Source organism: Kitasatospora sp. NPDC001261 (assembly GCF_042896795.1).
Taxonomy (GTDB): Bacteria; Actinomycetota; Actinomycetes; order Streptomycetales; family Streptomycetaceae; genus Kitasatospora.
On sequence record NZ_JBIAXP010000026.1, the window covers coordinates 1 to 114,917 of the forward strand.

At 74.7% G+C, this 114,917-nt stretch carries 97 protein-coding genes, 3 tRNA genes and 1 other RNA gene (1 of these 101 running past the window's edge); 41 read left to right on the forward strand and 60 right to left on the reverse strand.

All coding sequences use genetic code 11. The features are described 5' to 3' along the window. Positions 1-229: 229 nt before the first annotated feature. Positions 230-1,336: a hypothetical protein gene (locus ACFY4B_RS30405; protein WP_387973363.1), complete on the reverse strand. Its 1,107-nt coding sequence runs from the start codon at positions 1,334-1,336 to the stop codon at positions 230-232. Then, positions 1,333-2,235: an RNA polymerase sigma factor gene (locus ACFY4B_RS30410; protein WP_387973366.1), complete on the reverse strand. Its 903-nt coding sequence runs from the start codon at positions 2,233-2,235 to the stop codon at positions 1,333-1,335. The genes ACFY4B_RS30405 and ACFY4B_RS30410 overlap by 4 nt, the downstream gene beginning before the upstream one ends. Before the next feature lie 365 nt (positions 2,236-2,600). On the opposite strand from ACFY4B_RS30410, the gene ACFY4B_RS30415 reads away from it, so the two are divergent. The 4 genes from ACFY4B_RS30415 to ACFY4B_RS30430 all read left to right on the forward strand — a co-directional run bounded on the left by ACFY4B_RS30415 (position 2,601) and on the right by ACFY4B_RS30430 (position 5,953). Then, on the forward strand, positions 2,601-3,302 hold the full coding sequence (locus ACFY4B_RS30415; RefSeq protein WP_387973369.1) for a hypothetical protein: 702 nt from the start codon (positions 2,601-2,603) through the stop codon (positions 3,300-3,302). Positions 3,303-3,465: 163 nt separating this feature from the next. After that, the gene (locus ACFY4B_RS30420; RefSeq protein ID WP_387973371.1) at positions 3,466-4,236 is read left to right on the forward strand and encodes a VC0807 family protein; all 771 of its coding nucleotides are present in this window, start codon (positions 3,466-3,468) and stop codon (positions 4,234-4,236) included. Between the two features lie 138 nt (positions 4,237-4,374). Beyond that, a complete protein-coding gene (locus tag ACFY4B_RS30425) occupies positions 4,375-5,118 on the forward strand; it encodes a tyrosine-protein phosphatase (protein ID WP_387973374.1) in 744 nt (247 codons plus the stop codon). Between the two features lie 76 nt (positions 5,119-5,194). Beyond that, positions 5,195-5,953 carry a Clp protease N-terminal domain-containing protein gene (locus tag ACFY4B_RS30430; protein WP_117488476.1) on the forward strand — a complete coding sequence of 253 codons (759 nt, stop codon included), beginning with the start codon at positions 5,195-5,197 and terminating at the stop codon, positions 5,951-5,953. A gap of 126 nt (positions 5,954-6,079) precedes the next feature. Here the strand turns inward: ACFY4B_RS30430 and ACFY4B_RS30435 are convergent, their stop codons facing one another. After that, positions 6,080-6,571: an NUDIX domain-containing protein gene (locus tag ACFY4B_RS30435; protein ID WP_380780593.1), complete on the reverse strand. Its 492-nt coding sequence runs from the start codon at positions 6,569-6,571 to the stop codon at positions 6,080-6,082. A 118-nt stretch (positions 6,572-6,689) separates the two neighbouring features. On the opposite strand from ACFY4B_RS30435, the gene ACFY4B_RS30440 reads away from it, so the two are divergent. Further along, positions 6,690-7,091: an STAS domain-containing protein gene (locus tag ACFY4B_RS30440; protein ID WP_049657452.1), complete on the forward strand. Its 402-nt coding sequence runs from the start codon at positions 6,690-6,692 to the stop codon at positions 7,089-7,091. Here the strand turns inward: ACFY4B_RS30440 and ACFY4B_RS30445 are convergent. From ACFY4B_RS30445 to ACFY4B_RS30465, 5 genes are all read right to left on the reverse strand, one after another. Then, entirely contained in the window at positions 6,999-7,976 is a 978-nt protein-coding gene (locus tag ACFY4B_RS30445; RefSeq protein ID WP_049657449.1) for a sigma-70 family RNA polymerase sigma factor, read from the reverse strand. The two genes, ACFY4B_RS30440 and ACFY4B_RS30445, sit on opposite strands and share 93 nt — an antisense overlap. A 122-nt stretch (positions 7,977-8,098) precedes the next feature. Continuing rightward, the gene (locus tag ACFY4B_RS30450) at positions 8,099-9,364 is read right to left on the reverse strand and encodes a serine hydrolase domain-containing protein (protein WP_387973379.1); all 1,266 of its coding nucleotides are present in this window, start codon (positions 9,362-9,364) and stop codon (positions 8,099-8,101) included. 275 nt (positions 9,365-9,639) lie between these two features. After that, positions 9,640-9,912 carry a hypothetical protein gene (locus ACFY4B_RS30455; protein ID WP_049660170.1) on the reverse strand — a complete coding sequence of 91 codons (273 nt, stop codon included), beginning with the start codon at positions 9,910-9,912 and terminating at the stop codon, positions 9,640-9,642. Between the two features lie 190 nt (positions 9,913-10,102). Continuing rightward, positions 10,103-10,369: a UBP-type zinc finger domain-containing protein gene (locus tag ACFY4B_RS30460; protein ID WP_049660172.1), complete on the reverse strand. Its 267-nt coding sequence runs from the start codon at positions 10,367-10,369 to the stop codon at positions 10,103-10,105. 38 nt (positions 10,370-10,407) lie between these two features. Next, positions 10,408-11,334 carry a helix-turn-helix transcriptional regulator gene (locus ACFY4B_RS30465; protein WP_380775679.1) on the reverse strand — a complete coding sequence of 309 codons (927 nt, stop codon included), beginning with the start codon at positions 11,332-11,334 and terminating at the stop codon, positions 10,408-10,410. Positions 11,335-11,529: 195 nt separating this feature from the next. On the opposite strand from ACFY4B_RS30465, the gene ACFY4B_RS30470 reads away from it, so the two are divergent. Then, on the forward strand, positions 11,530-12,291 hold the full coding sequence (locus tag ACFY4B_RS30470) for an SDR family oxidoreductase (protein WP_049660175.1): 762 nt from the start codon (positions 11,530-11,532) through the stop codon (positions 12,289-12,291). A gap of 68 nt (positions 12,292-12,359) precedes the next feature. Then, positions 12,360-15,170: a lysylphosphatidylglycerol synthase domain-containing protein gene (locus ACFY4B_RS30475; RefSeq protein WP_387973382.1), complete on the forward strand. Its 2,811-nt coding sequence runs from the start codon at positions 12,360-12,362 to the stop codon at positions 15,168-15,170. Positions 15,171-15,215: 45 nt separating this feature from the next. Here the strand turns inward: ACFY4B_RS30475 and ACFY4B_RS30480 are convergent, their stop codons facing one another. Beyond that, on the reverse strand, positions 15,216-15,416 hold the full coding sequence (locus tag ACFY4B_RS30480; RefSeq protein ID WP_049654408.1) for a hypothetical protein: 201 nt from the start codon (positions 15,414-15,416) through the stop codon (positions 15,216-15,218). A 229-nt stretch (positions 15,417-15,645) separates the two neighbouring features. On the opposite strand from ACFY4B_RS30480, the gene ACFY4B_RS30485 reads away from it, so the two are divergent. The 3 genes from ACFY4B_RS30485 (at position 15,646) to ACFY4B_RS30495 (ending at position 17,612) form a co-directional block, all read left to right on the forward strand. Beyond that, positions 15,646-16,167, forward strand: a complete 522-nt coding sequence (locus tag ACFY4B_RS30485) for a carboxymuconolactone decarboxylase family protein (protein ID WP_387973385.1) — start codon at positions 15,646-15,648, stop codon at positions 16,165-16,167. A gap of 219 nt (positions 16,168-16,386) precedes the next feature. After that, a complete protein-coding gene (locus ACFY4B_RS30490) occupies positions 16,387-17,031 on the forward strand; it encodes a class I SAM-dependent methyltransferase (protein ID WP_049654410.1) in 645 nt (214 codons plus the stop codon). Continuing rightward, on the forward strand, positions 17,028-17,612 hold the full coding sequence (locus ACFY4B_RS30495; RefSeq protein WP_049654411.1) for a TrmH family RNA methyltransferase: 585 nt from the start codon (positions 17,028-17,030) through the stop codon (positions 17,610-17,612). The genes ACFY4B_RS30490 and ACFY4B_RS30495 overlap by 4 nt, the downstream gene beginning before the upstream one ends. Before the next feature lie 123 nt (positions 17,613-17,735). Here ACFY4B_RS30495 and ACFY4B_RS30500 read toward each other — a convergent pair whose 3' ends face one another. From ACFY4B_RS30500 to ACFY4B_RS30510, 3 genes are all read right to left on the reverse strand, one after another. After that, positions 17,736-19,382 carry a hypothetical protein gene (locus tag ACFY4B_RS30500; protein WP_387973387.1) on the reverse strand — a complete coding sequence of 549 codons (1,647 nt, stop codon included), beginning with the start codon at positions 19,380-19,382 and terminating at the stop codon, positions 17,736-17,738. 77 nt (positions 19,383-19,459) lie between these two features. After that, on the reverse strand, positions 19,460-20,362 hold the full coding sequence (locus ACFY4B_RS30505) for an ABC transporter ATP-binding protein (RefSeq protein ID WP_117488493.1): 903 nt from the start codon (positions 20,360-20,362) through the stop codon (positions 19,460-19,462). Positions 20,363-20,394: 32 nt separating this feature from the next. After that, complete coding sequence (locus ACFY4B_RS30510; protein ID WP_049654416.1) at positions 20,395-20,778, reverse strand: hypothetical protein; 384 nt, start codon at positions 20,776-20,778, stop codon at positions 20,395-20,397. Between the two features lie 240 nt (positions 20,779-21,018). Between ACFY4B_RS30510 and ACFY4B_RS30515 the strand changes: the two genes are divergently transcribed. Both ACFY4B_RS30515 and ACFY4B_RS30520 read left to right on the forward strand, forming a co-directional pair. Next, entirely contained in the window at positions 21,019-22,371 is a 1,353-nt protein-coding gene (locus tag ACFY4B_RS30515) for a sensor histidine kinase (RefSeq protein ID WP_387973389.1), read from the forward strand. Further along, positions 22,323-22,967 (forward strand): response regulator transcription factor, encoded by a 645-nt coding sequence (locus ACFY4B_RS30520; protein WP_049654418.1) that lies wholly within the window; start codon positions 22,323-22,325, stop codon positions 22,965-22,967. Before ACFY4B_RS30515 ends, ACFY4B_RS30520 begins: the two co-directional genes overlap by 49 nt. A 63-nt stretch (positions 22,968-23,030) precedes the next feature. Here the strand turns inward: ACFY4B_RS30520 and ACFY4B_RS30525 are convergent. The 12 genes from ACFY4B_RS30525 to bldG all read right to left on the reverse strand — a co-directional run bounded on the left by ACFY4B_RS30525 (position 23,031) and on the right by bldG (position 40,312). Further along, a tRNA-Thr gene (locus ACFY4B_RS30525) sits at positions 23,031-23,104 on the reverse strand. Positions 23,105-23,185: 81 nt separating this feature from the next. Further along, positions 23,186-23,836, reverse strand: a complete 651-nt coding sequence (gene leuE, locus ACFY4B_RS30530; RefSeq protein WP_387973392.1) for a leucine efflux protein LeuE — start codon at positions 23,834-23,836, stop codon at positions 23,186-23,188. Positions 23,837-23,944: 108 nt separating this feature from the next. Continuing rightward, the gene (locus ACFY4B_RS30535; RefSeq protein ID WP_387973395.1) at positions 23,945-25,654 is read right to left on the reverse strand and encodes an alpha/beta hydrolase; all 1,710 of its coding nucleotides are present in this window, start codon (positions 25,652-25,654) and stop codon (positions 23,945-23,947) included. Positions 25,655-25,786: 132 nt separating this feature from the next. Further along, positions 25,787-27,028, reverse strand: a complete 1,242-nt coding sequence (locus ACFY4B_RS30540; RefSeq protein ID WP_387973398.1) for a hypothetical protein — start codon at positions 27,026-27,028, stop codon at positions 25,787-25,789. Positions 27,029-27,263: 235 nt separating this feature from the next. Then, positions 27,264-28,475 carry a DNA polymerase III subunit delta' gene (locus tag ACFY4B_RS30545; protein ID WP_387973565.1) on the reverse strand — a complete coding sequence of 404 codons (1,212 nt, stop codon included), beginning with the start codon at positions 28,473-28,475 and terminating at the stop codon, positions 27,264-27,266. Between the two features lie 254 nt (positions 28,476-28,729). After that, positions 28,730-32,314, reverse strand: a complete 3,585-nt coding sequence (tmk, locus tag ACFY4B_RS30550; protein ID WP_387973400.1) for a dTMP kinase — start codon at positions 32,312-32,314, stop codon at positions 28,730-28,732. A 157-nt stretch (positions 32,315-32,471) separates the two neighbouring features. Continuing rightward, complete coding sequence (gene topA / locus ACFY4B_RS30555) at positions 32,472-35,354, reverse strand: type I DNA topoisomerase (RefSeq protein ID WP_074001774.1); 2,883 nt, start codon at positions 35,352-35,354, stop codon at positions 32,472-32,474. Positions 35,355-35,743: 389 nt separating this feature from the next. Then, positions 35,744-36,202, reverse strand: coding sequence for a DUF3592 domain-containing protein (locus tag ACFY4B_RS30560; RefSeq protein ID WP_387973403.1), 459 nt, complete (start codon positions 36,200-36,202; stop codon positions 35,744-35,746). A 229-nt stretch (positions 36,203-36,431) separates the two neighbouring features. Continuing rightward, entirely contained in the window at positions 36,432-37,964 is a 1,533-nt protein-coding gene (locus ACFY4B_RS30565) for a methyltransferase (protein WP_079271961.1), read from the reverse strand. A 263-nt stretch (positions 37,965-38,227) separates the two neighbouring features. Continuing rightward, positions 38,228-39,004 carry a hypothetical protein gene (locus ACFY4B_RS30570; RefSeq protein ID WP_387973406.1) on the reverse strand — a complete coding sequence of 259 codons (777 nt, stop codon included), beginning with the start codon at positions 39,002-39,004 and terminating at the stop codon, positions 38,228-38,230. A gap of 386 nt (positions 39,005-39,390) precedes the next feature. Next, entirely contained in the window at positions 39,391-39,810 is a 420-nt protein-coding gene (locus ACFY4B_RS30575) for an ATP-binding protein (protein ID WP_049659131.1), read from the reverse strand. Between the two features lie 160 nt (positions 39,811-39,970). After that, positions 39,971-40,312, reverse strand: a complete 342-nt coding sequence (gene bldG, locus ACFY4B_RS30580) for an anti-sigma factor antagonist BldG (protein WP_049659132.1) — start codon at positions 40,310-40,312, stop codon at positions 39,971-39,973. Between the two features lie 221 nt (positions 40,313-40,533). Between bldG and ACFY4B_RS30585 the strand changes: the two genes are divergently transcribed. After that, positions 40,534-42,963: a DEAD/DEAH box helicase gene (locus tag ACFY4B_RS30585; RefSeq protein ID WP_387973409.1), complete on the forward strand. Its 2,430-nt coding sequence runs from the start codon at positions 40,534-40,536 to the stop codon at positions 42,961-42,963. On the opposite strand, the gene ACFY4B_RS30590 is transcribed toward ACFY4B_RS30585, so the two are convergent. The 7 genes from ACFY4B_RS30590 to ssd all read right to left on the reverse strand — a co-directional run bounded on the left by ACFY4B_RS30590 (position 42,958) and on the right by ssd (position 48,845). After that, positions 42,958-43,473, reverse strand: a complete 516-nt coding sequence (locus ACFY4B_RS30590; RefSeq protein WP_387973412.1) for an Rv3654c family TadE-like protein — start codon at positions 43,471-43,473, stop codon at positions 42,958-42,960. The genes ACFY4B_RS30585 and ACFY4B_RS30590 overlap by 6 nt on opposite strands. Then, the gene (locus ACFY4B_RS30595; protein WP_387973415.1) at positions 43,461-43,856 is read right to left on the reverse strand and encodes a TadE family type IV pilus minor pilin; all 396 of its coding nucleotides are present in this window, start codon (positions 43,854-43,856) and stop codon (positions 43,461-43,463) included. The genes ACFY4B_RS30590 and ACFY4B_RS30595 overlap by 13 nt, the downstream gene beginning before the upstream one ends. Before the next feature lie 220 nt (positions 43,857-44,076). After that, positions 44,077-44,370 (reverse strand): DUF4244 domain-containing protein, encoded by a 294-nt coding sequence (locus ACFY4B_RS30600; RefSeq protein WP_079271963.1) that lies wholly within the window; start codon positions 44,368-44,370, stop codon positions 44,077-44,079. Positions 44,371-44,424: 54 nt separating this feature from the next. After that, entirely contained in the window at positions 44,425-45,045 is a 621-nt protein-coding gene (locus ACFY4B_RS30605; RefSeq protein WP_387973418.1) for a type II secretion system F family protein, read from the reverse strand. Between the two features lie 152 nt (positions 45,046-45,197). Continuing rightward, the gene (locus tag ACFY4B_RS30610) at positions 45,198-46,235 is read right to left on the reverse strand and encodes a type II secretion system F family protein (protein WP_387973421.1); all 1,038 of its coding nucleotides are present in this window, start codon (positions 46,233-46,235) and stop codon (positions 45,198-45,200) included. A 148-nt stretch (positions 46,236-46,383) separates the two neighbouring features. Further along, positions 46,384-47,721 (reverse strand): TadA family conjugal transfer-associated ATPase, encoded by a 1,338-nt coding sequence (locus ACFY4B_RS30615; protein ID WP_117488511.1) that lies wholly within the window; start codon positions 47,719-47,721, stop codon positions 46,384-46,386. After that, a complete protein-coding gene (gene ssd / locus ACFY4B_RS30620; protein ID WP_074001780.1) occupies positions 47,721-48,845 on the reverse strand; it encodes a septum site-determining protein Ssd in 1,125 nt (374 codons plus the stop codon). Before ssd ends, ACFY4B_RS30615 begins: the two co-directional genes overlap by 1 nt. 840 nt (positions 48,846-49,685) lie before the next feature. Between ssd and ACFY4B_RS30625 the strand changes: the two genes are divergently transcribed. Next, positions 49,686-50,483, forward strand: coding sequence for an HAD family phosphatase (locus ACFY4B_RS30625; RefSeq protein WP_074002134.1), 798 nt, complete (start codon positions 49,686-49,688; stop codon positions 50,481-50,483). Between the two features lie 381 nt (positions 50,484-50,864). Here ACFY4B_RS30625 and ACFY4B_RS30630 read toward each other — a convergent pair whose 3' ends face one another. Continuing rightward, on the reverse strand, positions 50,865-51,755 hold the full coding sequence (locus tag ACFY4B_RS30630; protein WP_074001781.1) for an oxidoreductase: 891 nt from the start codon (positions 51,753-51,755) through the stop codon (positions 50,865-50,867). Positions 51,756-51,971: 216 nt separating this feature from the next. Between ACFY4B_RS30630 and ACFY4B_RS30635 the strand changes: the two genes are divergently transcribed. The 7 genes from ACFY4B_RS30635 (at position 51,972) to ACFY4B_RS30665 (ending at position 62,420) form a co-directional block, all read left to right on the forward strand. Continuing rightward, positions 51,972-52,979, forward strand: coding sequence for an ATP-binding protein (locus ACFY4B_RS30635; protein WP_049652142.1), 1,008 nt, complete (start codon positions 51,972-51,974; stop codon positions 52,977-52,979). A gap of 453 nt (positions 52,980-53,432) precedes the next feature. After that, positions 53,433-55,865: a SulP family inorganic anion transporter gene (locus ACFY4B_RS30640; protein WP_387973426.1), complete on the forward strand. Its 2,433-nt coding sequence runs from the start codon at positions 53,433-53,435 to the stop codon at positions 55,863-55,865. A gap of 264 nt (positions 55,866-56,129) precedes the next feature. Next, the gene (gene acs / locus ACFY4B_RS30645) at positions 56,130-58,088 is read left to right on the forward strand and encodes an acetate--CoA ligase (RefSeq protein WP_387973429.1); all 1,959 of its coding nucleotides are present in this window, start codon (positions 56,130-56,132) and stop codon (positions 58,086-58,088) included. Positions 58,089-58,542: 454 nt separating this feature from the next. Continuing rightward, positions 58,543-59,949, forward strand: a complete 1,407-nt coding sequence (nhaA, locus tag ACFY4B_RS30650; RefSeq protein WP_387973432.1) for a Na+/H+ antiporter NhaA — start codon at positions 58,543-58,545, stop codon at positions 59,947-59,949. A gap of 249 nt (positions 59,950-60,198) precedes the next feature. Next, positions 60,199-60,675: a phage holin family protein gene (locus ACFY4B_RS30655; protein WP_049652144.1), complete on the forward strand. Its 477-nt coding sequence runs from the start codon at positions 60,199-60,201 to the stop codon at positions 60,673-60,675. A gap of 221 nt (positions 60,676-60,896) precedes the next feature. Further along, the gene (locus ACFY4B_RS30660; protein WP_049652145.1) at positions 60,897-61,988 is read left to right on the forward strand and encodes an alpha/beta fold hydrolase; all 1,092 of its coding nucleotides are present in this window, start codon (positions 60,897-60,899) and stop codon (positions 61,986-61,988) included. 231 nt (positions 61,989-62,219) lie between these two features. Next, entirely contained in the window at positions 62,220-62,420 is a 201-nt protein-coding gene (locus ACFY4B_RS30665) for a hypothetical protein (RefSeq protein WP_049652146.1), read from the forward strand. A 103-nt stretch (positions 62,421-62,523) separates the two neighbouring features. Here ACFY4B_RS30665 and ACFY4B_RS30670 read toward each other — a convergent pair whose 3' ends face one another. The 4 genes from ACFY4B_RS30670 to nth all read right to left on the reverse strand — a co-directional run bounded on the left by ACFY4B_RS30670 (position 62,524) and on the right by nth (position 66,275). Continuing rightward, positions 62,524-63,225 carry a metal-dependent hydrolase gene (locus ACFY4B_RS30670; protein WP_049652147.1) on the reverse strand — a complete coding sequence of 234 codons (702 nt, stop codon included), beginning with the start codon at positions 63,223-63,225 and terminating at the stop codon, positions 62,524-62,526. Between the two features lie 152 nt (positions 63,226-63,377). Further along, a complete protein-coding gene (locus ACFY4B_RS30675; protein WP_049652148.1) occupies positions 63,378-64,565 on the reverse strand; it encodes a MarP family serine protease in 1,188 nt (395 codons plus the stop codon). A gap of 46 nt (positions 64,566-64,611) precedes the next feature. Continuing rightward, positions 64,612-65,385, reverse strand: a complete 774-nt coding sequence (locus tag ACFY4B_RS30680; RefSeq protein ID WP_049652149.1) for a CoA pyrophosphatase — start codon at positions 65,383-65,385, stop codon at positions 64,612-64,614. After that, positions 65,382-66,275: an endonuclease III gene (gene nth / locus ACFY4B_RS30685; protein ID WP_082345768.1), complete on the reverse strand. Its 894-nt coding sequence runs from the start codon at positions 66,273-66,275 to the stop codon at positions 65,382-65,384. Before nth ends, ACFY4B_RS30680 begins: the two co-directional genes overlap by 4 nt. Positions 66,276-66,398: 123 nt before the next feature. Between nth and ACFY4B_RS30690 the strand changes: the two genes are divergently transcribed. Together ACFY4B_RS30690 and ACFY4B_RS30695 are read left to right on the forward strand one after the other, a co-directional pair. Next, positions 66,399-67,031, forward strand: coding sequence for a DNA-binding response regulator (locus ACFY4B_RS30690; RefSeq protein WP_387973437.1), 633 nt, complete (start codon positions 66,399-66,401; stop codon positions 67,029-67,031). A gap of 210 nt (positions 67,032-67,241) precedes the next feature. Then, positions 67,242-69,782 (forward strand): ABC transporter permease, encoded by a 2,541-nt coding sequence (locus ACFY4B_RS30695; protein WP_387973440.1) that lies wholly within the window; start codon positions 67,242-67,244, stop codon positions 69,780-69,782. Between the two features lie 46 nt (positions 69,783-69,828). Here the strand turns inward: ACFY4B_RS30695 and ACFY4B_RS30700 are convergent, their stop codons facing one another. The 3 genes from ACFY4B_RS30700 to ACFY4B_RS30710 form a co-directional block, all read right to left on the reverse strand. After that, on the reverse strand, positions 69,829-70,962 hold the full coding sequence (locus ACFY4B_RS30700; protein WP_387973443.1) for a sensor histidine kinase: 1,134 nt from the start codon (positions 70,960-70,962) through the stop codon (positions 69,829-69,831). Positions 70,963-71,228: 266 nt separating this feature from the next. Continuing rightward, positions 71,229-71,729, reverse strand: coding sequence for a MarR family winged helix-turn-helix transcriptional regulator (locus ACFY4B_RS30705; protein WP_387973446.1), 501 nt, complete (start codon positions 71,727-71,729; stop codon positions 71,229-71,231). A gap of 51 nt (positions 71,730-71,780) precedes the next feature. After that, entirely contained in the window at positions 71,781-73,421 is a 1,641-nt protein-coding gene (locus ACFY4B_RS30710) for an FUSC family protein (protein ID WP_387973449.1), read from the reverse strand. A gap of 309 nt (positions 73,422-73,730) precedes the next feature. Between ACFY4B_RS30710 and ACFY4B_RS30715 the strand changes: the two genes are divergently transcribed. Then, positions 73,731-74,405, forward strand: coding sequence for a Crp/Fnr family transcriptional regulator (locus tag ACFY4B_RS30715; protein ID WP_030288117.1), 675 nt, complete (start codon positions 73,731-73,733; stop codon positions 74,403-74,405). Positions 74,406-74,489: 84 nt separating this feature from the next. Here ACFY4B_RS30715 and ACFY4B_RS30720 read toward each other — a convergent pair whose 3' ends face one another. From ACFY4B_RS30720 to ACFY4B_RS30740, 5 genes are all read right to left on the reverse strand, one after another. Next, entirely contained in the window at positions 74,490-75,323 is an 834-nt protein-coding gene (locus ACFY4B_RS30720; protein ID WP_049656840.1) for an MBL fold metallo-hydrolase, read from the reverse strand. Continuing rightward, entirely contained in the window at positions 75,320-75,493 is a 174-nt protein-coding gene (locus ACFY4B_RS30725; RefSeq protein WP_158077682.1) for a hypothetical protein, read from the reverse strand. The genes ACFY4B_RS30720 and ACFY4B_RS30725 overlap by 4 nt, the downstream gene beginning before the upstream one ends. Positions 75,494-75,637: 144 nt before the next feature. Next, on the reverse strand, positions 75,638-76,504 hold the full coding sequence (locus ACFY4B_RS30730) for an NUDIX hydrolase (protein WP_074001790.1): 867 nt from the start codon (positions 76,502-76,504) through the stop codon (positions 75,638-75,640). Positions 76,505-76,619: 115 nt separating this feature from the next. Next, the gene (locus ACFY4B_RS30735; protein WP_387973452.1) at positions 76,620-77,087 is read right to left on the reverse strand and encodes a RidA family protein; all 468 of its coding nucleotides are present in this window, start codon (positions 77,085-77,087) and stop codon (positions 76,620-76,622) included. After that, on the reverse strand, positions 77,084-77,242 hold the full coding sequence (locus tag ACFY4B_RS30740) for a DUF4177 domain-containing protein (RefSeq protein WP_094743074.1): 159 nt from the start codon (positions 77,240-77,242) through the stop codon (positions 77,084-77,086). The genes ACFY4B_RS30735 and ACFY4B_RS30740 overlap by 4 nt, the downstream gene beginning before the upstream one ends. Before the next feature lie 212 nt (positions 77,243-77,454). Between ACFY4B_RS30740 and ACFY4B_RS30745 the strand changes: the two genes are divergently transcribed. Together ACFY4B_RS30745 and ACFY4B_RS30750 are read left to right on the forward strand one after the other, a co-directional pair. After that, the gene (locus tag ACFY4B_RS30745; RefSeq protein ID WP_117488530.1) at positions 77,455-78,528 is read left to right on the forward strand and encodes an ArsA-related P-loop ATPase; all 1,074 of its coding nucleotides are present in this window, start codon (positions 77,455-77,457) and stop codon (positions 78,526-78,528) included. After that, positions 78,525-79,694 (forward strand): ArsA family ATPase, encoded by a 1,170-nt coding sequence (locus tag ACFY4B_RS30750; protein WP_049656832.1) that lies wholly within the window; start codon positions 78,525-78,527, stop codon positions 79,692-79,694. Before ACFY4B_RS30745 ends, ACFY4B_RS30750 begins: the two co-directional genes overlap by 4 nt. 94 nt (positions 79,695-79,788) lie before the next feature. Here the strand turns inward: ACFY4B_RS30750 and ACFY4B_RS30755 are convergent, their stop codons facing one another. Further along, a complete protein-coding gene (locus tag ACFY4B_RS30755) occupies positions 79,789-80,112 on the reverse strand; it encodes a WhiB family transcriptional regulator (RefSeq protein WP_030240986.1) in 324 nt (107 codons plus the stop codon). A 501-nt stretch (positions 80,113-80,613) separates the two neighbouring features. Here ACFY4B_RS30755 and ACFY4B_RS30760 point away from each other — a divergent pair. Next, complete coding sequence (locus ACFY4B_RS30760) at positions 80,614-82,905, forward strand: transglycosylase domain-containing protein (protein ID WP_259316645.1); 2,292 nt, start codon at positions 80,614-80,616, stop codon at positions 82,903-82,905. A gap of 167 nt (positions 82,906-83,072) precedes the next feature. On the opposite strand, the gene ACFY4B_RS30765 is transcribed toward ACFY4B_RS30760, so the two are convergent. After that, positions 83,073-83,525: a GatB/YqeY domain-containing protein gene (locus tag ACFY4B_RS30765; protein WP_049658244.1), complete on the reverse strand. Its 453-nt coding sequence runs from the start codon at positions 83,523-83,525 to the stop codon at positions 83,073-83,075. 816 nt (positions 83,526-84,341) lie between these two features. Here ACFY4B_RS30765 and ACFY4B_RS30770 point away from each other — a divergent pair. The 4 genes from ACFY4B_RS30770 to ACFY4B_RS30785 all read left to right on the forward strand — a co-directional run bounded on the left by ACFY4B_RS30770 (position 84,342) and on the right by ACFY4B_RS30785 (position 87,607). Further along, positions 84,342-85,607 (forward strand): helix-turn-helix domain-containing protein, encoded by a 1,266-nt coding sequence (locus ACFY4B_RS30770; protein WP_255357465.1) that lies wholly within the window; start codon positions 84,342-84,344, stop codon positions 85,605-85,607. Between the two features lie 171 nt (positions 85,608-85,778). Further along, positions 85,779-86,489, forward strand: coding sequence for a CGNR zinc finger domain-containing protein (locus ACFY4B_RS30775; protein WP_387973456.1), 711 nt, complete (start codon positions 85,779-85,781; stop codon positions 86,487-86,489). Further along, entirely contained in the window at positions 86,489-87,433 is a 945-nt protein-coding gene (locus ACFY4B_RS30780) for a metallophosphoesterase (RefSeq protein ID WP_049658238.1), read from the forward strand. The genes ACFY4B_RS30775 and ACFY4B_RS30780 overlap by 1 nt, the downstream gene beginning before the upstream one ends. Before the next feature lie 100 nt (positions 87,434-87,533). Then, positions 87,534-87,607 (forward strand) — tRNA-Pro (locus ACFY4B_RS30785). Positions 87,608-87,871: 264 nt separating this feature from the next. Here the strand turns inward: ACFY4B_RS30785 and ACFY4B_RS30790 are convergent. Beyond that, a complete protein-coding gene (locus ACFY4B_RS30790) occupies positions 87,872-90,652 on the reverse strand; it encodes an AAA family ATPase (protein WP_387973459.1) in 2,781 nt (926 codons plus the stop codon). Between the two features lie 179 nt (positions 90,653-90,831). Here ACFY4B_RS30790 and ACFY4B_RS30795 point away from each other — a divergent pair, with 179 nt between their 5' ends. From ACFY4B_RS30795 to ACFY4B_RS30810, 4 genes are all read left to right on the forward strand, one after another. After that, complete coding sequence (locus ACFY4B_RS30795; RefSeq protein WP_380778459.1) at positions 90,832-91,209, forward strand: nuclear transport factor 2 family protein; 378 nt, start codon at positions 90,832-90,834, stop codon at positions 91,207-91,209. A gap of 111 nt (positions 91,210-91,320) precedes the next feature. Continuing rightward, complete coding sequence (locus tag ACFY4B_RS30800; RefSeq protein WP_387973463.1) at positions 91,321-92,841, forward strand: MFS transporter; 1,521 nt, start codon at positions 91,321-91,323, stop codon at positions 92,839-92,841. Between the two features lie 195 nt (positions 92,842-93,036). Beyond that, positions 93,037-94,893, forward strand: a complete 1,857-nt coding sequence (locus ACFY4B_RS30805; protein ID WP_387973466.1) for a S9 family peptidase — start codon at positions 93,037-93,039, stop codon at positions 94,891-94,893. Beyond that, entirely contained in the window at positions 94,890-95,495 is a 606-nt protein-coding gene (locus ACFY4B_RS30810; RefSeq protein WP_387973469.1) for a hypothetical protein, read from the forward strand. Before ACFY4B_RS30805 ends, ACFY4B_RS30810 begins: the two co-directional genes overlap by 4 nt. Positions 95,496-95,586: 91 nt before the next feature. Here the strand turns inward: ACFY4B_RS30810 and ACFY4B_RS30815 are convergent, their stop codons facing one another. From ACFY4B_RS30815 to ffs, 10 genes are all read right to left on the reverse strand, one after another. Next, a complete protein-coding gene (locus ACFY4B_RS30815) occupies positions 95,587-96,366 on the reverse strand; it encodes an SURF1 family protein (protein ID WP_387973472.1) in 780 nt (259 codons plus the stop codon). Between the two features lie 138 nt (positions 96,367-96,504). Next, positions 96,505-97,596 (reverse strand): hypothetical protein, encoded by a 1,092-nt coding sequence (locus ACFY4B_RS30820; RefSeq protein ID WP_387973475.1) that lies wholly within the window; start codon positions 97,594-97,596, stop codon positions 96,505-96,507. 199 nt (positions 97,597-97,795) lie between these two features. Beyond that, entirely contained in the window at positions 97,796-98,341 is a 546-nt protein-coding gene (locus ACFY4B_RS30825; RefSeq protein ID WP_049658157.1) for a SigE family RNA polymerase sigma factor, read from the reverse strand. A gap of 292 nt (positions 98,342-98,633) precedes the next feature. Then, positions 98,634-99,701 (reverse strand): aspartate-semialdehyde dehydrogenase, encoded by a 1,068-nt coding sequence (locus tag ACFY4B_RS30830; protein ID WP_387973478.1) that lies wholly within the window; start codon positions 99,699-99,701, stop codon positions 98,634-98,636. Between the two features lie 60 nt (positions 99,702-99,761). Beyond that, positions 99,762-101,042, reverse strand: a complete 1,281-nt coding sequence (locus ACFY4B_RS30835) for an aspartate kinase (protein ID WP_074001801.1) — start codon at positions 101,040-101,042, stop codon at positions 99,762-99,764. Positions 101,043-101,384: 342 nt separating this feature from the next. After that, positions 101,385-102,098: a DUF5063 domain-containing protein gene (locus ACFY4B_RS30840; RefSeq protein ID WP_241852803.1), complete on the reverse strand. Its 714-nt coding sequence runs from the start codon at positions 102,096-102,098 to the stop codon at positions 101,385-101,387. Further along, the gene (recR, locus tag ACFY4B_RS30845) at positions 102,091-102,690 is read right to left on the reverse strand and encodes a recombination mediator RecR (RefSeq protein WP_049658152.1); all 600 of its coding nucleotides are present in this window, start codon (positions 102,688-102,690) and stop codon (positions 102,091-102,093) included. Before recR ends, ACFY4B_RS30840 begins: the two co-directional genes overlap by 8 nt. Positions 102,691-102,971: 281 nt before the next feature. Next, positions 102,972-103,313 (reverse strand): YbaB/EbfC family nucleoid-associated protein, encoded by a 342-nt coding sequence (locus tag ACFY4B_RS30850; protein WP_074001802.1) that lies wholly within the window; start codon positions 103,311-103,313, stop codon positions 102,972-102,974. A 159-nt stretch (positions 103,314-103,472) separates the two neighbouring features. Next, entirely contained in the window at positions 103,473-105,698 is a 2,226-nt protein-coding gene (locus ACFY4B_RS30855; protein WP_387973481.1) for a DNA polymerase III subunit gamma and tau, read from the reverse strand. Between the two features lie 91 nt (positions 105,699-105,789). Beyond that, an RNA gene (gene ffs, locus ACFY4B_RS30860) (signal recognition particle sRNA small type) lies at positions 105,790-105,880 on the reverse strand. A 111-nt stretch (positions 105,881-105,991) separates the two neighbouring features. On the opposite strand from ffs, the gene ACFY4B_RS30865 reads away from it, so the two are divergent. Both ACFY4B_RS30865 and ACFY4B_RS30870 read left to right on the forward strand, forming a co-directional pair. Next, positions 105,992-106,076, forward strand: a tRNA-Ser gene (locus ACFY4B_RS30865). 206 nt (positions 106,077-106,282) lie between these two features. Then, a complete protein-coding gene (locus ACFY4B_RS30870; RefSeq protein WP_387973484.1) occupies positions 106,283-107,107 on the forward strand; it encodes an alpha/beta fold hydrolase in 825 nt (274 codons plus the stop codon). Between the two features lie 28 nt (positions 107,108-107,135). Here ACFY4B_RS30870 and ACFY4B_RS30875 read toward each other — a convergent pair whose 3' ends face one another. After that, a complete protein-coding gene (locus tag ACFY4B_RS30875) occupies positions 107,136-107,819 on the reverse strand; it encodes a hypothetical protein (RefSeq protein ID WP_387973487.1) in 684 nt (227 codons plus the stop codon). Between the two features lie 110 nt (positions 107,820-107,929). Between ACFY4B_RS30875 and ACFY4B_RS30880 the strand changes: the two genes are divergently transcribed. From ACFY4B_RS30880 to ACFY4B_RS30895, 4 genes are all read left to right on the forward strand, one after another. Then, positions 107,930-108,556, forward strand: coding sequence for a TetR/AcrR family transcriptional regulator (locus ACFY4B_RS30880; RefSeq protein ID WP_387973490.1), 627 nt, complete (start codon positions 107,930-107,932; stop codon positions 108,554-108,556). 127 nt (positions 108,557-108,683) lie between these two features. Continuing rightward, on the forward strand, positions 108,684-109,793 hold the full coding sequence (locus ACFY4B_RS30885; RefSeq protein ID WP_387973493.1) for a hypothetical protein: 1,110 nt from the start codon (positions 108,684-108,686) through the stop codon (positions 109,791-109,793). 209 nt (positions 109,794-110,002) lie between these two features. Continuing rightward, complete coding sequence (locus ACFY4B_RS30890) at positions 110,003-112,444, forward strand: helicase C-terminal domain-containing protein (protein ID WP_387973495.1); 2,442 nt, start codon at positions 110,003-110,005, stop codon at positions 112,442-112,444. Between the two features lie 70 nt (positions 112,445-112,514). Further along, entirely contained in the window at positions 112,515-112,928 is a 414-nt protein-coding gene (locus ACFY4B_RS30895; RefSeq protein ID WP_387973498.1) for a VOC family protein, read from the forward strand. Here ACFY4B_RS30895 and ACFY4B_RS30900 read toward each other — a convergent pair. Both ACFY4B_RS30900 and ACFY4B_RS30905 read right to left on the reverse strand, forming a co-directional pair. Beyond that, a complete protein-coding gene (locus ACFY4B_RS30900; protein WP_387973500.1) occupies positions 112,925-113,665 on the reverse strand; it encodes a helix-turn-helix domain-containing protein in 741 nt (246 codons plus the stop codon). The two genes, ACFY4B_RS30895 and ACFY4B_RS30900, sit on opposite strands and share 4 nt — an antisense overlap. A gap of 143 nt (positions 113,666-113,808) precedes the next feature. Further along, positions 113,809-114,917, reverse strand: the 3' portion of a protein-coding gene (locus tag ACFY4B_RS30905; protein ID WP_387973503.1) for an MFS transporter. The gene runs 406 nt beyond the window's last position; 1,109 of the gene's 1,515 nt are visible here — the last part of the coding sequence; the start codon falls outside the window, past its right edge — the gene reads right to left on this strand; the stop codon is at positions 113,809-113,811.

Consider the following 114,917-nt stretch of genomic DNA (forward strand, 5'->3'; position numbering starts at 1 on the left):
AGCCGGAGAAGGTGACGAGGATCTTTCCGCCGGGCCTGACCTGGTGCAGCCAGGGGTAGGGCAGGGTGCGCACCGCGCAGGTGGCGATGAGCCGGCCACCCGGGGTCTTCGGGTGGTACTGCTTCCTGCGGGTGGTGCGGTACTTCGGGTGGTGCTGTTCCGGGTGGGCGGCGAGCCCGGGGGGAGTCGCTCGCCGCCCACCCGGAGTCCTGGGGGGGTGCCTCCCGGCCTACTGCTCGTTCCCGGGCCGGGCGGACCTGCTCGGGCGGACGTCCGACGGGGGGACGGCGCCCGGTGGGGGCACGGTCACGCCGGGCTTGCCCGGTCTGGTCCCGCTGCCGCCGCCGTCCTCGCCGTTGCCGCCGCTGGTGGCGTTGCCACGGCCTCCGTTGGCATTGCCATTGGCGTTGCCGTCGGCATTGCCTCCGTTGCCACCGCTGTTGGCGTTGCCGTTGGCGTTGCCGTTGCCGCCGCTGTTGGCGCTGCCGTTCCCCTTGCCGGTGCCGCCGCGGCCGGGGTCGCCCGTCGGGGTGCCGGCGCCCTGGTGGTCGCCGTCCTCGTCGTCGAGCGCGGCCTCGCAGTAGTCCGCCACCCGGTCCGCGCCGCCGGCCGCCGTGACCAGCGGGCCGTACAGCGGATCGCCGACCAGCCGGGCCGGGCGGTCGCCCTTGGCCGTACGGTCGGTGAAGCCGGTGCAGAGGCCGAGCAGTGCGGGCGGGACGGCCGAACGGCCGCCGCGCCTCTCGGCGGAGGGGGTGCCGGGCGTCGCGGGGTCGGACGGGACGACCGCCTGCGGTCCGGCGGAGGCACTTCCGGACGGACGGGCGGAGCCGGACGCCACGGCACCGTACGGGGCCGCACCCGCGGACGGTCCGGCCGCGGGCGAGCCCGCCGCGGGACCGGTGGCCGCGTCCTGGCCGGCGAGCGTGTGCTCCGGCGCGGACGGGCCACCGCCCAGGGCGGACGGCAGGTTGCCGGTGCCGGCGGCGACGGCGACACCGCACAGCGCGGTGGCGCCGAGCACGACGGCGGTGGCCTTCGTGCTGAAGGCCCTGGCCAGCGCGGCGGTTGCCATCGATCGTCTCCGGACGGGGGTCACTGTCGGGTCGGGCGTGAGACTCGCCTCCCGGAACGCGGCCAGGGCGGCCTCCTCCCCGGCCAGTTCGCCGGCCGTCGCGGGGGCGGCGGCCGCGGCGAGCACCCGGGCGAGCTGCCCGGGACCGCCGTCCGGTCCGGTGAGCGAGGCGTCCTGCCCGGCCGACGGGCCGCCCACGGCACCACCGAGCAGCTGCTCGGCGGCATCACGGTCGATCCGACGGGATCGGTTGGTGCTCATCTCATGTCCTTCAGCGTCGCGGCCCGGCGTTCTGTCACACCCTGCGGAGAACTTTTTTTCGCGGCTTTCCCCGCGGGTCGCCCGGCGGCCTCGCCCGCGCCCACTCCGGCCGCCGCCGTGTCCGCCGTTCCGTCCACCGTTCCCTCGGCCGTTCCGGCTCCGGCGCCGCCCGTCACCCCGCCGCCCCGGGTCGCCGCCTCGCCGCTCCGGGCCGCCGGGATGCCGCCCCCGGACGCGAGCGGCTCGACCAGCTTGGCCAGCCGCCGCAGCCCCCGGTGGGCGGCCATCCGGACGCTGCCGGCCCGCTTGCCGAGCACCCGGGCGGCGCTCTCCGCGTCCAGCTCCATGACCACCCGCAGCAGCACGGCCTCGGCCTGGTCGCGCGGCAGCCGGGAGATCAGGGCCAGCGCGTCGGCGGTGCCGACCGTGGCCAGCGCCGCCCGCGCCGTGTCGTCCCCCGCCGCCAGCTCGACCAGCTGCTCGAAGGGCAGGTCGGCGACCGGACGGCGGCGCCGGGCGCGCAGGTGGTCGAGGGCGCGGTGGCGGGCGATGGTGGCGGCCCAGCCGCGGAAGCCGTCCCCGTCGCCGGAGAAGCCGCGCAGGTCGCGGGCGATCTGCAGCCAGGCCTCGGAGGCGATGTCCTCGGCGTCCTGGGCACCCTCCGGCCGACCGCCGACCAGCACCCGCAGGTAGCGCAGCAGGCCCGGCTGGACGGTCCGGAACAGCAGCCGGAACGCCTCCTCGTCCCCGCCCTGCGCGGCCCGCACCGCCTCCGTCAGATCGGGGGGAGCGGCGGCCGCCGGGCCCGGTGGCAGGCCGGCGGGTGGTACTGGTCCGGACCGGCCGACGGGGCCGTCGGTGCCCGCTCCGGGGCGCTCTGCACTCTGCACCCGCCACATGATGCGCCATTCGGGCGAACACTTCGGCTCCGGCCGAAGGACCGGTCCGGCCGGGGCCAAGGTCCCGAGGACTGCTGCCGTTCGCCCACGGCCCGAAGGGGCCCGCCCGGCCTACGTTGTCGGTAGGCGAAGCAGTCCGGGCCGCCGACGCCCCGGACGCCGGGTCCGCCGACGCACCCGGCCCGCCACCCGGCCCCGCCGTGCCCGAGGGCGCACGCACGACCCGTGCGGGCCCCGGTCGCACGCCCCTCCCCGGCGGTACGAGCCGTCGCGCCGGGGACCGCCACCGGCCGGCCCGGCAGGGGCGGGGAGCCGGCACCGCCGACGCCCTCCACCGGCAGCCCGACCAGCAGGGAAAGACCGCGATGACGACCGCCCACGAGCTCCGCGAGCTCCACGCGAAGGGCCTGCGCGAGCACCTCGCCCCCGCCCTGCGCGCCCTGGGCCTCACCGGGTGGCGCCGGACCTTCAGCCTGCCGGACGAGACCCACTGGCTGCTGCTCGGCCTGGTCGAGCGCCCCGCCGCCGACCGGGTGCCCTTCACCTTCGACCTCAGCGTGGTCCGCCGCACCGACTGGACCGTCGCGGACCTCCCCGGCCACCGGCCCGACCCGCGCACCCGGTACGGCTTCGAGACCTGGCGGGCCAGGATCGGCGAGGTACTGCCGGTCGGCGAGGACGTCTGGTGGGAGGTGCTGCCCGGGCCGCGCTGGCAGCTCCCGCTGGACGACGCCGTCGCCGCCGTCCGCCACTACGGCCTGCCCGAACTGCGGCGCCGGGCCGAGGCGGACCGCGCACCCACCGGCGAGACGTACCTCCTCCCCGCCGAGCTGGAGACGGTCAACACCGCGCTGGAGGCCGCCTCGGTGGCCCGGGTGCGGCGCGCCGAGCTGGCCGACAAGGCCCTGCTGCTGACCGGCGCCTGGACCCGGGGCGACGGCGTCGCCCGGACCGTCCTGGCGGGTGTCGCGCGGGGCTTCCTGTCCGCCGGGGACGAGCGCTTCCGCACCGTCCGCTGCCTGGACACCCTGGGCCGCGAGCTGTGGACCTTCCCCGCCGAAGACTAGGGTCGGAAATCCGCAGGTCGGAGGCGGTGTCACGGCGCTCACCATGACAACTGTCACGCGGATGACGCAACGGACGGCACTGCTCTGACGGAGGGTCGGACGGAAAGACTGGAGGCACGACGCGGGCAGTGGCCCGCGGCCACCAGCCGGGGAGGAACCCACCGTGAGCCAGACCGTCAGTGCCGCCGCCGTCACCAGCACCGTCGCCTCCCCGGTCGCCGCCCCGATCGCCGCCGTCACCGGCACCGTCGCCACCGGCGCCGCCCACGCCAAGGCCCCCAACCCGCTGGTCTCCGGGCTCCGCCCGCTCGCCCTCGACGTGCTCGCCCCGCTGGCCGGCTACTACCTGCTGCACTCGGCCCTCGGCCTGAGCGAGTTCGCCGCGCTGGCCTGGAGCACGGCCTTCCCGGCCGCCCGGACCGTCCTCGGCCTGCTGTCCGAGCGCAGGCTCAACCTGTGGGCCTCCCTGATGCTGGCCGTCAACCTGGCGGGCCTGGCGCTGACCTTCGTCACCGGCGACGCCCGGATGATGATCGCCAAGGACGGCGGGCTGAGCGGCACCGTGGCGGTGGCGATCCTGGTCTCCGCACTGATCGGCCGGCCGGTGATGACCCCGATGCTGATGCCCTTCGTCACCAAGGGCCGACGGGAGCGTACCGCCGCCTGGCAGCGCCTGGTCGAGGGCCGGGCGGCCGGGTCGCGGGCCTTCCACCGCCACGAGCGCCTGTTCTCGGCCATCTGGGGCACCGCGCTGCTGGCCGAGTGCGCGGCCCGGGTGGTCGGCGCCTTCACCCTGCCGGTGTCGACCATGGCCTGGCTGTCCACCGTCTTCCTGATCGGCGCGATCGTGGGCGGTTCGATGCTCGGTCAGATCGCGGTCGAGCCGATGGAGCGGCTGGTCGGCACCGAGGCCGAGGCCCCGACCGCCGCCTGAGCGGGCGGCCACTCCTCCCGCCTCCTTCTCTGAACAGCCGGTTCCGAGGACTCGAACAGCGAGGAACCATCCGGATCTCCCGGGAGTCGTTCATAACGAGGGGGTAACGGGACCCCCGACGAGGAAACGGGGAGCCCCATGAACCGGACGACGCACGCGCCGAGCAGTACCGAGGACCGCACGCTCGTCTGGGACGGCTGCCTGAACGTCCGCGACCTGGGCGGACTGCCCACCGCCTCCGGCCGGCTCACCGCCCGGGGCGCGATAGTCCGGGCGGACAACCTGGACCGCCTCACCGCCGAGGGCTGGGACGCCCTCCTCGACCACGGCGTCCGTACCGTGGTCGACCTGCGCGACGGCGAGGAGTACAAGCCGCTCCTCCCGCTCCCCGACGACGTCGAGCTGATCCGCGTCCCGCTGGACGAGCTGGCCGGCCCCGCCTGGTGGGAGGCCCACGGACAGCTGGACGGCACCCCGCTCGCGCTCCGCCCGTACCTGGACCACTGCCCGCACGCCGCCGCCGCGCTGGTCTCCGCGATCGCCGGCGCCCGCCCCGGCGGCGTGGTCGTGCACTGCGGCGCCGGCCGTGACCGCACCGGCCTGGCCGCCCTGCTGCTGCTCGCCCTGTCCGGGGTCGACCGGGACGCGATCGCCGGGGACTACCTGCTGAGCGGCCCCAACATCCGCCCGCTGTACGGGATGCTGGGCCTGCCGGACCCGTTCCGCCGGATCGACGCGGCGCTCGCCGAGGCCGGGACCACCGCCGAGGCCGCGCTGGCGGCGGCGCTCGACGGGTTCGACCCGGACGGCTACCTGCTCGCGGCGGGTGTCGCGCCCGAGCGGATCGCCGCCGTCCGACGGCGGCTTCTGCCGGACGCCTGAGGACGCCGGAACACCGCCCGCGAATAGCGTCAACCGATGGTTGACGATCCCCGGATCGACAACCTACGGTTGACGCATGGAGAATCCCGTTGTTCCCAACAGCACTCCGCTGCGCCTCGACGACCTGATCGCCGCGATCAAGAAGGTCCACCCCGACGCGCTCGACCAGCTCTCCGACGCGGTCATCGCCGCCGACCACCTCGGCGACCTCGCCGACCACCTCATCGGCCACTTCGTCGACCAGGCCCGCCGCTCCGGCGCGTCCTGGACCGACATCGGCCGCAGCATGGGCGTCAGCAAGCAGGCCGCCCAGAAGCGGTTCGTCCCCAAGGACCCGGGCACCCCCAACGACCTCGACCCCAGCCAGGGCTTCAGCCGGTTCACCCCCCGGGCCCGCAAGGTCGTGGTGGCCTCACAGGAGGAGGCCCGCAAGGCGGGCAACCCCGAGATCACCACGGAGCACCTGCTGCTCGGCCTGATCACCGAGCCCGAGGGCATCGGCGCGAAGGCGCTCGCCGCCCAGGGCGTCACCCCGGAGGCCCTGCGGGCGGTGGCCGGCGCCGCCCTGCCGGCCGCCGCCGACGAACTGCCCGCGCTGATCCCGTTCGACGCCGAGAGCAAGAAGGCGCTGGAACTGACCTTCCGCGAGGCGCTCAAGCTCGGGCACAACTACGTCGGCACCGAGCACATCCTGCTCGCGCTGCTGGAGCAGGAGAACGGCCAGGGCGTGCTGGCCGGGCTGAAGGTCGACAAGTCGGAGGCGGAGACCTTCGTCGCGGAGGCGATCGCCGCCGTCATCGCCGCCCGGAACACGGAGTCCGATCCTCAGCAGTGAGCCGCCGGAGCCCTGCGCCGGACGGAACTCCCGCCCGACGCAGGGCACTTCCGCCCAGCACCCGGCTCGGAACCCGGCGCAGAACCCGGCGCAGAACCCGGCGCGGAACCCGGGTCGGCAGTCGGATCAGAAGCCGGAGACGTGGGTGGTGACGATACGGACCCGACCGTCGGCCGCCGCCTCCAGCGCCGCCCGCAGCCGGGCCGAACGGGCCGGGCCGAGCAGGTCCAGCGCCTCCTCGACGGCGGCCCAGCGGTAGTCGTCCAGCTCACCGGCCGGGACGGTCACGGGGGTGCCGTCCGGGACGGTGCCGAAGTCGAACATGAAGTGCTGGGCGGGGTGGTCGAGTTCGGCCGAGGCGTGGGTCCAGGAGATGGCCAGCAGGTCGCCCGCCTCCTGGACGATCCCGGTCTCCTCCTCCAGTTCCCGCACGGCGCACTCGACCGGGCCCTCGCCGAGGTCGATCGTGCCGCCCGGGAACTGCCAGTGCTCGCGGTACCCGGCCTTCACGATCAGGATCCGGCCGGACTCGTCCCGCAGCAGGCAGCCCGCCGCCGCGTAGATCCGGGGCAGGGACGCCAGCCATTCCTCACGGGACTTCAAGGGCTCAGCCGTCACGGTGCTTCTCCTGGGGCAGGGCGGTTCGGTCGTCCCACTCTGCCACCGGACACCGGACCCGAGCGGCGGATTCGCCCCCGGACCGATGAGTCGGCGGCGCCGCGACGGTCCAACCCGCATGAGGACCACACCGTACGACGCCGTACTGACCTGTGACCTGGGCGCGCTGACCGCCCCCGACCTCGCCCTCGTCGACGCCCTCGCCCGGCTCCGGCTGGCCGCCGCCCGGCACCGGGTGGGCGTGGTGCTGCTGAACGCGAGCGGCCCGCTGCGGGAGCTGCTCGTGTTCAGCGGGCTCGCGGCGCTGTTCCCGGGGCCGGACGGTCCACTGGCCGCCGACCCGCTGACCGGCACCCCGATCGACGACGACCCGATGGCCGACGACCCGATCGACGACGATCCGCTGGACGACGCGGCCCTGGTGGAGCTACTCGGCCGCCAGCCGGGGCGGGAGGCCGAAGAGCGGGAAGAGCGCCTCGGTGTCCAGGAAGTTGGTGACCCCGGTGATCCGGCCCCCTGACACCTCCAGCGTGATCAGCGACCACGGTTCGTACCCGCCCGCCGGGCTCGGCCGGTACTGGCCGAAGGCCCGGGCACCGTTGGCCGTCACCGGGACCAGCCGGGAACCGCGGCAGCCGTGCCCGGGGCCCAGCATCCAGTCGCGGATCTCCTCCTGCCCGCGCAGCCACATCGAGAACGGCGGCATGTTGAGCGTGACGTCCTCGTGCAGCAGCGCGGCGAGGCCGTCCATGTCGTACGCCTCGAAGGCGCGGACGTAGCGGTCCAGCAGCGCGCGGTGGTCCTCGTCCAGCGCGGGGGCCGGCCGGACCGCCGGGGCGTCGGTGGCGAGCACCGCCCGGGCGCGCTGGAGCGCGCTGTTGACCGAGGCCACCGTGACACCGAGCAGTTCGGCCACCTCGGCGGCCTTCCAGCCGAGCACCTCGCGCAGGATCAGCACCGCCCGCTGCCGGGGCGCGAGCCGCTGGAGCACGGCGACGAAGGCCAGCTTCACCGACTCCCGCTGGGCGGCCACCTCGGCCGGATCCCCCGTCTCGGGCAGCACCCGGCCGTCCGGCGCCGGGCCGATCCACGTCACCTCGGGCAGCTGGGTGCCGTGCGCGGCGGCCACCGTGACCGGGCCGGCCAGGTCCATCGGCCGGGCCCGGCCGTTGCGGCCGTTCAGCGCGTCCAGGCAGACGTTGGTGGCTATTCGGTACAGCCAGGAGCGCAGCGCGGCCCGCCCCTCGAAGCCCCGGTGCCCGCGCCAGGCGCGGACCATGGTCTCCTGCACCGCGTCCTCGGCCTCGAAGACCGAGCCGAGCATGCGGTAGCAGTAGCCGGTCAGCTCGGTGCGGTACCGCTCCAGTTGGAGCTCGACCGGCTCCTCCGTGATCACGTCGGCCATCGTGCGCCCGCCCCCGTCGTCCTGCCGTGTGCCCTGGTGAACGCGACGAACGTAGCGCACCCCACTGACAGCGGCGCTCGCGACCGGGTTCGGCCGCTCCGGTCGCCCGGGAGCGGCGGGGCTCAGTGCTGCCCGTACGCCTGGCCGGAGCCGAAACCGGTGGTCACCAGCTTCCACAGGGTGGGGAACTCCTCGCCGGTGATGCCGGTCGGGTTGAGCCCGATGACCACGCTGCGGGAGAAGTCGCGGGTGGCGAAGACGCCGGTGGTGTAGCCGGGCCGGGACCCGTTCTTGCCCCAGACCTCGGTGCCGTTCGGCAGGACGGTGCGCAGCAGGCCGGCCGTGCTGTAGCAGGCGTGCCCGGCGGTCGGGCCGATCTCGCAGTTCTTGTTGTGGTCGTTCGGCAGCTCCGGGACGGCGAACACCTCGGCCTGCTGGGCGGGCCGCAGCAGCCGGCCGCGGTAGAGCGCCTCGAAGAACCGCTCCAGGTCGGCCGCGGAGGAGATCATGCCGCCCTCGGCCCACGGGTACGGGCTCTGCTCGGTGACGTCCACCCGGGCGGTGCTGCCGTCGGCGTTCCGGACGTCCACGTAGCCGGTGGCGTGCGGGCCGCGGATGGTCAGGTCGTCTGCGGCCGGGACGTAGGTGGCGTGCAGGCCGAGCGGGCCGGTGATGCGCCGCCGCACCTGGTCGGCGTAGTCGTCTCCGGTGACCTTCTCGATCACCAGCGCGGCGACGAAGTAGTTGTTGCCGTTGTACTGCTGGGCGGCGCCGGGCTCGAAGCTCCTCGGCTGGGTGAGCATGTCCGCCACCACCTGCTGCGGGCTGTAGGAGACCGCCTTGTGCGCGGCGAACCACGCCGTGCTGCCGTCCCCGGAGGTCATCCCGCCGCCCCCGGGCAGGCCGCTGGTGTGGTTGAGCAACTGTCGTACGGTGACCGGCGGGTAGCCGGCCGGCAGCAGTCCGGGCAGGTACTGCTGGACGGTGCCGTCCAGGTCGACCCTGCCCTCGCCGGCGAGCTGGAGCAGCACCGTCGCGGTGAACACCTTGGTGACGCTGCCGATCCGGAACCGGGCGTTCGCCGGCACGTCCTCCCCCGAGGTGCCGCGCCACCGGGCGTCCTGGCCGCCGACCCGGACCAGCGCACCGGTGACGCCGGCGGGCAGCGAGTGGAGGGTCTCGGCGAGCGACTCCCGGTCCAGCGGGCCGGGGCGGGCCGGGGCGGAGGCGGTGGTGTCGACGGCACTCGGGGACGTGGCCGGGGAGGCGGCCGCGGCCAGGGCCGGGGTCGCGGCGCCGATCGTGGCGACGCCGACGGTGGCGGCGGCGAGCAGCGCGCCGGTCGCCACGAGGACGGACCAACGACCGGTACGGGCAGGGCTGTTCATGGGGAGTCTCTCCAACGGCGGCTCGCCCGGCGGGTATCGGGCCGCCCTGGTCGGCGGCCCGCCCGGCCGACGGCGGCTCGGGCACTCGGACAGGAGAGAGTCTTCGGGACGGCCTCGGGCCGCGACATCCGGGAACGGCCCCGAACCTTCCCCGAGCGCATCCCTGACCACGCGTCAGGGATCAAGGGATCGCGGGTCGGGGTCGGGCGTCGGGGAATCACGCGGCGGGGGCGGGCGGCCGCGATCCGGCCACCCGCCCCCGCGCGCGTCGCGACTCAGTGGGCGGAGTGCTTCTCCGCGCCACGGTGCCGGTGTCCCTTGAGCTCGGCGTGCATCGCCGGGGCCGCGTGCGCCGTCGCGCCTGCCGCGTCCCGGCCGCCGTGCCGGAAGGCCTCACCGACGCCGTACCCGGCGGCGGCGTAGGACATCGAGCCGGCGCTCGGCTCCGGCGCGAGCCGGGTAGGCGGGCTCGCCATGCCCCGGCGCTCCAGCAGGTCCTGGGTGCCCTGGCGGAGCTTGGCGGTGCTGCCGGGCGTTCGCTTGGTCATCGTCGGCCTCCCTTCGTCGGCCTCCGGGCCGGACGGATGCCGGCCGGAGGGGCCGCACGGGCGTTATGTCCGGATTTTATCCGGCTTGCGGGCCCGTGCCACCGCGGAGAAGCCGATCTGCCGCTACGGGGGCAGGGGTGGGCGCCGTACGCGCGGGGGCAGGTGGAGGCGCCGTCCGGGGCCGGCCGCCTCAGCCCATGACCTCGTGGACGAAGCACCAGCGCCAGTCCTCCCCCGGCTCGTACGAGCGGATCACCGGGTGGGAGGAGTTGTGGAAGTGCGCGGTCGCGTGCCGCTGCGGCGAGAAGTCGCAGCAGCCGATGTGACCGCAGTCCAGGCAGATCCGCAGGTGCACCCAGTCCCGGCGGCCCTGCGCCAGGCAGTCGGCGCAACCGTCGGCGGGCGGCCGGGGCTCGATGTCCTGAGGAGCCAGAGCGAGGTCTTCGCAGGCGCTCATGACTGAAAGGCTATGCCGCCCCGGCGCGGATCGCCCGCTCAGGGCGCTTCCGCCCCCTCGGCTGCCGCCCCATCCGTCCCCGCACCCTCGGTCACCGCTCCCGCGCCCCCGGCCGCCGCTCCCGGAGCCGTCCAACTCGCCAGCAGGGCCAGCTTCTGGGCGGTGGGCGAGTCCGCCGGGGCGGTGTAGACGACCAGCAGCTGCTCCGGCGAGCCGTTGACGCCCAGGGTCTCGTAGCCGAAGTCGAGTCCGCCGACCAGCGGGTGGTTCACCTGCTTGACCCCGTGGGTCTTCTCCCGCACCAGGTGGTCCGCCCAGAGCCGGACGAACTCCGCGCTGCGCAGCGACAGTTCGCCCACCAGGGCGGCCAGCTCCGGGTCCTCCGGGTGCAGTCCGGCGTCCCGGCGCAGGAAGGCGACGGTCTCGGCGGCGACCGCGTCCCACTGCCCGTAGTACTCCCGGGCGGACGGGTCGAGGAAGGCGTGCCGGGCCTGGTTGGGCAGGCCGTCCGGGCCGGCGTCGGAACGCGTGGAGAAACCGTTCACCGCGTCGCCCAGCGCGTTCCAGGCCAGCACGTCCATCCGGCGGCCCAGCACGAAGGCCGGCACCCCGGTCATCAGGTCCAGCAGCAGCCGCGTCCCCGGCCGGACCCGCTGCCGCCCCCGCACCCGGGCGGCGGAGGCGGCCGGCGCCTTGGGCGGACGGACCAGCGAGCGCAGGTGCGCGGCCTCCACCCCGTCCAGCCGCAGCACCCGGGCCACCGCGTCCAGCACGGCGTCCGAGGCGCTGCCGCCCCGGCCCTGCTCCAGCCGGACGTAGTAGTCGACGCTGACGCCCGCGAGCTGCGCCACCTCCTCCCGGCGCAGGCCCCGCACCCGGCGGCGGCCGTGCGACGGCAGGCCCACCTCCTCCGGCAGGATCCGGGCCCGGCGCGAGCGGAGGAAGTCCCCCAGGGTGTTCTCCATGCCGGGCAGGGTAGCCGCGGAGGGGCGTCCCGAGGGTGGCACCGGTTTTCCCAGGCTCCCCGGTCCCGGGATGGCCCGTCCCGGGTAGGCCCGTCCCAGGACGGCGGTGCCCGGGAGGAACGCACCCCTGGGTAGCCGGTCGCGGCCCGCGCAGAGTGGTCGGCGTCAGCCCGGCCGAACCCTCTGGAGCCCCCGATGAGCCACCCGTCCCTCGCCGCCCGCACCGCCGTCGTCACCGGAGCCGCCAGCGGCATGGGCGCCGCCACCGCCCGGCTGCTCGCCGCCTCCGGCGCCCGGGTCGCCCTGCTCGCCCGCCGCACCGAGCGGCTGGACTCCCTCGCCGAGGAGATCGCCGCCGCGGGCGGGCAGGCCCTCGCCGTCACCGCCGACGTCACCGACCAGGCCTCGGTGGACGCCGCCGCGAAGGCCGTCCACGACGCCTACGGCCCGGTCGACCTGGTGGTCAACAACGCCGGGGTGATGCTGCCCAACCCGCTCGCCGACGGCCGGATCGACGAGTGGACCCGCATGGTGGACACCAACCTCACCGGCGCGCTGCGGATCGTCCGCGCCTTCGGCTCCGACCTCACCGCGGCCGCCGCCGAAGGCCGCACCGCCGACCTGGTCAACGTCTCCTCGATCGCCTCGCACGTGGTCTTCCCCGACTACGCGGTGTACGGGGCCACCAAGGCCGCGCTCACCCAGCTGTCCGCCGCCCTGCGCAGCGAGTTCGGCCCGCGCGACGTCCGGGTCAGCGCGATCGAGCCCGGACTGACCGACACCGAACTCGCCGGGCACATCGACAACCCGGTGCTGCGCGAACAGCTCGGCGGCATGTTCGACGCCATCCCGGCACTCGCGGCCGAGGACGTCGCCGACCTCATCGCGTACACCGTCAGCCGCCCCCGGCACGTCAACCTGCGCCACCTGGTCGTCCTGCCGACCCGCCAGGCCTAAGGCCCCGTCGTACCGGCACTGCGCAATCCCCACTCCTCGCCCACGGGTGGCATGGGAGCATGCCATCCGTGGCGATCGTGACGGGGAGAACGGACGGCGACACCGGCGGGGGCGACCCGGGCGGTGCGCCCGCGCGGCGGAAACGCGGCAGCGGTGACAGCGCCCGCGACGACGAACGGACCGGCGCACCGGCCGACGGCGGCGACGAACGGACCGGGGTACCGGCCGACGGCGGCACCGGAACGGCCACCGCCCGGATACCCGAGCAGACCGGCCCCGGACCCGGCCGGTTCCGGGCCCGCCCGCTGCCCGCCACCGACCGGGTCCGGCAGCCCGTCGCCCTGATCCGGCTGATCGGCGGCCTGTTCGCCATCGCCCTCACCCTGCTGCTCGCCGACTACGCCCGCGCCACCACCGGCGGCATCGCCGCCGACGTCGCCGAGGCGGCCGCGCTGGTGCCGCGCCCGCTGGCGAGCCTGGCCGGCGGGCTCACCACCGCCGCCGTCCTGCTGCTCCCGGTGGGCCTCGCCGTCCGCCGGCTGCTGGGCCCCGACCGGCGGCGCGCCGTCCAGCAGGTCTCCGACGGACTGCTCGCCGCCGTCCTCGCGTACGGCGCCACCCTCGGCCTGGACCTGTGGGCCGACGACCTCGCCCCGCTCTCGCTGCTCACGGCGCTCACCCACGCGCTGCCCGACGGCGGACTCGGGCACACCGAGCCCGTCTACGGCTACCTCGCGCCGGTCCTCGCCTTCATGACCGCCTCCGGCAGCCGGGAACGCCGCCTGCCCTGGACCGTCCTCGCCCTCTCCGGCCTCGCCGGACTGACCGGCGGGTACGCCACCCCCACCGCGCTCCTGCTCGGGCTGCTGATCGGCTGGACCGGCGCCCACGGCACCCTGTACGCGGTCGGCACCCCCGACCCCTGCCCCCGGCCCGGCGAGGTCCTGCGCGCCCTGCGCGACAGCGGCCTGCGCCCGGTCGAGGCCCAGCCGGCCGGCCCCGACCGCTACCTGGTCCGACAGGCCGACGACCGCCCCGACCTCGACGTCCAGCTCCTCGACCGGCAGGCCGTCACCGCCGCCGCCGTCCAGCGCGCCTGGCGCCGGCTGCGGCTGCGCACCGCCCCCGACCCGCGCGTCCTGCGCTCCCCCCGCACCGGGCTGGAACACGAGGCCCTGGTCGCGTACGCGGCCCTCGCGGCCGGCGTCCGCACCCGCCGCATCGCCGCCACCGCCGGCATCGGCCAGGACACCGCCCTCATCGCGTACGAGCGGCTGGCCGGGCGCACCCTGGACGAGCTCCCCGACGAGGAGATCACCGACGAGCTGCTCACCGACGCCTGGCGGCAGCTCGCCCTGCTCCAGCGCCGCGAGATCGCCCACCGCGCGCTCGTCCCCTCCTCCCTGCTGATCGACGACTCGGGCGCGGTGCACCTGGTCGACTTCGCCGACGGCGACATCGCCGCCACCGAACTCGTCCTCCACTGCGACCTCGCCCAGCTCCTCACCACCCTCGCCCTGCGCGCCGGCGCCGCCCGCTCCGTCCGTACGGCCACCGCCGTCCTCGGCCCCGACCCCGTCGGCGCCGCGCTCCCCCTGCTCCAGCCCATCGCCCTCACCCACACCACCCGCCGCGCCCTCAAACAGCACGCGAAGCGCACCGGCGCCCGGGCCGCCGAGCCGTCGGGCGGTGCTCCCGGTGCGGGCGGTGCCGACGTTGCCGGTGGTGCGGCCGGGGGCGGGGACGCGGTCGCGGCCGAGGCAGGCTCCCCCACCGGCGGCAACGGGCCCGTCGCCACCACCGTTTCCCCGGCGCCCCCGGAGGCCACCACCACCGAGCCGGCCCCCGAGCACCACACCCCCGCCCCCAGCGGCCTGCTCGACGAGATCCGCGCCGAGGTCCTGCGCACCCGCCCGCGGGTGGTGGGCCGGCCGGTGCGGCTGGAGCGGCTGCGGCCGCGGACCCTGCTGGTCGTCGTGGGCGGGGTGGTGGCCGGCTGGCTGCTGATCCCGCAGCTGTTCGCGGCGGAGGACAACCCGGTCTCCGCGCTGGCGGACGCCGATCCCTGGTGGCTGCTGCTGGCGCTGGCCGCGGCGGCGGCCAGCCACGTCGCGGCGGCGATGGGCTTCGTGGGCTTCGTCCCGGAGCGGCTGGACTTCCGCAACGCGGTACTGGCGCAGGTGGCCGGGTCGTTCGTGAAGCTGGTGTCGCCCGGCGGCGTCGGCGGGATCGCGCTGAACACCCGCCTGTTGCAGCGGGCCGGGATCCCGACCGCGCAGGCGCTGTCCAGCGTCGGCGTCGGGAACCTGATCGGGCTGGTGCTGCACCTGTTGCAGCTCGGCGCCTTCGTCTACCTCCTGGACTTCGTCCCGGGCAGCTCCGAGCTGGACGCGCTGCCCGCGGTGGTCGGCGGGCTGGCGGGGGCGGCGGCCCTGCTCGCGGTGGTGTCGGCGATCCCGGCGGCCCGGCGGTGGCTGGCGACGCGGCTGCGGCCGCTGACGGCCGAGGTGGTGCCGCGCCTGCTGGACCTGCTGCGCAGCCCGTCCAAACTGGCGGTGGGGGTGACCGGGCAACTGCTGGTGTCGATCTGCCTGATCACCTGCCTGTACTGCTGTGTCCGGGCGATCGGCCGGGAGCCGTCCTTCGCCGCGGTCGCGGTGGTGTTCCTGGTGGGCAACGCGGTGGGCAGCGCGGCGCCGACCCCGGGCGGGGCCGGTGCGGTGGACGGGATGCTGCTCACGCTGCTCCAGCAGACCACGTCGATGGAGCCGGGCGGCGAGCTGGCCGCGGTGGCGCTGTTCCGCCTGCTGACGCTGATCCTGCCGGTGCTGCCGGGCTGGGCGGCTCTGGCCTGGCTGCAACGGCGCCGGGCCCTGTAGCCGCTCCGGGGCCCCTCTGCTCCCGCTCCGCTCCCGGGGGCCCCGCTACTCCCGGTACTCCTCCTCGTCGTGCCGGACCGGCTGGGTCTGTTCCACGACGTCCGCGACGTTGGTCGCCGGGTCCGCGCCGACGGCCCGGCGTTCGGCCACCTCGTCGTACGTGTCGCCCTCGGGTGCCTGCTCGTCGGGCTCGACGGTCTCGGCGGTCTCGTCGATCAGGTATTCCTCGTGCTGTTCCTGCGGCATGGCATCCGTCCTCACTGTTCGGAGGCCTTCACGGGCGTTCGGAGGCCTTCACGGGCCCGGCTGGCGTACTCGCAGTATCCGCCGCCCGGCGCCGGGACGCGACGCGCCGACGACGCTCCGGCGTTGCCGGGACTCCAGCGGGCCGCCGGCCGACCGACCTGATTGACCCACGAAACAGCATCGTGAATGACCCAAGGGACGGGTGCATTCCGCTCCTAGGGTCGTAGCCATGACGACGAACGAGAGCACCCGGGCCACCGAAGCCACCCGGACCACCGGGGCCGCCCGGACCGCCGAGGCCCTCGCGGGCACCGCCCGCCTCGACTACGCCCGCACCGCCCCCAAGGTGTTCCGCGCGATGATCGCCCTGGACGCCGCCGCCCGCGAGGGCCTCGACCCGGCCCTGGTCGAGCTCGTCCAGATGCGCACCTCCCAGCTGAACGGCTGCGCGTACTGCCTGGACATGCACGCCAAGGACGCCCGCAAGGCCGGCGAGACCGACGAGCGGATCTACCTGCTGCCGGTCTGGCCGGACGCCCCCGCCGGGGTGTACACCGAGCGCGAGCGGGCCGCCCTGGCCCTGGCCGAGGAGGTCGCCCGGATCGACGGCGGCGTCTCGGACGCGGTGTACGCCCGGGCCGCCGCACACTTCGCGGAGGCCGAGCTGGCGCAGCTGATCTCGGTCTGCTTCACCATCAACGCCTGGAACCGCATCAACGTGGCCACCCGCAAGACCCCCGGCGCCGCCTGACCGCGCCCACCGTCCGCGCCGCACGGCCGTCCGCACCGCCGTCCGCACCGCCGTTCCCGAGCCGCGTCCCGGGCGACGGCGAGTGCACCGGCGGGAGCACCCGTCCCGGGCGGCGGCCGGAACGCCGTCCGGGCCACCGGGGGTACGATCGGTGCCGTACAAAGGGCTAACCCACACCCACCCGGTGGCCCCGAGGCCCATACGAACGACGGGGAAATCATGTCCGGCTCGCACTACTTCACCGGTGCACCCGAGGTCGCCAGCGACCGCCGGCCGATCACGGTCTCCCTGCCGGACCTCACCCTGGAACTGACCACCGACACCGGGGTGTTCTCCCGCACCCGGCTCGACCCGTGCACCCGGATCCTGCTGGAGCACGCCCCGCAGCCGCGGGTGCGCGGCCCGATCCTGGACATCGGCTGCGGCTACGGTCCGATCGCGCTGACCTGGGCGAGCCGCCGCAAGCGCCTCCCGGTCTGGGCGGTGGACGTCAACGAGCGCGCCCTGGAGCTGGTCCGGCTGAACGCCGAGGCGCTGGGGCTCGGCAACGTCCAGGCCTCCCTGCCCGACGACGTCCCCGAGGACGTCCGCTTCGCCACCATCTACTCCAACCCTCCGATCCGGATCGGCAAGGCCGCGCTGCGCCGCCTGCTCACGCACTGGCTCGACCGGCTGACCCCGGACGGCTCGGCGTTCCTGGTGGTGCAGAAGCACCTGGGCTCGGACTCGCTCCAGAAGTGGCTGAACGAGCAGGGCTACCCGACCAGTCGGGTCACGTCGGTCAACGGGTGCCGGATTCTGGAAGCGCGGCCCCGCCCCGAGGTGGGCGAGGGCTCCGAGAGTGGACGAGGTACGACGACGTGAAGCAGCTGCGCGGGACCGAACTGAAGCGTCTGCACCGCTCGTGGCGGCGCAGCAACGAGTTCCGGCTCGCGATGATCCTGGAGAACCTCCAGTCGCCGTTCAACGTCGGCTCGGTGGTCCGCACCGGCGCGGCGATGGGCGCCGAGAAGCTGTACCTGGTCGGGGACACCCCGTCGGTGCGCTCCTCCGGCGCGCAGAAGGCCGCGATGGGCACCGACAAGTACCTGAAGGTGGAGCACTTCCCGACCATCGCCGAGGCGGTCGCGGCGGCCAAGGCGGACGGCTTCAAGGTCGTCGGCCTGGAGCTGGCGGACGAGGCGGTGCCGATGTTCGCCGCCGAGCTGACCCCGGCGGTGGCCTTCATGCTCGGGCACGAGGACCGCGGGATCACCCCCGAGGCGCTGGCGCTCTGCGACCAGGTCGTGTTCGTGCCGCAGCTGGGCCGGGTCGGCTCGCTGAACGTCTCGGCGGCCGCGACGGTGGCCTGCTACGAGGCGCGCCGGCAGGGCTACGCGATCAGCGGCACCCCGGACGGCGACCTCTCGGGTGACCTCGCGGGCGACCTCGGCGACGACGAGTAGTAGACGGCGCGCAGGAGACGGCGAGAAGGAGACGACGGGCAGGCGGGCGACACCCCCTGGGTGTGCCCCGAAGCCCGAGGGCAGCCCGGACCGTCCGCCGACGGCCCGGGCGCCCGTCTCCGGTCAGCCCTTGACGTTCCGTCGGGCTGCGCCGACCAGGAACACCACCGCGAGCATGGCCGCGGACAGCGCCCCGACCAGCAGCGGCCCCGGACCGCCCGGGCTGCCGTTCACGCGCACGGCCCCCATGAAGTCGACGGCGGCGACGTTGTTGACGAGGACCCACCAGAGCGGCAGGTAGACCACCTGGAAGAGCCGGTGGCTCCGGCTCACCACCCCGAGCGCCATGGCCAGCGAGGGGACGAACAGCGCGCCTCCGAGCCAACTGGCCGTCCCCGCACCGTCGCCCGCCGCCAGCAGGCGTATCAGCGGGGCGGCACCCGTCACCGCGGTGAGCACCAGCCCGGACGCCCATTCGGCGAGCAGCCTGCGCCGGGCCGACGGGTAGGCGCCGAGCAGCACCTCCAGACCGTTCTCGACCTGCTGACTGCCGAGCCGGGACCAGATCAGGACCGGCCACAGCCACGCCAGGGGCAGGAGCAGGCCGGTGACGGCGTCCATCGGCAGCACGAACCCGGCCACCGTCAGCCCGGCGGCGACCAGCCACCACCAGCGGGAGACGCCCTGCACCAGGATCCGGGCCTCCCCCGCCAGCAGCCGCCCGAACGCCCCGGCCCGCCGCGCTTCGGCCTGCGGCAGGGCGGTCCGCTGCGGCTCGGTCCGTGGCCGGGCACCCGGTACGGTCGGCCAGCGCGCCCCCGCCGTCTCCGTCCCCTCGGCCCCGGACGACTCCCCGGCCATCACCTCCGCGACGGCCCCGGCCACGGCCCCGGCGGCAGCCGCACCCCCGGACGCACCGCCGGAGGCACGCGCCGGATCGAACCTGCCGAACCACAGGGCTGGCAGCAGCGCCAGGCCGATCGCCAGCAGCACCAGGGCCAGCCGCCCGAGGACGAACCCGGCGGACGGCTCGAACCCGTCCCAGAGGAAGGTGCCCAGCGGCTTGTCGACCTTGGTCAGCCCGAGGCTGAACCCGCCGTCGCCGACCGACTCGTGCCGGGCCTCCAGCGCCGCGCCCATCGACCGCGCGACCTGGTGCACGCCGAGGCCGTCCAGCGGCGCGGAAGCCGACTGCCCGCCGAGCGCGAGCACCATGGCCAGCACGAACCAGACGACGTTCCCGAAGCCGCCCCGCAGCAGCGGCACCGTCTCGAACAGCAGCGCCGCCGCCGCGGTGAGCGCCATCAGGGGCAGCGCGAGCAGCAGGAACGGCGCCACCAGGGCTATCGGGTCGACCGCGCGGTCCTCGCCGCGGGCGAGCTGCATCAGCAGCGCGGTGACGGCCAGCACGCCGACCATGGAGGCGAGCACCAGCAGGTTGCTCAGGAACTTGGCCAGGAGGTAGCGGGAGTTGCGCAGCGGGGTGGCGGCGAGGACCTGGCCGACCCCGCTCGCCTCGTCCCGCGCGATGCCGCTGCGCACCACGTAGAAGCCGCCGAAGGTGAGCCAGAGCGCACCGGCCAGGGCCGTGACCGCGCCGACGTAGGCGCTGTTGTAGATGCCCCGGTGGCCGCCCACGTCCATGACCGTCCAGTGGCCGCCGGCGTCCGGTACGGCCAGGTAGCCGAGCCCGACCGCGGCGAGCAGCGTCACCGCGTACACCGGTCGGCGCACCCGGTCCCGGAAGTCGCCGACCGCCAGCCTGGCCAACGCCGACCCGACCCCCGACCCCGACCCCGACCCCGAAGCCGAAGCCGACCCGACCGCCGGACCCGTCACCGTCGCCCTCATCGCCGCACCGCCCGCTGCTCGGTCCGGGCCGAGCCGCCCGGCCGGTGGATGACGCCCAGGTAGGCGTCCTCCAGATCCGGCACGACCCGGACCGCGTCGGGCCGCGGCGGCTCGGCGGCGAGCAGCCGCACCCGCACGCCGTTCCCCGTCCGCACCATCCGGCTGACCACGTGGCGGGCCTGGACCTCCAGGAGGTCCGCCGGTGCGACCACCGCCTCCCAGACCTGCCCGTCGATCTCCCGGAGCAGCTCGTCGGGCGCGCCCCGGCGCAGTAGCCGGCCGTGCGCGACCACGGCGATGTCGGAGGCCACCGACTCGACGTCGGAGACGATGTGGGTCGAGAGCATCACGACCCGCTCCGCCGCGAGTTCGCTGAGCAGGTTGCGGAAGCGCACCCGCTCCTCCGGGTCCAGGCCGGCGGTCGGCTCGTCGACCACGATCACCCTGGGGTCGGCCAGCAGGGCCTGCGCGATGCCGACCCGGCGGAGCATGCCGCCCGAGTAGGTGCCGAGCGGGCGCCTGACCGCCTCGGTCAGGTTGACCAGCTGGATCAGCTCGTCGATCCGGGCCCGGGCGGAACGGGCTCCGATCCCCTTGGCGGCCGCCAGGTAGGACAGGAACTCCCGCGAGGTCAGGTTCGGGTAGACCCCGAAGTCCTGTGGCAGGTATCCGAGTTCCCGGCGCAACCGGTCCGGCTCGGCCACCACGTCGGCGCCCTGGTACCGGACCTGCCCGCCCGTGGGCCGGGTGACCGTCGCCACGATGCGCATCAGCGACGACTTCCCGGCGCCGTTCGGCCCCAACAGCCCGACCATTCCCGGCCCGAGGCGCATCGTGACGCCGTCGACGGCCCGCTTGCCGCCCTTGTAGACCTTGGTGACATCAACCAGTTCGAGCATGTTCCCCGTCCCTCCGCCAGGAGTCATCGCCTTCACCCCTTGAGCTCCGTCTCGCGCCCGTCCCGCAGGACCGCCACGCCCTTGGGCACCTCGACCCGGTACTTCGTGTCGCAGTTGGCGATCCCCGAGCACCCCGCCCGGAGGTCGAGGACCCCGTCCTTCAGCTCCCAGGAGGCCTTGGCGCTGCCGACCTTGCCGCTGGTCTCGAACCAGCGGGTGACCTTGACGTCCTTCCGGTCGACCGCGACGAGGTCGGCGGGGGCACCGTGCGACACGACGTTCAGCCTCTGGGCGGCGAACTCGAAGGTCCTGTCCTCGGGCGCGGCGTCCATCGCGTCGGCGCAGCCGGCGAGCGACAGCAGCGCGGCCACCACGAGAACGACCGGCCCGTATCCGGTTCTCGTACGTCGGTCCACGTCGTCCTCCTTGCGGTCGGGGTCGGATGCGCCGCTCCGGGCGCGTTTCCTGGGGCACGTGAGCACGCTCGTAAGCCTGGCCGGTCCGCGGGCTTCTGCCATCTGCCGTTCGGCAGATATCCCGTATGACCAAAGGGGGAGTTTCTCCCACCGACAAGGCCTCCCCGCAGTCGTCAGAATGGCCTCACGGGCCGGCGCGACCGGGCCGCACAACGGCACCACCGGGAGGGGATCGCGTCCGTGAACAACACGATGCACAACGGGGAGGGCCCGGCGCCGAGCGAGGAGGGCACCACACCGAACAGGGCCACGGGCTTCTCGGTGTCCACCGGACTCACCGCCCTCCGGCGGTCCCTGACCCTCAGTCGGCTCTCCGCCCTCGCCCTCGTCCACTCCCTCGGCGTCACGTGCGCGATCTCCCTCGTCGGGCCGGGCCTCGGCCTGGTCCCCCGCGCCATGGCCGGGGTGCGCGACCTGGCCGACCGTCAGCGCGCCCTGGCCGCCGAGTGGTCCGACGTCCGGTTCCCCGGACCGCCCGGCCCGCTGCCGCCGGTGCCCGAGTGGGCCTCCGGCATCCTCGCCCGCTACCGCTGGATCACCCGCGACCCGCAGACCCGTCGGGAGTTCTGCTGGGTCTTCGCCGAGCCGTTCGTCGGCAGCCTGCTCGCCTTCCTGCCGGTCGCCGTCCTGCTCAACGGCCTCTGGGGCGTCTTCCTGGCCTTCTTCGGCGTCCAGCTGTCCACCGAGTGGGACGGCCTCTGGTACCAGTTCATCCCGATCGAGGGCACCGCCACCGCCGTCCTCGCCGGCGTCCTCGGCCTGCTCCAATTCCCGCTCGCGCTCTGGCTCGCGCCCCGCACGGTCCGCCGGCACGCCCGCCACATCCGCTCGATGCTCGCCCCGGGCGAGCAGGAGCTGCTGGCCGGCCGGATCGCCCACCTGACCGCCACCCGCAGCACCGCCGTCGACACCCGGATGGCCGAGATCCGCCGGATCGAGCGCGACCTGCACGACGGCGCCCAGGCCCGACTGGTCGCGATGGGCATGACCCTGGACGCCGCCGAACACCTCCTGGAGACCGACCCGCAGGCCGTCCGCGCCCTGCTGGTCGAGGCCCGCCAGTCCTCCGCGAAGGCCCTGGAGGAGCTCCGCGACCTGGTCCGCGGCATCCACCCGCCGGTCCTCGCCGACCGCGGACTCACCGACGCGGTACGGGCGTTGGCCATGGTCTGCCCGGTCCCCACCGAGGTCTCGGCGGACCTCCCCGGACGCCCCGAGATGCCCGTCGAGTCCGCCGCCTACTTCGCCGTCTCGGAGCTCCTCACCAACGTCGTCAAGCACTCCGACGCCGGCCGCGCCGGAATCGAACTCCGCTACGATCGCGGCGTACTGCGCATCACCGTCTCCGACAACGGGCGGGGCGGCGCGGACGCCCGCCGCGGCACCGGCCTGCGCGGCGTCGAACGGCGGCTCGCCACCTTCGACGGGGTCGTCGCCGTCAGCAGTCCCCCCGACGGTCCGACCACGGTGACCCTGGAGCTTCCGTGCGCATTGTCCTCGCCGAAGACCACTTCCTCCTCCGGGACGGCCTGATCCGCCTCCTCCAGGCCCACGGCCACGAGGTGGCGGCCGCCGTGGACAACGGCCCCGACCTCCTCCGGGCCCTCACCGAGCAGCGGCCGGACGTCTCGATCGTCGACGTCCGGCTGCCGCCGACCTTCACCGACGAGGGCCTGCGCGCCGCCCTCACCGCCCGCCGCACCACCCCCGACCTCCCCGTCCTGCTCCTCTCCCAGTACGTCGAACCCCTCTACGCCCGCGAACTCCTCGCCACCGGCGGCCACGCCGTCGGCTACCTGCTCAAGGACCGCGTCACCAACGGCACCCAGTTCCTCGACGCCATCCACCGCGTCGCCGCCGGCGGCACCGCCATGGACCCCCAGGTCGTCACCCAACTCCTGGTCCGCAAGGACCGCGACACCGCCCTCGCCACCCTCACCCCCCGCGAACGCGAAGTCCTCGAATCCCTCGCCCAGGGCCGCTCCAACACCGGCATCGCCCAATCCCTCTTCATCACCGAGAAGGCCGTCGCCAAGCACATCACCAACATCTTCACCAAGCTCGGCCTCCACCCCACCGACACCGCCAACCGCCGCATCCTGGCCGTCCTCACCTACCTCGACCAGTAACCCCCGCCCCCCGGCGCACGCAAAAAGGCCCAGGTCAGAAATTCCTGACCTGGGCCTTCACTGAGCCGCCTGCGGGATTCGAACCCGCGACCTACGCATTACGAGTGCGTTGCTCTGGCCAACTGAGCTAAGGCGGCACCGCTGCCGTGTGTGGCGGCAACGCGGGCCAGTCTACACAGGTTCGCGGGTGATCCGTACTCGGTATCCGGGGGCGGTGGTCAGGCGGAGGAGACGGCGAGTTTGGCGGCGAAGCCGGCGAAGAGGACGGCGACGCCGCTGGTGAGGGTGGCGGAGAGGCGCTTGCGGCGGCTGAAGGCGGTGGCGAGGGTGGTGCCCGCGAAGATGAGGAGGGAGAGGTAGAGGAAGCTGAAGGTCTGGAGGATGCCGCCGAGGAGGGCGAAGGAGAGGGCGGGCTGTCCGTAGCCGGGGTCGACGAACTGGGTGAAGAAGGAGAGCAGGAAGAGGATGGCCTTCGGGTTGAGGAGGCTGATCACCAGGGCCCGGCGGAAGGGGTTCTCGGTGGATTCGGGGGCGGGTTCGGCGGTGGGGTCGGCCGCGGCGCGGCGGTCGCGCCAGAGTTGGCGGGCGGCGCGGAGCATGCCGTAGCCGATCCAGAGCAGGTAGGCGGCGCCGCCGAACTTGACCACGGCGAAGACGGCCGGGTTGGCCTTGAGCAGGGAGGCCGCGCCCAGCGAGGTGAGGCTGATCAGGGTGAGGTCGCCGATGAAGACGCCGGCCGCGGCTCGGTAGCCGGTGCGGATGCCCTTGCGGGCCGCGACGGACAGCACGTACAGGGAGTTGGGGCCGGGCAGCAGGATGATGACGAGGGCGCCGAGGACGTACGTCGCCAGGTCGTTGACTCCGAGCACGATGAGCTCCGGTGCAGGGGAGGGTGGCAGGGGGCGCTCATCGTAACGTCGTACCGGTAATCGGTTGAAGTGAGAACCACCTGTCGGTCTCCCGGCTCCGGGCACGCCCTACCGGTCGCAGCGCTTGCCCTGTTCCGGGGCCTCCCCGGTCAGCAGGAAGCGGTTCACCGCTCCGTCCACGCAGGTGCTGTGCCGGCCGTACGCGGTGTGGCCGTCGCCGTCGAAGGTGAGCAGGCGGCCGGACTCCAGCTGGTCGGCCAGCGACCGGGCCCAGGCGTACGGGGTGGCCGGGTCGCGGGTGGTGCCGATGACGACGATCGGGGCGGCGCCGGCCGCGCGGATGGTGTGCGCCGTACCGGTGGGCCGGACCGGCCAGTACGTGCAGGTCAGGGCCATCCAGGCCATGTCGCGCCCGAAGTGCGGCGAGACCCGTTCGAACTCCGGCACGGCCCGCTGGACGTCCTCCGGCCCGCGGAACGGGGCGGGCAGGTCGAGGCAGTTCACCGCGGTGTTGGCGAACATCAGGTTGGGGTACGAGCCGTCCGCCTCGCGCCCGTAGTAGTCGTCGGAGAGCTTCAGCAGACCGGTGCCGTCGCCCGCCGTGGCGTCGGCGAGCGCGGCGCGCAGCTTGGGCCAGAGGAAGTCGGCGTACATGGCCTGGATGACGCCGGTGGTCGCCTGGGACCCGGTGAGCCGACGGCCGCTCTCGGTGGTGGACAACGCGGCGGCGCGGACGCCCTCCAGCAGGGCGGTGAGCTGCTCGCCGACCTGCTGCTCGGTGCGGCCGAGCGGGCAGTCCTCGCGCGTGGCGCAGTCCCGGGCGAAGGCGGCCCAGGCGGTCTCGAAGCCGCCCGCCTGGGTGCGGTTGCCGGTGGCGGAGTCGAGCGCCGGGTCCATCGCGCCGTCCAGCACCAGCCGTCCGGCCCGGCTCGGGAACAGCCCGGCGTAGGTGGCGCCGAGGAAGGTGCCGTAGGACTTGCCGACGTAGTTCAGCTTCTCGTCGCCGAGCAGGGCGCGCAGCACGTCCATGTCGCGGGCGCCCTCGACGGTGCCGAGGTGGCCCAGCGCCGCCCCGGCCTGCTTCCGGCAGCCCTCGGCGAACTCCTTGTCGGCCGCGATCAGCGCGTCGATCCCGTGCTGGTCGCCGGGGGTCAGGTCGACGGCGGTGTAGGCGTCCATCCGGTCACCGCTCAGGCAGCTGACGGGGCTGCTGCGGCCCACCCCGCGCGGGTCAAGGCCGACCAGGTCGTACCGGGCGCGCACCCCGTGGTCGTACGTCCGGGCGGCGGCCTCCAGGTACTCGATCGCCGAGCCGCCGGGCCCGCCCGGGTTGAGCAGCAGGGAGCCGAGCCGCGCGACCGGGAAAGCGGAAGGGGAGGCGGAGGGGGCGGCTTCCGCCGCCGCGCGGGCGGCCGCCAGGGTGAGATCGCCGTCCCCCGGGTGGTCGTAGTCCAGCGGCACCCGGAACGTCGTGCACTCGAACCCGCTGTCGCAGGGCTGCCAGGCCAGGTGTTGCGCGTAGTACGGCGCGAGCGCGGCCGGGACGGCGGCGGGCAGCGGCTCCAACGGGGTCGCCCCGGCGGCCCCGGCAGCCCCGGACGCCGCCGCGGCCGCCGGGGCGGAGGGCCTGCCGGAGCCGGCCGGGTCCGAGGGGGACGCCCCCGGCGCCTCGGACGGATCGGCGCCGCACCCGCCCGCCAGCAGCCCGGCGACGACCAGCGCCACGGCCAGTGCCCGCGTCCGTGCCTGCTCCCGCGTCCGCGTCCGTGCCCGCGTCCGTGCCTGCGCCCGTACCGGCGCCCGCCCGAAGGCCCTCATCCGCCACCACTCCGCAATCGACCAGCACGTGGAACAACCCGTGGAACAACCAGTGGAGCACCCCGGAGGAAACGCCGCTGCCCGGCACCCCTCCCCGGGGTACCGGGCAGCGTAGCGCCGCCGGACGGGCGCTCAGGACGGCTTGGCCAGCGCCTCGGCCAGGAACTGCGCCGCCTGCCGGACCAGCCGCAGCCGCTCCCGGTCGGGGGTGAAGTCCTGCACGTTGTCCGAGATCCGCACGTCGGCCTTGGCCGCCGCTCCGGGGCCGGCCTTCAGCGCGGACTGGAGCTTGCGGGCCGCGTCCAACCCGGCGGAGTCGGCCTTGGCGGCGGCCAGCAGCAGCTTGGCGGAGCTGCCGGCCGGGGCCTCGGCGCCGGTCTGGGTGAGCGCGATGGCGTCGTAGCGGCCAGAGACCGCCGCGGCCGCGCCGTACAGGTCGGGCCGGGACAGTCCGGCGGCGGCCGCGCAGGGCGCGCCGCCGTCGACGCCGAGGGCGCCCCAGGAGGCCGGGCCGGGCGGCAGGGTGCGGAAGGAGGCCGCGATGGTGCCGCGCAGCGTCGCGTCGTCGGCGACGGCGGCCGGGGCGGCGGCGACCAGCTCGCAGGGGTGCGCGGTGCCGTTCGGCGCCTCGGGGGCGACCAGGATGAACGGGCGGGTCCTGCCGGCCTGGAGGGCCGAACCGATGCCCTCGAAGACGTCCGGGACCTCGGCGTCGGCGGTCTTCTGGGGCGCGGCCGCATGCATCACGACGACCGGGAAGTGGGTGTTCGGCTCCTTGGCGTACTGCGGCGGGAGCCAGACCCGGACGTTGCGGGGGTGGCCGTCGGGGCCGAGCACGGCGGACTGGAGCAGCTCGCCGCCGCCGGGGTGGCCGACGCTGTCGAAGCGGCTGGCCACGGCGGGAGCCGCAGCGGGTCCGGCGGCTCCGACAGCTCCGGCCGCTCCGACGGCGGCAGGGGCGACCGGGGCGGCACCGGCGCCGGCACCGGCAGCAGCGGCCGACTCGGCGGCCACCGGCGGCGCCGCCTGCTGCGGCCGGGCCGCCGTCCCCGCACCGCTCCCGCCGCCCGCCCCCGCACCCGACCCCGCACCCGCGCTCCCCGCGTCCACGACCGGCTCCGCCCGGTCCGGCGCCTGGACGTCCCGGCCGAGGCCGCCGAAGGCGCCGAGCGTGGTGAGCACCGTCAGGGCGGTGACGCACACCCCGCAGACCATCGCCCCGGCCGCCCGCACCAGCATCGGCAGGCGGTCGCCGGCCAGCTCGTAGGTCTCGGCGGCGCGCAGGTCGCGCCAGCGCTGTTGGGCACCCCGGGCCAGCCAGATCCCGCCGAGGGCGGCGGCCAGCAGGGGAATGACGAGGAGCGAACGAACCACGGGACGCACCACCTCTGGAGGGGGCCGCGCCGAACCGGAACCGGCGCGTACGGGAGGCGACCGCCCCGGCAGCGGGCGCAGTCGGCCCCCAGCGTGCACAACGGGCGGACCGTCACACGACGGTGTGCCCGGCGAGTGTCGCTCGTTCACTCGAAAGTGGGACGGCGTATCGCCCCGGGAGGCGTACGGGTACCGCCCGCCGGAGCAATCCAGGAAGAACGGCCCCGCCCGGCCCTCAGCCCGCGCGCAGCGCCACCGTCATCGCCTCGACCGCGAGCAGCGGGTCCACGTTGCGGTCCAGCGCCTGGCGGCAGGCCAGCACCGCCTCGATCCGGCGCAGCGTGCCCTCCGCGGGCCCGGCCTGGGCCACCCGGTTCAGCGCCTGCCGCTGGTCCTCGTTGGCGAGCGCGCCGGTGGAGCCGAGCTGGATGGCGAGCACGTCCCGGTAGAAGCCGAGCAGGTCGAGCAGGGCGACGCCCAGGGTCTCCCGGCGGGTGCGGGTGGCCCGGCTCTTCTGCCGCTTCTCCAGCTCCTTGACCGCGCCGGCCATGCCGCGCGGCGCCTTGCTGCCCTCGGAGGCGCCGTAGGCGGCCTTGAGGTCGTCGGTCTCCTTGGTGTCCTGGGTCTCGGCGAGCGCCTCGGCATCGGCCTTGGCGGTGTCGACCAGGCGCTGGGCGGCGGTCAGGCAGCCGCCGATGTCGCCGACCTCCAGCGGGATGCGCAGCACCTCCGTCCGGCGCGTCCGGGCCTGCTCGTCGACGGCGAGGCGGCGCGAGCGCTCGATGTCGCCCTGACCGGCGAGCGCGGCGAGCCGGGCCGTCTCCGGGTCGACGCCGTCGCGGCGGACCAGGGTGTCGGCGACCGCCTCAGCCGCGGGGGTGCGCAGCACCAGCAGGCGGCAGCGCGAACGGATGGTCGGCAGCACGTCCTGGACGGAGGGGGCGCAGAGCAGCCAGACGGTGCGCGGGGAGGGCTCCTCCACGCCCTTGAGCAGCGCGTTCGCGGCGGCCTCGGTGAGGCGGTGGGCGGCGTCCACCAGGATCACCGACCAGCGGCCGCCGGTCGGGTAGCTGGAGGCGCGCATGACCAGGTCGCGCATGTCGCCGACGCCGATGGAGAGGCCGTCGGTCCGGACGTACTTGACGTCGGCGTGGCTGCCGGCCAGCACGGTGTGGCAGCCGTCGCAGAACCCGCAGCCGGGCGTGCCGCCGAGCGCGAGGTCCGGACTGGTGCACTGGAGGGCGGCGGCGAAGGCGCGCGCGGCGGTGACCTGCCCGGCGCCGGGCGGGCCGGTGAACAGCCAGGCGTGCGTCATCAGGGAGGCGTTCACGCCCTCGACCGGGGCGGCCCCGCGACCGGCCTCGATCGTCGCCCCGGCCGCCCGGGCTGCGGCGGTCAGCTGCTCGACCACCCGCTCCTGGCCCACCAGGTCGTCCCAGACGGCCACTGCTGCTCCCAAGCTCCGTACGGCAGCGCCAGTGGCGCCTCTTCCCCGCCGTCGAGCATACGTCTCCGCTCCGACACCCACTGCTCCGTCCGGGGGACGGCAGAGGGCACGGCGGACGGGAAGGCGGACTGGAAGGCCGGTCCCGCGGCGACGGACCGACACCCGACGGACCGCGGCCCCACCGGCGGCTGCCCGACGGAACGCGGCGGCGCCGCCGGGGACCCGCCCCGACGGCGCCGCGTACGCGTGTCCGGTCAGCCCCGGCGGCCCCAGCGACGGCCCTTGCCCTTGCCGTCACCCTCGCCCTGGGCGTTCCCACGGCCCTCGGGCCGCTCCGCACCGCCCTGGGCGCCGCTCTGCGGGCCGCCGTACGAACCGCCCTGGCCCGGGCCGCCGTGCTCCCAGCGCGCCCACTCGTCGTGCGAGCCGAGCAGGGTGTCGGTGAGGCTCGGCAGGTCGTCCATCGGCGTCTCCTCGGCCCACTCCGGCCGCGGCCGCTCGGCGGCCGGCTGCGGCTGCGACGGCGACTGCGGCCCGGAAGCCGGCTCCGCGCCGATCACCGGCAGCTCACGGGTGCTGTCGACCGGCTCCGCGCGCCTCGGCGCCTGCGCCGCCCGGCCCTCGGCCCGCCCTTCGCCGCGGCCGTCCGTACGGCCCTCAACGCGCCCGGGCTCGATCCGCGGCAGCACCGCGGTCCGGTCGGCCTCCGCCGGGACCTTCGGCAGCACGGCCGTCTCGTCCACCGCCGAGGCCGGTACCACCGGCAGCCTGGTGGTCTCGTCGACCGCACCGGCGGCCCGACGCGCCTCGGCAGCCTTGCGCGCCTCTGCGGCTTCGGCCGCCCGGACGGCGGCCTGCCGGTCCCGCGGCGACAGCTCGCGCGTCGCCTCGTCCCCGAGCCCGCCCGACGAGGCCTGAGCCGAAGACGCCGACGGAGCCGAAGCCGACACCTGCGACGAGGCCTGAGCCGCGTCCCGCGGAGCGTCCTTCGGGATGTCCCGGACCGCCCGCAGCTCCGTGGTCGCCTCCCCCGACGCCGAACCCGAGCCCGAACCCGCCGCCGAACCCGAACCCGAACCCGCCGAGCCCGAACCCGAGCCGGAACCCGACCCCGGCCGCCCCTCGGCCCGGCCCTCCGCCGACTCCGCCGCGGCGGCCGCAGCCGCGAGCGCGGCGGCCTGCGCCAGCCGCGCCTCCTCGGCCCGCTGGAGCGCCTCCTCCGCCCGGCGGCGCTGCTCCTCGCGGGCGAGCTCGCGCTGCCGCTGGAGCTCGGCCTGGGCGGCCGCCTCGTCGGCGATCCGCTTGCGCTCGACGGCCTCCGCGGCCAGCCGGGCCTCCTCGGCCGCGCGGAGCTTGGCCTCCTCCGCGGCGCGGCGCTCGGCCTCCTCCGCGGCCCGTCGGCGAGCCTCCTCCTCGGCCTTGCGCCGGGCCTCGGCGGCGGCCCGCTCCGCCTCCTCCTTGGCCAGCCGCTCCTTCTCCGCCTGCTCGGCCCGCAGCTGCGCCAGCACCTCCTGCCGCTTGCGCTCGGCGGCCTCCTCCTCGGCCTTCTTGCGGGCCTCCTCGGCGGCGCGGCGCTCGGCCTCCTCCTTGGCCAGCCGCTCCTGCTCGGCGCGGGCGGCCTTCTCCTGCTCGGAGAGCGGCAGCTCGCGGTCGAGCCGGTGCCGGATGGCGGTGGTGACGAAGTCGGGGGCCTGGCTGCCGTCCACGACCAGGTAGCGCGCCGGGTCGGCGGCGGCGAGGGAGAGGAAGCCGGCCCGGACCCGCTGGTGGAACTCGGTGGGCTCGGACTCCAGCCGGTCCAGCGCCTCGGTGAAGCGCTCGCGGGCCCTGGTCGGGTCGACGTCCAGGACGACGGTCAGGTCGGGCAGCAGCCCGCCGGTGGCCCAGCGGGAGATCCGGGAGACCTCGGTCGCGGCCAGGTCGCGCCCGGCGCCCTGGTAGGCGATGGAGGAGTCCATGTACCGGTCGGTGATGACCACGGCGCCGCGGGCGAGGGCCGGCCGGATGACGTTCTCGACGTGCTCGGCGCGGTCCGCGGCGTAGATCAGCGCCTCGGCGCGGTGCGACAGGCCGGTGTTGCCGACGTCCAGGACGAGGCCGCGCAGCCGCTGGCCGACCGGGCTGCCGCCGGGCTCACGGGTGAGCACGACCTCGTGCCCCTTGCCGCGGATCCACTCGGCGAGCGCCTGGGCCTGGGTGGACTTGCCGGCGCCGTCGCCGCCCTCCAGGGCGATGAAGAAGCCGGTGCCCGCACCCTGGTGCGGCACCGGGCCGCCCGCGCCGCGCACCGAGTCCACCAGGTCCCGGACGAACGGCGCGGTGCCGCGCCGGTCGTCGGTGCGCAGCAGCACGACCGCGGCGAGCACCAGGGTGAGCAGCCCGGAGGTGGCGACGGCCAGGGCCGCGCCGCCGTGGATGAAGGTGAAGGAGCCGGGCTCGACGGTGCCGTACTCGACGTCCCCGTAGGCGGCGGCGATCAGCGGGACGACGACCAGCGCGGCGGCGACCACGGCCCGGAGCACCGCGAACAGGTGCTCGGTGACCTTCGGCAGCCGGGCCTCCTCGACCTCCTGGGCGAGCAGGGTGCGCCCGGCCGAGACCACGATCCCGGCGGCCAGGCCGGCCAGCACGGTGAGCAGCAGGACCAGCACGAAGTCGAGCACCAGGCCGGCCAGGATCAGCGCGACGCCCTGGGTGAGCAGTGCCAGCGCGAGCAGTCGGCGGCGGGACAGCGAGGGCAGCGTGGCCCGGGTGAGCCGGGTGCCCAGGGCGGGCGTCCCGGCGGCGGCGAGCACCAGCAGGCCGTAGCCGATCGGCCCGGCGCGGTGCTCGGCGGCGGTCAGCAGCGCGAGCGCGGCGACGCCCGCCATCGAGGCGTAGCCGGCCGCGACGGCGAAGGTGAAGTACGGGGCGCTGCCGGTGCGGCCCTTGCCGAGTGCGGGGCCGGGGGTCGCGTCGGTCGGGGCGCGCAGGCCCTGGAACGGGGAGACCGGGGCGACGGTCACCGGGCCGCCGGGCAGCTGCTGGAGGTAGCCGCGGACCGCCGAGGCGGCGAACAGCCCGGCCGCGCCGAGCGCCGCGAAGGTGAGCTGGTGGGCGCGGAGCCAGTCGGAGCCGACGGCCGCGCCGATGTTGTTGAGCAGGGTGAAGGCGACCAGGCCGACGGCGCCGAGCGGCACGGTCACCCAGCCGGTGAAGCGGTCGATGCTCCGGACGCTGTCCAGGTTGGCCGCGGCCGGGCGCTGCTCGGCGGCCGGCAGGTGCGGGTTGGCCGGCGGCAGCAGGCCCGGGACGGCGGCGGACTTGGCGATCCCCCAGACCCGCTCGGCGGCACCGGTCACGAACACGGTGGCGAGCAGGACGTAGACGGCGGCCCCGGAGGGCTTGGCGGCAGAGCCCAGCCAGACGCTCCACCAGGGCGCGAGGCCGATCAGCAGGGCGCGCAGCACGTCGGCGCCGAACAGCGTCCAGCGCCGGTCCAGCCGGCCGGTGACCAGCCGGTGCACCGGGCCGAGCAGCGCGACGCCGACCAGCCCGGTGGCCAGCACCCGGACGGCGAGGACCGCGGCGAGGGCGAAGGCGAGGCTGCGCGGCAGGCTGCCGAACTGTCCGCCCTGGGCGGCGGCGATCACGGTGAGCGCGAGCAGCACCAGCAGACCGAGCCGGTCGGCGGTGCCGCCGATCAGCTGGGTGGTCCACAGGCGCCGGTAGGCGCGTGTCCGCAGCAGGGCCCTGGCCCGGTCCGCCGGGCTCCCGGCGGGCGCGACCTCGGGCAGGTCGAACGCCCGGGCTCTGGCGGCCGGGACGGCGCTGGGGGTGGGCTGCTCCTCGCTCGTCATACGGTCAGCGTAGCGGGCGGGGCCTGGCCGGAACGCTGCGAACGGGCTTCCGGATCACGCTCATCACCGGGTTGTGACGTAGCCCGCACGGACCCGACGGACCTCGGGCCCGCACCCCCGGGATCGGGGGCACGGGCCCGGTTGGCGTGACCTGGGATCAGCCCTCGTCGGTGGCGGTGGCCTGGCCGGCCGCCGTCTTGCTCGCGGTGGTCTTCTTGGCCGCCGTCTTCTTCGCCGCCGCCGTCTTGGTGGTGGTGGTCTTCTTCGCCGCGGTCTTCTTCGCGGCGGTCTTGGTCGCCGCGGTCTTGGCGGTGGTCGTCTTCTTGGCCGCGGCCTTCTTCGCCGGGGCCTTCTTCGCCGCCTTCTTCACCGGTCCGCGCGCCCGCTTCTCGGCGAGCAGCTCGTACCCGCGCTCCGGCGTGATGGTCTCGACCTCGTCGTCCTTGCGGAGCGTGGCGTTGGTCTCGCCGTCGGTCACGTACGGGCCGAAGCGGCCGTCCTTGACCACCACCGGGCGCTCGCTGACCGGGTCGTTGCCCAGCTCCTTGAGCGGCGGGGCGGCGGCGGCCCGGCCGCGCTGCTTGGGCTGGGCGTAGATCGCCAGCGCCTCGTCGAGGGTGATCGTGAAGAGCTGGTCCTCGTCGGTGAGCGAGCGGGAGTCGGTGCCGCGCTTGAGGTACGGGCCGTAGCGGCCGTTCTGCGCGGTGATCTCCGCGCCCTCGGCGTCGGTGCCGACCACCCGCGGCAGCGAGAGCAGCCGCAGCGCGTCCTCCAGCGTGACGGTGTCCAGCGACATCGTCTTGAACAGCGAGGCGGTGCGCGGCTTGACCGCGTTCTTGCCGGTCTTCGGCGTGCCCTCGGGCAGGATCTCGGTCACGTACGGGCCGTAGCGGCCGTCCTTGGCGACCAGCATGTTGCCGCTGACCGGGTCCGCGCCGAGCTCGAAGTCGCCGCTGGGCTTGGCCAGCAGCTCCTCGGCCAGCTCGACGGTGAGCTCGTCCGGCGGCAGCTCGTCCGGGATGTCGGCACGCTGGCCGGGCTCGCCCTCGACCGTCGAGGCGCGCTCGACGTACGGGCCGTAGCGGCCGACCCGCAGGGTGATGTCGTCGCTGACCCGGAACGAGCTGATCTCCCGGGCGTCGATCGCGCCGAGGTCGGTGACCAGTTCCTTCAGGCCGCCCAGGTGGTCGCCGTCGCCGTTGCCGGCCTCGGCGGCGCCGCCCGCGGCGCTGCCCTCGCCCTCGCCGAAGTAGAAGCGCTTCAGCCACGGCACGGACTTCGCCTCACCGGCGGCGATCCGGTCGAGGTCGTCCTCCATCTTGGCGGTGAAGTCGTAGTCGACCAGCCGGCCGAAGTGCTTCTCCAGCAGGTTGACCACGGCGAAGGAGAGGAACGACGGGACGAGCGCCGTCCCCTTCTTGAAGACGTAGCGGCGCTGGATGATCGTGTCGATGATCGAGGCGTAGGTGGAGGGGCGGCCGATCTCCCGGTCCTCCAGCTCCTTGACCAGCGAGGCCTCGGTGTAGCGGGCCGGCGGCTTGGTGGCGTGGCCCTCCGGGGTGATCCGGTCGGCGGCCAGCGGGTCGCCCTGGGCGACCTGCGGCAGCCGGCGCTCGCGGTCGTCGAGCTCGGCGTTCGGGTCGTCGGCGCCCTCGACGTAGGCCTTGAGGAAGCCGTGGAAGGTGATGATCTTGCCGGAGGCGGAGAACTCGACGTCCCGGCCGTCGGCGGAGGTGCCGCCGACCCGGACGGTGACGGACTGGCCGACCGCGTCCTTCATCTGGGAGGCGACGGTGCGCATCCAGATCAGCTCGTAGAGCCTGAAGTCGTCACCGGTCAGACCGGTCTCGGCGGGGGTGCGGAAGCGGTCGCCGGACGGGCGGACGGCCTCGTGCGCCTCCTGCGCGTTCTTGACCTTGCTGGCGTAGGTGCGCGGCGCGTCCGGCAGGTAGTCGGCCCCGTACAGCTGGGTGACCTGCGCCCGGGCGGCCGAGACCGCGGTGTCCGACAGCGTGGTGGAGTCGGTACGCATATAGGTGATGAAGCCGTTCTCGTACAGCTTCTGGGCCACCTGCATGGTCCGCTTCGCGCCGAAGCCCAGCTTGCGGCTGGCCTCCTGCTGGAGCGTGGTGGTGCGGAACGGCGCGTACGGCGAGCGGCGGTAGGGCTTGGACTCGACGCTGCGGACGGCGAACGCCGTCTGCTCCAGGGCGGCGGCCAGCTGACGGACCGCCTGCTCGTCCAGGTGCAGGGTGTTCGCGCTGGCGGCCTTCAGCCGGCCGTCCTGGCCGAAGTCGCGGCCGCTGGCGATCCGCTTGCCGTCGACGGCGGCCAGCCGGGCGCCGAAGGTCTCCGGGTTGGCGGCGTCGGCCGGGGTGCGGCCGGTGCCGAAGGTGCCGACCAGGTCCCAGTACGAGGCGGTGTGGAAGGCCATCCGCTCGCGCTCGCGCTCGACCACCAGGCGGGTCGCGACGGACTGCACGCGGCCCGCCGACAGCTTCGGCATGACCTTCTTCCACAGCACCGGCGAGACCTCGAAGCCGTACAGGCGGTCGAGGATGCGGCGGGTCTCCTGGGCGTCGACCAGGCGCTGGTTGAGCTCGCGCGGGTTGGCCACGGCCTCCTGGATCGCCGACTTGGTGATCTCGTGGAACACCATGCGGTGCACCGGCACCTTGGGCTTGAGCACCTGCTGGAGGTGCCACGCGATGGCCTCGCCCTCGCGGTCCTCATCGGTGGCGAGGAAGAGCTCGTCGGACTCCGCGAGCAGCGACTTCAACTTGCTGACCTGGGACTTCTTGTCCGCGTTGACCACGTAGATGGGCGCGAAGTCGTGATCGACGTCCACCCCGAGGCGGCGCACCTCGCCGGTGTACTTGTCCGGCACCTCGGCCGCGGTGCTGGGGAGGTCGCGGATGTGCCCGACGCTCGCCTCGACGATGTAGCCGGGGCCAAGGTAGCCCTTGATCGTCTTCGCCTTGGCCGGCGACTCGACAATGACGAGTCGCTGTCCGTGCGCGGTCTCGCTGCTCGGGGACACCTTCGCTCTTCTCTCCCGGTCCTTATGTGGCTGGTCGGCGCCGGCCGCACGGGCTGCGCTCCGCCCGACCCCTCCACCGTCCCGGGGCTGCCGCGGCACGACACCCCCACCAGCGGAGTGTGACCGTACCCCGGCCACCCTTGTCAAACGGACGGATCCCGCTTTTTCACTTGCCGGCCTCACCGACGCCACTCGAACGGTAACCCGATGACGGAGGTTCGCGCCCCGTGGAGGGGGGCCTTCGGCAGGTTCCGGAGGATGGAATGACGGATTTCAAGATCTGTCAACGGAAAATCGACAGGTGGGCGCGGGATGGCGTGAATCCGCCCTGGGCGCCCGCCCCCGGATCTGCTGCCGGCCTCTCCCGGATCCCTCGCGGAGTGCGGGGCTCAGCCGCCGACCGCGACCAGGAGCCCGGCGCCCGCCGCCAGGCACCCCACGCCCAGGACGCTCCACAGCAGGTCGACGACGGCCGCCCGGCCGACCTCCCCGGGCGCCAGCACCACCCGGCTCGGGCGCTGCGGGTCGTAACAGATCCGCACCGAGGCACCTGGCGCGAAACGGTCCGGACGGCGCAGCGGGGTGTGCCCGCGCGGGCGGGCGATCACGAGCCCCGCGATCCCGCACGCGCCGGAGCCGCCCACCGAGGGCGGCACCGAGAAGGACAGCAGCGGCGCGCTGTCCAGCTGGCCGTGCACGTCGTCCTCGGCCACCACGGTCGCCACCGCCGACGCCCCCCGGCGGCGCACCCGCAGGCGCAGGCCCACTTCGGCGGCGCACCAGAGCAGCAGCACGCCACCGAAGAGGGCGAGCACCGACCCGCCCACCATCGCCGTCGTCGTGTCCACTCTGGCCCCCGGCTCCCCAGCTCTGTCCACAGCCTGTGGACAGAGCTTCACAGCGGAGGACCAACGGGAGACAGCCGCCCGGCGGCGGTCGGACGAACCAGGGGGTACGGACCGGTGAACCGGCCGCGTCGCGGCGGGACCGGTCCCGCCGCGATCAGCGGCTCCGGTCCCGGCGGGGCGGGCCCGGGCGGGGCGGGCCTCGGCGGCTCCGGTCTCAGCGGACCGGGTCTCAGCGGACCGGGTCGATGAACCCCTGCTCGGTCAGCAGGCGCAGCGACTCCGGCACCCGGTCCCGCAGGACCACCCGGTCCTCGCCGAGCAGCCGCGCGATGGCGTCCACGATCTCGCCCGCCGACAGCGTCCCATCGCAGACCCCGACGAAGCCGGCGCCCACGGTGTCCACCTTGGTGGCCCGCCGCATGCCGCGGTTGTGACGCAGGATCACATGCTCCGGGTCCTCCGCACCGGGCGCGCCGACCTGCTCCTGGACCACCTCGTCGGCCAGCACGTAACGGGCCGCGAGCAGGCCCGCGTCGTCGTGCGAGCGGAGGAAGTCCTGCCGGTCGAACCAGGCCTCGATGTGCGGGCCGAGCGGCTGCTCCACCGGGTGCGGCCACTCCTCCACCCGGACGGTCGGACGCTCGGCGCCGCTCGCCCGCAGGGTGATCCAGCCCATGCCGATGCCCTCGACCCGGCCCGCCTCGAAGGCGTCCAGCCACTCGCCGTACCGGGCCTGGTAGTCGCCGCCGGGGCCGCGGTGGTCGCCGCCGTCGCGCAGCCACAACTCGGCGTACTGGGCCACGTCCTGGACCTCGCGCTGGACGACCCAGGCGTCCAGCCCGGTGCCCGCGACCCAGCCCGCCAGCCGCTCGTGCCAGTCCTCGCCCTTGACGTGCTGCCAGTTGGCGAGCAGCTGGCAGTAGCCGCCGGGCTCCAGGTGGTCGGCGGCCGAGCGGACCAGGCCGCGGCACAGGTCGTCGCCGGCCATGCCGCCGTCGCGGTAGGTGAACCGGCCGCCCGGCGAGATCACGAACGGCGGGTTGGAGACGATCAGGTCGAACTTCCGCTCCCCGACCGGCTCGAAGAGGCTTCCGGCGGACACCTCGGTGCTGTCGAAACCGGACAGCGCCAGGGTCAGCTCGGTGAAGCGCAGCGCGCGCGGGTTGAGGTCGGTGGCGGTCACGGTCCCGGCGTGCCGGGCCGCGTGCAGCGCCTGCACGCCGGAACCCGAACCGAGGTCCAGCGCGGCCCGGACGGGGCGGCGCACGGTGATGTTGGCCAGCGTGGTGGAGGCGCCTCCGACGCCCAGCACCAGGTCCTTGCGGGCCACCCCGTGCGCGGTCTCACCGGAGCCGATGCCGCCCGCACCGCCCACCGCGCAGCCCAGGTCGGAGACCACCCAGGCGTCCGAACTGGGCATCCCGGCCACCTCGTTGGCGTACGGCCGGACGTCGACGGTGGCGCGCACCAGATCGCCGTCGGGGCGCAGCCAGCCGTCCGCCAGGCAGTCCTCCACCGGCAGCGCGGCGGCGGCCGCCCGGTACGGGACCGGCTGCTGCAGCAGGAACAGCCGCACCAGCGTCTCCAGCGGGCTGCCACCGCGGGTCGCCCGCAGCGCCGGGACCGCCTCGCTGCGGGCCAACGCCGAATAGCCGGTGGGCCCGAGCAGGTCCAGGCAGCCGTCGGCGGTGAACGAGGCGGCGAGCAGCGCCTCGCGGAACTTGGCGAGGCGGGTCGGGTCGAGAACGGGGCTACTGATCACCCCGCCATTGTCCCCCGCCACCCACCCGGTGGCCGCCGCTGCGCCTCCCGGCCGGCGGACGGAAGCCCGCACCACCCCGCGCGCCCCCTGGAAGCCACCACGCGCCGCCCTGCCGGGGGCACCGAGTCGTTCAGCGGCGGGCCTGCGGCGGGAGCACCCGCTCACGGGACGGCGACTCCGGGGGCGGCGTCTCGCCGTCCCCGTCACCGGGCCCGTCCCCGGTACCGGGGACGGGCGCGTCGGACCCTCCGGTCCGCCCGGGCTCAGCTCGCGCTGGGGGCCGGGTTCGCCGGGGTGGTGGGCGGGGCGGCCGGAGCGGTGCTCGCACCGGCCGCGGCCGGGCTCGTGCCGTCGGTCGCGCCGGGCGCCGGGGTGGTGGCCGGGGCGCTCGGGGTGTCGGTGGCGCCCGGCGCCGGGGTCGTGCCGCCCGGGGCCGGGGTGCCGCTCGCGCCGGCCCCCGCACCGCCGGTGGCGCCGCCGCTCGGGGCGGTGGTCGGGGACGGCTTGCAGCCCTCCTGCTTGGCCATCGCCGCGCCGAGCTCACCGCGCTGGAGCTTGCTCTGCGCCTGGGTGGAGAGCGAGGCCAGCTGCTGCACCTGGTCGGCCACGCTGCGCAGCCCGTCGGCGAACTTGGCCTGGTCGTTGTTGGGCAGCGCGTCCACCTTCTTCTGGACCTCCACGTACCCGTCGGCCGCCTTCTTCAGCTCCTCGACGGTGTCCTTCTGGAGGGCCGCGCCGTCCTGCACCTTGGGTGCCCCGGCCGCGTCGATGGCGGCGGCTATGTCCTGGTTGGTCTTGGCCAGCCGCCCGATGTCCGTGGAGAGCCGCTTCTGGAGGTCGGCCGGGGCCTCGCCGGTCTTCACCTGGCCGGTGTCGGCCAGCGCGGTCTGCGCCTGGGCGATCGGGTCCTTGGCAGCGCCGCAGACGTTCGACGCCCAGGACTCCAGCTGCTTGCTGTTGTTGTCGTCGCCGCCGCAGCCGACGGCGCCGAACGCGAGCAGCACGCCGAGGGCGGGTACGGCCAGCAGTCGCTTGTTCACCGGGAGAAGCCTTTCGGTTCGGTCGTCATCGGTCGTCGAACCTACACGGCCGATGTCCGCCCCCCGATTCGTCCGTCCCCCGATTCCCGGCTCCCCCGCCCTCCAGGGGCCACCCTCTCGACGCCCCGGCCCGGGTCAGGCCCGCTCGTGCTCGTCCCGGCCCTGGCGTTTCGGCGGTGGGGTGCTTCGGCGGTGGGGTGGTCTGCGCGAGCGGCCAGGGCGGCCGCACGGCGCGGATCCGCGTGGACGTCCTCGTCCGCGACGCGGCGAACCGCCGGGATCAGCGGTGTGTCACCGCATGCCCGGGAACAGGACCCCGGCCGCTCTCGGGCGCGAGGAAGCGCCCGCGAGGCGGCGGGGACGCGAGGAGACGTCGAGGCAGCGCCTCAGACCGCGATGGAGGCGACCGAAACCGGCCAGCTCATCCGGATCAGGCCACCGGCCGCGCCGTTGGTGACCTCCAGGTCCTCGACCAGGCCGGTGATCACGGCGAGGCCCAGGGTGTCCTCGTCCGGCTCGCCGCCCTCGGCGTCGCCGGAGGCCGGGACGGCGGCGGGGCCGGCCTCGTCCTCGACCTCGATGAGGAAACGCTTCTCCTGATCGGTCAGCGCGACCCGGACCGCGCCGCCGATGCCGCCGCGCTGGTGCAGTCCGACCGCGCGGGAGCACGCCTCACCGACCGCGAGCCGTACCTCGTCGAGCACCGACTCGTCGACCCCGGCCCGTCTGGCGACGGCCGCGGCGACCAGCCTGGCCGTCCGCACGTGCTCGGGAAGCGCGCTGAATCGAAGTTCGACGGTTGCCATCTCTCCCCCTCGGGGTGCTCCGACCGGGGCCGGAGACCCGGCCCCTGCGGGCCGGCGGAACCGGCCCAGGGGCGCCCGGGGGACGCACCGGGCCACACGGACCCGGGCACCCGGACGCGAAGAACGAGCGGGGCCGGCCGCACGGGCCGGCCCGGCCGCGTCAGTCGGTCGCGTTGACCGCGTCGTCCACCGAGGTGTGGATCGGGAAGACCTTGGTCAGGCCGGTGATGCGGAAGATCTTCAGGATGCGCTCCTGGTTGCAGACGAGGCGCAGCGAGCCCTCGTGGGCACGCACTCGCTTCAGACCGCCCACCAGCACACCGAGGCCGGTCGAGTCGAGGAAGTCAACGCCTTCCATGTCGACGACGAGGTGGTACTTGCCGTCGTTGACGAGCTCGACCAGCTGCTCCCGCAGCTTCGGGGCGGTGTACACATCGATCTCGCCGCCAACCTCGACGACCGTACGATCGCCGACTGAACGGGTCGACAGGGACAGGTCCACGGAACCTCCAGCACCTTGCCTTGCTACGTCATGTGCGATCCTCGGCCGGACGGCCGCCACCGCATGGTCGCGAGCCCGGGCGCGCCCAGCCACGCGTGGCAAGCCTCGGCGCTGCGACCCACGGCCATACGGCCGTCACGGCCACATTCAACCACCTGCGACCATGCCCGCACGATGGCTTACGACGATTCTCCGTCACGCCGGTGACACACTGGGTCCTCATGCCGCCCCGACACAGCCCGCCCGAGGCACTGCTCACGACCCTGGCCGCCGGCCGGGGGCGGTCCGACCGACTCACCCATACGGAGCACCTTCCCGCCCGACCTGCGCGTTATTCACCATGGCCGGACTCGATCCGTCCGGAGGTCGTGGCCGCGGCTCGTGCCGTCGGGGTCGAACAGCCGTGGGCGCACCAGGCAGAAGCGATGAATCTGGCCAAAAGCGGCCAGACTGTGGTGATCGCCACAGGCACCGCCTCGGGCAAGTCGCTGGGCTACCTGGCCCCGGTGCTCAGCGACCTGCTGGACGGCACCGAGGCCCGCAACGGCCGCGGCGCCACCGCGCTCTACCTGGCCCCGACCAAGGCGCTCGCCGCCGACCAGCGGCGCCGGGCCGCCGAACTCGCCCCGCCGAGGGTGCGCGCCGCCCTCTACGACGGCGACACCCCGCCCGAGGAGCGCGAGTGGGTCCGCCAGTACGCCTCCTACGTGCTCACCAACCCGGACATGCTGCACCGGGGCATCCTGCCCGGCCATGCCCGCTGGTCCTCCTTCCTCAAGGCGCTGCGCTACGTGGTCGTGGACGAGTGCCACAGCTACCGGGGCGTGTTCGGCTCGCACGTCGCCCAGGTGCTGCGGCGACTGCGCCGCATCTGCGCCCGTTACGGTTCGTCACCCGCCTTCCTGCTGGCCTCCGCCACCACCGCCGACCCGGCCGCGACCGCCCGGCGGCTGACCGGCCTGCCCGCCGTGGCCGTCACCGAGGACGCCTCGCCGCGCGGGCCGATGGTCTTCGGCCTCTGGGAGCCGCCGCTGACCGAGAACGTCGGCGAGCACGGCGCGCCCGTGCGCCGCACCGCGACCGCCGAGGCCGCCCACCTGCTGACCGAGCTGGTCGAACGGGAGACCCGCACCGTCGTCTTCGTGCGCTCCCGGCGCGCCGCCGAGCTCGTCGCGCTCCAAGCCCAGGACCAGCTCGGCCGCCCGCTCGCCGGACGGGTGGCCGCCTACCGCGGCGGTTACCTCGCCGACGAACGCCGGGCCTTGGAACGCGACTTGCACTCCGGACGACTGCTCGGCCTCGCCTCCACCTCCGCTCTCGAACTCGGCGTCGACATCTCCGGCCTCGACGCCGTCCTGATGGCCGGCTACCCCGGCACCCGGGCCTCGCTCTGGCAGCAGGCGGGCCGCGCGGGGCGGGAGGCCCAGGGCGCGCTGGCCGTCCTGATCGCCCGGGACGACCCGCTGGACACCTACCTGGTGCACCACCCCGAGGCGCTGTTCGCGGCCCCCGTCGAGGCCACCGTGCTCGACCCCGACAACCCGCACGTGCTCGCCCCGCACCTGTGCGCGGCCGCCGCCGAACTCCCGCTCACCGATGCCGACCTGGAGCTGTTCGGGCCGTCCACCGCACCACTGCTGCCGGTCCTGGAGCGGCGCGGCCTGCTGCGCCGGCGCAGTGACGGCTCCTGGTACTGGACCCGTCGCGAGCGCGCGGCCGACGCGGTGGACCTGCGCGGCAGCGGCGGCAGCCCGGTGCAGATCGTCGAGGCCGACACCGGCCGGCTGCTCGGCACGGTGGACGCCGCGGCCGCGCACACCACCGTCCACACCGGCGCCGTCCACCTGCACCAGGGCCGCACCTACCTGGTCCGGGAGTTCGACCTGGAGAACTCCGTCGCCCTGGTCGAACCGGCCGACCCGCCGTACACCACGGCCGCCCGCGACATCACCTCCATCTCCGTCCTCGACACCGACACCACCGTGGACTGGGGCGAGGGCCGGCTCAGCTTCGGCTCGGTGGAGGTGGTCAACCAGGTGGTCGGCTACCTCCGCAAGCGGATCTCCACCGGGGAGATCATGGGCGAGACCAAGCTCGACCTGCCGCCCCGCACACTGCGCACCCGGGCGGTCTGGTGGACCGTCACCGAGGACCAGCTGCTCGACGCGGACATCCCGCCCGACCAGCTGCCCGGCGCCGCCCACGCCGCCGAGCACGCCTCGATCGGGCTGCTGCCGCTGTTCGCCACCTGCGACCGGTGGGACATCGGCGGCGTCTCCGTGCCGCTGCATCCGGACACCGGCCTGCCGACCGTGTTCGTCTACGACGGCCACCCCGGTGGGGCCGGCTTCGCCGAACGCGGCTTCCAGCGGGCGGTCCAGTGGCTGACGGCCACCCGGACGGCGATCGCCTCCTGCGAGTGCGAGCGCGGCTGCCCGTCCTGCGTCCAGTCGCCCAAGTGCGGCAACGGGAACGACCCGCTGGACAAGGCCGCCGCCGTCCGGCTCCTGGACGTCCTGCTGGCCGGGGCACCCGAAGCCACGGAGGCACCGGACGACGGGCCGGGGGCCCCGGACGGGCCGGACGGGCCGGAGGCAGACGGACCGGAAGCGGTCCCGGGACCGGACGGTGGCGCACCGGCCGGTTCATGAGGCCGCCCCCGCAGCCGCGCCCGGAGCCCCGCCCGGCCCGCCCTCCGGCGCGTCCTCCGGGCCGGTGACCGGGGCCCGTACCGGCCCGGCCCGAGCCCTCGCCCGCGCCGGGCCGACCGGCAGTCGGGCCGGGAGCCCGCGGACCTCCACCTCGGCCACCACCTCCACGGCGTCCGCCGACCGGTCGACCGCACAGGACACCAGCCCGGCGCCCTGGACGGCGGCGATCCCGGCGGCCCGGGCGCAACCGCCGTCCCGGTCCAGCAGCAGTCGGTCCGCCGCGGCGAGGGCCGCGAGGTCGGCCGCCGACTCGGCCCGGTGCCGAGCGGCCACCACCGAGCCGACCGCGATCGTCCCGGCGAACACCGCCATGCCCAGCATCGCCAGGGCGAGCAGCCAGACCGTCGCCGAGCCGGCGTCCGGCCCCCGGCCGCCCACCGCGACCGCTCGGGCCGCACGGGCGCGTGCCAGCCGCTCCGCCGCCTCCCGCAGCCCGGTCAGGACGGCCACGGGCCACCACCTGCCTCCGCGCCCGCCACCAGGACGTCCTCCCGGGCCGCCACGGCCGCCGCAGTGAGCCGGACGGCGAGCAGCCCGCCGAGCCTGCCCGGCCCCGCGCACGGCGCCTCCACCTCGACCCGGACCGTGTCGGCCGCCAGGGCGACCCGGACCTGTGCGCCCGGCGGGGCCGCCGCGCGGGCGAGCCCGGCGGCGTCCGCCTCCCCGCGAGCGGCCGCCCTGGCGCCGACCCGGGCGGCGTCCACACAGCGGATCTGCGCGGCCGCCGCGAGCACGCCCCAGATCAGCATCGCCGCGAGCAGGAGAAGCGCCGGCAGTGCCACCGCCGTCTCCGCCGTCACGAAGCCCGCGTCGCCGCGTCGCCCCGGGCGCATCGACCACGCCCGGCCCGGGCCCGTCCTCAGGCCCCTGCCGCCCGCCCGGAGCACGGGCGGAGCGACGCCGGGGCGCGTGCCTCGCGAGACGGGGACAGAACCTTCTCCCGACCGCCCGGCCGGGGGCCGCCGACGACCGGAGGCAGCCCCACGGGGCGCGCCCGCCCCCAGGGGTCCACCGGCCGAAGGCGGCCCACCGGCGGGAGTTCGGCAGCCGGCCTCAGGTCGCATGGAGCGCCCGTACCAGCATGTCGGTCAGCGCACCGGTGATGGCGTCGCTGGTCACCACCTTGTACAGCCCGGCCGCGAGGGCGCACGCGCCCAGCGTCCCGACGGCGTACTCGGCCGTGGTCATCCCGGCGTCCGAGCGGCCCCGGAGGCGCGCCACCCGGCGGACCCGGCGGGCTGCCCAGCGCACCCGACGGGCCGACCGGTGGCTCCTCCGCTGCCACTCCTCGGCCAACGGGCGGAGCGGACGCCCGGCACCGGGCCGAATCGCGATCACTGCGGTCATGAAAACTCTCCTGTCACTCGACATACGACGGCCGCTCGTGCGGCCGACGATCCTTCACATCGCTTGGGCGAAACGGCTAGTGAGGCCGACGACCACCGGCACTACGCCGATCAGGACGAAGGCCGGGAGGAAGCAGAGCCCCAGCGGCGCGGTGGCGAGCACCGCGGCCCGGCGGACCCGGGTGTGGGCCGCACGGGCGGCCGCCGTGCGCTGCCCCTGCGCCAGCCCGATCAGCGGGCCGGCGGCGGGGACGCCGCCGAGGCTGCTGCGCTCCAGACAGCGCGCCAGCGGCGCCAGCGACGGGTGCTGCTCGCCCAGGCGGTGCCAGCACAGCTCCGGTGGTGCGCCCAGGGCCAGTTCGGCCCCGATCGCCGCCAGCCGGGGCCCCAGCGGCGCCCCCACACTTCGACCTACCGCCGAAACGGCCTCCGAGGGGAGCGCCGCCGAGCCGAGGCAGGCCGCCAACAGCTCGGCGCCCAGTGGGAGTTGCCTGGTCAGCAGCTCCTCCTCGCGGGCCGCCCTGCGATCGGCCGGCGAGCGCACCCGGGCCGACCAGCGATGGACGCCCACCGCGAGCAGCACCCCGATGGCCAGCCCGGGGCCGCCACCGAGCAGCACCGCCGCCGTGATCCCGGCGACGCCCGCCACCAACAGCCGTCGGCGACGCTCAACCACCAAGGCAGCAGCCCTGGTTCGCCTTCCGATCCCCTCTCCACCCCAGGCCCGGACGAGCACCCGTCGGCGTCTCCCCCGGCCGCGCACCGACGCCCACCCCGCAGCAACCGCGCCTGCCGTGAGGGCGAAAGCCGCCCACTCGATGCCCCGCATCACCTCGCCCCCGCTTCCGCCCCGCGCGCCCGTGCGCGCACCCGCGACAGCCCGCGGTTCCGCTCGCCCGGTCGAAGAGCGGGCCCCGCACGACCTGAGGCCGCACACCGCCCACCCGGCCCAGCCGGCGCCTCCAGCGCGCCGTGGGCCGCCGCCCGGACGATGCGTGCCGTCCAGAGCACGCCCAGCCCCTCCAGAACCGCCCCCGCCACGAGGCAGCCCAGCCCGGCCGGGGTGTGCAGCAGGACCTCCAGCGGGTGCGCCCCGAGCGCCGCACCGAGGAGCAGCCCGACGCCCGGCAGCGCGGCCAGGGCGGCGATCGTCGCGCGCGGTCCTGCCAGTTCCCCGGCGATCTCCTCCGCGAGCGCCCGCTCGCCGCGCAGCGCCTCCGCGACCCGGTCCAGCGCATCGGCCGACCCCGATCCGCTGCCCTCGGCCACCCGCCAGCAGGCCGCGACGGCCGCGGCACCACTGCCGCCCGGAAGTTCGGCCAGCAGGTGCAGCGCGGCGGGTACGTCCCCGCCGTAACGACCCGCCGCCAGTCGGGCCACCGGCTCCTCACCGAGTCTGCGCAGCCCCTCCGGGTCGGCGGCGAGCCGCGCGGTGACCAGGTGCAGCGCCTGTTCAGGTGTCGCACCACCGCGCAACTCGCCTGCCAGGCCCGTGCAGAGCTCCACCACGGCCGCGGCCCGGTGCCGAGCCTCCACCGCCAGACGTCGCCGCAGCCGCCACCTGCGCAGCGGCAGGACGGCCAGCGCGGCCGCGAGCACCGGCACCGGTGAGGCGGTGGCCTGCCCGGCGGCCAACCCCAGTGGAAGGAGCAGCAGTTCGGGAACCAGGAAGCCCGGCAGCAGCCCCCTGGCCCAGAACCGCACCTCGATCTCCGGGCCGGGCCCCCGCACCGGAGGCCCGCTGCCCGCCAACACCAGCCTGGAGCGCTGCCCGCCCGGCAACTGCCCCTGCACCGCACGCCACGCGGCGACGGCCACCAGGAACAACGCCAGCACCCAGCAGAACGCGAGCTGACTCTGAATCACTTCACCCACCTCCGTTGACCTCGGTCTTTCCGGCCCGCGCCGCCGAGCAGCACCAGAGCTCCCACGGCGCACCCGCCCACCAACAGGGCGAAGGCGACTTCCACCACCCGCACGTCCGCGCCCACCGGCCCGGTCACCGTCACCGCGATCACGGGCGCCCCCGCCCGAGCGACACCCCGCGCGCCGCCAGCAGTCCGACCAGCCGCTCCCACCCCGCACCGGGGCTCAGGCCACCGGACGCCGGGAAGGCCACCGCGGGTGTGGTCACGGCCGACCCGTCACCGGCCCCGGCCAGCGTGTGGATCTCCGCCACCCGGCGCCGCCCCGAGCCCGGATCGCGGACCAGGTGCACCACCACGTCGAGCGCGGCCCGCAGTTGGCCGTGCAGCGCCGTCCGGTCGAGGCCCGCGAGCGCGCCCAGGGCCTCCAGCCGGACCGGCACGTCCGCCGCCGTGTTGGCGTGGACCGTGCCGCAGCCGCCTTCGTGCCCCGTGTTCAGCGCGGCCAGCAGGTCCGACACCTCGGGCCCGCGGACCTCGCCGATCACCAGCCGGTCCGGACGCATCCGCAGCGCCTGGCGGACGAGGTCCCGCAGGGTGAACTCGCCCAGCCCCTCCTGGTTGGGAGGCCGGCTCTGCAACCGGACCACGTGCGGGTGGGCCGGTTGCAGCTCGGCGGAGTCCTCGGCGAGCACGATCCGCTCGTCCGGCCCGACCAGACCGAGCAGGGCCGACAGGAGCGTCGTCTTCCCCGAGCCCGTCCCGCCGGAGACGAGCAGCGACAGCCGGGCCCGCACGATGCCCGCGAGCAGTTCCGCACCCTCTGGTGGCAGCGACCCGCCCGCCACCAGCTCGTCGAGCGTGAAGGGCCGGGGGCGGCAGACCCGCAGCGAGATGTGCGTGCAGCCGGCCGCGATCGGCGGCAGTACGGCGTGCAGCCGGGTGCCGTCCGGCAGCCGGGCGTCCACCCACGGGCGGGCGTCGTCCAGCCGCCGGCCGGCCGCCGTGGCCAGCCGGTGGGCCAGCCGCCGCACCGCCTCGGCGTCGGCGAAACGGACTCCGGTGGTTCGCTGCAGGCCGCCGCCACGGTCGACCCACACCTCGTCCGGACCGTTCACCAGGACGTCCGTGACGTCGGGCGCCGCCAGCAGCCGGTCCAGCGGGCCCGCACCCACCAGTTCGGCGCGCAGCGAGCGCACGGTGTCCAGGACCTCGTCCCCGCCGAGCGGCGGGCGGGTGGCCCGCAGCGCGGCCGCGACCGAGCCTGCCGTCGGAGCGGCCCCCGACTCGGCCAGCCGCAGCCGGACCGCGTCCACCAGGGCCGCCGCCCGCTGCTCGCGGGCCGTACGACCGTACGGACAGGGCCCGTGCCCGGGCTCCGGCGGCCCGCCGGGCGGCGGCACGCTCCGCAGCGGCCGGTGCTCCCGCGCACCGCCGCCCGGACCGGGCGATCCGCTCCGAAGGACCGTTCTGCGCAGACGGACCATCAGTACACACCTCCTCCGGCCACCGGCACCGGCGGCAGCACCTCGGTCAGGAAGCTCGCGCAGAAGCGCGCGAGCGGGCCGCCCTCCCGGCTTCCGGGCGGGACGCCCTTCACGACGTCCTGGGCCAGGCCCGGCTCCGGCTCCAGCTCCCCCGCCAGCGGCAACCGCAGCCCGCGGACGATCTGCCGGGCCGGGAGCCCGCCGGCCCGCACCGGCCGCACCACGGCCCGGACGTCCCCGAGCCGCATCCGGGCCGCCGCCGCGACCCGGTCGGCGGCGGCGACCGCGCGCAGCTCGGCCGACACCACCAGGAGCGCCAGGTCGGATTGCTCCAGCGCCTGCCCGGCGGCCGCGTCGAGGTGCCGGGGCACGTCGACCACCACCAGCCCGCCGCGCCGTCTGGAGGCGGCCAGCACGCTGCGCATGGCCTCCGGCGGCACCGTCAGGGTGTCGCCGCGGTCCCAGGACAGGCAGGACAGCGCGGAGAGCCGTTTGAGCGCGGGCAGCGCCCGGGCCAGCTCGGCCCCGCTGACCCGCCCGCGGGAGCCGGCCAGATCGGGCCAGCGCAGCCCGCTGACCCGCTCGCCGCCGAGCAGGATGTCGAGGCCCCCGCCCAGCGGATCGCCGTCCAGGAGCATCGTCCGTCGGCCCGCCCGCGCGGCCGTGACCGCCAGCGCGCAGGCCAGGGTCGAGGCCCCGGCGCCGCCGGACCCGCCGAGCACCGCGACGGTGACCGCCGGGCAGCCGACGCCCTCGGCCGCGTCGGCGATCCGGTCGAGCAGCCAGGCTTCGGCGTCGGGCAGGAACAGCACGTGCTCGGCCCCGAGTTGGACGGCTCTGACCCACACCCCGGGGTCGTCCAGGTCCAGCCCGAGCAGCAGCACTCCGCCGCGCCGCCCCAGCCCGGAGCAGCGGACGGCCTGGTCGTCCCCGACCAGGACCAGCGAGGCCCCTTCCCAGAGGTCCCGCGTCGGCGGCGCGCCCCGGACCAGCCTCGGCTCGGTGCCCGCCGCCGCGCAGATCCGCAGCAGGTGCTCGGCCAGGCCCTCGTCCTCGGTGACGACGAGCGGCCCGGCGACCGCGGGGCCCTCGGCGGTGATGTGGTCGGCGATCGGCGTCGACATGGTTGCTCCCCTCCGCGCCGCCGACCACCGGAGGTGGCCGACGGCGCACGTCGGACGGTTCCGGCGGACGGCCGCCCGACAGGCCTCTGAGGGAGGAAGGGGGTGAGGCCCTGCCCGGCGACCGCCGCCGGTCATCACGGTGGGGGGAGATCCGGATTTCGTCATCCGGGTTCCGATTGCCTGTGGATAACTCGTGTGCTGTGGAGGAAAACGTTCACCCGGGCGGGGGGCTATTCGGCGAAGAATTGACGAAAGGGGGTCACCGAGATGAACCGGCGACCCGCCCCGTCCCGTTCAGCCGTTCTCCCGACCTCCGCCCGCCGCCTTCCGGACACCGCTTCCGAACGGCTTCCGAACGGGCTCGCACCACCGATCGGAACCAGCCGTTCGATCCTCGACGGGCATGAGCAAATGGCGACACAGAGTGACGAAAGTCGATCGACGGGCCGGAGCGGCGACACCCCCTGTAAGCCGTCGACACGACGGCGGCGCACCCGCGGCGAGGGGCGTTCAAGCCCTGAAAATGGCCCCGGACGTGCGACGACCCCCGCCGGGGGGGAGAGCGGGGGTCGTCTATCCACAGCCCGGCTCGGGGGGGAGGAGCCGGACCGGGTTAGCACGGTCGCGAACGATCCGTGACTTCCATGGTGTACCCGAGCGGCCAGAAACACAAACCCGCACGCCCGCGAGTACGCCGAATGGCGGGGTCTTTTGCGGCTCCCTCTATCCTCGGTTCCCGTGGACACCACCGAGAACGCCGACGACTACGCCGACGAGTCCCAGGGCGACGCCACCGGGCCCGAAGAGCTCCGCCCGCCCGTTCGCCCCCGACCCGGCGGGCTGCGCACCGCGGCCTTCTTCGACCTCGACAAGACCATCATCGCCAAGTCGAGCGCACTGGCCTTCAGCCGCCCCTTCTACCAGGGCGGACTGATCAACCGTCGGGCCGTACTGCGCAGCGCGTACGCCCAGTTCGTCTTCCTGGTCGGCGGCGCGGACCACGACCAGATGGAGAAGATGCGCCAGTACCTCTCCGCGCTCACCCGGGGCTGGAACGTCCAGCAGGTCCGCGAGATCGTCGCCGAGACCCTGCACAACCTGATCGACCCGATCATCTACGACGAGGCGGCCTCGCTGATCGAGCAGCACCACGCGGCCGGCCGGGACGTGGTGATCGTCAGCAGCTCCGGCTCCGAGGTGGTCGAGCCGATCGGCCGGCTGCTCGGCGCGGACCACGTGATCGCCACCCGGCTCCAGGTCGAGGACGGCTGCTACACCGGCGAGATCGAGTACTACGCCTACGCCGAGAACAAGGCCGCCGCCATTCGGGAGTTGGCCGCGACCGAGGGCTACGACCTGGCCGCCTCCTACGCCTACAGCGACTCCTCCACCGACCTGCCGCTACTGGAGGCGGTCGGCCACCCGTCGGCGGTCAACCCGGACCGCGCGCTGCGGAAGGAGGCGCAGGCCCGGGAGTGGCCGGTGCTGGTCTTCGACAAGCCGGTGGAACTGCGGCGCCGACTGCCCGAGTTCTCGGCCCCGAGCGGCTCGGTGCTGACCGCGGTGGCGGTCGGGACGGCCGTGGTGACCGCCGGGGTGATCTGGTACCTGGCCCGCCGGAGGCGCCCCCTCGCCTGAGGCGGGCGGCCCGGCAGTCCTTGGACAAAACGGTCAATCGGGACAGACTTCTCTTTTCGGGTTCCCCTTTCCCCCGAAACGCGATACAAATGAAGCACGGCCCGCGAGACCCGGTCAGGACCTTAAGAGGTCAAACCGACAACGCAGTTCAGGCCCCACGGACCGCACGTACAGATATCCGGGCACCCACATGCAGCCGACCCGCTGTCGGGCCGCCGGACCAGACGAACGGGCAGGATCCCCGTCTGATCGGCACTTCCGGTGCATGCATGGTCACCCGGTATCTGCACCAGCGGCGGCACCCGGCAGGAGCAGGTGCCGCCGCATCCTCGTCTCCGCGCGCCCCCTCTCGGGGCGCGCGCGCCGTCCCGGTCGGGGCGCTCAGACCATCCCGCGCTGCATCGCCTCGCAGACCGCCGTGCTCTCCCGCACCCCGAGCCGCAGCGCCCGACCGCTGTACGCGATCCAGGCCGCCATCCCCTCAGGGGTTCCCGCCAGGTAGCCGGCCAGGGCTCGGCGGTGGGCGGCGGTGCCCAGCTCGGCCAGGCCGACCTCGGCCGGGCAGATCGACTTCGGGTCGAGCCCCTCGGCGATCAGCACGATCCGCTGGGCGGCCCGCGCGATCACGCCGTTGTGGGCGCCGAACGGCCGCAGCGCGAGCAGTTCGCCGTGCACCACCGAGGCCACGACGAGGGCCGGCGTGCCCACGCCCTGGCCCTCCGCACGCGCCACCAGCAGCCGGGAGAGCTGGTCGAGCCGGGCCGCGACCTCCTCCGCACCCGGAGCGGGCGGCAGCACGGGCGGCGGCCCGTCGACGGCCTCGACCTCGACGCTCTCCACCGGCTCCAGCTCCTGCGGGAACAGCACCTCCGCGCCCTCCCCGGCCCGCCGCGGGCGCCCGGCGGCCGGATCGCCGTCGCCGACCGCGAGCAGGTGCAGCCGGGCCAGCACCTGGAGCGGCGAGTGCCGCCAGATGCTGAGCAGCTGGCCGGCCTCGGCGGCGATCCGCAGGGCCGCGCCGACCGTCCGGGCCTCGGGGTCCGCGCCGAAGTCGCTGCGGCGGCGGACCTCCTCCAGCGGCCAGTCGGCCCCGGCCAGGGCCGCCGACGCGCGGGCGCCGCGCAGCGCGGACTCGGAGGTGACCTCGGCCGCGCGGCGGCGCATCACCCGGTGGCCGTAGAGCCGGTCGACGGCCTTGCGCACCTCGGCGACCGCGTCGGGCACCCCGGGGAGCTGGGCCAGCGGGGCGAGGGGATCAGTTCCAGTGCTCACCTACCCGAGAGTAATGAACGGGCCGCCCCTCCCGGAACAGCAACCCCGCATCACCCGTTAGAGGCAATCCTCACTTCCCGCCCCCGGCGACACCCAAACCCCGGCTAGCATGGCCGCTATCGGAGACGATAACGATTTCCAACTAGGGGCGGCGTCGCGCGACCCCTGGGCGGACGGCCCGCAGCGAGGGCCCTGAGCGAGAGCCGGAGTCCCCAGATGAAGATCGCCTTCGTCGGCAAGGGCGGCAGCGGGAAGACCACGCTGTCCGCGCTGTTCATCCGCCACCTGGCAGCCCTGGGCCGGCCGGTCGTCGCCGTGGACGCCGACATCAACCAGCACCTGGGCCCCGCACTGGGCCTGACGGACGATCAGGCCGCCGCCCTGCCCTCACTGGGCGGGCACCTGCCGGAGATCAAGGAGTACCTGCGCGGCAGCAACCCGCTCATCCGCTCCTCCGACGAGATGATCAAAACCACGCCGCCCGGCCGCGGTTCGCGGCTGCTGCGGATCGTCGAGGAGAACCCGGTCTACGCCGCCTGCGCCCGCCCGATCGCGCTGGACGAGGGCTCGGTCCGGCTGCTGGCGACCGGCGCGTTCACCGAGGAGGACCTCGGGGTGGCCTGCTACCACTCCAAGGTCGGCGCGGTGGAGCTGCTGCTCAACCACCTGCTGGACGGCCCGGGCGAGTACCTGGTGACCGACATGACCGCGGGCTCGGACTCCTTCGCCTCCGGCCTGTTCACCCGCTTCGACCTGACCTTCCTGGTCGCCGAACCGACCCGCAAGGGCGTCTCCGTCTACCGCCAGTACAAGGACTACGCCCGCGACTTCGGCGTGCGGCTGCGGGTGGTCGGCAACAAGGTGCAGGGGCCGGACGACCTGGCCTTCCTGCGCCGCGAGGTCGGCGACGACCTGCTCACCACCTTCCGGCAGTCGGACTGGGTGCGCCGCCTGGAGCAGGGCGCCGAACCGCCGCTGAAGTCCCTGGAGACGGCCGACCGGGCCGTGCTGGAGGAGCTGCGGATCGAGGCCGACGCGGCGTACGGGCGGCGGGACGCGCGCCGCTACACCGAGCAGGCGGTGCTCTTCCACCGCCGCAACGCGGAGAGTTGGGCCAACTCCAAGGTCGGCATCGACCTCGCGACCCAGGTGGACGAGGACTTCGTCCTGGGCGGGTTCGCGGACGGCGACACGCGCACCGCCCCGGCGGGCGCCCGCGCCTGACCCCCACCACCGCCGCCGAACGGGCCGCGACCTCCCCCGCTCCGGGAGGTCGCGGCCCGTTCGCCGCGCCCGGCCCCGGAGCCGACCCCGGCGGACGGGAGCCACGACCGCTGCGACCAGCAGATTCCCGACCGTTAGGCCACCACCCATTGGGGTGAATCAGGGGGTTTTCCGCTTCCCTCCCGGAACCACGCTGTGCAAAGCTTTCATTACCCTTGGTTTACCGAGTCTTGATGGTTCGCCCGGTGGCCCCCGGTGAGACGTCCCGCACCTCGCCCGAAGCCCTGGCGGGCCTGATGGTCAACGCCGGCCGGTGACACCCGCACTCCCCCGCCGCGCCCACGCCATCCCGCCACACCGTCGCGCCCACGACAGCCGATCCGCCCCGGAGCCCCACCCCGGATTCACCGCCGGACCTGACTGCGTTCGCTCCCCCGGACAGACGGGAAGACAATGACCCTCGACATCTCCAGTGCCCCCATCGCCTCCGACACCACCGACCACGCGCCGCCGGGCGCGGGCCCCCGCATCCGGTGGGCCCAGGACCTCTCCGCGTCCCTCGTGGTCTTCCTGATCGCCGTGCCGTTCTCCCTCGGCATCGCGCTCGCCACCGGCGCCCCGCTCACCGCCGGCCTGGCCGCCGCGGCCGTGGGCGGCATCGTGGTCGGGCTGTTCGGCGGCACACCGCTCCAGGTCAGCGGCCCCTCGGCGGCGCTGACGGTGATCACCGCCGGACTGATCGCCCAGTACGGCTGGCGGGCCACCTGCGCCATCACCGTCGCCGCCGGACTGCTCCAACTCCTGCTCGGCGCACGCCGGGTGGCCCGGACCGCGCTCGCCGTCTCGCCCGCGATCGTGCACGGCATGCTGGCGGGGGTCGGGATCACCATCGCCATCGCGCAGCTGCACGTCGTCCTCGGCGGCTCGCCGCAGAGCTCCGCGATCGCCGACATCCTGGCCCTTCCCGGCCAGTTGGCCGGCCCGCACCCACCCGCACTGCTGGCCGGCGCGGTGACCGTGGCCGTCCTGGTCGGCTGGCCCCGGCTCGGCCGACTGCCCGGCCGAGCGGGCGAGTTCGGCGCCCGGCTGGCCAGGGTCCCCGGCCCGCTGGCCGGGGTCGCACTGGCCACCGCCCTCGTGTTCGCCCTGGACCTGCGGCTCGCCCACATCGAGCCGCCCGCCTGGCGGCCGCAGGCGCTCCTGCCCGCGCTGCCGCACGGCCCGGTCCTCGGGCTGCTCGCCGCCGTCCTCACCGTCACCGCCGTGGCCAGCGTGGAGTCGCTGCTGTCCGCCGTCGCGACCGACCGGATGTCCCGCCGCACCGGCGACCTCGACCGCGAACTGCGTGGGCAGGGCCTCGCCAACCTGGTGAGCGGACTGGTCGGCGGGCTGCCGGTCGCCGGGGGCGCGGTGCGCAGCACCGCCAACGTGCGGGCCGGTGGCCAGACCAGGTGGGCCTCGGTGCTGCACGGCGTCTGGGTGCTGGCCGCCGCGCTGGCGCTGACCGGCGGACTGCGCCGGATCCCCCTGGCCGCGCTCGCCGCGCTGGTGCTGGTGGTCGGGCTGCAGATGGTGAGCTTCGCGCACATCCGCAAGGTGCACCGGCACCGCGAGTTCCCGGTCTACCTGATCACCGTGCTCGGCGTGGTGGCCGCCGGCGTGTTGTGGGGCGTCGCGATCGGCGCCGGCACCGCCGTCCTGCTCGCCCTCTACCGGCTGACCCGCGCCCACGTGGACGTGGAGACCGGCCCCGGGGGCGCGGTCACCGTCCGGACGCACGGCCCGCTCACCTTCACCACCGTGCCCCGGCTCGGTCGGGCACTGGCCGGCATCCCGGCCGGGGCCGAGGTCACCGTGGTCCACGACGGCTCCTTCCTGGACCACGCCGCGTACGAGACGCTGCACACCTGGCGGGCCGGGCACCAGGAGGCGGGCGGCCTGGTCTCGATGGTGACGCGCCGCCAGGACGACGAGGTGCTCGACCCGGACGGCACCGTGCGTGCGGGCAGTTCACCGGGCCCGCACCGCTGCCGGGCCTGGACGCCCTGGGTCGGCCACCACTGCATCGAGCAGCAGGAGGACCCGCACGGCCGACTGCTGGACGGCGTCCGGGTGTTCCAGCTGCACACCGCCCCGCTGGTCCGGCCGGAACTCGCCCGGCTGGCGCGCGAGGGGCAGACGCCCTCCCAACTCTTCCTGACCTGCGCGGACTCCCGGATGGTCACCAGCATGATCACCAACAGCGGTCCGGGGGACCTGTTCACCGTGCGGAACGTGGGCAACCTGGTGCCGGCCCCGCACGAACCCGGCGCGGCGGACGACTCGGTGGCCGCCGCGGTGCAGTACGCGGTCGAGGTGCTGGAGGTGCGCTCGATCACGGTCTGCGGCCACTCCGGCTGCGGCGCGATGCAGGCCCTGCTGGACGGCGTGCACGAGCGCCCCGGGCCGCCCACCCCGCTGACCCGCTGGCTGCGCAACGGCCGCGGCTCGCTGGACCGGCTCCGACGGGTCCCGGCGGAGTTCGCCGCCCGGCCCGCGGTGGACGTCGTGGAGCAGCTCTGCATCACCAACGTGGTCCAGCAGCTGGACCAGTTGCTGGCCAACCCGGCGGTGGAGCGCCGGGTCGAGGAGGGCACCCTGCGGCTGGTCGGGATGTACTTCGACCTCGCGACGGCCCAGGCCTACGTCCTCGACCGGGCAGCCGGGACGTTCAGCCCGGTCGAGGCCCGCACCGGGAAGGACGCGAACGGAATCGAACACCACACCGAGGCCCCCATCGGAACCGGCCCCGATGTCCGGCCGAACACAGCATCGGCCGAACGGGTGAGGGAGGATGATCGGGTTCCGGTCGAGGGCGGCGAGGAGGGCCCCCGGCTGGCCGCCTGAGAGCCGGGTCCGTGTCCCCGCCGGGCGGGCCGGGGCACGGGCCCACCCACCCCCGAACGGCCGTCCGGTCCTCCGCGGCGGACCGGACGCGAGGCCGGCCGGTCGCCGGTCGGCCGCCGCCCGGCCGTCGGTCAAAGGTCTACACCAATTCACAGGAGCCTCTTGTCAACTGCCCCGTTCGCCTGGTGAGCTGTGCGCTGGGACACACGGGACAATCCCCACGCACGGGATCGCCCCCGATCATGACTCGATGAGGAGTGCGCGTTGAGCAACGAGAGCCTGGCCAACCTGCTCAAGGAGGAGCGGCGCTTCGCCCCTCCGGCAGAGCTCGCCGCCGCCGCCAACGTCACCGTGGCCGCGTACGCGCAGGCCTCCGAGGACCGTCTGGGCTTCTGGGCCGAGCAGGCCCGTCGCCTCACCTGGGCCGTCGAGCCGACCGAGACCCTCGACTGGTCCAACCCTCCCTTCGCCAAGTGGTTCGCCGACGGCAAGCTCAATGTCGCGTACAACTGCGTCGACCGCCACGTGGAGAACGGCCTGGGCGACCGGGTCGCCATCCACTTCGAGGGCGAGCCCGGCGACGGCCGTTCGATCACGTACGCCCAGCTCAAGGACGAGGTCTCGCAGGCCGCGAACGCGCTGCTGGAGCTCGGCGTCCGCAAGGGCGACCGGGTCGCCGTCTACCTGCCGATGATCGCCGAGGCGGTCGTCGCGATGCTCGCCTGCGCCCGGATCGGCGCCACCCACTCGGTGGTCTTCGGCGGCTTCTCCTCCGACGCCGTCGCCTCCCGCATCCAGGACGCCGAGGCCAAGCTCGTCATCACCGCCGACGGCGGCTACCGGCGCGGCAAGCCCTCCGCCCTCAAGCCGGCCATCGACGAGGCGCTCACCAAGGCCGACGGCGTCGAGCACGTCCTGGTGGTCCGCCGCACCGGGCAGGACATCCCGTGGACCGAGGGCCGCGACGTCTGGTGGCACGAGATCACCGCGCGCCAGTCCACCGAGCACACCCCCGAGGCGCACGACGCCGAGCACCCGCTGTTCATCCTCTACACCTCGGGCACCACCGGTAAGCCCAAGGGCATCCTGCACACCTCGGGCGGCTACCTCACCCAGGCCAGCTACACCCACCACGCGGTCTTCGACCTCAAGCCGGAGACCGACGTCTACTGGTGCACCGCCGACATCGGCTGGGTCACCGGCCACTCGTACATCGTCTACGGGCCGCTCTCCAACGGCGCCACCCAGGTCATCTACGAGGGCACCCCGGACACCCCGCACCAGGGCCGGTTCTGGGAGATCGTCCAGAAGTACGGCGTGACCATCCTCTACACCGCGCCGACCGCGATCCGCACCTTCATGAAGTGGGGCGACGACATCCCCGCGAAGTTCGACCTGTCCTCGCTGCGGGTGCTGGGCAGCGTCGGCGAGCCGATCAACCCCGAGGCCTGGATCTGGTACCGGGAGCACATCGGCGGCGGCACGTGTCCGATCGTGGACACCTGGTGGCAGACCGAGACGGGCGCCATCATGATCAGCCCGCTGCCGGGCGTCACCGAGACCAAGCCGGGCTCGGCCCAGCGCGCCCTGCCGGGCATCGCGGCCACCGTGGTGGACGACAACGCCGCCGAGGTGCCGAACGGCTCCGGCGGCTACCTGGTGCTCACCGAGCCGTGGCCGTCCATGCTGCGCACCATCTGGGGCGACGACCAGCGCTACATCGACACCTACTGGTCGCGCTTCGAGGGCCGCTACTTCGCCGGTGACGGCGCCAAGAAGGACGAGGACGGGGACATCTGGCTGCTCGGCCGGGTGGACGACGTCATGCTCGTCTCGGGCCACAACATCTCGACCACCGAGGTCGAGTCGGCCCTGGTCGGCCACCCGTCCGTGGCCGAGTCCGCCGTGGTCGGCGCGACCGACGCCACCACCGGCCAGGCCATCGTCGCCTTCGTGATCCTGCGCGGCGGTGCCACCGAGAGCCCCGAGCTGGTCGAGGAGCTGCGGGCCCACGTCGGCCGCACGCTCGGCCCGATCGCCAAGCCGAAGCAGATCAAGGTGGTCGGCGAGCTGCCGAAGACCCGCTCCGGCAAGATCATGCGCCGCCTGCTGCGCGACATCGCCGAGGGCCGCGAGGTCGGTGACACCACCACCCTGGCGGACAGCACGGTGATGAGCCAGATCCAGGCCCAGCTGCCGTCCTCGGACAACGGCAACGGCTGAGCCCACCGGGCCGGCGGCCGCTGACCCTCCGGGTCCGCGACGGCTGACCCACTGAGACAACGGCTGTGCCCCGGACGGTGATCCCCGTCCGGGGCACAGCCGTTTCGCCATCCGTTTCGTCAGCCGTACGACAACCGTCTCGTCGGCCGTCTCGTCGGCCGTCTCGCCGGTCGTTCCGCCGGTCGTTCCGTCAACCGCCGCTTCCGCACCCGTTCGGATACAGAGCGGCCGTTCGGGTGCCGGGTCGCTGCTCCTCCGGAGTGCAGAACCGGCCCGTAGGGCTTAAGTCCTTGGATAGGACAATCCGGATGTCACCCAAACGTCCCGCTAGACTATTAAGGACGCATCAAGATCCCTGACGGGAGTCGCGGGCGTCACAGGGCGCGCCGGGAAGTCTGGTCGGCAACTGCACCACCCGTGCATCCGTTGCCGCTCCCAGCCCCAGGAGGTCCCCGTGACCGACCAGCCGCCCGTCCACGAGCCGACGAACCGCCGCCGGCAGTTCCTCGGCCGGCTGTCACTGCCCGAGCGCACCTTCATCACCGACGCCCTGCGCACCGAGACGGTCGGCGGCATGCTGCTGCTGGGCGCCGCCGTCATCGCGCTGATCTGGGCCAACGTCTGGCCGCAGGCCTACCAGAGCGTGCTCGACTACACCGTCGGCCCCTCCGCCCCGCTCCACCTCGACCTCTCCCTGGCCACCTGGGCCAAGGACGGCCTGCTGACGATCTTCTTCTTCGTCGCCGGGATCGAGCTCAAGCGCGAGTTCGTCGCGGGTGAGCTGCGCACACCCAGTGCCGCGCTGCTGCCCGTGGTCGCCGCCGTCTGCGGGGTGGCGCTGCCCGCGATCCTCTTCGCCCTGGTGAACTCCGGCCCCGGCGGGCACCCCGGCGGCTGGGCGATCCCGACCGCCACCGACATCGCCTTCGCGCTCGGCGTGCTGGCCGTGGTCGGCAGCCACCTGCCGTCCGCGCTGCGCGCCTTCCTGCTCACCCTGGCGGTCGTCGACGACCTGATCGCGATCCTGATCATCGCGATCTTCTACAGCCACGGCATCAAGTTCTGGGCGCTCGGCCTCGCCTTCGCCGGGCTGGTGCTGTTCTGGTTCCTGCACCGGCGCGGTGTCCACGGCTGGTACCTCTTCGTGCCGCTGGCCGTCGTGAACTGGGCGCTGATGCACGAGAGCGGCATCCACGCCACGGTGGCGGGCGTCGCGATGGGCCTGATGCTGCGCTGCCACCGGGAGGGCGACGAGCAGCACTCCCCCGGCGAGCACATCGAGCACCTGGTCCGCCCGTTCTCGGCCGGCCTGGCCGTCCCGGTGTTCGCCCTGTTCTCGGCCGGCGTGGCCGTCTCCGGTCCGAAGCTGCGCGAGGTGTTCACCCAGGCCGCACCGCTCGGCATCGTGATCGGTCTGCTGGTCGGCAAGTCGGTGGGCGTGCTGGGCGGCGCCTGGCTGACCGCCCGGTTCACCAGGGCCGAGCTGAACCCGCGGCTCAAGTGGGCCGACATGGTCGCGGTCTCGGTGCTCGCGGGCATAGGTTTCACCGTCTCGCTGCTGATCAGCGAGCTGGCCTTCCCGGACGACCCGGCGCTCGCCGCCCGGGCCAAGACGGCCGTGCTGGTCGGCTCGGTGCTCGCCGCGGCGGTCGCCACGGTCCTGCTGAAGCTGCGCAACCGGCACTACCGCGAGCTGTGCGAGGAGGAGGACCGGGACCTGGACGGGGACGGTGTCCCGGACGTCTACCAGGAGGACGACCCGGCCTGGCGGGCACGGGTCGGCGAGGCGGCCCACCCGACGACCGACGAGGGGCAGGACCCCTCCCCCGGCCCCCGGGACCGGCCTGGCCAGCCCGGCTGAGGCACCTGGGAGCCCCCTGGAGAACCCCTCCGGAAGAGCGCCCCGCAAACCCCTCCGGGAGGCCTCCGGAGCGCCCCGGCCGCCGGGACACGTCCCTCCGGCGGGGCCCCGGAGTGGTGTCCGACTGACCGGTAGGGGCATGATTCTGAGCTGTCGACAACCCACAGACGCCTCCGGACCCCCCACCGGCCCCCGGAACCGCACACCCGCGGCGGCGTCACGCCGTACAGCCGCAGAGGAGAACCGCTGATGCCCGCAGGAGCCGCAGACCCGTCCAGCAACGGCCGGGCGCCCTACGAGGGCGAGCGTTCGGTGGGGCAGCTGTTCGCGGCGGCCACCGCCGACCTGTCCGCGCTGGTCCACGACGAGATCGCGCTCGCCAAGTCCGAGATCCGGGCGGACGTCAAGCGCGGCGTCTCGGGCGGCGTCTCGCTGATCGTCGCCGGCGTGGTGGCGCTGTTCTCCATCCCGATGCTGAGCGCCGCGGCGGCCTTCGGCATCCACGCGCTGGGCCTGTCGCTGGGCTGGTCCTTCCTGATCGTGGCGGGCGCCTACCTGCTGCTCGCGGTGCTGCTCGGGATGCTGGCCTGGCGCTCGTTCAAGAAGATCGAGAAGCCGGTGCGCACCATCGAGGGCGCCCAGAAGACCGCCGACGTGCTGAAGAACGCCCGGCCGCGCCCGGCCACCCAGGAGGAGATCGACCGGGCCTTCGGCCGCATCCCGTAAACCGGCGCCCGGCAACCGGCGCCCGGCAACCGGCGCCCGGTAACCGGCGCCCCATAACCGGCGTCCCGTCACCGACCAGGCGCCGCCGGGGCTGCGGCAGGACGACGCCAGGGCAGCAGGGCAACAGCAAGGGGCGGACGGCGCCGCGTCGACGGGCGCCGGACCGGCCGACAACGAGTGCCGGGCACGTGTCCGACGCGCGGATGTGACACGCTCTCGGTATGCCGCTTGACCAGACGCCCGTGCCCGCGCAGCCGTCCGCCGACTCCGGCCCCGACTCCGGTCCTGACTCCGGCGCCGGGCTCACTCCCGAAGGCCCCGAAGGCCCCGGCGGCCCCGGCGCCGCCTCCGAGGACACCGGCCCCGAGGACAACAGTCCGCTCTCCGCCGGGACCTCGGCGGAGAGCGGCGAGGCCTGGAACGTCCGGCAGCCCGGCCCGTGGACGCACCGCGACCTCGCGGCCAACGGCGCCCGCTTCCACATCGCCGAGCTGGGCTCCGGCCCGCTGGTGCTGCTGGTGCACGGCTGGCCCGAGTACTGGTGGGCCTGGCGCCACCAGCTGACCGCGCTCGCCGAGGCCGGCTACCGGGCGGTGGCGCTCGACCTGCGCGGCATAGGCGGCAGCGACCGCACCCCGCGGGGGTACGACCCTGGCAACCTCGCCCTGGACATCACCGGGGTGATCCGCTCGCTCGGCGAGCGCCGGGCGCACCTGGTCGGGCACGCCTCCGGCGGCACCCTGGCCTGGGTGGCGGCGGTGATGCGGCCGTCCGTCATCCAGAGCCTCACCGTGGTCTCCGCCGCACACCCGCGGGACCTGCGCCGCGCGCTGCTGACCGACCGCCGGCAGTTCGCCGCCTTCGACCACGTGCTGGGCTTCCAGCGGCCGTGGATACCGGAACGCCGCCTGGTGGCCGACGACGCCGAGCTGGTCGGCCGCTACCTGACCTCCTGGACCGGTCCGAACGGCCTGGACGAGGCCGCGCTGCACGCGTACCGGCAGGCGATCCAGATCCCCAGCACCGCCCACTGCTCGATCGAGCCGTACCGCTGGCTGCTGCGCTCGATGGCCCGGCCGGACGGCATCCAGTTCGCCCGGCGGATGAAGAAGCCGATCACCGCGCCGACCCTGCACGTCCAGGGCGCCGCGGACCCGGTGCTGCTGTCGCACACCGCGCTCGGCGGCGGCGAGTACGTCGCGGCGCCGTACCGCTGGCGGCTGCTGCCGGGGGTCGGGCACTTCCCGCACGAGGAGGCGCCGGAGGAGTTCACCGCCGAGCTGCTGGACTGGATCGGCCGCCACAAGGAGTGACCCGGTACGGTCCCGCCCGGTGCGGCCGCACGAACCGGGGGCACGGCCGTACGGAATGGGGGGCACGGTCGCACCGAGCCGGGACGCGGCCGTACGTGCGGTCCACGGGGCGGGCTCTCGGCCCCAACTCCCCTATCTTTACGCTCATATGACAACCGCATAGGCCAATTTCGGCGAGGCCCGGGCGGTTACCTCCACCGGCCCAGGGGCATCCCTTCCGGTATGAGTTGGATGCCCGAAAGCGGCGGCGCCCCGCGCGGCCGACGTCACAACAGCCCCCAGCGCTCCGCCCACCGGCCCGACCGGGCGGACGACCTCGGTTTCGACGGCCCCGACGGCCGTCAGCGCACGGAGCGGCGGCAGCTCGGCATCCCCCGCATCCTCGGCCGGCGCGCCCGCTGGGTGGGCGCACGACTGCGGCGCGAGACCTGAGGCCTCGCGCCGCGTCCACCATCGGCCGGTGCGCCGGGCGCCGGAAGCGCCCGGCGGGCCCGGCGGGCCCGTTCAGTTCACCGTCGTCACAGACACCGTCGCCTCAGTTCACGATCGTCGGCGACAGCGCGGTGAACCAGAGCAGGACGAAGGTCGCCACCGACATGATCGGCACCAGCACCTTGGTCTCGACGCTGTTCCCGCTGCGCTTGATCAGCACGACCTCGTAGCGCTCCTTGTGCGGCCAGAGCAGCGGCGCGCCCTTCTTGGTCAGGCAGTCGCCGAGCAGGTGCGCCAGCGTGCCCAGGGCCACCGCGTACGGCAGCCAGCCGGGCGAGTTGGGCATCCAGGTGTTCATCCCGAAGGTGCCGAGCGCGGCCAGGCCGATGACGGTGATCCACGCCTCCGGGCCGTCGCCCGGCGGGCAGAGCCGCAGCGCCCGGATCGCGAGCGCCAGCAGGAAGAAGGTCAGCCCGAGGGTGAAGTAGCGGCCCAGGTAGGTGACCCCGGCCCAGGTGCCGGCGCCCATCAGCGCGACGAACAGCAGCGAGTGGGTGGCGTGCCGGTGGCCGCCGGAGATCCAGGCCACGAACCGGCAGAGCATCTTGGAGACCGGACCGAGGAAGTTGGCGATCGAGCCGTCGTGGTGGTCGAGGTCCGGCAGCAGGGCCGCGCCCGCGCACAGCACCGTGCCCATCAGTATGTCCGCGGGCTGCAGGGTGGTGTGCAGCAGCAGCGGGGGCAGGAAGGGGGCCGAGGCCGCGTACAGCATCGCCCCGCTCACCGCGTGCGAGTGACCCATCATCGGACTGCCACGACCTCCTGTCGGGCCCACCCGGGACGGCGCCCGGTTGAGCCGAACGGGTGAGCGCGGCCGAGGCTACCAGTGCCGTCTGACGGAGCGACGGATATCGGCCGCTCCGGCCCGGCGCGACTCCCCCGGGCTCCGGCCCCCGGTCAGAGCGCGCAGCCCTGGGTGTCCACCCGGGCGGTCGCGGCGCCGCCCTGCACGGCGTCCTCGCGCACCTCGGCCGCGGTCAGCACGTAGCCGGTGTCCGCGCTGTCCAGGGACTTGGCGAAGACCACGCCGTACACCTCGCCGTCCGGGGTGAGCAGCGGTCCGCCGCTGTTGCCCTGCCGGACCAGCGAACGCACCGAGTAGACGTCGCGGACCACCTGGCCGCGGTGGTAGATGTCCGGGCCGTTGGCCTGGATCCGGCCGCGGATGCGGGCCGGCTGGACGTTGAAGGCGCCGTTCTCCGGGAAGCCGGCCACGATCGCGCTGTCGTTGGTCCTGGCCTCGCCCGCGAAGGCCAGCGGGGGCGCGTTCAGCTTGGGCACGTCCAGGACGGCGATGTCGCGCTGCCAGTCGTAGCGGACCACCGTCGCGTCGTACAGCTGGCCGACGCCGCCGATCTGCACGGTCGGCTCGTTGACCCCGCCGACCACGTGGGCGTTGGTCATCACCCGGTGCGGGGCGAAGACGAAGCCGCTGCCCTCCAGGGTCTTGCCGCAGGAGGTCGCCGTGCCGACCACCTTGACCAGGCTCTGCCGGGCCCGCGCCACCGCCGGGCTGCCGGCCAGCGCGGGGTCGGGGCTGTCGACCTGGGTGATCGGCTCGTGCTCGAAGGGGTTGAAGACCTGCGGGAAGCCGTTGCGGGCGAGCACCTTGGAGAAGTCCGAGAACCAGTTCGGCGCGTCGTCGGGCAGCGCGTTCTGCACCCCGCCGAGGACCGCCGAGGACCGGACCTGCTTGGAGACCGTCGGGAGCGACGCCCCGGCCAGCGCCGAACCGATCAGCCAGGCCACCAGCAGCATCGAGACGACGTTCACCACCGCGCCGCCGCTCGCGTCCAGCACCCGGGCCGGACGGCGCCCGATGTGCCCGCGCAGCTTCCAGCCGAAGTGCGCGGTGACCGCCTGGCCGATCGCGGCGAGGACGATCACCACCACCACGGCCACCACCGAGGCCGTCGTGCCGGGGCCGATGTGGTCGAGCAGCAGCAGCGGCAGCAGCTCGACGGCGAGCAGGCCGCCACCGAGGAAGCCGACCAGTGAGAGCACGCCGACCACGAAGCCCTGCCGGTAGCCCGACACGGCGAATGCCACGGCCGCGGCGATCAGCAGCACATCCAGGACGTTCACTCGGACACCCTCCCACGGCCCGCGCGCCGGACGCGCCGGCGGCCCGTCACGAAGCGTCGGCGTCGCCGCCCGGCAGCACCCGGGAGTGTTCGAGGTCGCCCTGGACCAGGGCCAGCGCCTCGTCCGACAGGTCGACGACCTTGGACGGGTCCCAGGGCAGCTCCAGGCCGCTGTGGTGCAGCACCCGGTCGATCACCCCGGCGGTGAAGCCCCAGACCAGCCGCCCGGCGACCGCGAAGGCGGGCCCGACGTGCCCGGACGGATGGCGCAGCCGCACCCGGTTCTCCGGGTCCGCCAGCTCCGCGACGGTGACCCGGAACACCGCGCCGGTCTCCGCCGCGTCCACCGGGCGCACCGGCGACTCCTCGCGCCACCAGCCGAGCACCGGGGTCACCACGAAGCTGCTCACCGGGATGTACAGCCTGGGCAGCTCGGCGAACACCTGCACCCCGGCCGGGTCCAGGCCGGTCTCCTCCCAGGCCTCGCGCAGCGCCGCCGCGATCGGGCCCGGGCCGTTCGGGTCGCCGTCCTCCGGATCCAGCGCGCCGCCCGGGAAGGACGGCTGCCCGGCGTGCGAGCGCAGCGAGCGGGCCCGCTCGATCAGCAGCAGGTCCGGGCCCTGCGGCCCCTCGCCGAACAGCATCAGCACGGCCGCCGGACGGCCGCCCTCGGCCGGTGGCAGGAACCGGCTCAGCTGCTCCGGCATCACCCGCTCGGCCGCCTCCCGGACCGGCTCCAGCCAGGCCGGCAGCCCGTCCAGCTCGATGCCCCGCGCGACTCCCCCGGCCTCCGGCCCGGGGTGCCCGCACCGCCCGCTCACGCGTCCACCGCCAGGTCCGCGACCTGTCCGTGGTGGACGGCGGCGTCCGCGCGGGCGGCCGCCTCCCCGGGGAAGTCGGCCGGCGGCCGCAGCCGCTGCCCGGGCTGGCCGCCCATCTCGTACTTCAACAGCTTGCGTGCCTTCTCCGGGTCGGTCTCCCCCTCGCCGTACGAGGGGCAGAGCGGCGCGATCGGGCAGGCGCCGCAGGCGGGCTTCTGGGAGTGGCAGATCCGGCGGCCGTGGAAGACCACCCGGTGCGAGAGCATCGTCCACTCCGACTTCGGGAAGATCTCGGCGACGGCCGCCTCGACCTTCACCGGGTCGTCCTCGGTGGTCCAGGCGAACCGGCGGGCCAACCGCCCGAAGTGGGTGTCCACGGTGATGCCGGGGACCCCGAAGGCGTTGCCGAGGACGACGTTGGCGGTCTTCCGGCCGACGCCGGGCAGGGTCACCAGGTCGGCCAGCCGACCGGGGACCTCGCCGCCGAACTCGTCGCGCAGCGCTATCGACAGGCCGATGAGCGACTTCGCCTTGTTCCGGAAGAATCCGGTCGGGCGGATGACCTCCTCCAGCTCCTCCGGGTTCGCCGCCGCCATGTCCTCCGGCGTCGGGTACTTCGCGAACAGCGCCGGGGTGGTCTGGTTCACCCGGAGGTCGGTGGTCTGCGCCGACAGCACGGTGGCCACCAGCAGTTGGAAGGGGTTCTCGAAGTCCAGCTCCGGGTGCGCGTACGGGTACAGCTCCGCCAGCTCGCGGTTGATCCGCCGGGCCCGCCGCACCATCGCCAGGTGCGATTCCGGCTTCCTCGGCTTCACCGCCGCCGTCTTCACCGCCGCCGTCCCCGCCACCGGCTTCTTCGCCGCGGCCTTCCGGACCTTGCTCTCTGCCATGCACGAAGGCTACGCCGACCGGAGGACCGCTCGGGGCCGATCAAGCACGGAAACCGGTCCTGGCAAGGCCTGTTGTCTAATGAACTCCGCCCGTGGCCGTCACCTGACAGGGGGAGTGTGCGGATGATCAGGGTCCTGCTGGCAGAGGACATGAGCATGGTGCGCGGCGCGCTGATGGCCCTCCTCGCGTACGAGGAGGACCTGGAGGTCGTCGCCGACGTGGAGCGCGGGGACCAGGTGGTGCCGACCGCCCTGGAGGTGCGCCCGGACGTCGCGGTGCTCGACATCGACCTGCCCGGACTGGACGGGCTGCGGGCGGCCGCCGAACTGCACGAGAAGCTCCCCGGCTGCCGGACGCTGGTCCTCACCGGACTGGTGCGACCCGCCCACCTGCGCGCCGCGCTCTCCGCCCGTGCGCTCGGGTTCCTCGGGAAGGACGCCCCGGCCCGGGATCTGGCCGCGGCGATCCGCAAGGTGGCCGCCGGTGAGCGCGTCGTCGACCCGGAGCTGGCGCTGGCCGCCCTGGACACCCGGGAGAACCCGCTGACGCCCCGGGAGTCGGAGGTCCTGCGGCTCGCGGCGCGGGGGGACTCCGTCAGCGAGATCGCCGCCCGGCTGTTCGTCTCGACGGGCACCGCGCGCAACCACCTGGCCGCCGCGGTGGCCAAGACCGGGGGCCGCGGCCGGGTCGACGCGATCCGGATCGCCGAGGAGATGGGCTGGCTGCCGACGGTGGGTCCGGATCGTTCCCGGTGATCCGCCGACCCGGAGGCGTCGGGTCACCGGATCCACGGATCGACGGATCGACGGGGCGACGGACCATGCGTTTCCCATGGATCCGGCCGTGGACGGCCCACGGCGCGGCTCACCGAGGCCTTCCTTCGTCGACGAAGGGAATTCCGTCCGAAGCGCCCGGAGCTAGGCTCGCGATGTCATCGAGGGCGTACCGGCGGGGGGCTGAGCCACGTGTTGAAGCTGGCCTGGCGGACGGTACGGGCCCGGAAGGCGGGCTTCGCCGGAGCCTTCACCGCGCTCCTCTGCGCCCTGGTCCTGACCACCGCCTGCGGGGTCCTGCTGGAGTCCGGCCTGCGCGCGGGCACGCCGACCGAACGGTACGCCGCGGCCCCGCTCGTGATCGGCCACGGCCATCGCCTCCCGGACGCCGGACCGCTGACCGGCGCACTCGCCGAACTGCCCGGCGTCTCGGCCGCCCTCCCCGAGCTCTCCTTCCCGGCGGCCGTGGCCACCGCCGACGGGCGGGTCCTGTCCGGACCGCAGGGCGGCCCCTCGCTCGGGCACTCCTGGACGAGCGCCGCCCTCGCCCCGTTCCGGCTGGCCTCCGGCCGCGCCCCGGCCGGACCGGACGAGGTGGTCCTCGACACCGCGACGGCCGCCCGCGCCGGGGTCGCGCCCGGCGGCACCGTACGGCTGGCCACCACCGGGGTGCCGCGCGACTACACCGTGTCCGGACTGGCCGCGCCGCCAAGGGAGTTGTCCCGCCAGAGCGCGCTCTTCTTCAGCCCCGGGCAGGCCGCCCGGCTCGCCGGGACGACGACCGGCGCGGACGCGATCGGCATCACCGTCACGGAGGGGACCGACCTGCGGGCGCTGGCCGGGCAGGCCCGGCGGGCGCTCGCCGAGGCACGGGCCCGCGACGGCGAGGCGGACTGGTCCGGGCCCCGGGTGCACACCGGCGACGAGCGCGGCGAACTGGAGCTCACCGGCACGTCCGGGCCCGGGGACGGCCTCTCCTCGCTCGCCGGGACGATGGGCGTCCTGTCGCTGCTCGTCTCGACCTTCGTGGTGGCCGGGGCGCTCGCGCTCTCCGTCCAGCAGCGGCTGCGCGAGATGGCCCTGCTGCGGGCGGTCGGCGCCACCACCGGGCAGGTGCGGCGGATGATCGCGCTGGAGACGCTGCTGCTGACCCTCGCGGCCGCGGTCGTCGGCCTCCCGGCCGGGACCGGCCTCACCGCACTGCTGCGGGGCGTACTGGTCGACCGCGGGGTGGTCGGCCCGGACGTTCCGCTGCACATCGGGCCGACCGCCCCACTGGTCGTCCTCGGCGGCACCGTCGTCACCGCCCAGCTGGCCGTCCGGGCCGCCGCGCGCCGGGCCTCCCGGGTCGAACCCACCCGGGCGCTGCGCGACGCCTCCGCGCCGCCGCCGCGGATCGGCCGGCTCCGTGCCTGCCTCGGGCTGGCGACGCTCGCCGTCTGCGGCGTGGTGCTGGCCCACTCGACGGGCGGCCGCGACGGGGCCGGTACGGCCGAGGGCATGGTGGTGCCGCTGCTGCTCGGGGTGGCCCTGCTCGGGCCGCTGATCGGCCGGGTCGCCGGTGTGGTGATCGGCGGGCCGGTGGGCCTGCTCTTCCCGGTCGCGGGGTTCCTCGCCTCCGCCTCCCTGCGGGCCCAGCCCCGCCGCTTCGCGGCCGCCGTCACCCCGCTGGTACTGGCGGTGGCCTTCAACGGCAGCATGCTGCTCGTCCCGGTCGTCAAGGCGCAGGCCGGCGCCGCCGAGGAGGGCCGGCGGCTGCTGGCCGACCACGTGGCCCAGGCGAGGGGCATCGGACTGCCGACGGAGTTCACGGAAGCCGTCCGCGGGTTGCCCGGCGTCGCGGCGGCCGGCGGACTGGTCCCCGGCTTCGTCATGGTGTCCTCGGGCTCCGCGGCGGACGTCGGCGGCGCCGCCGGGGCGGACGCCCGGATCGTGGAGCCGCAGGGACTGGAACAGCTGCTCGACCCCGGGGTGACGGCCGGCTCGCTGGACCGGCTGCGCGGCGAGAGCATCGCCCTGGGGCGGCGGACGGCCTCCCGCCTCAAGGTCGGCGTCGGCGCCCCGGTCCGGATCCGCTGGGCTGACGGCAGCGACAGCACCGCCACGGTGGCGGCCGTCTACGAGCGCGAGGACCGCTTCGCCGACGCGTTGCTGCCCACCGGATTCGCCGCCGCCCACCTGCCGGACCTGCTCGCGGCGACCGTACTGGTCCGCACCGCCCCCGGCGCCGACCCCGGGCAGGTGACCCGGGAACTCCAGGGGCTCACCCCGGCCTACCCGATGGCCCGGATCAGCGACCGGGCCGACTACGACGCGGCACGCCGGCACCAGCAGGAGGCGGCCACCGCGGTGGCCCGGCTGCTGCTCGGCGTCATCAGCCTGTTCACCGCCATCTCCGTCGTCAACACCATGGTGATGGCCACGTCCGAACGGCTGCGCGAGTTCGCGCTGCTGCGGATGGTGGGGACCACGCGCCGCCAGGTGCTGCGGATGATGGCCTGGGAGGGCGGGATCACGGTCGCCGTGGCACTCCTCCTCGGCGCGGCGGTCACCGCCGCCGTCCTGGTCCCGGTCGGCCTGGCGCTCGGCGGCCCGGCCTGGCCCGCGCCGCCCGGGAGTTGGGTGGCCGCGGTGCTGGGCGGGGCGGCGCTGCTGGGGGCGGGCACCGTCCTGCTGACCACCTGGCTGGCGCTGCGGCGGGAGCCGACCGAGGCGATGGGGATGCGCGAATAACCGGGCCGCGTGGACCTGTCGGCCGTACCGGGCAGGCGGACCGCGGTCAGGCGGCGCGGGCGGCCGACCGGGCGGGCGCGGCCTCGACGACGGCCGCGAGGTGGAACCAGCCCGCTCCGTCCCGCTCGGCGGTCAGCCGGCCGTCGACCGACCGCAGCCGCTCGGTGAGGTTCCCGATGCCGCGCCCGTCGCCCGGTTCGCGCGCTACGCCGCCGGGTTCGCCCGGACCATCGCCCAACTCGCCTTGCACGTCGCCGGTTTCGTCCGGGACGCCGTCGTTGGAGACCACCAGGCGCACCGTGCCGAGGTCGTCCCGGCCGGCCCGGATCCCGCAGCGCCGGGCCGCGCTGTGCCGGAGCAGGTTGGTGACCGCCTCGCGCAGCACGGTGGCCAGCACCGCGTCGAGTTCGGGCCGCAGCCCCTCGCAGTCCAGGTCGGCCTCGACCTCGATCCCGGCCGCCCGCAGCGTCGCGACCGCCGAACGCGCCTCCCGCGCCAGGGACATCCGGACGTCGCCGCTGGAGAGCCGGCGGGTGTCCGCCATCGCCTGCCGCACCAGCGCCAGCACCTCGGCGAGCTCCGCGCGGGCCCGCTCCGGGTGCTCCGCGGCCAGCCGCTCGACGAGCTGGCACTTCAGCGCCGCCACCGAGAGGCTGGAGCCGAGCAGGTCGTGCAGGTCGCGCGCGAAGCGCAGCCGCTCCCGGTCCACCGCGAGCTCGGCCAGCTCGGTCCGGGCCGCCCGCAACTCGGCGATCAGGTCGGCGAGTCGGGCCATCCCGTACACCACGATGCCACCCACGGCGATGGACACCGACGCGTTGACGCGCTGGCCGGTGTTCCCGCCCAGCGCCGCGCAGAGCGGGTACTGGGCGACCACCAGCGCGGCGGCCAGCGCCCAGGAGCGCGGCGCCGCGACGGTCAGCAGCACCGATCCGGCGAACGAACCGGGGATGCCGACCCACGTCCCGTCGAGGAGCAGGAAGGGCAGGTAGGTGAGCACCCCGTGGGCGACCAGGCTCCACGGCCACCAGTGCCGCGCCAGGCGCCACGGGCCGGCGTGCCCGATCTGGAAGCCGAGCAGGACCAACAGGAGGGCGACGGCTGGCAGTTGGTAGGCCAGACCGTCGTGGTTGCGGACCGTGGCCACCGCCGAGGCGGCACAGAAGCCGACGGCGGTCATGACCACGATGCCCCGGGTGAGCCGCGTGAGGGGGTCGGCCGAGCCGCCCGGGCGCTTCGGCCGGAGACGATCGCCGCCGGTTCGGTCCGCGCTGTGGCCCAAGGGGAGCTCCCGGTAGACGACTCGACACGCCGCACGCGACGTACGGAGCCCGCTTCGTACCCGACGCGCCCCCGTACACCGCACCGCGAGCATACGTTCCCACCGGAGCAGCGCCGTTGACGCTTCGTCGGAGTCCGTCGAGCCGACAGCCGGGGCCCGTCGGCTCAGCCCGGGGTGCGGCCGATCGTCCCCTCCAGGCTGTTCAGCAGGCCGCTGAGGGCCTCGGCGAGCCGGTCCTGCTCGGCGGGGGTGAGGCCGGCCAGCAGGGCGCGGTCGTGGGCGACCAGCTCCTGGATCAGCCCGTCCACCAGGGTGCGGCCCTGCTCGGTGAGCGCGAGGTGGGCGACCCGGCGGTCCCGGTCGTCGGCGCGGCGGCTGACCAGGCCTCGCTCCTCCAGCAGCCGCAGCCGCTTGGTGACGGCCGCGCCGGAGGCGAAGCTCTCCCGGGCGAGCTGGGTGGGGGTCAGCTCGCGGTCGAGGCGGAGCAGGGCGCCGAGGATGTCGAACTCGGCGCGGGTGAGGCCGGCCCGGGTGAGCGGGTCGGGGGTCTGCTGGAGCAGGGCGGCGCAGCGGTTGATCCGGCCGAGGACGGCGATCGGACCGGTGTCCAGCCCCGGGTAGGCCCGCTCCCACTGGCGCAGCACACCTGCGACGACGTCCTCCACGCGTGCTGCTCCCGTTCTGCGGCCTGCCGGTCGGCTTCGACCCTGTCGATCCTAGGCCGTGTCCGGCTGGTCCCCTCGGCCGCGGCGTTCCAGCAGGGCGGCCAGCAGGTGGTGGGACCGCTGCTCGGTGGCGGCGGCGCGCTGGTGCGGGAGGGCGGGGCGGCGCCACTCGCCGGCGGCGGTGTCGGTGGCCTCGCGCAGTTCCAGCAGCGCGGCGGCGAGGCCGGTGCGGGCGGCGCGCGCTTCCGGGGCGCTCGCGGCGGAGACGGCGGAGACGGCGGCCAGGGCCCGGTGGCCGGCGGCCTCGGCTCCGGCCAGGGCGTGGGTCAGCCGGGTGGCGGTGCGGCGGTTGGTGACCAGCAGGCAGGCCGCGAGGCCGGTGAGCGCGCCGACGCAGGTGTCCAGCCAGCGGTCGGCGACCAGCGTCCCGGCCGGCTGCGGGCCCGCGAACTCCGTCATCAGCAGCGCCATCGGGGTCACGAAGACCGTCGCCAGCCAGTAGCTGCGGGCGATCGTCGCCTCCGCCCCGAACTGGCAGAGCAGCCCGAGCCCGATCAGCGCCACCGGGCCCGAGTGGGCGACGGGCAGCGCGGCGGTGAACAGCAGCAGGCCGAGCAGGTTGCCCAGCACCCGCTGCAGCGCGCGCTGCCAGGACAGTGTGCTGTTGGCCTGGAACACCGAGGCGGCGGTGACCACCGCCCAGTACGGCCGGCCGACTCCGAGCGCCAGCGAGAGCCACCCGGCGGCGGCGCAGCCGACCGCGACCCGCAGCGCGATCGGCAGCAGCGCCGAACCCGGTCGCAGCGCCAGCCGCAGCGGCGGCCGGGGGCCGGGCCGGCGGGCGGCCGCGGCCTCCGTCTCCGCCGCCTCCGCCTCGGTGAGGTCGGGCGACGGCAGCGGACCGCCGCGCCGGAGCTCGCGGGCCCGGTCGAGGTACCACCCGGCGTCCTCGGGCCGGGCCGGGCCGGCGAGCGCGGCCTCCGCGCGGACCAGCAGCCGCTCGGGCGCGTCGCCGAGGGCGCGCCGCCGGGCCGGGGCGGAGAGCGCGAGGCTCTGCCGGGCCGCCTCGACCGCGCCGACCAGGGCGGTACGGGCGGCGGCGTCCGGCCGGCCGGGATCGCTCCGCAGCAGCCGGGCCGCGGCCTCCAGGGCGCGGGCGGTGGCGATCCGCTCGGGCCCGTACGGGCGCACCAGGGCCGGGGCCATGCAGACCAGCCAGGCCAGTGCGGCGCCGAGCGCGGTGAGCGCCAGGTGCGGCGGGACCTCGCCGAGCCGCTGCGGGACGAAGGCGCAGCTGGAGGAGGTGAAGGTGATGATCAGACTGCCGGGCGGGCCGACCCGGGCAGCGTCGCAGAGCAGCTTGTGCAGGGCGGCGAGCACCGCCGCGACCGCGACCAGGACGGCGGCGTCGCGGGTCAGCGCGGCGGCGGTGAGGGCGGCACCGGTGCTGAGCACGGTCCCGAGCAACACGCCGACCAGCATCCGGGCCCGGGCCCGGTACGGCAGGCCGTGCCCGTACAGCGCGCCCAGGCCACCGGCCGAGGTGTAGAGGGCGAGGTCGAGCCGGCCGAGGCCGAGCAGGGTGAGGTTGAGCGCGCCGAGGGTGACCACGGCGCTGAGCGCGGGCTTGTGCCAGCCGTCCCCGGCCGGACCGACCCGAAGTGCCTGGCGGAACTGGGCGGTGGTGACCATGCAAAAAGATTAACAGGTAATTTATCCGTGAAACATATGTCCGCGGTGCCGCGCACCGGACACCCGCACGGTGAGGGCGATTCCTTGTTCGAGTCGGACGGACAAGAGTTCGACCGACAGCCGCCGGAGGCCTCCCGTTCCCGGGCCCGACCAGTGGTCCGCCGGTACGAATGGCCCCGCACGGCACACCCCGACACACCCCCTCCTCATATGATCGGAGCGACATGCGCCATGCTTGGTGATGCAGAACACTGAACGGAACTTGCGCCGGACGGCCCACCCGCCGTACGGCCGAGAAGGAGGAAGCACGTGGACGACGTTCTGCGGCGCGCCGCACTCTTCGCGGCACTCGACGACGAACAGGCCGGCGAGCTGCGCGCTTCCATGACCGAGGTCACCCTCGCCCGTGGGGAGTCGCTGTTCCACGAGGGCGACCCGGGCGACCGGCTGTACGTCGTGGCGGAGGGCAAGGTCAAGCTGCACCGCGCCTCCCCGGACGGCCGCGAGAACATGCTCGCCGTGCTCGGCCCCAGCGAGATGATCGGCGAGCTGTCGCTGTTCGACCCGGGCCCGCGCACCGCGACCGCCAGCGCGCTGACCGAGGTCAAGCTGCTGGGCCTCGGCCACGGCGACCTCCAGCCCTGGCTGCACGCCCGCCCCGAGGTCTCCATCGCGCTGCTGCGGGCCATCGCCCGCCGCCTGCGCCGCACCAACGACGTGATGTCCGACCTGGTCTTCTCCGACGTGCCCGGCCGCGTCGCCAAGGCCCTGCTGGACCTCTCCCGCCGGTTCGGCGTGCAGTCGGAGGAGGGCATCCACGTCGCCCACGACCTCACCCAGGAGGAGCTGGCCCAGCTGGTCGGCGCCTCCCGTGAGACGGTCAACAAGGCGCTCGCCGACTTCGCCGGCCGCGGCTGGCTGAAGCTGGAGGCCCGCGCGGTGGTCCTGCTGGACGTCGAGCGGCTGTCGCGCCGCTCGCGCTGACACCCGCGAACCCGCGAACGCGGAAGGGCCCGTCCGGATCGGACGGGCCCTTCCGCGTTCACCGGGCCCTACGCGTCCACCGGGTCAGTCGGCGCCCTGGATCAGCCCGTGCTCCTCCAGGTAGTCCAGCTGGGCCCGCACCGACAGCTCGGCGGCCGGCCAGAGCGCCCGGTCCACGTCGGCGTAGACCCGGGCGACCACCTCGGAGGCGCTCCGGCAGCCCGCCTCGACCGCGGTCTCCACCTGGGCGAGCCGCGACGCCCGGTGGGCCAGGTAGTAGTCGACGGCGCCGAGCGCGTCCGCGAGCACCGGGCCGTGGCCCGGCAGCACGGTCCGCACGCCGTGCTGGGAGGCCATGGTGTGCAGGTGGCGCAGCGAGTCCAGGTAGTCGCCGAGCCGGCCGTCGGGGTGCGCGACCATCGTGGTGCCGCGGCCGAGCACGGTGTCGCCGGTGAGCACCGCGCCGTCGTCCGGCAGGTGGAAGGTCAGCGAGTCCGAGGTGTGCCCCGGGGTGGCCACCACCCGCAGGTCCAGGCCGCCGACGTCCAGGCGCTGGCCGCCGACCAGGCCCTCCGAGCCCAGCCGGTGCGCCGGGTCCAGGGCCCGTACCTCGCTCCCGGTCAGCTCGGCGAAGCGGGCCGCGCCCTCGGAGTGGTCGGCGTGGCCGTGGGTGAGCAGGGTCAGCGCGATCCGCTTGCCCCGTTCCTCCGCGAGGTCGACCACCCGGCGCAGGTGCCCCTCGTGCAGCGGGCCCGGGTCGATCACCACCGCGAGGTCCGAACCCGGCTCGGAGAGCAGCCAGGTGTTGGTACCGTCCAGCGTCATCGGCGACGGGTTCGGCGCCAGCACGCACAGCGCCCGAGGGGTGGCCTCGCCGCCGACGGCGGCGGCGGGGTCGCCCGGCAGGAGTCCGCTCACCGACCGCCTCCGACGTGCCGGTGCAGGGCCCGCAGCGGCAGCGCCCGGACGAGGGCGCGCTGCGCCACCTCGACGAACGGGACCTGGCTGTCGCAGGCGAGGTCACGGGGGTTCAGGCGGCGGGCGGGCAGCTCGGGTGCCGTCCGGCGAGCCACGTCGTCGTGGGTCATCGGGCGTCGGTCCTTTCTCTGCGTCGGTACGGCAAGGTCGGGTCGTGCGGGTCGTGCGGGTGGTGCAGGTCGTGCCGGTCGTGCCGGTCGTGCGGAGCGCGTCGGCCGTACGGCTCGTACGACCGGTCCCCGTCGGTGGAACGCTCAGGACCCCTCGGGGAACTCCCCGTCGATGGTCAGTTCCTCGTAGCCGGGCCAGCGGACCGTCAGACGGTCGCCGCGGACCTCGGCCCGGCCCAGGACCGGCGCCAGCGGGCGGTCGGCGGCCGCGGCCAGGGCCTCGGCGGCGGTCCGTACCGACGACAGCTCGCGCAGCACCGTCACGGTCGGCGGCAGCATGCCGAAGCGGCCCTCCCGGTGGCCCCGCACCGCCTCGGCCGGGGTCAGCCAGGCGACCCGGTCGGCCTCTCCGACCTCCAGGGCCGCGCGCTGGCCGGCCGGCAGCGCGGCGACGAAGAACCAGGTGTCGTAGCGCCGTTCCTCGAACTCCGGGGTGATCCAGCGGGCCCAGCCGCCCAGCAGGTCGCTGCGCAGCACCAGCCCGTGGTCGCGGAGGAACTCGGCGAAGGACAGCTCGTGGGCCTCCAGCGCGGCCCGCTCGGCGGACCAGTCGCGCGGCGCGGCGACGCTGTCGGCGTCCGGGCCGGCCAGCAGCACGCCGGCCTCCTCGAAGGTCTCGCGGACGGCCGCGCAGACCACCGCCCGCGCCGTCCGGGCGTCCACCCCGAGCCGCCGGGCCCACTCCTCGGGCGACGGACCGGCCCAGCCCGGCTCGACCTCGGCGTCCCGCGGGTCCACTCCGCCGCCCGGGTAGGCGTACATCCCGGCCGCGAAGGCCATCGAAGTGCGCCTGCGCAGCAGGTAGGCCTCCGGCCCCTCGGCGGCGTCGCGCAGCAGCACGACGGTCGCGGCGGCCCTGGGCACCGGCGGGGTCACCGCGCCGGATTCGACCGCCCGGATCCGGGCGGGCCAGCCGGGCGGCATCGGCAGCGTCGTCGCTCGATGGTCCATGCCCGGATGCTAGGGCGTGCCCGACGATTCCCGCCAGGCTCACGAGTGGATCGGGCCCACCCGGGCACCACGGAGGCGGGGCCGGACGAGCCCGGCCCCGCCTCCGCGATCACGCTCAGGCGCTCTTGACCCGCACCAGGATCTCGACCTCGACCGGGGAGTCCAGCGGCAGCACCGCGACGCCGACGGCGCTGCGGGCGTGCACGCCCGCCTCGCCGAGCACCGCGCCGAGCAGCTCGCTGGCGCCGTTGACGACGGCCGGGACGCCGATGAAGTCGGGGGCGGCGGCGACGAAGCCGACGACCTTGACGACCTGCTCGACCCGGTCGAGGTCGCCGATCACCGACTTCACGGCGGCCAGGGCGTTCAGCGCGCAGATCCGCGCGAGGTCCTTGGCCTCCTCCGGGGACACCTCGGCACCGACCTTGCCGGTGCTCGGCAGCTTGCCGCCGACGACCGGGAGCTGGCCGGAGGTGAACACGAGGTCGCCGGTCCGCAGGGCCGGGACGTAGGCGGCGACCGGGGCGGCCACCTCCGGCAGGGTCAGGCCCAGCTCGGCAAGCTTCGACTCGACCTTGCTCATGCGTTCTTCTCCCGCTTGAAGTAGGCCACCAGCTGCTCCGGGTTCGGGCCGGGCACGACCTGGACGAGCTCCCAGCCGTCCTCGCCGAAGTTGTCCAGGATCTGCTTGGTCGCGTGCACCAGCAGGGGCGCCGTCATGTATTCCCACTTGGTCATGGCCAGACTCTAGACGAGCCGTCGCGGCGATCCGCGCCGCCCGCCGCGAGGCGTGTGAGGTGGGGCACAAACAGGGCATGATCCGGCCTGACGGCCCAGGTGCTCCGGGCATCCGGTGCGCTCCCTGGTTACCCTCGCGGGAGGGCACCCTGGCGAGGGGCACCCTCGTCAGGAGGGGACGCCCGTAGGACGGAGACGGACGGAGACGGAGCGTGGCACGCACCCCCGGCCAGGCGGCCCGGCGCGACCCCGACTGGGAGGGCGTCCGGCTGCACGTGGTCAGCGGCAAGGGCGGCACCGGGAAGACCACGCTGGCCGCGGCACTGGCCCTGGCCCTCGCCGCCGACGGCGGACGGGTGCTGCTGATCGAGGTCGAGGGCCGGCAGGGCGTCGCCGAGCTCTTCGGGATCGCCGCGCTCCCGTACGAGGAGCGCCGGATCGCCTCGGTCTCCCGCGCCCAGCTCGGGCTGCCGGCCGCGGAGGGCGGGCCCGGCGAGGTCTTCGCGCTGGCGATCGACACCGAGCTGGCGCTGCTGGAGTACCTGGAGATGTTCTACAAGCTCGGCCGGGCCGGGAAGGCCCTCCAGAAGGTCGGCTTCGTCGACTTCGCCACCACCATCGCGCCCGGCGTACGGGACGTCCTGCTCACCGGCAAGGCCTGCGAGGCAACCAGGCGCAAGGACCCGGACGGCCGGCGGCGCTACGACGCGGTGGTGATGGACGCCCCGCCGACCGGGCGGCTGACCCGGTTCCTGAACGTCAACGCCGAGGTCGCCGGGCTGGCCCGGATCGGCCCGATACACACCCAGGCGCAGGCCGTGATGCGGGTGCTGAAGTCACCGGAGACCGCGGTGCACCTGGTCACCCTGCTGGAGGAGATGCCGGTGCAGGAGACGGTCGACGGCATCGAGGAGCTGCGCGAGGCGAGGCTCCCGGTGGGCGGGGTGATGGTCAACATGGTCCGGCCGCCGGTGCTGGACGCGGCGGCGGTGGCCGCGGTGGACGGGGACCACCGCGAGGAGGTCGCCCTGGCGCTCGGCGAGGCCGGACTCGGCGGCCGCACCCGCACCGGGGAGAAGGTCCGGGCGGCGGTGGAGCCGCTGCTCGACCCGCTGCTGGAACAGGCCAGGGAGCACTCCGAGCGGGTCGAGCTGGAGCGCGCGCAGCGCGCCGACATCCAGCAGCTGCGGCTCCCGACGTACGAACTGCCGCTGCTGGGCGAGGGCGTGGACCTCGGCGGGCTGTACCGGCTGGCGGGCGAACTGAAGCGGCAGGGGGCGGCATGACCTCGAACGGGGTGCGGAGCACCGGACGGCGGCTCGCGGTGGACGAGCTGATCGACGACCCGAAGACCAGGATCATCGTCTGCTGCGGCTCCGGCGGCGTCGGCAAGACCACCACCGCCGCGGCCCTCGGCCTGCGGGCGGCCGAGCGCGGCCGCAAGGTCGTGGTGCTGACCATCGACCCGGCCCGCCGGCTCGCCCAGTCGATGGGCCTGACCGAGCTCGACAACACCCCCCGGGTGGTCAAGGGGGTGAACGGGACCGGCGAGCTCCAGGCCATGATGCTGGACATGAAGCGGACCTTCGACGAGGTCGTGCTGGCCCACGCCGAGCCCGAACGGGCCCGGGCGATCATGGAGAACCCCTTCTACCAGTCCCTGTCGGCCGGTTTCGCCGGCACCCAGGAGTACATGGCGATGGAGAAGCTCGGGCAGCTGCGCGCCGCCGAGGAGTGGGACCTGATCGTCGTGGACACCCCGCCGTCCCGCTCGGCGCTGGACTTCCTGGACGCGCCCAACCGGCTCGGGTCCTTCCTGGACGGCCGGGTGATCCGGATCCTCACCGCCCCGGCCAAGGTCGGCGGCCGCAGCGCGATGCGCTTCCTGAACGCCGGGATGGGCCTGCTCACCGGCACCCTGGGCAAGATCTTCGGCGCCCAGCTGCTCACCGACGTGCAGACCTTCGTCAGCGCGATGGACTCGATGTTCGGCGGCTTCCGGGAGCGCGCGGACCGCACGTACCAGCTGCTCAAGGCGCCGGGCACGGCGTTCCTGGTGGTGGCGGCGCCGGAGCGGGACGCGCTGCGCGAGGCGGCGTACTTCGTGGACCGGCTGGCCGCGGACCGGATGCCGCTGGCCGGGCTGGTACTCAACCGGGTGCACGGCACGGGCGCACCGCAGCTCACCGCGGAACGGGCGCTGGCGGCCGCCGAGGCCCTGGAGGAGAACGGATCGGAGCACGCCTCGCCCGAGGCGGAGCTGCTCGCGGCCGGGCTGCTGCGGCTGCACGCCGAGCGGATGCAGATCATGGGGCGCGAACGCCGTACCCGCGACCGCTTCGTCTCGGTGTACCCGGACGTGCCGATCGTGGAGGTGCCGGCGCTGCCGGGCGACGTGCACGACCTGGACGGGCTGCGGGCCATCGGGGACCGGCTCAACGGCGCGGTCTAGCCCGCGCGGTCACCGACCCCGGCGGTACAACCCGGCGCGGCACGGCCCCCCGTCCGCGGGGCCGACCGGCCCGGGCCGCGTGGTGCGGCCGGGCTCAGCCCGCCTGGGCGTAGTCCGTCAGTATCACCCCGGTCGCGAGGGACTCCTCGTACTCGGTGCGCGCCGTCTCCAGCAGCCTCCGCCACGAGATGACGGTCGGGCGGCGGCGCAGCAGCGCCCGGCGCTCGCGCTCCGTCATCCCGCCCCACACCCCGAACTCCACCCGGTTGTCCAGGGCGTCCGCGAGGCACTCGGTCCGGACGGGGCAGCCGCTGCACACCGCCTTCGCGCGGTTCTGTGCCGCCCCCTGGACGAACAGTTCGTCCGGATCACTCGTGCGGCAGGCGGCCTGCGCACTCCAGTCGTCAACCCAGCCCATGCCGGCGCCGTCCTCTCCCGTATCGAGGCTCCCCCACGGCGGCAACGGCATATTCACCGTTGCCAGTTGAGGACGTTACGGAAGAACGACAGCTTGCAACAGCCCCTTCGGGCTCAATCTCGAATGACCCAATTGGACTATGGGTGGCGATCAGCTCACTCGTTGGAGTGATCGCAGGTCGCACACCTTGCCAAGAGCGGAACCCCCACTCTCGCCACAGGAGTCGTCACTGAGTGCGACCGACCACACCGGCACAGCAGGCCACAGCTGCCTCAAAACCCGGACATCAGCGGGTAATTCGGGCAAGTCTTCTCGCCCACAAGAGTGAACGATGTTGACGCACCGAAGCTGTCGCAAGCTTGTGACAAGCCTAGGCGAACACCTGCCCCGGTGTGCGGGAATCCGCGACGTAGGGTTCTCCCCATGGCACCGAAGCGCCCCCAGGCAACCCAGCCCCCAGGCAACACCGGAGCTCCGCGCGGCCGGACCGGCGGATCCCCGATGGAGCACGCCGGCAACGGCGTGAAGTTCCTGGGCGTCAGCGTGCTCTCCGGAGTCCTGCTGGCAGGCCTCGCCCTGCCCGCCGTCGGCGCCATCGGGCTGACCGCCAAGGACACGGCGGAGAGCTTCGCCAACATCCCCGACGACTTCAAGACCCCGCCGCTCACCCAGGCGACGCAGATCTTCGACGCCAAGGGCGGCCTGATCGCCAAGGTCTACGAGCGCGACCGCACCGTCATCACCGCGGACCAGATGTCGCCGTTCATGCGGCACGCCCAGGTCGACATCGAGGACGCCCGCTTCTACGAGCACGGCGCCGTCGACCTCAAGGGCGTCCTCCGGGCGATCAGCAAGAACGCGGAGAGCGGCACCGCCTCCCAGGGCGCCTCCACCCTGACCCAGCAGTACGTGAAGAACGTCAACGTGGAGAAGGCCGGCGACGACCAGGCGGCCGTCCTGGAGGCCCAGCGCAAGACCCTGGGCCGCAAGATCCAGGAGCTCAAGGTCGCCATCAAGCTGGAGGAGGACCTGAGCAAGGATCAGATCCTCACCAACTACCTCAACATCACCTTCTACGGCCACCAGGCCTACGGGGTCGAGGCCGCCTCCCAGCGCTACTTCAGCAAGAGCAACAAGGACCTGACCGTCGCCGAGGCCGCCACCCTGGCCGGCGTGGTCCAGAACCCGTCGCAGTACGACCCGGTGCGCTACCCCGAGAACACGGTCAAGCGCCGCAACGTCGTGATCGACAAGATGCTGGAGAACAAGCACATCACCGCCGACCAGGCGAAGGAGGCGAAGGCCGCCCCGCTGGGTCTGAAGTACAAGGACCCGCAGAACGGCTGCATCACCGCCCAGGCCGGCATGGGCTTCTTCTGCGACTACGTGCGCCACGTGGTCAAGCAGGACCCGGCCTTCGGCAAGAGCGCCGACGAGCGCAAGAAGCTGTGGAACACCGGCGGCCTGAACATCTACACCACGCTGGACCCGGACAAGCAGGCCGCCGCCCAGAACGCCGTCACCAAGAAGGTCAACGTGACCGACCCGGTGTCGGCCGCCGCGACCATGATGGAGCCGGGCAGCGGCAAGATCCTGGCGATGGCCCAGACCCGCCCGTACGGCCTGGACCCGAACAAGAACCAGACCGTCGTCAACCTCAACGTGGACGCGGCCATGGGCGGCGGCAACGGCTTCCAGACCGGCTCGACCTTCAAGCCGATCCTGGCCGCGGCGGCGCTGGAGTCGGGCATGTCGAACACCCAGGCGTTCCCGTCCGAGAACAAGATCGAGTACCCCCAGATGTCCACCTGCTCGGGCACCTGGAAGAACACCGTCAAGCCCAAGGAGACGGTGAAGAACGAGCAGGACAGCGAGGTCGGGCCGTACCAGCTGAAGGAGGCGATGGCCCGCTCGGTCAACACCTACTTCGTGCAGATGGAGCAGCAGGTCGGCCTCTGCGCGATGAAGCAGATGGCGAACAAGCTGGGCATCACCCAGTCCGCCAAGGGCGACGCCTTCCAGGAGGTGCCCTCGATGGTCCTCGGCACCCTGGAGCTCTCCCCGCTGACCATGGCGAACGTCTACGCGACCTTCGCCGCGCGCGGCAAGTACTGCACCCCGATCGCGATCAACAAGATCACCACGGTCGACGGCAAGGACGTCCCCGTCCCGCAGTCCCAGTGCAGCCAGGCCTTCTCCGAGCAGACCGCCGACTCGCTCAACGCCGTCCTGCTCAACGTCACCGAGAAGGGCACCGCGGCCTCCCTCGGCCTCGACGACGGCCGCAAGATCGCGGGCAAGACCGGTACCACCGACGAGAAGAAGGCCGCCTGGTTCAGCGGCTACACCCCGTCGCTGGCCACCTCGGTCTGGCTCGGCGGCCCGGCCGGCGGCGTCAAGATGAAGAACATCACCATCGGCGGCAAGTACTTCCCCGAGGTCTTCGGCGCCGACGGCCCCGGCCCAATCTGGCAGCTGGCGATGAACCAGGCGCTCAAGGGCACGCCCGTGGAGCCGATCCAGACCGCCAACATCCCGGACCCGCAGCCGGCCACTCCCCCGCCGGGCACCACCCCGCCGGCCACCGACCCGAACGCCCAGCAGCCGCCGGCCGGCAACCCCCCGCCGCCGCAGCAGGGCGGCAACCCGGGCCAGCCCGGCGGGCTGCCCGGCAACCAGGCCGGCGGTCTGCCCGGCGGGCTGCCCGGCGGCTTCCCCGGCGGGTTCACCTTCCCGCCCGGCCCCGGGAACGGGAACGGCGGCCGCCACGGCGGCGGCAACGGGAACGGCTGACCCGCCCTCCCGGCGGGGTGACCCGCGCCGCGGAACATGCCGAAGGGGCGCCCTCCAGTGCGGAGGGCGCCCCTTCGGCGTGCTGCCGGGGCACCAGGGGGCGGGGCCGGGGCCGCCCGGGGTTCGACCCTGGACGGCCCGGGTCGGGCCCTGGTCTGAGCCGCGGCTCAGACCAGGGCGGCCTTCACGGCGGCGGCGACCCGGCTGCCCTCGGCAAGGCCGTCGACCTTGGGCTTCACCAGCTTCATGACGGCGCCCATCGCCTGGGGGCCGGTCGCGCCGCTCTCGGCCACGGCGGCCGCCACGATCGCGGCCAGCTCCTCGTCGGAGAGCTGCTTGGGCAGGTAGCCCGCCAGCACCTCGCCCTCGGCCAGCTCCCGGGCCGCCTGCTCCGTCCGGCCGGCGTTCCCGAAGGCCTCGGCCGCCTCCCGGCGCTTCTTCGCCTCGCGGCCGATCACCTTCAGCACGTCGGCGTCGGACAGCTCGCGCTTCTGCTTGCCCGCCACCTCCTCGCTGGTGACGGCGGACAGCGTGAGCCGGATGGTGGACGAGCGCAGTTCGTCCCGTTCCCTGATGGCAGCCGTGAGGTCCTCGTGCAGCTGCTCCTTGAGCGTTGTCATTTCCTCTTCTTATCCTTCGGCTGTGGGTGGGCTCAACCGGTTTCCCGTGGGCATCCACCGGGGTTTCCGCAGTTGAACGAGTATCCCCGACAAGTACGGCCGACCGTCGCCCGTCGGCGCGCCGCTGCCGCCCCGCTGACGGCTGTGGGCGCGGCGGGGCGGGCGGTAGCCGGCCGACCCGGGAAGCAGCCGGGGAAGCAGCCCGGGAAACGGTCAGGGAAACGGTCCGGCCCGGGAACGGGCGGCGGTCGAGTCCGTGAACAATCGATGCCCCCGGCCGGGAACGGACGACGGGATTCGGCCAAGGTGGCCGATAATGCCCGCACATTCTCGGCCGAAATGCCGAGAACTGCCTGTTCCGGAGCGAAGTTGCCGGTTCCGCAGGGGTACATCGAACACTGCGACCGCTTCGCCGAAAATAGTCCGCGTAGTACACTCGTTCGCGCGTCGCCCGAGCAGCCCGAAGGCGGCGGTCACCTCACCGTCGAATCATCCCCGAATCATCGCCGAAGGCCGCCACGATCAGCCGCGACAAACCGTCACCACGTCCCCGATTCATTATTCCACGGCACTGACACACTGCCGGCCAGGCGCCCTGCAACCCTGACACCTTGCGGCCCGGGCGCCCTGCGGTCCCGGTCCGCGCGGGCGCTCACGCCTGCGCTCCGCCGGACGGCCGACGGCGATCGTTTTTCGGAGTGATTGGCGCCGCAGCACGGCGCACTGATTTCTGACTTTTATTCTGCTCACGACAGCAGGAAGCGCGGGGGAATGGACAACAATCAGCTTCGCTCGATGTTGGTAACCCAACGGAAGATGGTCGGATGGAGCCAGGAGCAATTAGCCGAACACTCCACCGTCAGCGTCCGCACCATTCGTAATCTGGAAACCGGCGCCATCCGGAATCCGCGGCGCAGTTCCGTGGAACTCCTGGTGGGCGCGCTGTTCTCCGCGGCGACCAACCGGGACGACCCCCTGCTCTCCCACGCCGTCCAGGCGGGCGCCCCGGCCGGGCTGCTGCCCGCCCGGCCGGAGCCCGGACCGCCGGTCCGCGTCGCCGAACTCCCGGACAACGCGCGGTGGCAGGGGCTGCGGCCCAAGACGGACGTCACCGTCGGCCGCCAGGCCGACCTGCTGCACGTCGTGACCGCCCTGCGGCCGGGCCGCCCGCTGGTGCTCACCGGACCGGCCGGGGTCGGCAAGACCCGGCTGGCGCTGGACTCCGCCGCCCACCTGCTGGACCGCTTCCGGGACGGCGTCGCGGTCCTGGAGCTCGGCTCGGTCACCCCCGAGGCCGTCGACCCCGCCGCCGCCTCGGCCCAGGCCCAGCGCGCGCTCGACACCCTCCTGCGGGGCGTCGGCCGCGACCCGCGGACCGACCCCGAGCCGCAGCTGCTGCTGGTCGTCGACAACGCCGAGCACGTCATCGACACGGTGGCCCGGCAGGTCAGGGCACTGCTGGCGCGGCACCCGGCGCTCCACATCATGATCACCTCGCTGCGGGCGCCCGCCGGGGTCCCGGCCGACCTGTGGGAGGTGGCGCCGCTGTCGGTCGACCACCCGGACGGCCCCTACGGCTGCCCGCCCGCCGCCGAACTGTTCTGCCGCCGGGTGCACTCGGTCGTCCCGACGCTCGACCTCGGCGACCAGATGCCGCAGGTGGTCGAGCTCTGCCGACGCCTCGGCGGCCTGGCGCTCGCGATCGAGAACGCCGCCGTCCGGATGCGCTCGGTGCCCCTGCACGTCCTGGTGGACGAGTGCCGGGTGCTCCCGATCCTCGGCCAGGAGGAGGTCGGCGGGCTCTCCCACCACCGCTCGCTGCACCGCAGCCTCGCCTGGGCGTACGGGCTCCTCGACGAACGGCAGCGCCGGGCGCTCAGACGGTTCTCCCGGTTCCCCGAGGAGTTCTCCATCGACGACGTCCGGCAGCAGCCGGTCGACGGCGGCCGGGAGCCCTCCCGCAACCTCGACGTGCTGGCCGAGCTGGTCGACTTCTCCGTCGTCCAGGTGAAGCGCGGCCACCAGTACGCGTACCGGGTGCCCCGGATGATGCGCGAGTACGTCAACGCCATCCCGGCCTGAGGGCCGGCCCCGTGCCGCCCGTGCCTGGAGCAGTGCTCCAGGCACGGGCGGCACGGGCTTTCTGAGCGCGGGTCAGCTCGCCGCGGTCGGACCGAACCGAACCACCGCCGCCTGGTAGCCCGCCCTCCCGCCCCGTAACCCTTCATCCCGGTTACACCTATCCTGGGCCGCATGACCGACGCAGCCGACCGCAGCGCCGTCGACGGACCGCCCGCCACCCCGCCCGGGCTGCTCCTCACCACCCCCGGGGGCGGCCGCTTCCACTTCGACCCCGGCGCCCTCTGCCTGGAACTGCTCACCACCGGCGGCCCCGGCCCGTACGCCCGGTACGAGGTGCTGCACCGGCCCGCCGACCTCGCCGCCTGGCTCCCGCCGTCCCGGCTGCGACTGCCCGCCGACGCCGTACGGATCTCCCCCTCCCAGCTCGCCGCCGCCCGCACCCTGCGCGACGCCCTGTGGCGCCTGGCCGCCGCCCGCGCCCACGGCGGCCGGGGCACGCCCGCGGACCACGCCGTCCTCAACCGGGCCGCCGAGCACCCGCCGCTGGTCCCCCGGATCGCCCCCGACGGCACCGCGGCCGCCCCACTGCCCGCCGACGGGGCCCAGCTGGTCTCCACCCTCGCCCGGGACGCCATCGCCCTGCTCACCGGCCCGCACGCGGACCGGGTCCGGGAATGCGGCGCCGACAACTGCCAACTGATCTTCGTCGACACCTCGCGGCCGGGCCGGCGCCGCTGGTGCTCCATGGAGCGCTGCGGCAACCGCCACAAGGTCCGCGCGCTACGCGCCCGCCGGGACTCCGAGGAGGCCCCGCCGACCACCGCCCCCGCCCCCGACTCCGGGCGTACACAGGCTGATCGACCGTCTGAGAGCATGGGCTGATGCGACCGCTGTACTCCGTTCCCCTCGGCATCGCCGCCACCGGCGCCGCCTGTCTCGCCTACTCCGTCGGGTACGAGGTCCGGGCCTTCCGCCTCCGCCGGATCGAGGTCCCCGTCCTCCCGCGCGGCGCCCGCCCGATCCGGGTCCTCCAGGTGTCCGACATCCACATGGTGAGCGGGCAGGGCAAGAAGCAGCGCTGGCTGAAGAGCCTGGCCGGCCTGCGCCCCGACCTGGTGGTCAACACCGGCGACAACCTCTCCGACCCGCTCGGCGTCCCGGCCACCCTCGACGCGCTCGGACCGCTCATGGAGTTCCCCGGCGTCTACGTCTTCGGCTCCAACGACTACTACGGCCCGGCCCGCAAGAACCCGGCCCGCTACCTCCAGGCCATGCGCAGCGGCGCCCACGGCATGAACAACCCCGACGGCACCGCCCGCCGCGGCATCACCGGCGCCGTCCACAACCCCTGGGAGAAGCTCCGCGACGGCTTCGACGCGGCCGGCTGGCTCGACCTCACCAACACCCGCGGCCGGCTCACCGTGAACGGGCTCGACCTGGAGTTCACCGGCCTCGACGACCCGCACATCCGGCGCGACCGCTACAGCGAGGTCGCCGGCGGCCCGTCCCCCGACGCCGACCTCTCCCTCGCCGTCGTCCACGCGCCCTACCTGCGCGTCCTCGACGCCTTCACCGCCGACCGCTACCCGCTGATCCTGGCCGGCCACACCCACGGCGGCCAGCTCTGCATCCCCTTCTACGGCGCCCTGGTCACCAACTGCGACATCGACACCCGCCGGGTCAAGGGCCTCTCCACCCACACCGCCGGCGGCCACCGCTCCCACCTCCACGTCTCGGCCGGCTGCGGCACCAACCGCTACACCCCCGTCCGCTTCGCCTGCCCCCCCGAGGCCACCCTCCTCACCCTCGTCCCGGCAGCCCGCTGACCCCCACCGGACGCCCGCTCGAAACCGGATTTCGTGTCTCGGCGAGCGTCCGGTAGAGTTCTACTCGTCGCGAAGGAGACGGAGCGACAAACCGCAAGACCGGGGTGTGGCGCAGCTTGGTAGCGCGCTTCGTTCGGGACGAAGAGGCCGTGGGTTCAAATCCCGCCACCCCGACCCACTGCAGAGGGCCTGCCGGAGAAATCCGGCAGGCCCTCTGTCGTTGTGCGCGACCGGCCGGGTGACCACTCCTCAGCCGGGTCCGACGCCCGGGTGCCGTCCGCGGCCTCCACCGGCCGACCGCAGGTAACTCCACCGCGCGCACGACGCCCCGCCCCGGCCGCCGGGCGAGCCGCGCTGCGGGCAAGTCCAACTCCCCGTACGGACAGCGCCGGTGCGTCCGGGGCTCCTCGGCAGGGCCCCCGGGGTTTCGGGGGCGGGTCAGAGGGTGGTGGCGAGTTCGGTGCGGGAGGTGATGTTGAGCTTGGGGTAGGCCTTGTAGAGGTGGTGGGCGACGGTGCGGGGGCTGAGGAAGAGCTGGGCGGCGATGTCGCGGTTGGTGAGGCCCTGGGCGGCGAGGCGGGCGATCTGGAGTTCCTGGGGGGTGAGGGGGGACTGCGGGGTGCCGGTGGGGGTGGCCGGGGTGGGGGCCGGGGTGCCGGTGGCGGAGAGTTCGGTGCGGGCGCGGGCGGCCCAGGGGTGGGCGGCGAGGCGGTCGAAGGTCTCCAGGGCGGCGCGCAGGTGGGGGCGGGCGTCGGTGCGGCGGCGGGTGCGGCGGAGCCATTCGCCGTAGAGGAGGGCGGTGCGGGCCTGTTCGAAGGGGCGGTGGGCCGTTTCGTGCCGGGAGAGGGCGGCGCGGTAGGTGGTCTCGGCGAGTTCGTCGGGGCCGAGCACGGCCTGGCAGCGCAGCCGTAGGGCCTCGGCCCAGGGGCGGTCGGCGGCGGCCGTCCAGCGGGCGAAGCGTTCGTAGGCTTCGGCGGCGCGTTCGGGGGTGCCGAGGCGGACGGCGGCCTCGACGAGGTCGGGGACGGCCCGGGTGGCGCTGACGTGGTGGCGGTGCGGGCCGGTGGTGAGGGTGTGGAGCCGGTCGGCGGCGTCGCCGGCGCGGCCCTGGCCGAGGTCGCGCAGGGCGAGCGCCCACTGGGCCCAGGCCTGGCCGGCGGCGGGGGCGGCGGTCTGCGGGCCGGTGGTGGCGAGGGCGGTGGCCGCGAGTTCGGCGCAGTGGTCGGTGCGGCCGTCGAGCGCGGCCAGGTGGGCGAGCAGCGCGGTGAGTTGGCTGACCCACTGGTGCTGGCCGGTGTCCCGGGCGAGGCCGAGGCCTTCGGTGGCGGTGAGTTCGGCGTCGCGGTGGCGGCCGTGGAAGAGTTCGGCCTCGGCGAGGAAGAACTGCAGGGTGGGCATCACGCCGACGGTGCCCTTGGCGCGGGCCTCGGCGACGAGTTCGGCGGCGAGTTCGGCGGTCTCCTCGTCGCGTCCGAGGACCAGGGTGGCGCCGCACAGCTGGACGAGGTCGACCGGGCTCTCGGCCCCGGCCCGGCGGGCGGCCTCGGCGGCCTCCCGGACGGGCGGCAGCGGGCCGGCGGGCCGGCCGAGCGCGGGCAGGACGGCCGCGGGCAGGTGGCGGGCGAGCGGGGCGAGGGGGTCGTCGGCGGCGAGCGGCAGGACCGCCAGGCGGTCCAGGACGGCGGCCACCGGCTCCTCCCCCGCGTACCAGGCGGCATGGAAGGCCTGGAGCAGCATCCGGACGGCGTACGACGGGTCGATGTCGGTGCCGGCGGCGTCGAGCAGCAGCCGGTGGGCGGTCGGGTAGGAGCCGCGCCAGAAGTGGGCGGTGGCCCGGACCTGGTCGAGCAGGGCGTGCGCCAGGACGTTGTCGGTACGGCCGGAGGCCTCGTCGGCGAGCGCCTCGGCCCGTACCAACTCGCCTTCCTCGGTGGCGGATTCGGCGGCCAGGACGAGCCGGCGGGTGGCGCCGTCGCGGTCCGGGGTGAGGCGGGCGGCGCGCTCGTACGCGGCGGCGCCGCCGTGGCCGCCGCGGCGCCCGGCGCGGACGGCGGTGCGCTCCAGCGCGTCGGCGAGGCCGGTGTCGGGGGCGGTGGCGGCGAGGGCGAGGTGCCAGGTGCGGCGGTCGCCGTCCGGCAGCGCGCCGGCGACGGCCCGGTGGACCGCCGTCTTCTGGTGGTGCGGCGCCCGTTGGAGGATCGCGGAGCGCAGCAGCGGGTGCCGGAAGGCGATCCGGCGGTCGGCCGTGACCGTCACCAGGCCGGACGCCTCGGCGGGCGCGAGGTGTTCGGCCGTGACGCCGAGGGCGGCCGCGGCGGGCAGGACGACGTCCAGTGCCCCGCCCTCCTCGGTGGCGGCGACCAGCAGCAGCGTCTGGGTGGCCGCGGGCAGGCCGGTGACCTGGCCGTGGAAGGCGATCAGCAGCCGGCTGGTGAGCGGCAGGCCGCCCCGCGCCGGCGGCTGCGGCCCGGCGGCGACCGGGAGTTCGGTGAGCGCGAGCGGGTTGCCGGCCGCCTCGGCGAGCAGCCGGTCGCGGACGGTGGACGGCAGGTCGGGGCCGACCCGCCGGGCCAGCAGCCGGGTGGCGTCGGCCTCGGACAGGCCGGTCACCTGCCGTTCGGGCAGGCCCAGCGGGCGCTCCGCCGGGCTGCCGCCGGCCCCGGCCGGGCCGCCGGTGCGGGCGGCGAGCAGCAGGGCGACCCCCTCGGCCTGGAGCCTCCGGGCGGCCAGCAGCAGGGCGTCCAGGGAGGCCCGGTCCAGCCACTGCACGTCGTCGATGACGCACAACAGCGGCCGGTCGGCGGCGAGTTCGGCGAGCAGGCCGAGCGTGGCGAGCCCGACCAGCAGCCGGTCGGCGCCCGCCCCACCGCCGTCGCCTGCCCGGTCGCCCGCCCGGTCGTCGCCCGTCCGCTCGTCGTCGGAGAGCCCGAACGCCGCCTCCAGCGCCCGCCGTTGCGGGCCCGGCAGGACGTCCAGCCGGTCCAGGCCGGGCGCGAGCAGCAGGCTCAGCCCGGCGTACGGCAGCTCGGCCTCGCACTCGACGCCGGCCGCCCGGACGACCCGGAACGCCTCCCCCGCCCGCGCGACGGCGTCGTCCAGCAGCGCGGTCTTGCCGATGCCGGCCTCGCCCCGGAGCAGCAGCACTCCGCTGCGTCCGGCCCGCGCCCCGTCCAACAGCCCGTCCACGGCGGCCTGTTCGCCTTCCCTCCCGTACAGCATGCCCCGACCCTACCCAGCAGGGCCGCGCACCACTGCCGACCACGGCACCGGTACACCTCCGCGGAGGCTACGTACCCCCATACCCATACGTGACGGATTCGCCGTCGGCTGCCCGTCCCTACCGTGGTGAGCACCGGGAACGACCCGGCCAACCACCCACTGGAACACGGGAGATGACGATGACCGAGATCACCACCGCCGCCCTCCAGCAGCTCGCCGAGCGCTACCTCGCGGTGTGGAACGAGACCGACCCGGCGGCCCGCCGCAAGCTGGTCGACGAGGTGTGGGCCGAGGACGGCCGCTACACCGACCCGCTGGCCGCCGTCACCGGCCGGGACGCGATCGACGCGCTGATCGGCGCCGCCCAGGCCCAGTTCCCGGGGCTGGAGTTCACCCTCGGCCCGGTCGACTCGCACCACGACGTCGCCCGCTTCACCTGGAACCTGGGCCCGGCCGGCGCGGAGCCGGTGGTGATCGGCTTCGACGTGCTGGCGGCCACCCCGGACGGCCGGATCGGCGCGGTGTACGGCTTCCTCGACCGCGTGCCGGGCGCCTGACCCCGCGGACCGCCGCCCCGGCCGAGGGGCGGGACGCACCCCACCGCGCCCGCCCCTCGGCACCGGCCGCCGACCCGCTTGAGTCGCCAACCCCCTTGAGGAGAGCCCGAGATGAGCACCTCACTGAACACCCAGCAGCCCACCGAGGCCGAGACAGGGGCAACGGCGCCGACGGCCCCCAAGGGGCTGCTGCCGGTCGTCCTGACCGCCACCTTCATGACCGCCCTCGACATCTTCGTCGTCAACGTCGCCCTCCCCTCCCTCCAGGGCGACCTCGGCGCCGGCCCGGCCGCCGTCCAGTGGGTGATGGCCGGCTTCAGCCTGGCCCTCGCGGCCGGCCTGGTCACCGCCGGCCGCCTCGGCGACCGGTACGGCCGCCGCCGGGTGTTCGGGCTCGGCCTGGCCCTCTTCACCCTCGCCTCCGCCGCCTGCGGCCTCGCCCCCACGGCGGCCGCGCTGGTCGGCGCCCGGGTGGCGCAGGGCCTGTCGGCGGCGCTGATGGGTCCGCAGGTGCTGGCGATCCTGCGGACCGCGTTCAGCGGCGCCGCCCAGGCTCGGGCCTTCGCCCGGTACGGGCTGACCATGGGCGTCGGCGCGGTGTTCGGCCAGCTGATCGGGGGGCTGCTGATCCGCGCGGACCTCTTCGGCCTCGGCTGGCGCAGCTGCTTCCTGATCAACCTGCCGATCGGACTGGCCGCCCTCCCGCTGGTCCGCCGCAGCCTGCCGGAGTCCCGCGCCCCGCAGCGGCCCGGCCTGGACCCGGTGGGCGTGCTGCTGGTCACCACCGCGCTGACCGGCCTGGTGCTGCCGCTGATCCAGGGCCCGCAGCTGCACTGGCCGCTGTGGACCGGGCTCTGCCTGGGCGGCTCGCTCGCCCTGCTGGCCGTCTTCGCCGTGCACCAGCACCGCACCACCGCCGCCGCCACCGCCACCACCGCCGCCGCCGCCACGGCCACCACCGCGACCACCCCGCTGGTCGACACCCGGCTCTTCCGCGACCGCGCCTTCAGCGCCGGCCTGCTCGCCCAACTCGCCTTCTGGCTCGGCCAGGGCTCCTTCTTCCTGGTGCTCGCCCTGCACCTCCAGTTCGGCCGCGGCCTGGACGCGCTGGGCGCCGGACTGGTCTTCACCGCGATCGGCCTGGGCTACCTGATCACCTCCAACACCACCCACCGCGTCACCGCCCGCCTCGGCGAGCGCCGCACCATCGCCCTCGGCGGGCTGCTGATGGCCCTCGGGCTCGGCCTGCTGGCCCTCACCGCGTACGGCGCCGCGGACGGCGGCGTCCGGTGGCTGGCGCCCGGGCTGTTCGTGGACGGCCTCGGCATGGGCCTGGTGATCGCCCCGGTGACCTCGGTGGTCCTGGCCGGCGTCGAGCCCCGGCTGGCCGGCTCCGCGGCCGGGGTGGTGTCCACCGTGCAGCAGGTCGGCGGGGCGCTCGGGATCGCGCTGATCGGCCTGGTCTACTACGGCGCCGGCGACCCGGCCGCCGCCTTCGGCCGCAGCGTCCTGGCCCTGGCGGTGCTGGAGCTGGTGCTCGTGGGCCTGGTCCGGTTCCTGCCACGCGGAGCACACGGGGCCCCCGGAGCGGCCGAAGCGCACCGAGCGCACGAAGCGCCGCGCGAGGGCTGACCCCGGCATGGCCCCGGGCACCCGCCCCGGCCCCACGGAACCCGGGCCCCGGGCCGGGCGTTCGTGGACGCCCCGGCCGCCGCGCACGGCGACACCTGCGCCGGCACCCCGCCGCCACCCCGGCGGCACGGGGCGGGTGGGCCGAAGCCCACCCGCCCGTTCCCTTCCCTCCCCCCGATCGGGTTGGATGGTCGGATGAGCGAGGAGAAGAGCGCCGTACCGGCGTGGGAGCAGCGGTTCAGGGCGGCCCGGGTGTCGCTGCCCGACTGGGCCGAGGACGCCCCCGACCGGTCGCTGTACGTGTCCAACGCGACCGGCACCTACGAGGTCTACGCCTGGGACCGCGCCACCGGCGCCCACCGTCGGGTCACCGACCGTCCGAACGGCACCACCGACGCCGAGCTGTCCCCCGACGGCGACTGGGTCTGGTGGTTCGACGACCACGACGGCGACGAGTTCGGCGTCTGGCGCCGCCAGCCGTTCGCGGGCGGCCCCGACGAGGAGGCCGTGCCCGGCCTCGCCGCCTCCTACTCGGCCGGCCTGGCCCTGGGCCGCGACGGCACCGTGGTGGTCGGCCGCTCTACCGACGAGGACGGCACCACCCTGCACCTGCGCCGCCCCGGCGCCACCGTGCCGGTCGAGGTCTACCGGCACGAGGAGTACGGCGGCATCGGCGACCTCAGCCACGACAGCACCCTGCTCGCCATCGACCACACCGAGCACGGCGACGCGATGCACTCCGCGATCCGGGTCGTGCGCATCACCGCCGACGGCGGCGTCGAGACCGTCGCCGAGCTGGACGAGGTCACCGGCCGGGACGAGCCGCGCGGCGTCGCCTGCCTGGGCTTCGCCCCGGTCGAGGGCGACACCCGCCTGCTGGTCGCCCACCAGCGCACCGGCCGCTGGGAGCCGATGATCTGGGACGTCGCCACCGGCGCCGAGACCGCCCTCCCGCTGCGCGACGAGCAGGGCCGCGAGCTGCCCGGCGACGTCTCCGCGCAGTGGCGCCCCGGCGCCGAGGCGCTGCTGGTGGAGCACGAGTACGAGGCGCGCAGCGAGCTGTTCTCGTACGCGCTCGCCGACGGCCGGCTGACCCGCCTGGAGACCCCGCGCGGCACCGTCAGCGGCGCCACCGCCCGTCCGGACGGCACCGTCGAGTACCTGTGGTCCTCCGCCGCCGAGCCCTCCGCCGTCCGCTCCACCGCCGGGACGGTCGTGCTGCGGGCGCCCGGCGCGGTGCCGCCCGGTTCGGTGCCGGTCGAGGACGTCTGGGTGGACGGGCCGGGCGGGCGGGTGCACGCCCTGGTGCAGCGGCCGGCGACGCCCGCGCAGGGCCCGTACCCGACCGTGTTCGAGATCCACGGCGGCCCGACGCACCACGACAGCGACTCCTTCGCCGCCGGTCCGGCCGCCTGGCTGGACCACGGCTTCGCGGTGGTCCGGGTCAACTACCGCGGCTCGACCGGCTACGGACAGGCCTGGACGGACGCGCTGCACGAGCGGGTCGGCCTGATCGAGCTGGAGGACATCGCGGTGGTCCGCGCCTGGGCCGTCGACAGCGGCCTCGCCGACCCGGCCCGGCTGGTCCTCACCGGCGGCAGCTGGGGCGGCTACCTGACCCTGCTCGGCCTCGGCGTCCAGCCCGACGACTGGGCCCTCGGCCTCGCCGCCGTCCCGGTCGCGGACTACCACACCGCGTACGCCGACGAGATGGAGGCGCTCAAGTCGCTGGACCGCACGCTCTTCGGCGGCACCCCGGAGGAGGTCCCGGAGCGCTTCACCGCCTCCTCGCCGCTGACCTACGTCGAGCGGGTGCGGGTGCCGGTCTACATCAGCGCCGGGGTCAACGACCCGCGCTGCCCGATCCGGCAGATCGACAACTACGTCGAGCGGCTGGAGCGGCTCGACAAGCCGCACGAGGTGTACCGCTTCGACGCCGGGCACGGCTCGCTGGTGGTGGAGGAGCGGATCAAGCAGCTGCGACTGGAGATCGACTTCGTACGGCGGCACCTGGGCACGGCCGGGCGTGACGGAGACGGAGGGGCTGCGTGAGACGCCTGCTGATGCTCGCGGGGGTAGCGGTCGCCGGGGCCCTGGTGCTCACCGGCTGCTCGGGCTCACAGCGGAACACCGCGGCCTGCCCGCCCCCGACCGGCCCGCCGGTACCGAGCTCCTCGGCCGTCGCGCCCGCGCCGGCCGTGCCCGCGTCACCGACCGCCGCCGCGACACCGCCCGTCGCGCCGCCCGTCGCGCCGCCCGTCACTCCGCACGCCGGCACCGCGACCAAGGCGGGCGCGGCGGGTCCGGGGGCGGCCGTCGCACGGGCGGTGTACACACCGGCCGCGGACGGGGGCGACCCGGTCCAGCTCGCCAAGGGGGGCGGCAAGAGCGGCTCGTCCGGTTCGAAGGGGTCGGGGTCCAAGGGCTCCAAGACCGGTCGCAGCGTGCACCACCACATCGACCACTACGACTCCGACGACCACAACGGCAGCGGCGGCAACGGCAACGGCCACTGCCACAGCGACCCGACGCGGCTGCCCACCGGCTCGTCGTCCCCGACCCAGCCGCTGCTCCCCCCGCAGACGCCGACGCCGACGACGCCCCCGCCGGCGGTCAAGCCGACACCGGCACCGGCCCTGCCGACCAAGCGCTGAGCCGGGGCGGCCGAACGCCGAGTCGGGGTGACCAAGCGCCGAGCCGGGGCGGCCGAGCGCCGAACCGGCGTCGGCGTCAAGGCGCCGCCGGTCAGTCCAGGACCGGGTCCAGCCCGAGGGCCCGGTCCTGCTCCGCCTCCGCCTCCCGGCGCACCAGGCGGTACCACATGAAGACCACGAACCCGCCGAAGACGAACCACTCCAGGGTGTAGCCCAGGTTCTGGAACGCGCGCAGGGTGAGCCCGTCGCCGCCCTGCGGCTGCACGGTCGGTACGGAGGCCAGCCCGGCGGGCGCGTCGTCGGCGGCCACCCAGCCGTCGTACCAGCCGTCGTACTCCAGCACGTTCAGCAGCGAGGCCCGGTTGATCATGCCGAGCTGCCCGGCGGGCAGACCGCCCGCCACCGCGCCGTTGCTGCCCACCGACTCGTTGGCCTGGAGGCGCCCGGTCACCGTCACCTCTCCGCCCGGCGGCGGCCCGGCGGCGGCCGGGTCCCCGGCCGACCAGCCGCGCACCACGGCGACGGCGTGTCCGTCGGCGGTGCGCAGCGGGGTGAGCACGTAGTAGCCCTGCTTGCCGTCCACCACGCGGTTGGGGACGAGCAGTTGGTGCTCGCCGTCGTAGCTGCCGGTCACCGTGACGGTCCTGCCGACGGTTTCCGTGCTCACCTGCGGGGTCGCCGGGTTGAGCAGCGCGTCGATCGGCCGGGCGTCACCCGAAGCGGTGACCGCCTGCTTGGCCTCCTGGTGCGTGGACACCCGGTCCTCGAAGCGGCCGAGCTGCCAGGAACCCAGCCACAGGCAGACCGCCACGGCCGCCACGGCCACGACGGTGCCGCCGAGCCAGCGCGGAGTCAGGAGGAACCGGTACACACCCCCACGGTATCCACTCCTCACACCCGCCCCGTCCCCCGGGCCCCGAACACGGCCGCCTCCGGGCGGTCGCCCCGGCCTCTCCGCGACACCGGCGGCCCCGGCGGGCATCACCCCGCCGTCGTCACTCCGCCGTCGTCACCGAGCCGTCGGTGAGCCCGACGGCTGCGGCGCCGGGCCGCCCAGCCCCTGGACGCCGCCGCGGTAGACGGTGCCGCTGCACGCCACCGGCAGGGTCGCCGTGGCGGCCGCCGGGCTGCCGGGGGCGGGGGTGTGGGCGATGGTCACGGCGGGCGGCGCGGTGGTCGGGTTGCCGGTCGGCGTCGCGGTCGGGCTGGGGGCCGTGGTGGGGCCCGCCGACGGGGACGAGGAGGCCGGCGGGTTGGCGCTGACCTCGCTGGTGGGGACGGAGGCCGGGGCGCCGGACTCGGCGGCGGGGACGTCCGAGCGCAGGGCCACCTGGTTGACGCTGTTCGACGGGGTGCTCAGGGTGCCCGAGCCGGTACAGGTCTGGTCGGGGACCCAGGCGAACGGCACCCGGTACCCGGCCCGCGGCGCGAGCACCGGCGGCTCCCCGTCCATCGCGGGCAGGCCGGCGGCCGGGTCGCCCGGGGCGTGGTCGGCGGTGCGGACGCGGCCGCGGTCGCCGCCGCTGACGGCGGTGACCGCCACCGAGCCCGGCCCGCCGAGCCGACAGCTGCGCCCGGACACGTTGTAGACGGTGAACGAGCCGTAGATCCGCCCGTCGCCGTCGGCCGTGCCGACCTGGGCGAGGCCCTCACCGAGGTCCGTCCGGGTGCAGAGCGGGACGATGCCGCCGTCACCGGCGCCGGAGGTCCCGCTGGGCGCGACGCCGCCGTCGGTGCTCGCCTGCCCGCCGCCGGGGCTGTGCGGGGCCGAGGCCGTACCGGGCGGCGGGGTGGTGTCGCCGGGGCCGCTCGGGTTCGCGTGCGAGGCCGCCCCGGTGCCGCCGGTCGTCCCGGCGGTGCCGCTGGGCGAGGTGGCGGCCGGGCTCTTGGCGTCGGCCGAGCCGGGGCCGCCGGAGAGCCCGAGGTGCTCCCCCTCGTGCAGGACGGGCAGGCCGATCGCGACGACGAAGGCGAGCGCGGCCGCCCCGGTCCAGGCACCGCGCCGGGCGGCCCGGCGGCGGGGCACCGCCCGCCGGATCCGCGGCAGCCCGCCGGCCGCGGGCTGGATGCCGGAGACGGCGCCGTGCAGCAGCTCGCGCACCGCCCGTTCCTCGGTGGACAGGGACAGCAGCTCCTCCGGGGCCTCGGCCCCGGGCCCGCTCGCTCTGGAAGCCCCGGGCCCGGTCGCCCCGGGCCCGGTCGCCCCGAGCCCGGTCGCCCCGGGCGTCCCGGGTCCGTTCACCTCAGGCCCGCCCGCCTCCGGAGTGCCGTCCGCCGGCCGCCGTCGGTCGCCGTCCGCCTCAGCCATGTCCGGCCGCCATCTGGACGCGCAGGGCGGCGAGCCCGCGCGAGCCGTAGGCCTTCACCGAGCCGAGCGAGATGCCCAGGGTCTCGGCGACCTGCGCCTCCGTCATGTCCACGAAGTAACGCAGCACCAGAACCTCCCGCTGACGGCGTTGCAGACCACGCAGCGCGGCCTTCAACTGGTCGCGCTCCAGGGCATCGTAAGCACCTTCTTCTGCACTGGCCATGTCAGGCATGGGCTTCGGCAGCAGTCGCAGCCCGAGGATGCGGCGGCGCAGCGTGGAGCGGGACAGGTTGACGACCGTCTGCCGCAGGTACGCCAGGGTCTTCTCGGGCTCGCGCACCCGGCGCCGGGCGGCGTGCACCCGGATGAACGCCTCCTGGACGACGTCCTCGCAGGTCGAGAGGTCGTCGAGGAGCAGCGCGGCGAGCCGCAGCAGCGAGCGGTAGTGCGCCTGGTAGGTCGCGGTGAGCAGGTCCTCGCTGGTACCCGCGTCGGTACCGGCACCGGAGTCCGCCGCACCGGGTGCGGCCGCCGTCATCTGGTCTTCTTCCGGCCTACTCGCAGGCCTCGGGGCGCGCGAGGGGAAGGACACCGCGGCTCTTGCCGGGATGCCCGCCCTTGCCCCCACCATCACGTTCGCCACGCACGTTGGACACTCGATCCCCTGTCATGGTTGCCCAGCCCGGGGCCCATTCTTCCGCATCGGCTGAAGAGGCCTCCAGGGGATTCCCACGGGATTCCGGACAGATTGTGTCGAGGAGCGAACACAGGTATGGACACAGGTGTGGACACAAGCGGGCACATCGGAACCCGTGAGAGCCCGTCAGGACCTAATCCGTCGGCGTTCCCGCCGTCAGCTCCGCCGCCACCAGCTCGGCCAGCTGCACCAGGTTGAGCGCCGCGCCCTTGCGCAGGTTGTCCCCGCAGAGGAAGAGGTCCAGCGCCTCCGGCTCGTCCAGCGCCCGCCGGACCCGCCCGACCCAGACCGGGTCCGTCCCGACCACGTCGTTCGGCGTCGGGAACTCGCCCGCCGCCGGGTCGTCGTAGAGGACCACGCCGGGCGCGTCCCGCAGGATCTCCTGCGCGTGCTCCTGGGTGACCTCGCGTTCGAACCGCGCGTGCACGGCCAGCGCGTGGGTGCGGACGACGGGGATGTGGACGCAGGTCGCCGAGACCTTCAGGGCGGGCAGGCCGAGGACCTTGCGGGACTCGTCGCGGATGCCCATCTCCTCGGCGGACCAGCCGCCCTCGCGCAGCCCGCCGGTCCAGGGCACGGCGTTGAGCGCGAGCGGGGCGGCGAACGGCCCCTGATCGGCGATCAGCGCGCGCAGGTCGCCGGTCTGCCGGCCCACCGCGGTGCCCGCCACCAGCCCGGTCTGCGCGCGCAGCGCCGCCTCGCCGTCGCGGCCCTCGCCGCCGGCGGCCTGGTAGGAGGCGACCACGAGCTGCGCCAGCCCGTACTCGGCGTGCAGCGCGCCGACCGCGGCGATCATCGCGAGCGTGGTGCCGGCCGGACTGGCGACGATGCCGCGCGGGCGGATCCGCAGCGCGGCCGCGTTGACCTCCGGGACGACCAGCGGCACGTCCTCGGCGGTGCGGAAGGCGGCCGAGTCGTCGACCACCACGACGCCCTTGGCCGCCGCGATCGGCGCCCACTGGGCGGAGACCTGGTCGGGGACGGCGAAGACCGCGACGTCGATCCCCGCGAAGGCCTCCTCGTTCAGCGGGACGACCCCGACGGTCTCCCCGCGCACCACCGCCGTACGGCCGGCCGAGCGCGGGGAGGCGACGAGTCGGACCTCGCCCCAGACGTCCTGGCGGAGGGAGAGCAGCCCGAGCAGCACCTCGCCGACCGCGCCGGTGGCGCCGACGACGGCGAGGTTGGGACGCCGGGTCATCGCCCGGCGTCCCGGCCCGGTGCCCGGGTCATCGCCCGGTGCTCCCGCTCCGTTCCCGGGTCATCGCCCGGTGCCGCCGTAGACGACGGCCTCGTCGCTCTCGCTGTCCAGGCCGAAGGCGCTGTGCACGGCACGGACGGCCTCCGGCACGTCGTCGGCGCGGGTGACCACCGAGATGCGGATCTCCGAGGTGGAGATCAGCTCGATGTTGACGCCCGCGGCGGACAGCGCCTCGAAGAAGGTCGCCGTGACGCCCGGGTTGGAGCGCATGCCGGCGCCGACCAGCGAGATCTTGCCGATCGCGTCGTCGTAGCGGAGCGACTCGTAGCCGATGCCCTGCTTGACCCGGCCCAGCGCGTCGATGGCCTTCTGGCCCTCGGTCTTGGGCAGGGTGAAGGAGATGTCGGTCAGGCCGGTCGACGCGGCGGAGACGTTCTGCACCACCATGTCGATGTTGACCTCGGCGTCGGCGATGGCGCGGAAGATGCGCGCCGCCTCGCCCGGCTTGTCGGGCACGCCGACGACGGTGACCTTGGCCTCGGAGGTGTCGTGGGCGACTCCGGAGATGATGGCCTGCTCCATCTCGCCCCCTTCGGGCTTGTTCGGGTTGTCGTTGCTGACGATCGTCCCGGGAAGACCCGAGAAGGACGAGCGTACGTGAATCGGGATGTTGTAGCGACGGGCGTACTCGACACACCGATCGAGCAGCACCTTGGAACCCGACGAGGCCAGCTCCAGCATGTCCTCGTAGGCGATCCAGTCGATCTTGCGGGCCTTCTTCACCACGCGCGGGTCGGCGGTGAACACGCCGTCCACGTCGGTGTAGATCTCGCAGACCTCGGCCTTCAGCGCGGCGGCGAGCGCCACGGCGGTGGTGTCCGAGCCGCCCCGGCCCAGCGTGGTGATGTCCTTGCTGGTCTGGGAGACGCCCTGGAAGCCGGCCACGATCGCGATGTTGCCCTGGTCCAGGGCGGTGCGGATGCGACCGGGCGTCACGTCGATGATGCGCGCCTTGTTGTGCACGGAGTCGGTGATGACACCGGCCTGGCTGCCCGTGAAGGACTGCGCCTCGTGCCCCAGGGATTTGATCGCCATGGCCAGCAGCGCCATGGAGATGCGCTCTCCAGCGGTCAGCAGCATGTCGAACTCACGGCCGGCAGGCAGCGGTGACACCTGCTCCGCGAGTTCGATGAGCTCGTCCGTCGTGTCGCCCATCGCGGACACCACGACGACGACCTCATGGCCGGCCTTCTTGGCGTCAACGATTCGGCGGGCCACGCGCTTGATGCCTTCGGCATCCGCAACGGATGAGCCGCCGTACTTCTGCACGACAAGGCCCACGTGCGCTCCTCGACTCGAAGTCTTTTCCGGGGGCTACGGGCCCCCGTACCCCCCGGGGGAGAGGGGGGTGCGGTCGTCGTCAGTCTACCGAGCAGGGGTGCTCCGACCGGCGCTTTCCATATCGTGAGACGGTAGTTTCAGCACGTGAGCGGCCGTACGGGCGGCTCCGCCGTCAGGTCTGCGGGCGATTCGGTACCGCTCCGAAGAATCGCCCGACCGGGGGACGGCGATCCGGCCGGATTTCTTTTCCGGCCGGGGCGCTGAGGCATTCGTCACAATCCGAGGGCGCATTCGATCAGCCCGCGATCCGTGCCGGGATCCGCCGGATTTCCGCCCGGGAAACTACCGCCCGAGGCCGAGTTCGGCCGCCATCAGGTCGCCCGCCTGCTGCTCCAGCTGCTCGTCGGTGAGCCCGTCGTCGTCGGTGTCCGCGCCGTCCGGCGCCGCGCCGATCGGGCTGTCCAGCCGGACGTGGGCGATCAGCGACTGCAGGGCCCGCAGCACCGCCGTGCAGGTCGTGCCCCAGTTGGAGAGGTACGAGAACTGCCACCACCACAGCGCCTCGCTGACCCGGCCCTCGCGGTAGTGGGTCAGGCCGTGCTGGAGCTCGCTGACCACGCCGGCCAGGTCGTCCGAGATCCGGAAGGCGTTGGGCTTCTCCGGCGGACCGTACGGGTCGAAGACCTCGTGGTAGACGTCGATCGGCGCGAGCAGCTCGGCGAGGCGCTCGCGCAGCTGCTCGCCGTCCGGCTCGGGGCCGGTGTCCGGCTCGAACCGGTCCTCCGGGACGACGTCCTCGATCGCGCCCAGCCGGCCGCCGGCCAGCAGCAGCTGCGAGACCTCCAGGAGCAGCAGCGAGACCGCGCTGCCGGGCTCGTCGCCCTTGGCGACCTCGGTGACGGCGAGCACGAAGCTCTCCACCGAGTCGGCGATCTGCACGGCGAAGTCGTCCGGCTCCGAGCCGTGGCCGTGGACGTGCGGGGCGTGCGCCCCCGGTTCCCCGTGGGACTGCTGGTGGGGGGTGTGGGGCTGCTGGTTGATCGTCCGGTCAGACATCGAGCAGTCGTCTCCCTTCGAAGGCGCGGCCGAGGGTGACCTCGTCCGCGTACTCCAGATCCCCGCCGACGGGCAGGCCGCTCGCCAGACGGGTCACCTTCAGGCCCATCGGCTTGCAGAGCCGGGCCAGGTAGGTGGCGGTCGCCTCCCCCTCCAGGTTGGGGTCGGTGGCCAGGATCAGCTCGGTGACCGTGCCGTCCGCGAGGCGCGACAGCAGCTCGCGGATCCGCAGGTCGTCCGGGCCGACGCCCTCGATGGGGCTGATCGCGCCGCCCAGCACGTGGTAGCGGCCGCGGAACTCACGGGTGCGCTCGATGGCGACGACGTCCTTCGGCTCCTCGACCACGCAGATGACGGCGAGGTCGCGGCGCGGGTCCAGGCAGACCCGGCACCGCTCGGCCTCCGCGACGTTGCCGCAGACCGCGCAGAAGCGGACCTTGTCCTTGACCTCCAGCAGCGCGTGCGCCAGCCGGCGCACGTCCGTCGGGTCGGACTGCAGCACGTGGAAGGCGATCCGCTGCGCGCTCTTGGGCCCGACGCCGGGCAGCCTGCCCAGTTCGTCGATCAGGTCCTGAACCACGCCCTCGTACAACGTCGCGCCTTCCCTCGGATGGTCGGTGTGCCGGACGGCCGGTGGAGCCGGGTGGCTGGTGGGGCTTTGTGGCCCGTGGAGCCGGAGCTGGTGAAGCCGGAAAGCTGGTGGAGCCGGACGGCCGGGGCCGGTGATGCCGGACGGCCGGTGGTGCTCCGGTGCCATCATCCAACGAATCGGGCGTCGGACACAGCGCCCGACGCCCGACTCCCACATAAATCACATGGGTCTGTCGTCTGAACTTCAGACCTTCTGGCCTTGGAAGCCGCCGTTGGACGACGTCAGAACGGCAGGCCGGGGATGCCGCCGCCGCCCAGGCCCTGGGTCAGCGGGCCCATGCGCTCGGCCTGCAGCTTCTGCGCGGTCTGGTTGGCGTCCCGGACAGCCGCCAGGACCAGGTCGGCCAGGGTCTCGGTGTCGTCCGGGTCCACGGCGGCCGGGGAGATGCTCAGCGCCACCAGCTCACCGGCACCGGTCACCGTCGCCTCGACCAGGCCGCCGCCCGCCGAACCGCTCACCTTCGCCTCGGCCAGCTCCTGCTGGGCGTTCGCGAGATCCTGCTGCATCTTCTGCGCCTGCTTCAGCAGCTGCTGCATGTTGGGCTGGCCACCACCGGGGAACACGGCTGTCTCCTTGCTGTCACGGCTGTCGTACGGCGCTTCGTCCGTCACCGCCGAGCCTACGTGCTGCCCGCCGGTCCGGGCCCCGGATCGGGCCCGGATCAGGGTCCGCTCAGGGGCCCGTAGGCCCGGAGACCTGGGCCGGAGGACCCGGGGGCCGGATCAGGAGCCCTGGTGGTGGATCTCCTCCAGCACCGTCGCCCCCAACTCGCGGATGATCAGCTCCTGGCCGGAGAACACGTCCTCCTTGAGGTCCGGGTCGTCCGCCTCCGGGACGTCGTCCTCCGGAGCCACCGACCGCACCGGACGGGCCTGCGCCGCCACCGGCGGCGGGGCCTGCACCGGCGCGGGCTGCACGGGCGGGGCCTGGACGGGCGCCGGCGCGGCCTGGACCGGCGGAGCCTGCACGGGCGCCGGGGCGGGCGCGGGCATCGGCGGCGCGGCGGCCGCCGGACGCGCCGCCGGGGCTCCCCAGCCGCCACCGGCCTGGGCACCGCCCCCCGGTGCGCCGCCGCCCTGGCCACCACCGGACAGGCCACCGCCGGACGGGCCGCCGACGCCGCCGGACGGGTCGATGATGCACTCGATCCGCCAGTCCACGCCCAGCGCGTCGGCCAGCGCGGAGCGCAGCACGTCGTCGCTGTTGCTGCCGACGAAGCTGTCCCGGGCGCCGGCGTTGATGAAGGACACCTGGAGCACACTGCCGTCGAACCCGGCCACCTGGCCGTTCTGGCTGAGCAGGATCCAGGTGAAGCGTCGGCGGTTCTTCACCGCCTCCAGGATCTGCGGCCACAGCTGCCGCACCTGCGCGGCACCCTGCTGCGCGGACGCCGACGGCTGCCCACCGGGAGCCGCCACCGGTGCGGGGGCCGGGGCGGGCACGGGAGCGGCGGCCGGCACCGGGGCCGGAGCCGGGGCGGCCTGCGGCGGCGCCACGGGGGGCGCCGCGGGAGCCGCGGCGGGGGCCCCGCCGGCGGGCGGGAAACTGCGCGGGATCGGCCAGGCACCCGGCGCCGGCCCGGCGGGCGCGGCGGCGGGCGGCGCGGCCTGTACGGGCTGTACGGGCTGGGGGGCCTGCGCTGCCGGTGCGACGGCGGACTGGACCGGCGCGGGCGCCACCGGCACCTCGGCCACCGGCGCCACCGGCGCCACCGCCATCGGAGGCGTCGCCGTCGGAGCCGCCATCGGCATGCCCCCGGGCACCGCCATCGGCGCGGCGAACCCGCCCGCGGACGCCCGTCGCTCCAGCTTGTCCATCCGCGCCTGCAACGACAGCTCGTCGCTGTACGCGCCCGGCAGCATCACCCGGGCGCAGATCAGCTCCAGCTGCAACCGGGGCGCCGCGTTGCCGCGCATCTCGGTCAGCCCGGTGTTGACCAGGTCGGCGGCCCGGCTCAGCTCGGCCGCGCCGAACGCGTCCGCCTGCGCCTGCATCACCGCGACCCGGTCGGCCGGGGCGTCGATCAGCCCCTTCTCCCCCGCGTCCGGCACGGTGGCCAGGATCACCAGGTCGCGCAGCCGCTCCAGCAGGTCGGTGACGAAGCGGCGCGGGTCGTGCCCGCCCTCGACCACCCGGTCGATCACCTGGAACACCGTCGCCCCGTCGTGCGCGGCGAAGGCGTCCACCACCTCGTCCAGCAGCGCGGAGTCGGTGTACCCGAGCAGCGCCGTGGCCATCTGGTACGTCACGCCGCCCTCGCCGGCCCCGGCCAGCAGCTGGTCCATGACCGACATCGAGTCACGCACCGACCCGGCCCCCGCCCGCACCACCAGCGGGAACACGGTGTCCTCGACCTGGATCCCCTCCCGGCCGCACACCTCCGCCAGGTAGTCGCGCAGCGTGCCGGGCGGGACCAGCCGGAACGGGTAGTGGTGCGTCCGGGACCGGATCGTCCCGATCACCTTCTCCGGCTCGGTGGTCGCGAAGATGAACTTGAGGTGCTCCGGCGGCTCCTCGACCACCTTCAGCAGCGCGTTGAAGCCGGCCGAGGTCACCATGTGGGCCTCGTCCAGGATGAAGATCTTGTACCGGCTGTGCACCGGCGCGAAGAACGCCCGCTCGCGCAGCTCGCGCGCGTCGTCCACACCACCGTGCGAGGCGGCGTCGATCTCGATCACGTCGATCGACCCGGGCCCGCCGGTCGCGAGGTCCCGACAGGACTGGCACTCCCCGCAGGGCGTCGGCGTCGGCCCCTGTTCGCAGTTGAGGCAACGGGCCAGGATGCGCGCGCTGGTCGTCTTGCCACAGCCGCGCGGCCCGCTGAACAGGTACGCGTGGTTGACCCTGTTGTTGCGCAGGGCCTGCTGGAGCGGAGCGGTCACGTGCTCCTGCCCGATGACCTCCGCGAAGGTCTCGGGGCGGTAGCGGCGGTACAGGGCTAGGGACACACCCCCGACGATATCGGGACGGACCGACAAACGCGTCGCCCCTCACCCCGCCGACCGTCCCAGACCGGCCCCGACCGGGCCCCGGGAACGCAAAGACCCCTCGCGCACCCGCCAGAGCCCTCTTACCCTTGCTGCCTTCCGGCCCTGGGGGGGTTCAGAGAGATGACGCCACACGAGGGGCTGACCCCCACAGTACCGGATCCCCGCCCCAACGATCCACAGGCCACCCCCACCCTCCCGCCTGCGGGACAGGTGGTCGCGAGCACCCCGAAACATGTACTAAGCTCTCCCACGGAGGATTCGCCTAGAGGCCTAGGGCGCACGCTTGGAAAGCGTGTTGGGGGCAACCCCTCACGAGTTCGAATCTCGTATCCTCCGCCGGCAGAAGGCCCGGACCGCTCAGCGGCCCGGGCCTTCGTCGTTTCCGCGTCCTTGGGCTTCTGTCCCGTCAGGGCGGTTTGATCCGCCCCGGTGTGCGGGGCGACCGCACGCGTGGTGTCGGGCCCGTCGCGGTTGCGGGGCCGGGCCCGGGGTGCCTCAATGGCCCCGGCGGCGACCGCCGTCTGTCGGTGAGGAGGGCGGACATGCCACGGGTCGCGGTGAACGGCGTCGAGCTCTTCTACGAGGTGGGCGGGGACGGCGAGCCGCTGGTCCTGGTGCACGGCTCGTGGGGCGACCACGGCAGCTGGGGGCCGGTCCTGCCCGCCCTCGCGCAGAAGTTCCGGGTCCTCGCCTACGACCGGCGGGGGCACAGCCGCAGCGAGCGCCCGCCGGGGCGGGGGTCCCGGTTCGAGGACGAGGAGGACCTGGCCGCGCTGATCGAGACCCTCGGGTTCGCGCCGGCGTACGTCGCGGGCAACTCCTTCGGCGCCTCGACCGCGCTCGGCCTGGCGGCCCGGCGGCCCGAGCTCTTCCGGGGCCTCGTCGCCCACGAGCCCCCGCTCCTGGACACCGTCGCCGACGACCCCCGGCTGCTGCCGCTGATAGCGGCCACCGGGGAGAGGATCGAATCCGTCCTCGCCCTCCTGACGGCCGGCCGGACCCTCGCGGGGGCCCGCCGGTTCGTGGAGGAGGTCGCCCTGGGGCCCGGCGCCTGGGACCGGCTGCCGGAACAGCTCCGCGAGACCTTCGTCGCCAACGCCCCCACCTTCGCGGACGAGCAGGCGGACCCGCAGTGGGCCGACCTCGACCTCGGCCGCCTCTCCCACTACACCGGGCCCGCCCTGCTGACGAAGGGGACGCAGAGCCCGCCCTGGTTCGCCGCGATCGTCGCCCGGCTCTCCGCGGCCCTGCCGCAGGCCGAGACCCACACCTTCGAGGGAGCCGGGCACGTCCCCCACCTCAGCCATCCGGACGCCTACGCGCAGCGCCTGACCGGCTTCATCGAAGGAGCCGGCCGGACCCCCTAGCCCGCCTCCAGGACACGGCAGTTCGGGGTCAGGCCGCCCGGCCGGGGGCCGGGTGGGACGCGCCGGCCGGGCGGAGCCGGCGGCGGACGGCCCAGGCGGCTGCCGCGAGGGCGAAGCCGTAGACGGAGACCAGCCCGTGGCCGTTCTCCTGGGCGATCCACATGGCGAGGCCGAGGGCGGGGACGCCGGCCGCCAGGGCGAGCTCCTTGGGGAGGCGGGTGCGGGTGAGGAAGGCCAGGGCGAGGGTGGCGCCGAGGAAGTAGGTGGCGCCGGAGCTGCCGGCGAAGTTGCGGGGGTCGGTGCTGGGGCCGCCGCCGAGGCCGAGCAGGCTGTCGACGCGGCCGGGCAGCAGGATGCCGGCGAGGAAGAAGCCGAGGGTGAGCGGGCCGCCCCAGTACCACTGGGCGAGGGCGGCGACGGCGGCGAGGGTGACGAGGTTCCACAGGCCGCCGAAGAGGCCGCCGTTCTGCATGAACACCGAGGTGAGCTCGCGCCACCAGCCGGACTTGGCAGGGTCCGCGTCGAGCGCGTCCATGGCGCCGGACCAGAGCAGCTGGAGCAGGACGCCGCCGACGGCGAGCGCGGTCAGGGCGACCGCCGTCCACGGGAGCGGCCGTCCGCGCAGGGTGTCGCGGCCGACGACGCCGAGCCCGCAGTTGACCATCATGACCATCAGCGCGGCCGTGGTCACGTTGAAGACGATCGCTCCCATGTCTGGCCCTCCCCCCGGTTCCGACGTTTTCCAACGCCGTTCGAAAACCTGATGGCGTCAAGCTAGCACATTTTTCGAACAGTGTTGGAAAACGTTGTACGGTGGACCGCATGAAGCTCACCAAGGAGCGCATCGTCGATGCGGGCATGGCCGTCTTCGCGGAGGTCGGCTACCAGAACCTGTCCATGCGCCAGGTCGCCGACCGCCTGGACGCCCACGCGGGCAGCCTCTACTACCACGTACGAGGCAAGGACGAGTTGCTCGCCCTGATGGCCGACCGGGTCTGCCGCAGCGCGTACGACGCCGGCACCGAGGCCCTCGCCGCCCTCCCGCCCACCGCCGCCTGGCAGCACCGCGTCGAGGCCCAGGCCGCCGCCCTGCGCCTGAGCCTCAAACAGCACCCCGGCGGCGCCCAGCTCCTCGCCGAGAGCCCCGGCGTGCTCAGCCCCGGCGCCCTCTCCCTGATGGAACGCCTGCTGCGCACCCTCCTCGACGCCGGCCTCCCCGCCGAGCACTGCGGCATCGCCGCCGACACCCTGCTCAGCCACGTCACCGGCTTCGTGCTCCAGGAGCAGAACCAGCCGGCGGCGCCACCGCCCGTCACCGCGGAGCAGTACGCCGAGCTGTGCGAGCGGTTCCCCCTGCTCATGGGCCCGTTGATCCCGCGCGTGGGCCAGGACGAGAAGTTCACCCGGAGCGTCCGCCTGCTCTGCACCGGCTTCGCGGCGCTCTCCTAGCGGCGCCCTCCCGGGCGAGGCGGGCCCGGACCCCTGGCGTCCCCGCGGGACCCCGCTGGGTGAACTCCGCGCGCCAGGCGATTCGACCGCGACATAACTTCGCGTTATGAGACTTCACTCTTCGCGCATGAGGTTCTGGGGGCAGGCCGGCGTGGTCGCCGCCGCCGTGGTGGTGCTCGGCGCCACGGCGGCGGGGGGCGCCGTCGGCCGAGCACCGTTCCTCGGGCCGCTGAACACCGTGTCCCCGGTCGCCTCGACCGTGCCCACGAACGGGGACGTGAACCCGTACGGCACGTTCGTGATCCGGCACAGCACGGGCAGGCTGCACCGCGGCAACGTCCTGATCAGCAACTTCAACAACGCGCAGAACCAGCAGGGCACCGGGACCACCCTGGTCCAGGTGAGTCCGGACGGCGCCGTCAGCACGTTCGCCCAGATCGACCCGGCGCACCTGCCCGGGCCGTGCCCCGGCGGGGTCGGGCTCTCGACGGCGCTGACCGTCCTGCCGGGCGGCTGGGTCGTGGTCGGCAGCACGCCCACCACGGACGGCACCTCCGCCACCGTCCAGGCCGGCTGCCTGCTGGTGCTGGACAGCAACGGAACGGTCCGCGAGACCATCGCGGGCGACGGCATCAACGGCCCGTGGGACATGACGGCCGTCAGCTCCGGCGATCGCGACGAGCTGTTCGTGACCAACCTGCTGAACGGCACGGTCGCGGGCGGCGGGGCCGAGGTCGACCAGGGCACCGTCCTGCGGATCACCCTGTGCCGGCCGGGCGGCGCACCGCCGCAGCGGATCGCGACCACCCGGATCGGTTCAGGCTTCGGCCAGCGCACCGACCCGGCCGCCCTGGTGATCGGCCCGACCGGCGTCGGCCTGGGCCACGACGACACGCTCTACGTGGCGGACACCCTCGCCAACCGGATCGCCGCGATCCCCGACGCCGTCCACCGCGTCTCCGACGCCGGCACCGGCACCACCGTCAGCACCGGCGGCAACCTCAACGGGCCGCTCGGCCTGGCCGTCGCCCCCGGAGGCGACGTCCTCACGGTGAACTCCGGCGACGGCAACCTGGTCGAGACCACCCCCGCCGGCGACCAGGTCGCCGTCCGCACGCTCGACGACAGCGGCACCCCGCCCGGCGCCGGCGCCCTGTTCGGGCTCGCGGTCGACCTCGACCGCGACGCCGTGTACTTCGTCGACGACGCCACCAACTCCCTGAACGTCCTGCACTGACCGCCCTGCCGCGGGTGCTGCTCCCGTACGCTCCCGCCCCCGAGGGCCCGGACCGCGACCACCGACCGCGGCCCGGGCCCTCGCTGTCTCCCGAACCGCCCGCCGGTCGCTTCGCCGTGCGGCCCGAACCGCCCGCCGGCACACCGTGTTTGCCATGCTTGAGCCCCGGCCGGTTCCGACCTGGGACGGCATCCGTCCTCTGTGGTGAGGTGTTCCCCATCGGCAAGACAAGTGGATCGACCCTGGTCGCGTGGCTGCGCGGCGCCGACGCGGCACAGGTCGTACGGGTCCTGGCCTCGCGCCCGGACGCCGCGGTGGAGCCGGAGCCGCGATCGGTCGGCGAACTGGCGGACCGGCTCCAGCGCCCGGCCTCGGTCGCGCTGGCGATCCCCCGACTCACGCTGCCCGAGCTCCAGGTGGCGGAGGGCGCCGCCGCGCTGGCGCCTGCCACCCGGGACGTACTGGCGAACCTCCTCGACGCGACGGACGGGGAGCGCGCTCACCAACTGGAATCGGTACTGCGGGAGTTGGCCGATCGCGCGCTGGTGTGGCCGGGCGGCGACGGGCGGCTGCACGCGGCGGCGCCGCTGCGGCAGGTGTGGGCCGCACCCCTCGGGTTGGACGCGCCACTGGCACGGCTGCTCGCGGACACGACCTCCACCGATCTGGGCCGCATGCTCGCCGCCGTCGGCATCACGTCGACGGGCACCAAACAGAAGCGGCTGGCCGCGCTGATCGACCACCACGGCGATCCGGACCGGGTCACCTCGCTGGTCGCCAAGGCCCCCGCGGCTACTCGGAAACTCCTGGAGCAACGTGCGCGGCAGGCACCGGAGCGGTCGGCCCGCATCCTGTACGGCCTCCCGCGGCCGGATCCCGGGCCGGGCGAACGGTGGGCGCTGGAACGGGGGTTGCTGATCCGGGACGGGCGCTGGTACGGGCCCGCCCGGATGCCCTCGGAGGTGGCCCTCGCGCTGCGCGGCACCGGCTGGCACGCCCCGTTCACGCCCGTCCCGCCCGCGGTCCGGACGCGGCCCGTCACCGGATCGGCGGTCGACCGGGAGGCCACCGCCGCGGCGATGGCGTTCGCCGCCCACGCCTCCTCCGTCCTCGCGGCGTGCGCCGCCGCTCCCCCGGCCCGGCTGAAGTCCGGCGGGATCGGAGCCCGCGAGCTGTCCCGGCTCGGCAAGGCCGCGAAGTGCGACGACACCGTGGTGCGCATCGCGCTGGAGTCGGCCGCCGCGGCCGGGCTGCTGGCCCGGGACGGCGACCGGGTCGCGGCGACCGAGGCCTACGACGGCTGGGCGGAGGGGGAACCCGCCGACCGGCTCGCCGCGCTCCTCCGCGCCTGGTGGACACTGCCGCTGACCCCCGGCGGGAGCCGCGACGAGGAGGGGAAGGCGCTGCCCGCCCTCGCCGGAGCCCCGCCCCGCGGGGGCTGCGTCCAAGCCCGGCACGGACTGCTCGCCTCCGCGGCGCGGCTCCCGGCGGGTGAGGGGGCGACCGACCCGGCGGACCTGGGGACGCTGATCGCGTGGCAGCGTCCGCTCGTCGACCAACTCGCCCAGGACGCCAGCCCGTTCGCCACCCTGGTCCGCGAATCGGAGCTGCTCGGCGTCCTCGCCCTCGGCGCCCTGTCCCCGCTCGGGGCGGCCCTGGACGCCGACGGCCCGGACGCGGTGGCCGCCGCCTGTCGACGGCTGCTGCCCGCCTCCACCGAGTCCGCCCGCTTCGGCAGCGATCTCACAGCCGTGGTCGCCGGCACTCCCTCGACGCCCCTCGTCACGCTGCTGGACTCCGTCGCCGACCGGGAGGCCACCGGTACGGCGTCGGTGTGGCGGTTCAGCCCGGACAGCGTCCGCCGCGCCCTCGACGCCGGCCACACCGCCGACACGCTGACGGCCGACCTCGCCGCCATCGCCGTCGCCGCCACCACCACGGAACCGCTGCCACAACCGCTCGCGTACCTGATCCGCGACACCGCGCGCGGCCACGGCCGGGTGCGCGTCGTCTCCGCGGCCTGCGTGATCCACGGCGCGGAACCCGCCCTCCTCGCCGAACTGGCCGCCCACCGCAGGCTCGCCCCGCTCGGCCTGCGGCAGTTGGCACCGACCGTGCTGATCAGCCGGACCCCGCCGGACGAGACGCTCGCGGCCCTGCGGTCGGCGGGCTACGCCCCCGTCGCCGAGGAGCAGGACGGATCCGTCCGCATCGAGCGGACCCGGCGACACCGGGCAACGAACCCACTCCCGACCCCGCGCCGACCCGCCGGCCCACGGCGGAAGGCCGTCCGCGTCGCGGGCGCCCGGACCGCCACCGACCTGGCAGCCGTCGCCGCCCGGCTACTGGCGGCCCCGCAGGAGGCTCCGGAGCCCGACCCCGACGACGGCCGCCCCTACGCCAGCGACACCGAGGAGATCATCGCCGGGTACGCGCGCAACCTGTCCTTCACCGACGTCCGCCAACTGGCCCACGCCGTCAACGAGAAGCAGCCGATCACCGTCGAGTACACCGCCACCTCGGGCAACACGACCGTCCGCACCCTGAGCCGCCTCGAACTCGACGCGCCCTACCTCCACGCCTGGTGCCACCTGCGCGACGCCGAACGGGTCTTCACCCTCTCCCGCATCCACGGGGTGATGCCCTCGTAGCCGGGCCGTCGGCCGGCCGGTGTCCGATTCGTTCAAGACCGGGTGGGGCGGGGGTGCCTAGCGTGGGGGCATGAACAGCACAGGTGTACCGCGGTTCGCGTTCGTCGGGCTGGCCGTTGCGGATGTGGCCGCCTCGGTCGGCTTCTACCGGCGGCTGGGGGTGGGGTTTCCCGAGGGGGCGGAGGGGGAGCCGCACGTCGAGGGCGAGGTGCCGGGCGGGCCGCTTCTGGTGCTCGATTCCGAGGCCACCATCCGGTCGTTCCATCCCGCCTGGCGGCCGCCGAGCGGCGGTGGCCGGTCCGCGCTGGCGTTCCGCTGCGCGAGTCCCGCGCAGGTGGACGCGGTGTACGGGAAGTTGACCGGCGCCGGGTACCACGGGGAGTTGGAGCCGTGGGACGCCTTCTGGGGGCAGCGGTACGCCGTGGTGCACGATCCGGACGGCAACGGGGTGGACCTGCTGGCACCGCTCGAGGACAGGCCCTAGGAGGAGAGCAGCGCGGTCAGCGGCAGGCCCGCCAACTCCCTTACGTCGCGGGCCAGGTGGGCCTGGTCCGCGTAGCCGGTCCGGGCCGCCGTCTCGGCCTGCGGGACGCCGGAGCGGGCGAGGGCCAGGGCGCGCTGGAGGCGCAGGATCCGGGCGAGGGTCTTGGGCCCGTAGCCGAAGGCGGCCAGGGAGCGGCGGTGCAGTTGGCGGGCGCCGAGGCCGACCGTCTCGGCCGTCGCGGCGACGGAGCGGCCGGCGGCGAGCGAGGCGGCCACGGCGCGGACCAGGGGGTCCTCGGGCTGGGCGTCGGCGGCCAGCCGCAGGGCCAGGGCCTCCAGGGCGGCGGCCGGGTCGGGGGCCGCGTCGATGTGTCCGGTCAGCCGCCGGACCTCGGCGGCGGGCCGCAGGTCGGCCAACTCGACGCGGCGGTCCCGCAGTTCGTGTGCGGGGACGCCGAGCAGGGCGGGGGCGGCGCCGGGGCGGAAGCGTACGCCCACCCACGGGCCGCGCAGTCCGGGGCCGGGGTGGAAGGCGCGGGTGTCCGGTCCGGCGACCAGCAGCCGGCCCTCCGTCCACAGCAGGTCCATGCAGCCGTCGGGCAGGACGAGCCCGGCCCGCGCGGCGCCCGTACGCCCGGCACTCGCACGACCGCCCGTACGCCCGAGGGCCGGCTTCGTCCACAGGACCGCGCCGGGCAGCCGGCACGCGCGTTCCTGGTACGAGGCGGACGGTTCCATGATCCGAGGCTACGCGCCCCGCAGGGACCCGGCGGGCGGACGGCAGCAGGACAGCGGCAGGAGGGCGACAGGGCGGCGGGCGGACGCCGACGGCCCCGGCCGCACGAGGCGGCCGGGGCGATCTGCCCGGGGAGAGGGGCCGGTCAGGCGACCGGCTCGGCCTCCGGCACCGCCGGGGGCTCGGCCCCCGTACCGGCGGTCTTCCGGCCGTCGCGCATCAGCACCAGGGTGAGCGCCGCCGCCGCGACGACCGCGATGCCGCCCGCCGTGAAGGTGGTGGAGGTGGCGGTGTTGAACGCCTCCCGGGCGGCCGCGACCAGGCCGCCGTCCCCGGTGGAGCCGGCCACCGCGAGCGCGCCGGTGATGTCGTGGCGGGCGGCGGCGGGGGCGGCCGCGGGCATCGCGCCGGTGTAGGTGCTGGAGAGCACGGTGCCGAGGATGGCCACGCCGAGCGCCGCACCGGACTGCTGGATGGTGTCGTTGAGCGCGGAGCCGACGCCGGCGTGCTCACTGGGGATGGCGCTCATCAGCGCGTTGGAGGCGGCCGGCATGGCGAGGCCGGAGCCGATGCCGAGCACCAGCATGGCCAGGGAGACCTTGGTGAAGCCGTCGCCGACCGAGAGGGTGGCGAGCAGTCCGAAGCCGCCCGCGATGATCAGCATGCCGATCGAGGTGAACACCCGCGCCGGGACCTTCTTGCCGAGCACCGCGCCCAGCGCGTTGAACACCAGCGAGGCGATGGCCAGCGGGATGAAGGCGAGGCCGGTGTCGGTGGGCGAGAACTCCAGCACGAACTGGAGGTACTGGGTGAGGACCAGCATCAGCCCGCCGGTGGCGAAGGTCAGCAGGATGAGCGAGAAGCTGGCGCCGGTGAAGACCCGGTTGCGGAACAGCTTGATCGGGACCATCGGCGAGTCGGTGCGGACCTGCCGGACGGCGAAGCCGACCAGCGAGGCCACCGCGAGGGCGAGTGCGCCGAGGGTGCTCGCGCTGGTGAAGCCGTCCTGGGGCAGCACGATGATCGACCACACCAGCGCCGTCATGCCGACCATCGACAGCACCATGCCGATCAGGTCGGGGCGGCGCCACGGTCCCTTGGACTCCGGCATCAGCAGCACCGCGGCGACGATGGCGACGGCCGCGATCGGCACGTTGAGCAGGAAGACCGCGCCCCACCAGAAGTGCGCGATCAGCGCGCCGCCCAGCACCGGACCGCCGACCAGGCCGACCATGGCCACCGCGGTCCACGCGG

Excerpts from the sequence above, each read along its gene's own strand:
- ACFY4B_RS30770 (WP_255357465.1), top strand. The coding sequence starts at position 84,342 with ATGGTCGGATGGAGCCAGGAGCAATTAGCCGAACACTCCACCGTCAGC.
- ACFY4B_RS30595 (WP_387973415.1), bottom strand. The coding sequence starts at position 43,856 with ATGCGCCCGGGGCGACGCGGCGACGCGGGCTTCGTGACGGCGGAGACG.
- ACFY4B_RS30635 (WP_049652142.1), top strand. The coding sequence starts at position 51,972 with ATGAAGATCGCCTTCGTCGGCAAGGGCGGCAGCGGGAAGACCACGCTG.
- ACFY4B_RS30840 (WP_241852803.1), bottom strand. The coding sequence starts at position 102,098 with ATGTCTGACCGGACGATCAACCAGCAGCCCCACACCCCCCACCAGCAG.
- ACFY4B_RS30430 (WP_117488476.1), top strand. The coding sequence starts at position 5,195 with ATGGAGAATCCCGTTGTTCCCAACAGCACTCCGCTGCGCCTCGACGAC.
- nth (WP_082345768.1), bottom strand. The coding sequence starts at position 66,275 with ATGGCAGAGAGCAAGGTCCGGAAGGCCGCGGCGAAGAAGCCGGTGGCG.
- ACFY4B_RS30780 (WP_049658238.1), top strand. The coding sequence starts at position 86,489 with ATGCGACCGCTGTACTCCGTTCCCCTCGGCATCGCCGCCACCGGCGCC.
- ACFY4B_RS30690 (WP_387973437.1), top strand. The coding sequence starts at position 66,399 with ATGATCAGGGTCCTGCTGGCAGAGGACATGAGCATGGTGCGCGGCGCG.
- ACFY4B_RS30765 (WP_049658244.1), bottom strand. The coding sequence starts at position 83,525 with ATGACAACGCTCAAGGAGCAGCTGCACGAGGACCTCACGGCTGCCATC.
- ssd (WP_074001780.1), bottom strand. The coding sequence starts at position 48,845 with ATGTCGACGCCGATCGCCGACCACATCACCGCCGAGGGCCCCGCGGTC.
- ACFY4B_RS30615 (WP_117488511.1), bottom strand. The coding sequence starts at position 47,721 with ATGGTCCGTCTGCGCAGAACGGTCCTTCGGAGCGGATCGCCCGGTCCG.
- ACFY4B_RS30575 (WP_049659131.1), bottom strand. The coding sequence starts at position 39,810 with ATGGCAACCGTCGAACTTCGATTCAGCGCGCTTCCCGAGCACGTGCGG.
- tmk (WP_387973400.1), bottom strand. The coding sequence starts at position 32,314 with ATGACGAGCGAGGAGCAGCCCACCCCCAGCGCCGTCCCGGCCGCCAGA.
- ACFY4B_RS30805 (WP_387973466.1), top strand. The coding sequence starts at position 93,037 with ATGAGCGAGGAGAAGAGCGCCGTACCGGCGTGGGAGCAGCGGTTCAGG.
- ACFY4B_RS30735 (WP_387973452.1), bottom strand. The coding sequence starts at position 77,087 with ATGAGCAAGGTCGAGTCGAAGCTTGCCGAGCTGGGCCTGACCCTGCCG.
- ACFY4B_RS30725 (WP_158077682.1), bottom strand. The coding sequence starts at position 75,493 with ATGACCCACGACGACGTGGCTCGCCGGACGGCACCCGAGCTGCCCGCC.
- ACFY4B_RS30445 (WP_049657449.1), bottom strand. The coding sequence starts at position 7,976 with ATGGCCGACGTGATCACGGAGGAGCCGGTCGAGCTCCAACTGGAGCGG.
- ACFY4B_RS30740 (WP_094743074.1), bottom strand. The coding sequence starts at position 77,242 with ATGACCAAGTGGGAATACATGACGGCGCCCCTGCTGGTGCACGCGACC.
- ACFY4B_RS30490 (WP_049654410.1), top strand. The coding sequence starts at position 16,387 with ATGTCCGGCTCGCACTACTTCACCGGTGCACCCGAGGTCGCCAGCGAC.
- ACFY4B_RS30415 (WP_387973369.1), top strand. The coding sequence starts at position 2,601 with ATGACGACCGCCCACGAGCTCCGCGAGCTCCACGCGAAGGGCCTGCGC.
- ACFY4B_RS30455 (WP_049660170.1), bottom strand. The coding sequence starts at position 9,912 with ATGACCAAGCGAACGCCCGGCAGCACCGCCAAGCTCCGCCAGGGCACC.
- ACFY4B_RS30470 (WP_049660175.1), top strand. The coding sequence starts at position 11,530 with ATGAGCCACCCGTCCCTCGCCGCCCGCACCGCCGTCGTCACCGGAGCC.
- ACFY4B_RS30755 (WP_030240986.1), bottom strand. The coding sequence starts at position 80,112 with ATGGGCTGGGTTGACGACTGGAGTGCGCAGGCCGCCTGCCGCACGAGT.
- ACFY4B_RS30700 (WP_387973443.1), bottom strand. The coding sequence starts at position 70,962 with ATGACCGCCGTCGGCTTCTGTGCCGCCTCGGCGGTGGCCACGGTCCGC.
- ACFY4B_RS30460 (WP_049660172.1), bottom strand. The coding sequence starts at position 10,369 with ATGAGCGCCTGCGAAGACCTCGCTCTGGCTCCTCAGGACATCGAGCCC.
- ACFY4B_RS30655 (WP_049652144.1), top strand. The coding sequence starts at position 60,199 with ATGCCCGCAGGAGCCGCAGACCCGTCCAGCAACGGCCGGGCGCCCTAC.
- ACFY4B_RS30505 (WP_117488493.1), bottom strand. The coding sequence starts at position 20,362 with ATGCTCGAACTGGTTGATGTCACCAAGGTCTACAAGGGCGGCAAGCGG.
- ACFY4B_RS30830 (WP_387973478.1), bottom strand. The coding sequence starts at position 99,701 with ATGACCCGGCGTCCCAACCTCGCCGTCGTCGGCGCCACCGGCGCGGTC.
- ACFY4B_RS30600 (WP_079271963.1), bottom strand. The coding sequence starts at position 44,370 with ATGACCGCAGTGATCGCGATTCGGCCCGGTGCCGGGCGTCCGCTCCGC.
- ACFY4B_RS30480 (WP_049654408.1), bottom strand. The coding sequence starts at position 15,416 with ATGCCGCAGGAACAGCACGAGGAATACCTGATCGACGAGACCGCCGAG.
- ACFY4B_RS30790 (WP_387973459.1), bottom strand. The coding sequence starts at position 90,652 with ATGCTGTACGGGAGGGAAGGCGAACAGGCCGCCGTGGACGGGCTGTTG.
- ACFY4B_RS30440 (WP_049657452.1), top strand. The coding sequence starts at position 6,690 with ATGAGGACCACACCGTACGACGCCGTACTGACCTGTGACCTGGGCGCG.
- ACFY4B_RS30710 (WP_387973449.1), bottom strand. The coding sequence starts at position 73,421 with ATGGTCACCACCGCCCAGTTCCGCCAGGCACTTCGGGTCGGTCCGGCC.
- ACFY4B_RS30585 (WP_387973409.1), top strand. The coding sequence starts at position 40,534 with ATGCCGCCCCGACACAGCCCGCCCGAGGCACTGCTCACGACCCTGGCC.
- ACFY4B_RS30880 (WP_387973490.1), top strand. The coding sequence starts at position 107,930 with ATGAAGCTCACCAAGGAGCGCATCGTCGATGCGGGCATGGCCGTCTTC.
- ACFY4B_RS30485 (WP_387973385.1), top strand. The coding sequence starts at position 15,646 with ATGACGACGAACGAGAGCACCCGGGCCACCGAAGCCACCCGGACCACC.
- ACFY4B_RS30665 (WP_049652146.1), top strand. The coding sequence starts at position 62,220 with ATGCCCGAAAGCGGCGGCGCCCCGCGCGGCCGACGTCACAACAGCCCC.
- ACFY4B_RS30795 (WP_380778459.1), top strand. The coding sequence starts at position 90,832 with ATGACCGAGATCACCACCGCCGCCCTCCAGCAGCTCGCCGAGCGCTAC.
- ACFY4B_RS30425 (WP_387973374.1), top strand. The coding sequence starts at position 4,375 with ATGAACCGGACGACGCACGCGCCGAGCAGTACCGAGGACCGCACGCTC.
- ACFY4B_RS30775 (WP_387973456.1), top strand. The coding sequence starts at position 85,779 with ATGACCGACGCAGCCGACCGCAGCGCCGTCGACGGACCGCCCGCCACC.
- ACFY4B_RS30885 (WP_387973493.1), top strand. The coding sequence starts at position 108,684 with ATGAGGTTCTGGGGGCAGGCCGGCGTGGTCGCCGCCGCCGTGGTGGTG.
- ACFY4B_RS30640 (WP_387973426.1), top strand. The coding sequence starts at position 53,433 with ATGACCCTCGACATCTCCAGTGCCCCCATCGCCTCCGACACCACCGAC.
- ACFY4B_RS30875 (WP_387973487.1), bottom strand. The coding sequence starts at position 107,819 with ATGGGAGCGATCGTCTTCAACGTGACCACGGCCGCGCTGATGGTCATG.
- ACFY4B_RS30660 (WP_049652145.1), top strand. The coding sequence starts at position 60,897 with ATGCCGCTTGACCAGACGCCCGTGCCCGCGCAGCCGTCCGCCGACTCC.
- ACFY4B_RS30450 (WP_387973379.1), bottom strand. The coding sequence starts at position 9,364 with ATGAACAGCCCTGCCCGTACCGGTCGTTGGTCCGTCCTCGTGGCGACC.
- ACFY4B_RS30870 (WP_387973484.1), top strand. The coding sequence starts at position 106,283 with ATGCCACGGGTCGCGGTGAACGGCGTCGAGCTCTTCTACGAGGTGGGC.
- ACFY4B_RS30410 (WP_387973366.1), bottom strand. The coding sequence starts at position 2,235 with ATGTGGCGGGTGCAGAGTGCAGAGCGCCCCGGAGCGGGCACCGACGGC.
- ACFY4B_RS30730 (WP_074001790.1), bottom strand. The coding sequence starts at position 76,504 with ATGGACCATCGAGCGACGACGCTGCCGATGCCGCCCGGCTGGCCCGCC.
- ACFY4B_RS30760 (WP_259316645.1), top strand. The coding sequence starts at position 80,614 with ATGGAGCACGCCGGCAACGGCGTGAAGTTCCTGGGCGTCAGCGTGCTC.
- ACFY4B_RS30535 (WP_387973395.1), bottom strand. The coding sequence starts at position 25,654 with ATGAGGGCCTTCGGGCGGGCGCCGGTACGGGCGCAGGCACGGACGCGG.
- ACFY4B_RS30900 (WP_387973500.1), bottom strand. The coding sequence starts at position 113,665 with ATGGAACCGTCCGCCTCGTACCAGGAACGCGCGTGCCGGCTGCCCGGC.
- ACFY4B_RS30405 (WP_387973363.1), bottom strand. The coding sequence starts at position 1,336 with ATGAGCACCAACCGATCCCGTCGGATCGACCGTGATGCCGCCGAGCAG.
- ACFY4B_RS30670 (WP_049652147.1), bottom strand. The coding sequence starts at position 63,225 with ATGATGGGTCACTCGCACGCGGTGAGCGGGGCGATGCTGTACGCGGCC.
- ACFY4B_RS30465 (WP_380775679.1), bottom strand. The coding sequence starts at position 11,334 with ATGGAGAACACCCTGGGGGACTTCCTCCGCTCGCGCCGGGCCCGGATC.
- ACFY4B_RS30825 (WP_049658157.1), bottom strand. The coding sequence starts at position 98,341 with ATGACGGCGGCCGCACCCGGTGCGGCGGACTCCGGTGCCGGTACCGAC.
- ACFY4B_RS30800 (WP_387973463.1), top strand. The coding sequence starts at position 91,321 with ATGAGCACCTCACTGAACACCCAGCAGCCCACCGAGGCCGAGACAGGG.
- ACFY4B_RS30895 (WP_387973498.1), top strand. The coding sequence starts at position 112,515 with ATGAACAGCACAGGTGTACCGCGGTTCGCGTTCGTCGGGCTGGCCGTT.
- ACFY4B_RS30750 (WP_049656832.1), top strand. The coding sequence starts at position 78,525 with ATGACCTCGAACGGGGTGCGGAGCACCGGACGGCGGCTCGCGGTGGAC.